Genomic DNA, 93,533 nt, shown 5'->3' with positions numbered 1-93,533 from the left:
TCATGATCGACCCGGAGGCGGCGCACATCGTCTTCAACGAGTCGTGGCCGCTCACCATGGTCGGGCTCGACGTGACGCACCGCGCGCTCGCCACTCCCGAGATCGTCGCCGAGATCGCGGCCATCGGCACGCCCGTCGCCCACTTCGTCGGCGAGCTCCTGGAGTTCTTCGCCCGCTCGTACCGGGACGCCCAGGGCTTCGACCACCCGCCGGTGCACGATCCGGTCGCGGTCGCCTACGTCATCGACCGGTCGGTGCTCACGGTGCGCACGGCCCCGCTCGACGTCGAGCTGACCGGCACGATCACGCTGGGCATGACGGTCGCCGACCTGCGCGGGCCTGCACCCGAGGGCACGACGACCCGGGTCGCCACCGACATCGACGCGCCGCGGTTCTGGTCGCTGGTGATCCAGGCCATCCGAGCGATCGGCTGACCTCACCCCGAGAGTCGGAGTCGGAGTCGGAGTCGGAGTCGGAGTCGGAGTCGGAGTCGGAGTCGGGAGTCAGGGCAAGGCGCCCGCGACGACCTCGCCGCGGCAGATCACCGCGACCATGCGCTCGGGACGGAGCGCATCGAGGTCCTCCCACGGCCGGCCGGCCACGATCAGCAGGTCCGCCTTCGCACCCGGCGCCAGGCGCCCCAGGTCGGGCCGACCGATCGCGTCCGCCGCCCGCGAGGTCGCGGCGGCGAGCGTCCGCTCCGGCGACCAGCCGAGCACCTGCGCCATCCGCCGCAGCTCAGCCGCCTGCTCGCCGAGCCTCACGTGGAAGCCGTTCGCGTCCGTGCCGAGCACGAAGTCGACGCCCAGCCCTGCCGCGGCGCGCAGCCGCTCGTCCCGCTGAGCGACGAGCTCGCGCGCCTTCCCCGTCTGCTCCGTTGAAGCGCCGCGGCCCTGCGCGATGCGGTCGTTGATCAGCAGCGTCGGCGCCACGGTGACCCCCGCGGCCGCCGCCCGGACGGCCTGGTCGGAGGTGATGAGCGTGCCGTGCTCGATGGAGTCGACACCCTCCACGATCGCGACCTCGATGCCGGCCTCGGAGTGCGCGTGCGCGGCCACCCGCATCCCGAGCGCGTGCGCCTCGTCGATGATCGCCGCGATCTCGTCCCGGGTGTAGCCGCGCCACGATGGCCGGTCCCCGACCGACAGCACGCCTCCGCTGGTCGCGATCTTGATGCCGTCGGCGCCCGCCCGCCCCCAGTGCCGCACGAGGCGCCGGCACGCGTCCGGGCCGTCGGCGACCGGCGGCCGCTCCACGATCGCGGGCGGCGTGAACAGGTCCGCGTGCCCGCCGGTCATGCCCACCATGCCGTGCGCGAGCAGCCGCGGCCCCGGCACGACTCCCGCGTCCAGCGCGCGGCGGAGGGAGAACTGCACGTCGTCCGCCGCGAGGTCGCGCAGCGTGGTGATCCCGGCGGCGAGCGCCTGCCGCGCGTTCGCGAGGCCGTGCAGCACCCGCTCCTCGGCCCGGGTGGTGAGCGGCCAGGTGAGGAAGTCGACGCGCGCACCGGTCGACTCGCCGATCAGATGCACGTGGGTGTCGATCAGGCCGGGGATGACGCTCAGCCCGGATGTACGAGTGTGAGGAGGAGGGGTCGACGGCGTCGATCACGGCGTCGGCACCGGCCGCGGCGAACCGGACGGTCGACCGCCCGCGGTGGCGGACGCCGTCCCAGAGATCGATCCCCTCCAGCACCTCGAGCACGCCACAACCCTAGAAGCGAGGACGTGCCCCTCTCCTAGGCTGAACCGGTGCCCCTCGTGGACCTGATCGTGACCGACGCCACCGTGCTCACGCATACCACGCCCGCCGACGCGGGCTACCCCGACGACGGGGGCGCCGCGCGCGCGACCGCGATCTTCCTCCGGCACCACGACATCGGGATCGCCGACGGAGTGATCGCCTGGGTGCGGCCGACCGGCACCACGCCGCAGGCGGAGCGCGAGGGCGCCGAGGTGATCGACGGCCGCGGCCGGCTCGCGATGCCCGGCCTGATCAACTGCCACACGCACTCGGCGATGACGATGTTCCGCGGCTCCGCGGAGGACGTGCCGGTGGAGTCGTGGTTCAACGACCACATCTGGCCGATGGAGGTGAACCTGACGCCGCGGGACGTCGCCCTCGGCGCCCGGCTCGCGATCGCCGAGATGCTGCTCGCCGGCGTCACCACCTTCGCCGACCACTACTTCTCGATGGACGAGATCGCCCGCGAGGTGACGGCGAGCGGCGCCCGCGCCGTGCTGGCGTCCACCTACTTCTCCTCGGAGGGACCGGCCGGGCTGGATCGCTCGGCGGCGTTCGCCGCGGGGTGGCAGGGCGCCGCGGGCGGCCGCGTCACGACGATGCTGGGGCCGCACGCCACGTACACCGTGGACGACGCGGACCTGCAGCGCACGGCCCGCACCGCGTCGCAGCTCGGGATCCGCACCCACATCCATGCCGCGGAGGGCATGTTCCAGACGGAGTCCAGCCTCGCGGCCCGCCGGGTGACGCCCATGCAGGTGCTGCACGACACGGGCGTCCTGGAGTCGGGCGTGATCATCGCCCACGGTGCGGGCATCACACCGGACGACGTGCGGTGGCTCGCGCCGGTCGCCGACCGGATCGGCGTCGCCGCCTGCGACAAGGTCTACCTCAAGCACGCGCAGCAGAGCACGACGCCCGTGCGGCTGCTGCACGATGCGGGCGTGCCGGTCGGGATCGGTACGGACGGACCCGCCTCCGGCAACACGCTGAGCGTGCTGGAGAGCATGCGGATGCTCGCCCTGGTCGAGAAGCAGAAGACCGCCGACGCCACCTGGTTGACCAGCGCCCACGCGCTCGATCTCGCGACCCGGCAGAGCGCCCTCACGGTCGGTCTCGCCGACAGCATCGGCGCCCTGCTGCCCGGCCGTCGCGCCGACGTCGTACTCGTGGCGCTCGACCGACCGCACCTGCAGCCGCTGCACGACATCGCCGCCGGGCTGGTGCTCAGCGTGCAGGAGTCCGACGTGCGCACCGTCCTGGTCGACGGCCGTGTCGTGGTGGACGAGGGGCGCCTGACGACCATCGACGTGCAGGAGGCGATCGACGGCCTGACGGTACGGATCCCGCAGCTGCGCGACCGCTCCCACGGCCGCCGCATCCAGGACTACGCCCCCTGAGCACCTCGCCGACCGACGGCGCGGCTCGGTGTGGGCTCAGGATGGGCTCGGAGCGGAGGGGGATCAGCCCTTGACGTAGGGGCGACCGGCTGCGGCCGGGCCCCGGACCCGGCCGACGAGTCCCGCGACCGCGACGATCGTCACCACGTACGGCAGCGTCAGCAGGATGTCCGACGGCACGGGGCTGCCGATGATGCCGAGGATGTTCGCGACCTGGCTGGCGAAGCCGAACAGCAGGCCGGCCATCGACGCGCGCAGCGGGTCCCACCGGCCGAAGATCACCGCGGCGAGCGCGATGTAGCCCGCGCCGGAGGTGATGTTCTGGCTGAACGCGCCCACGGAACCGAGCGTGAAATACGCACCGCCCAGTCCGACGATCGCGCCCGCGAGGGCGACGTTCCAGAACCGGGTGCGCGCGACGTTGATACCGACGGTGTCCGCGGCCTGTGGATGCTCCCCGACCGAGCGCAGCCGCAGACCCCAGCGGGTGCGGGTGAGCCCGATCCACACGACGATCACCGCCACGATCATCAGGTAGGTGACGATCGACTGGTCGAACAGCACGGCACCGATGATCGGGATCAGCGACAGCCCGGGGATCGGCAGGTTCGAGAACGTCGGGGGCGCGTTCACGACGTCCGCCGACGGGATGAGCACCGCCTGGAAGAGGAACGTCGTCAGCCCGAGCACCAGCACGTTCAGCACGACACCGACGATCACCTGGTTCACGACGTATTTGATGGACAGCGCCGCCAGCACGAACGAGACGAGCGTGCCCGCGATCACTGCGCCGATCAGGCCCACGAGCAGGTTCTGCGTGACGGAGGCGAGGACCGCCGACACGAACGAGCCCGCGAGCAGCTGCCCCTCGATGGCGATGTTGATCACACCGACCCGCTCGGAGACGACGCCGCCCAGCGCGCCGAAGATCAGCGGCGCTGCCAGTGCCAGCGACCCGGTCAGCAGGCCCACCACCGGCAGCCGCTGGCCGGCGGTCGCCCACGCGAGGAACCCGACGACGAGCAGCAGCGCGAACACGACGATGATCCAGCGCGGCGCGGAGCCGCGACGCCGCACGAGCAGCACCGCGGCGACCGCGAGCAGCGCGGCGATCACCGTGATGACGATCCCGGTCGCGCGCACCGGGAACCGCACGTTCGGCAACGCGACGGTGCCCCCCTGCGTGAAGGAGAACGTCGAGGTCCCGTTTCTGGCGAAGACGACGAACAGCAGCAGGGCCAGCACGGCGAACGCACCGAGCGCGATCGGGGTCTTGTAACTGACGTCCTTGCGCACGGTGGGAGCGACGGCGGTCGCGGTCACCTGGGTCGCGGTCACGCGGCCACTCCCTTCGGCTGCGGGAGGCGGAAGATCGTGCGCACCAGCGGCGGCGCGGCGATGAAGAGGACGATCACCGACTGCACGACCTGGACGGCGTTGATGTCGACGTTCTGCGCGGCCTGCATCGTGTAACCGCCGGCTTGGAACACCCCGAACAGGAGCCCGGCCCAGAACACCCCCCACGGGCGGGAGCGGCCGAGCAGGGCGACGGTGATCGCGTTGAAGCCGATGCCCGCATCGACGCCGCTCGTGAACCCCGAGGTCGTCGTACCGAGCACCTGGGTGACGCCGGCGAAGCCGACCAGCACACCGGAGATCACCATCGCCGCGGTGAAGACCCGGTCGACCTCAATGCCCGCGACCCGTGCGGCGCGCGGATTCTCGCCGACCGCCCGCATCTTGAATCCGATGCTCGAGCGGGACAGCAGCCACGAGCACGCGACCGTCGCGACGACCGCGAGCAGGAACCCGACGTTCACGTGGTACGCGGCAGGGAGCACGTTGAAGAGGATGGCGTTCGCGTGCTCGGGAGGACTGATCGGGTTCACCGACTTCGGATCCTGGAGCAGCGGCGTCTGCAGCGCGAAGTCGAGCAGGTAGTAGACGACGTAGTTGAGCATGATCGTGACGATCACCTCGTTGGCGCCGGTCCGCGCCTTCAGCACGCCGACGAGGCCGGCCAGCAGGCCGCCGCCCAGCAGACCGAACAGGATTGCGACGAGCAGCGTGATGATCGGCGGACCGTTCCAGGTGAAGCCGACGTAGCCGGCGAACGCGGCACCCATCAGCACCTGCCCCTGGCCGCCGATGTTGAAGACGCCGGAGCGGAAGGCGACCGCGATGCCGAGCCCCGCCGCGATCAGCGGCGTCGCGAAGCCGATGGCGTGACCGAAGGACTGCAGAGCGACGAGCGGATCGGTCTGCGAGAAGTCGTAGACACCGCCCTGGAAGAGCGCGAGGTAGGCGCCGCCCACGCTGGAGGCGATCGCGGCGAGCATGTCGGTCGGCCGCGCGAAGAAGTACCCGGCGGCCGTCTGCACGCCCGGGTTCGTCGCGGCGATGAGCACCGCCCCGACGACGAGCGCGATCACGACGGCGAGAACCGTGGTCAGCGCGCTGCCGTCGCGGATCGTGATGAGCGCGGCGACGAGCGGGCTCGCCCGCGGCTTCTCGTCCTCCGCCCGCTCCTCCGGTGGGATCTGGTCGGGATCGACGCCGGAGGAGGCGAGCCCGGTGTCGCCGACCGGCGCGATGCCGCTCATGCGGCGGTCCGGACGCCGTCGGGCAGCTCGCCCGCCATCATCAGGCCCAGCACATCCCGGGGCGTATCGCCGGGCACGATGCCGACGACGCGGCCGCGATACATCACCGCGATGCGGTCGGCGAGTGCCGCGACCTCGTCGAGTTCGGTCGAGATCACGATGACCGGCACCCCCTCGTCCCGCGTCGCCACGATGCGCTCGTGAACGAATTCGATCGAACCCACGTCCAAGCCGCGCGTCGGCTGCGCGGCGACGAACAAGCGCAGGGTCCGGGACAGCTCGCGGGCGAGCACGACCTTCTGCTGGTTGCCGCCGGAGAGGCGGCCGACGTGGGTGTCGATCCCCTGCGCGCGAACGTCGAACTCCTGCACCGTCGCGGCCGCGAAGGACTCCAGGTCGCGTCGCTGCACCGCGCCGCCTTTCACGAACGGCGCGCCGTCGGAGCGGTCGAGCATCAGGTTCTCGGCGATGGAGAACTCGGCGACGAGCGCGTCCACCTGCCGGTCCTCCGGCACGAAGCCGACACCCGCGTCGAGCACCTGCCGCACCGACCGCCCGGTGAGGACGCGGCCGTCGAGCGTCACCGTTCCGCGGACGTCCCCCTGCAGCCCGAGCAGCGCCTCCGTCAGTTCGGTCTGGCCGTTGCCCTGCACGCCGGCGATGGCCAGGATCTCGCCCCGCCGCACGACGAAGCCGACGTCGTCGACGACGACCTGCCCGGCCGGGTCGAGCACCGTGAGCCCGGCGACTTCAAGGCCGGTCTCGCGGCCCTCGGAGGGAGTGCGCTGCACCGTCAGCTCGACGCTGCGGCCGACCATCAGCGACGCGAGTTCGGCGTTCGACGCGGTGGGCTCGGCCTCGCCGACGACCTTGCCGAGGCGGACCACGGTGATCCGGTCCGCGACCTCGCGGACCTCGCGCAGCTTGTGGGTGATGAAGACGATCGCGGTGCCGGCGTCCCGCAGCTGCCGCATGATCGCCATCAGTTCGTCGGTCTCCTGCGGCGTGAGCACCGCGGTGGGCTCGTCGAACACGAGCACCTTCGCGTCGCGGGACAGTGCCTTTACGATCTCGACGCGCTGCTGCACGCCGACCGGCAGGTCCTCGACCAGCGCGTCGGGGTCGAGGTCGAATCCGAACCGAGCGGAGATGTCGCTCACCCGGGTGCGGGCGGCGGGCAGATCGAGAAACCCGCCCCTCGTCTGCTCGTGGCCGAGCATGACGTTCTCCGCGACGGTGAACACCGGTACGAGCATGAAGTGCTGGTGCACCATGCCGATGCCGGCGCGCATCGCGTCGCCGGGGCCGGTGAAGTGCTGGGCTGCTCCGTCGAGCCGGATCTCCCCGGAGTCGGCCCTGAGCAGGCCGTAGAGGATGTTCATCAGGGTCGACTTGCCCGCGCCGTTCTCGCCGAGCAGGCAGTGGATCTCACCCGGTTCGACGGTGAGATCGATGTGGTCGTTGGCGATCAGCGCACCGAACGCCTTGGTGATGCCGTGGAGTTCGAGGCGCACTTGGCTCTCCCAGGAAGAGGGTCGGAGCCGGGCAGCGTGCCCGGCTCCGACCAGGAACGGCCTACTTCAGGGTGGTCGCCGCCGGCGACTCGACCGTGATCGACCCGCCGATGATGCCCGCCTTGATGGTGTCCAGCTCGCCCGAGAGCGTCGAGGGCACCTTCGACTCGTAGTCGTGGAACGGAGCGAGGGCGACGCCGCCGTTCTTCAGGTCACCGATGTAGGTGGAGTTGTCGAACGTCCCGCCCTTCGCCGCGTCCTCGGTCGCCGTCTGCGCCGCGACGTCGACCTTCTTGACGATCGAGGTCAGGATGAGCGACTTCACGCTCGGGTCCGACTCGTACACGTCGGCGTCGACACCCTCGAGGACCGAGGAGGACTTGGCCGCCGTGATGGCCTTGCCGGCGCCCTGGTAGAGCGATCCGGCCACCGGGATGATGACGTTCGCGCCCTGGTCGAGGAACCCGGAGGCGATCTGCTTCGACTTGTTCTGGTCGGTGAATGTGCCGACGAAGGAGCCGTTCTGCGACTTCACGCTCCAGCCGAGGATCTTGACGCTCGCCTTCTTCTGCGAGTTGTAGTACGCGACGCCGTCCGCGATGCCGTCCATGAAGATCGTCACGGTCGGGAACTTCTGGCCACCGTAGGTCGCCACGGCGGGGGTCTTCGAGACGCTCGCCGCGTACGCCGCCGCGGCGTAGCCGCCGAGGAAGCCCGCCTCCGACGTCTTGAAGACGACGTCCTTGACGTTCGGCAGCACTGGCGTCGTGGTGTTGTCGATCATCACGTAGTCGATCTTCGGGTTCGCCTTGGCGGAGGCGACCAGCGGGTCACCGAACTGGAAGCCGGCGGCGACGATCGAGTTGCACTTCTGGGCGACGAGGCTCGAGAAGGCCGGCGCGTAGTCCGTCGAGGTCTGCGACTGGACCTTCTTGGCGGTCGTGCCGAGCTTCGTCGCGGCGGCCGTGACGCCCTCCAGCGACAGCTGGTTGAACGAGTGGTCGTTGAAGCCGCCGACGTCTCCGACCACGCAGGGCAGGAAGGTCGACTTGGCGGCGGTGCTGGCGGTGCTGCCCGCACTGGCCGAGGGGGCGGTCGCGCTCGGCGCCGATCCGCAGCCGGTGAGCAGGGCGATCGACCCGAGCGCCGCTGCGGCCCCGAGCCCGATCCGCTTGGTGAGCGATGTCAAAGAAGGACCTCCGTCAGATGCTGTGAGCCCTCGGGCGGGTGTTGCTCGCGGGCCGTCGGTCAGGGTAACGGCGCCGTGTTTCGGGCAATCGACAGAAGCCGCGGCCGCGCCGCATGGTTACGAAGCCGAGACTGTCGGGCCCGCCGGCGTCGTCCCGGCGTCCCGCCCGGCGGCGAACGCGTCCAGCTGTGTCGGGCCGAAGGAGTCCGGCAGCACCTGGTCGATCGTGCGCACACCCCGCACCGTGTCCAGTTGCATGCCCGGTGCGGCATGCTCCACCAGCAGCTGTCGGCAGCGGCCGCACGGCATCAGCACGGCGCCGGCGCCGTCGACGCACGCGAACGCCGTGAGCCGCCCGCCGCCCGACATCACGAGGGCGGAGACGAGCGAGCACTCCGCACACAGCGTGACGCCGTAGGAGGCGTTCTCCACGTTGCAGCCGGAGACCATCCGCCCGTCGTCCACGAGGGCGGCGGCGCCGACCGGGAACCGCGAGTACGGCACGTAGGCGAGCGCCATCGCCGCCGTGGCCGCCGCCCGCAGCGCGCCCCAGTCGACCTCGCCGGCAGCGGCTCCGGACACCGCGCCTGCGGTCACAGCACGTCGGTGCGGCCGGACAGCTTCAATGCGTCGACCACGCTCTTGACCCGCTGCGCGTGCGCGCTGGTGGTGACGAGCAGGGCATCGGCGGTGTCGACGACCACGATGTCCTCCACCCCGATCAGAGTGATCAGGCGGGCGCTGTCGGAGACGACGATGCCGCTGGAGGAGTCGGCCAGCACGCGGGCGTGCGCGCCGAGGATCGCCAGGTCGCTGCCGCGACCGCCGGACTGCAGCTTGGCGATGGACGCGAAGTCGCCCACGTCGTCCCAGGGGAAGTCGCCCTGCACGACCGCCAGGCGCCCCGCCTTGGCCGCCGGCTCCGCGACCGAGTAATCGATCGCGACCTTCTTCAGCGACGGCCAGACCCGGTCGACGACCGCACCGCGATCATCGGTGTCCCACGCCTCGGCCAGGCGCTGCAGGCCGGCGACGAGCTCGGGCTCGGTCTTGGCCATCTCGGCCAGCAGCACATCCGCGCGGGCGATGAACATGCTCGCGTTCCAGAAGTAGTCGTCGGAGTCCAGGTAGCCGCGCGCGGTCTCCAGGTCGGGTTTCTCCACGAAGCGCTCAACCAGCAGGGCCGACGGTGCACCGGGCACGGCGAGCGGCGTGCCGCGCTTGATGTAGCCGAAGCCGATCGACGGCTCCGTCGGCAGGATGCCCACTGTGGCGATGTATCCGGCGTCCGCGACGGCGATCGCCTCGACGATCGCGCGACGGAACCGGCGGATGTCGCCGATCACGTGGTCGGCGGCGAACGAACCGATGATCACGCCGGGCTCGCGCCGCTCCAGGATCGCCGCGGCGAGCCCGATCGCCGCGGAGGAGTCCTTGGGCTCGCTCTCCAGCACCACGTTGTGGTCCTGCAGCAGCGGCAGCTGCTCCTCGACCGCGGCGCGGTGCGCGCGGCCGGTGACGACCATCACCCGCTGGTCGCCGGAGATGGGTGCCAGGCGGTCCCACGTCTCCTTCAACAGTGTCTGGCCCGACCCGGTCAGGTCGTGCAGGAACTTGGGGGCGTCCGCCCTGGACAGCGGCCACAGCCGCGAGCCGATGCCGCCGGCCGGGATGACGCTGTAGAAGCGGTCGACGGCGGCCGGCTCGGTTCCGCGCCCGCCCCAGACGGGGCTGCGCTGATCGGAGGTCGGTTCGGCCATGCTCCGAACCTTATCTGCGGGTTCGCGTCCGGCGCCGGAGGTGCAGATATGCGGAGGTACCATCGGAGCGCAATTCGTCCCATTCGTTCTCGAGGAAGGCGCCGGTCATGGTGTCCCTGCGTCCGGCACCGTCCGGCAGAAACTCCTCGCCCGCGGGCTCGTCGTCGGCGACCGCTGCGCCCAAGCTCGCGCCGACCGCGACGCTCGGCAAGCTCTCGCTGCCCAAGGCTCCCGCCGGCACCGTCTACCGCGGGCACGAGGGCATGTGGTCGTGGGTGCTGCATCGCATCACCGGCGTCGGCATCTTCTTCTTCCTGCTGGTGCACATCATGGACACCGCGCTCATCCGGCTGTCGCCCCAGGCGTACAACGCCGTGATCGCCTCCTACAAGAACCCGATCATGGGGCTCGGCGAGCTGGCCCTGGTCGGCGCGATCGGCTTCCACGCCCTGAACGGGCTGCGCATCATCGCCATCGACTTCTGGCGGGTGGGCACCAAATACCACCGGGCACTGTTCTACGCGGTGATCGTGGTCTGGGTCGTGCTGATGGCGGGCTTCGCCCCACGCCAGATCATGAACATCATCCTGGAGTTCCCGCGCTGATGGCCATCACGATCGAGAGCCCGCGGGCCAAGGTGCAGCACCCCCGTCGCCGCTTCAACATCGAGAAGTGGGGCTGGATCTACATGCGTGCCTCGGGCGTGGTGCTCGTGGTGCTGATCTTCGGCCACCTGTTCGTCAACCTGTACGCCGGCGAGGGCGTGCGCCAGATCGACTTCGCCTTCATCGCCGGCAAGTACGCCTCGCCGTTCTGGCAGGTCTGGGACGTGCTGTTGCTGTGGCTGGCGCTCATCCATGGCTCCAACGGCATGCGCACCGTCACCAACGACTACGTGGTCGCTGCGGGCGCCAACCGCATTGTGAAGGTCGGGCTGGTCGCCGCGACCGTGGTGCTGCTCGTCCTCGGCACCCTGGTGATCTTCACCTTCGACCCGTGCCCGGCCAATGCAACCGCGGGCACGCTGCCCAGCTTCTGCCCCGCCGCGTGAGCACGGTCCGGCAGGCCCACATCCACGACAGCTCCTCCCTCCGCCGGGTGCTCCCGGCCGTCTCGCGCACGGCGCCGCTCGCGCCGCAGTCCACAGCTGCAGCCCTGGAGGCATGCCCGTGAGTGAATCCGATCCCAAGCCCCGCCGCACCTTCGGCGACCTCGCCCGCAACCTGGCCGGCCACGACCGCACCACCGAGCCCGGAGGTCCCGAGCGCGACCCGGCGAATCCGGCGTCCTGGGCAGAGCAGGGCGACGACCCGAACGGCGACACCGTCGTCGACGGTGTGCACTTCCACCGCCACGAGGTCGTCATCGTCGGTGCAGGCGGGGCGGGCATGCGCGCCGCGATCGAGGCGGGGCCGAAGGCGCGCACCGCCGTCATCACCAAGCTCTACCCCACCCGCTCCCACACCGGCGCGGCGCAGGGCGGCATGGCCGCGGCGCTCGCGAACGTGGAGGAGGACAGCTGGGAGTGGCACACCTTCGACACCGTGAAGGGCGGCGACTACCTGGTCGACCAGGACGCGGCCGAGATCCTGGCCAAGGAGGCCATCGACGCGGTCATCGACCTGGAGAACATGGGCCTGCCCTTCAACCGCACCCCGGAGGGCAAGATCGACCAGCGCCGCTTCGGCGGGCACACAGCCGACCACGGCAAGAGCCCCGTGCGCCGCGCCTGCTACGCCGCGGACCGCACCGGCCACATGATCCTGCAGACCCTCTATCAGAACTGCGTCAAGTTCGGCATCGAGTTCTACAACGAGTTCTACGCGCTCGACCTCGTGATGACCGAGGTCGTCGAGAACGGCCGCACCGTCAAGCGCCCCTCCGGGATCGTGGCCTACGAGCTGGCCACCGGCGAGCTGCACGTGTTCCAGGGCAAGTCGATCGTGTTCGCGACCGGCGGCTTCGGCAAGGTCTACAAGACCACCTCCAACGCCCACACCCTCACCGGTGACGGCGTGGGCATAGTGTGGCGCAAGGGCCTGCCGCTCGAGGACATGGAGTTCTTCCAGTTCCACCCGACCGGGCTCGCCAAGCTCGGCATCCTGCTGACCGAGGGCGCCCGCGGCGAGGGCGCGATCCTACGCAACAACACCGGCGAGCGCTTCATGGAGCGCTACGCCCCCACCATCAAGGACCTGGCTCCCCGCGACATCGTCTCCCGCTGCATGGTGCAGGAGGTGGCGGAGGGACGGGGCGCCGGGCCGCTGAAGGACTACGTGCTGCTCGACTGCACGCACCTGGGCGCCGAGGTGCTGGAGACCAAGCTGCCGGACATCACCGAGTTCGCCCGCACCTATCTGGGCGTCGATCCGGTGGTCGAGCCGGTGCCGGTCATGCCGACCGCGCACTACGCGATGGGCGGTATCCCGACCAACGTGAAGGCCGAGGTGCTCTCGGACAACGACACGGTCGTACCCGGGCTCTACGCGGCCGGCGAGTGCGCGTGCGTCTCGGTGCACGGCTCCAACCGGCTCGGCACCAACTCTCTGCTCGACATCAACGTGTTCGGCAAGCGGGCAGGCAACAACGCCGTCGAGTACGCCGCCACGGCCGAGTTCGTGCCGCTGCCGCCGAACCCCGCCGCGTTCGTGCGCGACCTGGTCGACACGCTGCGCAGTGCGACCGGACCGGAGCGGGTGTCGGTGCTGCGCAAGGAGCTGCAGGACAACATGGACGCCTCCGCCCAGGTGTTCCGCACCGACGCGTCGCTGGAGAAGGTGACCGGCATCATCCACGGGCTGCGCCAGCGGTTTACGAACATCGGCATCCAGGACCGCGGCCGGCGCTTCAACACCGACCTGCTGGAGGCGATCGAGCTGGGCTTCCTGCTCGACCTGGCCGAGGTGGTCGTCTACTCCGCCCGCAACCGCAAGGAGAGCCGCGGCGGGCACATGCGCGACGACTACCCCACCCGCGACGACGTGAACTACATGAAGCACACGATGGCGTACCTGACCGGCGACCCGCACTCCGCGGACGCGGCCGACCACATCAAGCTGGACTGGAAGCCCGTGGTGATCACGCGGTACCAGCCGATGGAGAGGAAGTACTAGCGATGACGCTCACCATGCCCCGGGGCGTGACCGACACCGACCTCAACCCGGCGGTCAAGCGTCGCCCGGCCAGCGGGTTCACCACGATCACGCTGATCATCCGGCGATTCGATCCCGAGACGGACTCGGAGCCGTACTGGCGCGACTACGACGTGGACACGCTGCCGACGGACCGCATCCTGGACGCGCTGCACAAGATCAAGTGGGAGCAGGACGGGTCGCTCACCTTCCGCCGCTCGTGCGCGCACGGGGTGTGCGGATCGGATGCGATGCGCATCAACGGGCGCAACCGGCTGGCGTGCAAGACGCTGGTGAAGGACCTCGATGTCTCCAAGCCCATCTACGTGGAGGCCATCAAGGGCCTGCCGCTGGAGAAGGACCTGATCGTCGACATGGAGCCGTTCTTCGAGTCGTTCCGGCAGGTGCAGCCGTTCCTGCAGGCCGGGCCGGCGCCGGAGCGCGAGCGGCTGCAGTCCGCCGAGGACCGCGCCCGCTTCGACGACACCACCAAATGCATTCTCTGCGCGGCATGCACCACGTCGTGCCCGGTGTTCTGGACCGACGGCCAGTACTTCGGCCCGGCGGCGATCGTGAACGCCCACCGCTTCATCTTCGACTCGCGCGACGAGGCCGCCGAGGTGCGCCTCGACATCCTGAACGACCGCGAGGGCGTGTGGCGCTGCCGCACCACCTTCAACTGCACGGAGGCGTGCCCGCGCGGCATCCAGATCACCAAGGCGATCAGCGAGGTGAAGGCGGCGACCTTCCGCGGCGCGGGCAAGGTCAAGATCGGCTGACCCGCCCCTCCGCGCTCAAGAATTCAGGAAATTCCAGGGGCGGAGCCGGAATCCAGCAGATACGTCCTTCGATCCGGCGGATCTCCTGAATTCTTGAGGATTCAGGAGGGTGAATCCTGTCCTCCACAGGCGGACTCCCCGAGCAGTCGTCCCTTCGGAGTGCACGCGTCCGTGGTCGGGCCGAGTTGTGCGCGATGGTCGACACATGCCCGGACCGTTCTTCACCACCCGCGACCTGCTCCGTGCCGGCGAGACGCATGCAGATCTGACGCACTCGGTGCGGAGTGGCCTGCTCCTGCGACCGCGTCAAGGCCATTACGCCATGCCCGACGCTCCGTCCGAGTTGATTCGTGCGGTCAAACTGGGCGGGCTGGCGACTGCGACGACCGCCGCTCAGCACTGCGGCGTCTTCGTTGCACCGGACAACCGGCTGCATGTCTCGGTACGTCGGAATACGGCCAGCTGCGAGATCCGGACGATCCCTCGATCGCCTTTCGCGACGGGATGACGTGTGCGTGCACTGGTCTGCTCGCGACCAGCCACGGCTGCGGCAGGGCCTGCCCGTGGTCCCTGCAATCCGCATGTTGCAGGACGCGTTGTACTGTCTGCAGCCCGAGTTCGCCATCGCCATGATCGACTCCGCGCTGCATGAGCGGGCGATCCGGTCCGCCGATCTGCCCGTGCTGCGCGCTCGGCTGCCGGCGCACCTGGCGCTACTTGTGTCCCACGCAAACGGTCGTTGCGAGTCCGGGGTGGAGTCGGTCGCCCGCTATCTGTTGCAGCGTGCCGGTCTGCGCGTGGAGACGCAGGTCGTCATCCCCGGCGTGGGGCGGGTCGACCTGCTTGTGGAGGGGCGGCTGATCGTCGAACTGGACGGCCGCGCGTGGCACGACGACGAGGCGGCCTTCAGCCGTGACCGACGTCGCAGCGCGGCCGCGACGATCGCCCGTTACCGGACCGAGCGGTTCGACTACCGGCAGGTCTTCTTCGAGTGGCCGACGGTCGAGGCCGCCGTGTTCGCGGCCCTGGCGGCCTGAAGAATTCAGGGGATCGCGAGGAATGAAGGACTGTACGGGCCGAGTGCGCGGCCGGAACTCGAAAAGTCCTGAATTCTTCGGCGGCGGTCAGGTGGTGGCCGGACCCTCCACCGGGGCCTGTGTGGGGCCGCCGCGTGTCGGCCGACGCGGGCGGAGGGGGGCCAGCACGCCGGCAGCCAGGCGGCGAGCGCGGCGAACCAGCACTTCGGATCGGGTGGGCGGCGGAGGCGGCGGCGGCGTCACGACAACCGGCTTCGGCTTGGGCGGCGCCTTGCGCGGTCGGCCCGCGCCGCCGTCGAAGGGCACCTTGTATGCGCCGGCCGCGGTGCGCTGTGCATCGCGGGTGTGGCTCTGCCGCAGCCAGATCAGCCGGGCTGCCATGTCGCGGCGGAACTGCGGCTCCGGGGCCATCAGCGTGTGCACCGCCGGCGGGAACACCCTGGTCGAAAGCTCCGCCTCCCACGCCTCCGCCGCACCCTCGTGACGGAAGATATGGTCGATGTCGTTCTTCTCCAGGAACGACAGGTAGTTGGCGAACCCGTGCGCACGCTCCGCGTTGAACGCGGTGAAGTCGGCGTCGGCGGCCAGCTCGGCCACGTCGATTTCGGTCAGTTCCTGCGTGAGCGGCCGGTGCGGCATGCGGTGGAAGTCGGCCAGCTCGGTCGTGCGCGAGTCGTGGGTGATCATCACCGCGGGCGTGCCGACCACGAGGGCCGCGATCGTGCCGTGCAACCGCGTGCCGAAGGCGAAGTCCTGGGTGCGCATGAAGTCGAACCACGTGGTCGCGTCCACGAAGTTGCGGATCCGATCCTCCTGATACAGGGGGTGGTCCCAGTGCAGCGGCAGCCGGATGTCGTCCACGCCCTTGCGGCGTGTCAAGCGCTGCGCGCGCCAGTACGGCACCGGCTCGCCGTAGAGGGCGAGCGCCAACTCGGGCGACTCCTGGGCCACATACGTCAGGCGCGGGTACTTCTCCACGTGGTGGCCGATGATCGGGGAGATCAACTCCAGGTCGGGTGTGACGCTCATCGCGATCCGGCTGCCGGGGTCGATCGCCGGAGCGGGCCGCACCGCCGGCGGCGCCTGCTCCCGGAACAGCGACGGGCAGCCGATCACGTCGACGTGCTCGTCGCCGAAGCCCAGGTACTTGAGAAAGTCCTTCGTCGCCTCGCCGCGCACGCCGATGGACGCGGAGTGGTCGAGCACGGCCGCGACGAACGCCCGGGCGATCTCGTGGAAGTCCGGCGGCATGATGTCGCGGTCCTCGCCGAACTTCCACTGCGCCCCGATGCCGACGATCGTGACGGGGATGTCGAGCTTGTTGATGACGTCCGTCATCGTCACCATCTGCTGCGAGAACTTCTCCTTGAACGCGTTCGCCATCGGCAGCACGAGCGCGTCGAACTCGTCGTTGACCTTCTCGGCGTAGAACTCGTCGGCGATCGGCCGCTCGGTGATCATCGAATTCGGCACGACCTCCACGTCGGGCGCGCTGACCGCCTTGGTCACGGAGTCCATGAAGAGCACGTTGCCGACGTTGCCGGCGAAGGTGGCGACGCGCTCGCGGGCGAGCGTCGCCTCGGGGCTGAGCACGGTGAACGGGTGCTTCCCGGAGCGGATGAGAATGCGACGTGTGGGCATGGATTCGTTCCAGAAAGACGCGCGGAGACTTCTCGTCGTCCGCCCGAGGGGTCGGCAGGGCCGCTGACAGCAGCATCGTGCCGCAGACCGCGTCGGCCGCCCGGGCGACACCCCGCCGTCGCGCAGACCGTGCAGAAACGGGTGCCGGGCCAGGTCGGCGATCAGTCGCGCGCGACCGCTCGCGCTGCTGCGGCGCTGCCGGCGGCGAGCGCCCGCCGCGCGCGCCCGCGAGCCTCGTCCAGCGTGACCGCCGCGAGCGATGCCCGCACGTCGGCGAGTGCGACCGGAGTCATCGAAAGGCTCGGGACGCCCAGCCCGACCAGCACGACCGCGAAGTCGGGGTCGGCGGCGGCTTCTCCGCACACGCCGACGGGCTTGCCGGCGGCCGCTCCCGCCCGCGCGACTCCGGCGATGAGCCTCAGCACGGCCGGGTGCCACGGGTCCTGCAGGTGGCCCACCGCACCGAGGGTGCGATCCGCCGCCAGCGTGTACTGGGTCAGGTCGTTCGTGCCGATGGAGACGAAGTCCACGGGCGCGATCACCTGCTCCGCCAGCAGCGCCGCGGAGGGCACCTCGACCATCACGCCGACGCGACGCACGCCGGCCCGGCGAGCCAGCGCCGCGAACCAGTCGGCCTCCTCGGCTTCGGTCACCATCGGCGCGATCACCCACAGGTCGGCGGAGGCGGATGCCGCGGCCGCGCGGGCGAGGGCGGTCAGCTGGTCCCGCAGCACGGGCTCGTGACGGCGCAGCAGCCGGATGCCCCGCAGTCCCAGGGCCGGATTGCGCTCGGGCCGCCGCGGCAGATACGAGACGGGCTTGTCGCCCCCCGCGTCCAGCACCCGCACCACCACACTCCGGCCGGGAAAGGTGTCGAGCAGCGCCGTGTACCGGGCGGTCTGCTCGTCGACGGAGGGAGCCTCGTCGCGATCGGGGAACAGGTACTCGCTGCGCACGAGTCCCACCCCCTCCGCGCCGAGTGCGGCGGCCCGCGCGGCGTCCTGCGGATCGCCCACGATCGCAAGCAGGGGCACGCGGACGCCGTCGGCGGTCGCTCCTGGAGCGAACGGGCCGGCAGCAGACCGGCCAGGAGCGACCGGGTGCGAAGTGTGGGAGCGGGGATCCGCGTCCACGCTGCCGTGCTCGGCGTCTGCCAGCACGATCTGGCCGTCGGTCAGCCTCATCGCCTCCGGCACTCCGAAGATCGCCGGGATGGACCGCGCGCGAGCCAGTATCGCCGCGTGCGAGGTCGGGCCGCCATCCCGCGTGATGATCGCGAGCACCGAAGCGGGATCCAGGGCCGCGGCGTCGGCCGCCGAGAGATCGTCGGCGACCAGCACGTAGGGCGCCTGCGACACCGGGAGCGCCGGGTCGGGCATTCCGGTCATGGTGCGCACGACCCGACGGGCGACATCCGCCAGGTCCACGGCGCGCTCGGCCATCCGGCCGCCCTGCGCACGCAGCGCCTGCTGGAACGCGCCGAACGCGTCCAGCACCGCCTGCTGACCGGAGCTGCCCGCCGCGATCCGCGCAGCGACATCGTCGAGCAGCGAGGGATCGGCAGCCATCCGCGATTCTGCGCGCAGCAGATCGCACGCCGCACCGGTCTGCTCGTCCGCCCGCTGCGCCAGCTGGGCTGCGGTCGCCTGCAGCGCGGCGCGCGTGCGAGCCAGCTCCGCCGTCGGATCGGACGCCGGAGTATGGGCCGCGGGAGCATCGCCGGCGATCGCCTCGCCGGCGGAGTCCGTCGGAACGGACGGAGCCAGTCGGCGCACCGGACCGAGCGCGGTGCCGCTGCCCACGCCGAAGCCGCTCAGCCGCATCCGCGCTCCTCCCGCCGGATGGCACTGTAGCCAGCCGGGTGTCGACACGATAGATCCCGGCGGACGACCATCGGCGGCCGCCGCGGCTGGGCAACCGACGGGGCCGGAGGAGACCCTCCTGACCAGGGGTTCGACCGGCTGCGGAGTGTGCCCCTCAGGTAAGCTGGCGCGATGGCGCGAGCGGACCAGGGGGTGCGCGACGAGCGGGTGACGGGCGAGGCGTCCGGGGCGCGGGCGACGCCCACGGACCCGGCGACGGGCATCGCGGGCCTGATCCAGCGGGTGCTGGCGTGGAAGCCGGTGCGCGTCTTCATGCACTACAGCAGCGACAACGGGCCGCTGCTCGCCTCCGGCATGAGCTATCAAGCGTTCTTCGCGCTGTTCGCCGCGCTGTTCGGGGCCTTCTCGGTCGCGGGGTTCGTGATCAAGGGCAACGCGCAGTTGCAGGCGGCGCTCACCACCCAGCTGAACGCGCTGATCCCCAACCTGATCGGGCCGACCGGGGTGATCAAGAACCTCGACTCGGCGCTCGACTCCACGGCGCTCGGCGTCACCGGCCTGATCTCGCTGGTCGGCGTGCTGCTGACCGCGGTCGGGTTCCTCGGCACCCTGCGGACGGCGATCCGCATCATGTTCGCGCTGCCGGGACCGACGACCAATCCGGTCGTCCTGAAGCTGAAGGACCTGGGGCTGGCGATCGCGCTCGGCGCCCTGGTGCTGCTGAGCGCGGCGGTCAGCGTGGTGACGACGACCGCGATCACCCTCGTGTTCGACGTGCTGGGCCTGACCGGCAACCGCCCACTCACCTCCTTCGCCGGCACTGCGATCGGCTTCGTCGTCACGGCGGGGATCTTCACGGTGATCCTGGTGGCGGCCTTTCGCATCCTCTCCGGCATCCCCGTCCCCCGCGGTCGGCTGTGGGCGGGAGCGGTGATCGGCGGGGTCGGGCTCGCGATCCTGCAGACCCTCAGCGGGGTACTGCTGCAGGGGGCCGGCCGCAATCCGCTCATCAGCAGCTTCGGCGTGGTGATCGGCCTGTTCCTCTACTTCAACTTCATCTGCCAGGTCGTGCTGCTGGCCTCGTCGTGGATCGCCGTCGGCATGCAGGACGCGGGGATCGACGCGCGATCGCTGACGCCGGAGCAGCGCCAGGTGGAGCAGGCGGAGCAGTTGGAGGATGCCCGGCGACTGGTCGCCGACGCCAACCGGACCGCGCTCGAGCAGCGCATCCGCGACGCCCGGGGCCTGGCGCGGTGGCGGCAGAGCCGCGAGCTGCAGCGCATGGTGCGGGACGAGGCGAGGCGCCGATCGGCCGTCCCCACCACTCAGGCGTTCAGCGCCGCCCAGTCGGCGACCGAGGATCCGGACCCCGACGCCGACCAGGTCGCGCAGGCCCGATCGGCTCCGGAAACCGCTCGGTAGGCTGGTCGACCGTGTCGGGAACCACGGTGCGGCTGGCCTCGGTGAACGTCAACGGAGTGCGGGCGGCGTTCCGCAAGGGCATGGCCGGCTGGCTCGACGGCCGCGGCGTGGACATCCTGGCGCTGCAGGAGGTGCGGGCCGAGACGAGCGACCTGACCGGCCTGCTGGGTCCGCAGTGGAACGTGCTGCACGACGCCGCGACCGCCAAGGGCCGCGCGGGCGTGGCGATCGCGTCGCGGGGAGCCGCCCAGATCCATCGCGTCGCGATCGGCGACACGGACTTCGACACCGCGGGACGGTGGCTGGAGGCCGACTACGCCGTCGGCGACGCGCTGCTCACGGTCGTCTCCGCGTACGTGCACTCGGGCGAGGCGGGCACGCCCAAGCAGGACGAGAAGTTCCGCTTCCTGGACGCGATGCAGGCGCGGCTGCCGCAGTTGACCGACCACAATCCGCTCGCGGTCGTGGTCGGCGACCTGAACGTGGCGCACCGCCGCCTGGACATCCGCAACTGGCGCGGCAACCAGAAGGCGAGCGGCTTCCTGCCGGAGGAGCGCGCGTACTGGGACCGTTTCGTGGGCGCGGAGGACGACGAGCGCTACAACGCGGGCGCCGGCCTCGGCTGGGTCGACGTGGGCCGGCGCAGCGCCGGCGAGGTGGACGGCCCCTACACCTGGTGGTCGTGGCGGGGCTCGGCGTTCGACAACGACACCGGCTGGCGCATCGACTACCAGCTGGCCTCCCCCGCGCTCGCCGAGCACGTCGCGGCGTACCGGGTGGATCGCGCCCGGTCGCGGGACGGGCGATGGTCGGACCACACCCCGGTGGTCGTCGACTACACGTTCTGACCCGGCCGCGCTCAACCTGTCGCGGCACCCTGTCCATCCCGCCCACTCTTTCTCCGCCCGCCCGCCCGCCCGCCCGCCCGCCCACTCTGTTCACCCACCCGAGATCCGGGAGCACCCCATGGCAGCCAAGCCCCGCACGTTCTCGGGCATACAGCCGAGCGCCGACTCCATGCAGATCGGCAACTACATCGGCGCGATCCTGCAGTGGAAGGCGCTGCAGGACACCTCCGACGCGATCTTCTGCGTCGTCGACCAGCACGCGATCACGGTGCCGCAGGACCCAGCGACCCTGCGCGACCAGACGCGATCCCTGGTCGCGCAGTACATCGCGGCCGGCATCGACCCGGACCGCTCCACGCTGTTCGTGCAGTCGCACGTGCCGGCGCACGCCCAGCTGGCCTGGGTGCTGAACACGATCGCCGGGTTCGGCGAGGCGAGCCGGATGACGCAGTTCAAGGACAAGGCGGCGCGGCAGGGCACCGACGCAGCATCGGTGGGCCTGTTCGCCTACCCGATGCTGATGGCCGCCGACATCCTGCTGTACGACACCGACGTGGTGCCGGTCGGCGACGACCAGCGGCAGCACGTGGAGCTGACCCGCGACCTGGCCGGCCGGTTCAACACGCGGTTCGGTGACACCTTCGTCGTGCCGACGGCGCAGATCCAGCAGCAGACCGCCCGTATCTACGACCTGCAGACCCCGACGGCCAAGATGAGCAAGTCCGCCGCCTCCGACGCCGGGGTCGTCTGGATGCTCGACGACCCCGCCGTCACCGCGAAGAAGATCCGCTCCGCCGTGACGGACACGGGGCGGGAGGTGGTCTACGACCGGGAGTCGAAGCCCGGGATCAGCAATCTGCTCGCGATCCTGTCCGCCTTCCGGGGCGTGGGAGTGCCCGAGCTCGAAGCGCAGTACGCGGGTCGCGGCTACGGCGACTTCAAGCGCGACGTGGCGGACGCGGTCGTGGAGACCTTCGCGCCGATCCGCGCCCGCACCCTGGAGCTGCTCGACGACCTGGGCGAACTGGACCGCATCCTGGCCGCCGCCGCCGACCGCGCCGCGGCGATCGCCGAGCCGAAGCTGGCGGAGGTCTACGACCGCGTCGGCTTCCTGCGGCGCCCGTGATGAGCGCGTCCAGGATCCTCGCTCCGCGCGTCGTGCTGTTCGACCTCGACGACACGCTCTTCGCTCACCGGGCGGCGGTGGACGGAGCGATCGAGCAGACCCGGGTGCGGCTGGGCCTGACCGGCGACGCGGGTGAGGCGGCGGAGGCGGCGCGCTGGACGCAGCTGGAGGAGCTCCATTACCACCGCTATCTGGCCGGGGAGCTGGACTACGTCGGGCAGCGCCGAGCACGGGTGCACGACTTCCTCGAGCCCTACGGCATCCGGCTGACCGACGCCGAGGCGGAGGCGTGGTTCGAGGACTACCTGGCCGGCTACCGCGCCCGCTTCGTGCTGCACGACGGCGCGCTGCCCTGCCTCGACGCGCTGGAGCAGCGACTGCCGGGGGTGCGGTTCGGCATCGTCACGAACGGCGACGAGGCGTTCCAGACGGCCAAGCTGGCCGCCCTCGGCATCACCGACCGCATCGAGCACCTGGTCAGCTCAGGTGCGTTCGGCGTCGTCAAGCCCGATCCGCGCATCTTCCGGTACGCGTGCGACCGGTTCGGCGTGCGAGCGCAGGACGCGGTGATGGTGGGCGACCGGTTGGGCACCGACGCCCTCGGCGCCGCGCGGGCCGGGCTCGGCGGCGTGTGGCTGAACCGCATCGGGGTCGTGCCGACAGACGCCGAGCGCACCGAGGCGGAGGAGTTCGGGGTGCGCACCGCGACGACGCTGACCGAGGTGGCGAGCCTGCTGACTCAGGATGTGCTGACCCAGCAGGCGCTCGCCGCACGACCCGAGCCCGCGAGCGGACGGTAGACCCATGGGTGCGCGCAGAACGGCCGACATCGCGATCATCGGCGGCGGTATCGCCGGCATGTCGCTGGCCGCCGCCATCGGCGATCGGGCCTGCGTCATGGTGCTGGAGGCGGAGGAGCGGCTGTTCCATCACACCTCCAGCCGGTCGGCGCAGCAGATGCAGCCGACCTACGGCCCCGAGCCGGTGCGCCGGCTGACCGCCGCCTCCATCCCGATCGTCGCCGGCATCGCCGAGCGGCTGGGCACGGCGATCTTCACGCCGCGGCCGCTGCTGTGGCTGCACTACGGCGACGACGCGGCCCCGTTCGCGCAGCTGCTCGCGACCGTGCCCGGGCTGCGGCGGATCGGCGCCGACCAGGCGATCGACCGCCTGCCCGCGCTGTGTCGCGACCTGCTGCGGGACGCCGGCATCGACGACGCCGCCGTGGAGGTGGACGTGCCGATACTGCTGGCCGCCTACCGGGACACCGCCGTGCGCGCGGGCGCCGAGGTGCTGACCGGCGGACAGGTCACGGCGATCGCTCGGCTCGACCGGACGTGGCGGCTCACGACCGGTGCCGGTGAGACGGTCGAGGCGCGGACGGTGGTGAACGCCGCCGGCGCCTGGGCCGAGCAGGTCGGCGCCCTGGCCGGGGCCGCGCCGCTCGGCCTGATCCCCCGGCGGCGGACGGTCGCGGTCGCGCGCGCCACCGGGCGGACGGTCGATCCCGGCTGGCCGATGGCCGCGGACGCCGCCGACACCTTCTACTTCCGCCCGCGGGGCGACTCGGTGCTGGCGTCGGTGCTGGAGGACGTACGGAGCGAGCCGGAGGACGCGCAGCCGCAGGAGGAGACGGTGCGCACGATCCTGCAGCGGGTGAACGCCGTCACCGACCTGGCGCTGGCGGACCCGCACACGACCTGGACCGGGCTGCGCACCGTCACCGCGGACCACCTGCCGATCGTGGGAACCGACCCGCTGCTGCCGGGCTTCTACTGGCTGGCGGGGCAGGGCGGGTACGGCATCCAGACCTCCGCCGCACTCGCCGCAGCGGTCGCCGCGGAGCTGATCGGCCGCCCGCACGACCTGCCCGACTCAGCCGCCCTGCTGCAGCCGCTGCGGCCGGAGCGCCTCTCCCTCGTCGCCAGGGAATAGATGGGCACGCGGCCGGTTCTGCTATAAGAAGTCAGTACATATTTCGTGCTCCGGGGTCGGTGTAATTCCGAACCGGCGGTCATAGTCCGCGAACCCGTGCGCTCCGTCATCCCGATGGTGCGCGAGGGCCGAACCGGTGGAACTCCGGTACCGACAGTCACAGTCTGGATGGGAGAAGCACGAGGGTTGCGGCGCGCGCGGTGCGCGTTCTCGAGCCCAGGTGACCGAATCAGGTCGACCCCGGAAGACGCGAGCAGCGAACCGAGGCGACGTGATCAGCACCGAAACGGCTCCGAGCCGGCCGGGCACCCTGCCCGAGCTCGACGAGCGCGCCATGGCCCGCGCGCTGCAGCTCGCCGCGCGCGGGCCCGCCGGCGGAGTGAATCCGCGCGTCGGATGCGTGCTGCTGGACGCCGACGGCCGGGTGCTCGCCGAGGGGTGGCACCGCGGTGCGGGCACCGACCACGCCGAGGTCGACGCCCTGGGTCACCTGGCGCCGGGCGCCGCTCGCGGAGCGACCGCGGTCGTCACCTTGGAGCCGTGCGACCACACCGGCCGCACGGGACCGTGCTCGGTCGCGCTGATCGACGCGGGCGTCGCGCGCGTCGTGATCGGTGAGGCGGATCCCAATCCGCTCGCCGCCGGTGGCGCCGCCCGGCTTCGGGCCGCCGGCATCCAGGTCGACCAGGGACCGCTGGCCGCCGAGGCCGCACGGCTGAATCGTCGATGGGCGGCGTCGCTGCGGCTCGGCCGGCCGTTCGTCACCGCCAAGTGGGCCGCCAGCCTGGACGGCCGGGTCGCGGCGGCCGACGGCACCAGCCGCTGGATCACCGGTACGGAGGCACGCCTCGACGTGCACCGCCGGCGCGCCGAGCATGGCGCGATCGTCGTCGGCACCGGTACGGCGCTGGCCGACGATCCGGCCCTCACCGCCCGCGACGCGGAGGGCGCCCTGCTGCCGCACCAACCCCGCCCCGTCGTCGTCGGCCGGCGCGAGCCACCGGCCGACGCCGCCGTCCGCCGCCATCCGCTGCCCCTGCTGCGCGAGACGGCGCACGATCCCGCCGCTCTGCTCGACCGACTGCAGCAGGCCGAGGTGCGGAGCGTCTTCCTGGAGGGAGGCCCCACCCTGCTCAGCGCGTTCGCCGCCGCCGGGCTGGTGGACGAGTACCTGATCTACCTGGCCCCCACCCTGCTCGGCGGCGACCGCCTGGCCACCGGCGACCTCGGCGTCGCCACGATCGACGAGCAGCGGCTGCTGACGATCGACGACATCACACGCCTCGGCGACGACCTGCTCGTCGTCGCAGCGCCCCGCACTCACGCACAGAAGCACCACGCAGAGAAAGACGGCTGACATGTTCACGGGAATCATCGAGGAGCGCGGCGAAGTGCTGCGCTGGGACGAGACCGGCGACGGCGGCGCGCGCCTGACCGTCCACGCTCCGCTCGCCGCATCGGACGCGGCGCACGGCGACTCCATCGCGGTGTCGGGCGTCTGCCTGACGGTCGTCGACCGCGGAGCCGACTGGTTCACCGCCGACGTGATGGGCCAGACCCTGGCCGTCAGCGCGATCGCCGACCTGCTGCCGGGCAGCGCGGTCAACCTGGAACGCGCCGCGCAGGTGGGCGACCGTCTGGGCGGGCACATCGTGCAGGGCCACGTCGACGGCACCGCCGAACTGCTGCAGGTCACCGACCTGGCCTCGTGGCGGGTGCTGCGCTTCTCGCTGCCCGACGACCTGGCGGCGCTCGTGGTCGACAAGGGCTCGATAGGAGTCGCGGGTGTCTCGCTGACGGTATCGGCGGTCGGCCGGGAGGGCGCCTCCCACTGGTTCGAGGTCAGCCTGATCCCCGAGACGCTGTCCGTGACGACGCTCGGCCGCTTGAGCATCGGCGACCGCATCAACCTGGAGACCGACATCGTCGCGCGGCACGTGCAGCGGATGCTGCAGCTGGGCGTTCCCGCTGGAGTTCCTGCATCCGTGCCCGACGCCGTGCCCGAGTCCGCCGCCGGTACCGCCGCCCGCGCCGCCACTCCGACCCCGGCGGTATCCCGATGACGCTCGCGAGCATTCCGACCGTGCTCGCGGCCCTGCGCGCCGGCCGCCCGGTGATCGTCGCCGACGACGAGGGACGTGAGAACGAGGGCGACGCCATCGTCGCGGCGCAGTTGGCGACCCCGGAGTCGATCGCGTGGGTCGTACAGCACACCTCGGGACTGATCTGCGCACCAATGACGAACGCGGTCGCGGACCGGCTGGAGCTGCAGCAGATGGTGCGCCACAACGAGGATCCTCGGGGCACCGCCTACACGGTCACCGTCGACGCCGCCGACCGCCTCTCCACCGGCATCAGCGCCGCCGACCGGGCGCACACCCTGAACGTGCTGGCCGATCCGCAGTCGACGCCCGCAAGCGTCGCCAGGCCCGGCCATGTGCTGCCGCTCCGCGCGGTGCAGGGCGGCGTGCGACAGCGCGGCGGACACACCGAGGCGGCCGTCGACCTGATGCTGCTCGCCGGTCTGACCCCGGTCGCGGGCATCGCCGAGATCACCGCGGCCGACGGCACGATGGCGCGCCTGCCCGAGTTGCAATCGCTCGGCGTCGAGTACGACATCCCCGTCACGACCGTCGCCGCGCTCGTCGCGTTCCTGGACGCGGAGCCGGCGCTCTGCGAGCGGGCGGGCATCACCGCACCCGCCGCCCCGCCCCGCATCTCCTTCCAGATCGAGACGCTGGTGCCGACGAGCCACGGTCCGTTCCGGGTGCGCGCCTACCGCGACGCGCTGACCGGGGACGAGCACGTCGCGGTCGTGGCCGGCGACGGGCCGCTGCTGCCGGGCGCGCTCGTCCGCGTGCACTCCGAGTGCCTGACCGGCGAGGCGTTCGGCTCGCTGAAGTGCGAGTGCGGCGCCCAGCTGGATGCGGCGCTCGACGCCGTGCAGGCCGAGGGCGGCGCGGTGATCTACCTGCGTGGGCACGAGGGACGCGGGATCGGGCTGATCAACAAGCTGCGTGCCTACCGCCTGCAGGAGGACGGCCTGGACACCGTGGACGCGAACCTGGCGCTCGGCCTGCCCGCGGACGCCCGCGAGTACGTGGCCGCGGCGGCCATCCTGCGCGACCTGGGCGCGGGCAGCATCCGGCTGCTGACCAACAACCCCGACAAGGTGGCCCAGCTGCGGGCGAACGGCATCGAGGTGGCGGAGCGCGTGCCGTTGATAGCCGGGGTCGGTCCGCTGAACGCGGGCTACCTGGGGGTCAAGCGCGACCGGATGGCCCACCGGTTGGACGAGGATCTGCTCGCCGCCGAAGGGACCGCACGATGAGCGTCGACGGACGCCCGGACGCCGAGGCCGTCGACGCCCGCGGACTGACGGTCGCCGTCGTGCACGGCACGTGGCACCCGACGATCGCGGCGGGCCTGCTCGCCGGGGCGCGGCGCACGCTGCGGGAAGCCGGGGCGACCGTGCGCGAGTATGCGGTCCCGGGCAGCTTCGAGTTACCCGTGGTGGCGCACGCGGCGCTCGAGGCGGGCGCGGACGCGGCGGTGGCCCTGGGGGTCATCATCCGCGGCGGTACCCCGCACTTCGACTTCGTGGCCGACGCCGCCACCCGGGGGCTGACCGAGGTCGCGCTGCGCACCGGCAAGCCGGTGGGCTTCGGCGTGCTCACCCTGGACGACGAGCAGCAGGGCCTCGACCGCGCCGGACTGCCGGGGTCCAAGGAGGACAAGGGTGCCGAGGCCGCCGCGGCGGCGATCGTCACCGCCCTGCGCCTGCGCGAGATCCGCGCGGAGCACCCCGCACCCTGACCCGCCGGCCCCTGGCCCGCGGGCCGAGGCCAGGAGCGGTCAGCGCACCGCGCGGCGCTTGGTGACCTGGGTCCAGACCAGCAGCACGATGATGGCGCCGATGATCGACCCGACGATGCCGGCCGGCTGCAGGAAGCCGTCGGGGGCGTCGGTGCGGAAGATCAGGAAGCCGAGGAAGCCGCCGACGAACGACCCGACGATGCCGAGCACGATCGTGAGGCCGATCGACATCGACTGCTTGCCCGGGATCACCAGGCGGGCGATGGCGCCCGCGATCAGGCCGACGATGATCACGGTGATGATGGTGCCGATGAAGCCCACGGTGGGTCTCCCTATCCGGGAGCCGCTGCTCCCACTCGATGACTGCGCCCGGTCGAGCGCGCGGCTACTCGACCACCCCCAGGGAGGGCGCGGCACACCCCCAGGGGTGGTAGCTTCGTCACATTAGCGCACGCACCGAGGCTGGCCCCGTCACCGTGGCGCTCGTCGACGACTACGACGTGGTGCTGGTCGGGCTGGCCCACATGTTCGACGCCTACCGCGACCGCGTCGTGGTGTCCGAGATCGACTCCAACGAAGCGCTTGCAGACCGGATCGACATCGTGCTCTACGACTCGTTCGCGCAACCGGAGTCGGACAGCCGCGAGATCGAGGCCCTGATCGGCAACCCGCGCGCCCGGCGGGTGGTGGTCTACACCTGGAACTTCCAGCCCGACCTGGTGGAGCGCGCCCGGGAGCTGGGCGTGCACGGCTACCTCTCCAAGACGCTGTCAGCCCGCGACCTGGTCGCCGCGCTGGAGGCGGTGCACGGCGGGGAGACCGTGATCAGTACGCCGCCGAGGCGCGCGAGCAGTGCGCTCGGCCTCGACTGGCCCGGCCGCAGCGAGGGGATCACGGACCGCGAGTCGGAGATCCTGGCGCTGATCACCCAGGGCAAGTCCAACGCCGAGGTCGCCGCCCTGACCTACCTGAGCCCCAACACGATCAAGTCGTACATCCGCTCGATCTATCGCAAGATCCAGGTGGACAGCCGCACGCGAGCGGTGCTGTGGGGTGTGCAGCACGGCTTCACCCCCGACCACCACCGCATCGACCACTGGCTCGGCGGCCCTTGACCGCCCTCGGCGCCGTGCTGACTCGATGACCCCTGCCGATCGCCACGGCCTGAAGGATCAGCCGCCGGTGCTCGCGGCCAGTACGGCGTCGGCGAGCGCGTCCTCCAGCACCAGCGAGTCGAACACGCCGGTGCGGACTGCGGCCAGCACCGCGGAGACGCGTTCGACGCCGTAGGCGTACCCGGTGACATGCGGCGTGCGGCGCAGCTGGCCGATCGACACGCCGATCACCCGGCCGTCGAGCGGCGTGGAGAGGACCGCGCCGTCCGCGGCGATGAAGTTGCCGGAGATCTCCGCGACCGCCCCGGCCGCGGTACAGGCCGCGCGATCGTCGTCCGACACCTCCGTCCACACCGTGGAACCGGTCTCCACCCAGCCGCCGATTGACACCACGGCCGTCTCCAGCGAGTCGGCCCGCGACAGCGTCTCGGCCACCACGGGCTGCCGGCGGATGTCGTCGGCCGTCGCGCGCCGGTCGACGATGAACGGCGCGTAGAGCGGATAGGTGGTCACGCCGCCCCGGCCGCCGAGCTGCAACAGCATGCGGGTGAACGCACCGCTGCCCTGCAGGTAGGAGGCGCCGGTCAGCTGCACCAGGTTGCACGGCGGCAGGGCGGGCAGAAAGCGGGCCGCCGTGTCCAGAGTGCGCGACCACGAGACACCGATGACGGGGTTGCTGCGGATGGTCTGCACGAGCTGCCGCAGCACCACCGCCCCCAGACGCTCCACCGCACTCAGGCCGTCCCCGTCGACCGGTTGCACGATGCGCACCGAGGAGAGTCCGAGCGTGGCGGCCAGTTCCACCTCCCGCCCGGAGCGGGGCAGGCGCGGGTCACGCACCTCGATGCGCACCACGCCGGTGCGCCGCGCCTCATCGAGCATCCGAGCGACCTGGAAGCGGCTGAGGCCGAGCTGCGCGGCGATCTCCACCTTGGAGGCGTTGTCGAGGTAGTACCGCTTGGCGACCTCCGCCAGGCGCACCTGCTGCGGCAACAGATCCTCGTCGCCGATCGAGTCGGTCATGTCGCTCCGCCCGTCATCACAGTCCCTCTGCCATCGCGGTCCGTTCGTCGCGCGGCCCGTCCGTCATCGCGGTCCGCCCCTCGGGGCCGTTCGTCCGTCGGGCCGCGCATCGGAACGACGTGCCCATTCGAGCATGCTTGCTCTTGTGTGCGGGGACGTCTACTGTCAGCCCCAGAACACGCTCACCAGAGCGAACGGCTGCAACGACGCGACCGATTCGGGACCCCTCCCGGGCTGGACCGCCCCGCTGCATGCAGGACGCTCACACGCACCCAGCAATCACGAGGCGCACACAGCGCTCTGAGGAGGATCCTTTGGTATCACGCAAGCGGATGGCGAGATTCGCCACCGCCACATCGATCGGCGTCGTCAGCGCCCTCGCTCTCAGCGCCTGTGGCGGCGCCGGCAGCCCGGCGCCCGGCGGCAGCGGCGCCACGAAGACCGTCAACGTCCTGATGGTCAACAACCCGCAGATGGTCGATCTGCAGAAGTTGGGCCCGGAGTTCACTAAGGAGACCGGCATCAAGGTCAACTTCACGGTGCAGCCCGAGAACGACGTCCGAGCCAAGATCAGCACGTCGTTCTCCGGCCAGGACGGCCAGTACGACGTGGCGACCATCTCGAACTACGAGGTACCGGCCTACGCGAAGAACGGCTGGCTCAGCGATCTCACCTCGGTGGCCGACAACGCGTCGTTCGACCAGAGCGACATCCTGAAGCCGTTCACCACGGCACTCACCTATGACGGCAAGCTGTACGCCGAGCCGTTCTACGGCGAGTCGTCGTTCCTCATGTACCGCAAGGACGTCTTCGCCAAGAAGAACCTGACCATGCCTTCCAACCCCACGTGGGCGCAGGTCGCCGACCTCGCCGCCAAGGTGGACGGCGCAGAACCCGGCATGAAGGGCATCTGTCTTCGCGGCCTGCCGGGCTGGGGTCAGGTGTTCGCGCCGCTCACCACGGTCGTGAACACCTTCGGCGGCACCTGGTTCAACAAGGACTGGAGTGCGCAGGTCGACGCGGCACCGTTCAAGGCGGCCACCAACTTCTACGTGAACCTGGTCAGGGCGCACGGCGAGGCAGGTGCTCCGCAGGCGGGCTTCACCGAATGCCTGAACAACATGACCCAGGGCAAGGTGGCGATGTGGTACGACGCCACCTCGGCCGCGGGCACGCTCGAGTCGTCGGACTCTCCGGTGGCGGGCAAGCTCGGCTACGTAGCCGCGCCGGTGAACAAGACCAAGAGCTCCGGTTGGCTGTACACCTGGGCGTTCGCGGTCGAGAAGGCCGGCAAGAACCAGGACGCGGCGAAGCAGTTCATCGCGTGGGCATCCAGCAAGAAGTACGAGGAGCTCGTCGGCAAGCAGCTCGGTTGGTCGCGGGTCCCCGCGGGCAAGCGCGCGTCCACCTACACGAACCCCGATTACGTGAAGTCCGCATCGGCCTTCGCCAAGCCGACGCTCGACGCCATCCAGACGGTCGACCCGGCCAACCCCGGCGTCCAGCCGAGGCCGGCGCCCGGCGTGCAGTTCGTGGCGGTACCCGAGTTCGCCGACATGGCGACGAAGGTCTCGCAGGACATCAGCAGCGCCATCGCCGGGAAGGAGACGGTCGATCAGGCCCTCGCCAAGGGCCAGGTGACCGCGACGAACGACATCAGCAAGAAGTACCAGAAGTAGGACATTCCCTGGTGGGCACGCTCTGGTGGGACGCCTTCTCGGCGCCCCACCAGAGTCGTGCCACCACTCCCCCGCGCTCAACGCGCAAATCCACCCGCGACGCCGCGCGTGACGGCGCCGCAGCACTGACCGAGCCCACCACCGAGTGAGAAAGGCTCCGCTGTGACCGCTGTCGCCACCGCCCGGCCCCGTACCGCGCCACCCCCGAAGCAATCCGGCACGACCGAGCGCTCGCGCCGCGAGATCTGGAGCCGCCGGCTGCCGCTCCTGCCGGCGCTCGTGTTCACGGTGATCGTGACCCAGCTGCCGTTCGTGATCACGATCATCGTGTCGTTCATCGACTGGAACTCGCTGAATCCGTCCGAGACGCATTTCGGGTTCCTGGACAACTACATCAACGTCTTCAGCGACGACGACCTGCGCTCCTCGATCTTCGTCACGATCCTGATGACCACGGTCGTCGTGGTCGTCAGCACCGTTCTCGGTCTGGTCATCGCGCTGCTGCTCGACCGCAACTTCATCGGACGCGGCATCGTGCGCACGATCATGATCGCGCCGTTCCTGATCGTGCCCGTCGCCGCAGCACTCGTCTGGAAGCACGCGCTCTTCAACCCGGAGTACGGCCTGTTCAACGGTCTGCTGACGACCGTCTTCGGGCCGAACGCTCCGCAGCCGGACTGGATCTCAAACACGCCGCTGATCGCGGTGGAGGTCTCGCTGATCTGGCAGTGGACGCCCTTCATGATGCTGATCCTGCTGGCCGGACTGCAGAGCCGGCCGCTCGACGTGATCGAGGCCGCGAAGGTCGACGGGGCCAGCGCCGTCCAGGTGTTCCGCTACATGACGCTGCCCCACATGCGTCAGTACATCGAGCTGGCCGTCACCCTGGGCGCCATCTACATCGTGCAGAACTTCGACGCGGTGTTCACCATCACCTCCGGCGGACTGGGCACGGCGAACCTGCCGTACACGATCTACCAGGAGTTCTTCGTCGCCCATGACTACGGCGGCGCGTCCGCAGCCGGCGTCGTGGTCGTGATCGGCACGATCTTCATCGCGACCTTCGCGCTCCGCACCGTGTCGGGCCTGCTCAAGGAGGAGTCGGTATGACCGCCGCCGCACCCACATCCATCACCAACGTCGCCCCGGTCGTCCGCGCCGTCTACCGGCGCCGCCCGGTCAGTCGGGCGGGCGTGCTGTTCGGGGTGATCGCCTGGATCATCGGGCTGGTCTTCGTGGCGCCGGTGCTCTGGATGGTGCTCACCTCGTTGCACACCGAGCAGGTCGCCGCCACGAACCCGCCGTCCTTCTTCGCGCCGCTCACGCTCAGCTCGTACGGCAACTTCTTCGGCGCGTCGAGCGGCGCCAGCCCGTTGCCGCCGCTGATCAACTCGGCACTCGCCAGCATCATCTCCACGCTGGTCGTGCTGCTGCTGGCGACGCCCGCGGCGTACGCGCTGTCCATCCGGCGCGTCGAGAAGTGGTCCGACGCGATGTTCTTCTTCCTGTCGACCAAGATGCTGCCGGTCGTCGCGGGCCTGCTGCCGATCTACCTGATCGCCAGGCAGATCGGCGCGCTCGACTCGGTCTCGCTGCTCGTCGTGCTCTACACCTCGGCCAACCTGCCGATCGCCATCTGGATGATGCGGTCGTTCCTGGCGGAGATCCCCGTCGAGTTGCTGGAGGCGTCCAGCCTGGACGGCGCCAGCCTGTTCCGCACCTTCCGCTCGGTGCTGATCCCCCTCTCGACGCCGGGGCTCGCGGCCACCAGCCTGATCTGCTTCATCTTCAGCTGGAACGAACTGCTGTTCGCCCGCGTGCTCACCAGTACCGCGGCGACAACCGCTCCGGTGTTCCTGACCGGATTCGTCACCAGCCAGGGCTTGTTCCTGTCGCAGGTCTGCGCCGCGTCGGTGGCGGTCTCGCTGCCGGTGCTGATCGCGGGTTTCGCGGCCCAGGACAAGCTGGTGCAGGGCCTCTCGCTCGGCGCGCTCAAGTGAGTACCCCGACGGCAGGCGCGGCCGACGGCACTCGGCTGGCACCCGCGCCACTCCGGAACGACACCCTGCCGGTCATCGCGGCCGGCGGCCACGTCGCCGTCCCCGAGTACGACCGCACGGGTCTGGTCGCCGGCATCGTGCACTTCGGTGTCGGCGGGTTCCACCGGGCCCACCAGGCGATGGTCGTCGACCGGCTGCTGGCACGCGGCGAGGCGCGGGATTTCGCGATCTGCGGAGTCGGCGTGCTGGAACAGGACCGCCGCATGAAGGACGTGATGGCGGCCCAGAACGGGCTGTACACGCTCGTGCTGAAGCATCCGGACGGCAGCCGCGAGGCGCGGGTGATCGGCAGCATCGTCGACTACCTGCTCGCCCCCGACGACCCCGACGCGGTCGTGGAGCGCATGTCGCGGCCGGAGGTGCGCATCGTCTCGCTGACGGTCACCGAGGGCGGCTACAACTTCGACCAGGTCACCGGCGAATTCATCGCAGACGACTCAGGGGTGCAGCACGACCTCGCCTCTCCCGACGCGCCCGCGACCACCTTCGGGCTCGTGGTCGCGGCACTGAAGCGCCGGCGCGAACGCGGCCTCGACCCCTTCACGGTCATGTCGTGCGACAACATCCAGGGCAACGGGCACATCGCCCGCACCATGTTCACCGCCTTCGCCCGGCTCGGCGATCCGGCGTTCGCCGACTGGATGGACGAGCACGTGCACTTCCCCAACTCCATGGTGGACCGGATCACTCCGGTCACCACCGACGACGACCGGGCCGAGGTCGTGGACCGCTTCGGTATCGACGACGCCTGGCCGGTGGTCGCGGAGCCGTTCTTCCAGTGGGTGCTGGAGGACGACTTCGGACTCGGCAGGCCCGCGTACGACGACGGCGGCGTGCAGATCGTCGATGACGTGGAGCCGTACGAGCTGATGAAGCTGCGGCTCCTGAACGTCAGTCACCAGGCGATGTGCTATTTCGGGTACCTCAAAGGACACCGCTACGCGCATGAGGCCGCGTCGGATCCGGACATCGTCGCGCTGCTACGCGGGTACATGGACGGGGAGGCGCGGCCCACGCTGCGGCCGGTGCCGGGGATCGACCTGGACGACTACACCGCGACGCTGCTGGAGCGCTTCGCGAACCCCGAGGTGCGCGACACCATGGCCCGGCTCTGCGCCGGGTCGAGCGACCGCATCCCCAAGTGGCTGCTGCCGGTGATCCGCGAGAACCTCGCCTCCGGCGGCCAGGTGCGGCTGTCGGCCGCGATCTGCGCCAGTTGGGCCAGGTACGACGAGGGGATCGACGAACAGGGCGAACCGATCCAGGTCGTGGACCGGTTGGCCGCTGAGTTGACGGCGCTCGCCCGCACGCAGCGCGAGGACCGCACGGCCTTCATCGGCAACCGCGTGCTGTTCGGCGACGTGATCGACGATGCCCGCTTCCGCGAGCCGTACGTGCAGACGCTCGACTCCCTCATCGACCGGGGCTCGGCCGCCACGCTCGCCGCGCTCTGAGCGGCCCGTGCTGGGCGGGCCGGATCAGTCGGCGAGCAGATCCGGGCGCAGCACCAGGGCGGCGGCGCCGGCCAGCGGGCCGGTGCCGCTGAGGCCGCTCGGCTCCACCCGCACGGCGGCGGCGTACTCGAGCACCGCGGCGTCCCGCACGCCGGCTCGGACGAGGTCCAGGTAGTCGGGCGTGACGTTCACGAAGCCGCCCGCGACGACGGCGACCTGCAGGTCGAGCAGCGTCGAGACGATCGCGATGGCCTCGCCGACGGCCGCTGCCGAGCGCCGGACCGCGGCCGTGGCGACGGCGTCGCCGGTGGCGACATCACGCGCCAGGTCCTCACCGGTCGCGCCGTGCCAGCCGCGAGCGACGGCCCAGGCGACCGATGCAGGGCCAGAGGCGATCGCCTCCACGGTGCCGTCGCCCATCCCATTCCCGGTGCCGTCCCCCTCCGCATCGATGCGCGGACCGCGCAGCCGAACCTGACCGAGGTGACCGGCATTGCCCGTGGCGCCGGCCAGCAGGCGGCCACCGGACACGATGCCGCCGCCGACGCCGGTGGAGACCACCATGGACAGGGAGTGCCGACTGCCCCGCGCCGCGCCGAACAGCTGCTCCGCCAGCGCGATGCAGGTGCCGTCCAGCCGTACGGTGACGGGCAGCCCGGGCACGTGACGGGACACCGCGTCGCCGATCGGATACTGCACGAGCCCACGCATGTTCACCGGCGACACCGCCTGCGTCTGCAGGTTCATCGGCCCGGCGGCGCCGACGCCGGCACCGATCAGCCGGTCGTCGCCGAGATGCCGCAGGGCACCTCCGATCGCCTCGTCGATGCCGGCGGTGACGTCGTCGGGCGTGGCTCGCCGTCCTGTCGGCCGCTGCGTGCGCGACTGCGCGACGACCGTCCCGTCCTCACCGACCAGCGCCGCCTCGACTTTCGTGCCGCCGAGGTCGACGGCCAGCGCGAGGCGCGTCACCGCGCTTCCACCGATGGATGGTCTGTCATCGAGTCGCCCGTCTCCGGCTCGGGTTGTGCACCCGGCCACTCGACCGACAGCGCGGCGACGCGCGACGCGACCGCCATCGCGGCAGCCGGTTCGTCACCGGCGGCGAGCCGCGCCGCCAGGGCACCGCAGTAGGTGTCGCCAGCGCCCGTGGTGTCGACGACCAGGGCCGCCCGCTCCGCCGCCTGATGCAGGCCGCCCCAGTCCGATCCAGCGCCGCCCCGGGTCACGAGCAGATGCTCCGGGGCAGCACCGGATGCGGCCAGCTCGCCGGCCTCGCTCTCGTTGGCGACCACGGGGTCGGCGGTCGCCAGCACCACCGGATCGACCGGAGCGTACGGCGCGACGTTCACCACCACGCGCGCACCATGCGCAGCCCCAACCCGCACGGCGTCGGCGACGGTGGTCAGCGGTACCTCCAGCTGCAGCAGCAGCACATCCCCCCGGGCCAGTCCCTCCAGCGCCGTCAATTCCTGCGCTCCGACCCGCCCGTTGGCTCCGGGCGACACCACGATCGTGTTCTCGCCGTCGGCCGCCACCGCGATCGCGGCATGCCCGGTGGGCGCGTCCGCGTCGAGCGCCACATCGGTCACGTCCACACCGAACGCCGCAAGCCGCTCGCGGTAGTCGCGCCCAGAGGAGTCGTCACCGACCCGGCCGACCATCCGCACCCGAGCCCCGGCCCGCGCTGCGGCGATCGCCTGATTGGCCCCTTTGCCACCGAACCGGGTCTGCAGCGGACCGCCGAGCACGGTCTCCCCCGGCTTCGGATGCCGCTCGACGGCGACGATGTCATCGACGTTCATCGACCCAAGAACCCAGACCGTCGCCACCACATCATCGTGGCAGGGTTGTGGTCGCCGCCGCTCAGTGCCCCGGACGACCCGGAGACGTGACCACCGGCGACGTGGTCTCCTTCGGCTTACCTGGCCCTCGAAGAAGCCGTTCGAGCGGGCGCTCGACGAAGTGGAACGTGGCAGCCGCGATCGCAATGCAGAGGGCAAGGACCGGCACGAGCAGCACGACCTTCAAGTTCTGATCCGGGACGACCGCGTCGAACGCCCGGAGCACGATCTGATGGGTCATGAACAGAGCGAAAGACCATTCGCCGAGCCGCACCCAAGCACGCCCGGCCAGCCGTGACGAGCCGCGCAGGTCGCTTCCGCACGCCGCGACGATCAGTAGGGCGAAGGGCACCACGGTCACCGCAGCGAACGCGAACGGCTCGGGAAAGCCCGGGACGAAGTCGATCCCGACAGCCAGCGCAGCAACGAGCGCAGCTGGCGCAAACCCGAGCGGCGACCGCCAACCCGCTCGAACGAGGAGCGCGAGCGCCACACCGATCACGAACTCGGGCAGACGGGACGGCGGGAAGATATAGATGAGGCCCGGCCTCGGAGCGACGACCGGGATGAGGACAGTGGTTGCAACCATGATCGCGACCAGGCTCCATAGACCTCGGTTACGAAGCCTCCTGAGCAGCGGCAGCAACAGCGGAAAGCACGCGTAGAACAGGGCCTCGACCGAGAGCGACCACGACACCCCATTCGCTGCGTAGGCCACCGAACTCGTCGGGATCCAAGCCTGCAGCAGCACCAGGCTCAGCCCGTCGCCCACGGCAGATCCGAATCCTCCGTTGATCGATGCGTAGACCGCAAGCGCGACAGCCCAGGTGATCAAGTGGGTGGGGTAGATCCGGGCAAATCGGCGGCGGTAGAAGTGCAGAGGCGTGTCATTGGTCAAAGGGGCCCAGGTCAGGATGAATCCACTCAGCAGGTAGAAGAACGAGACACCGACCTCACCGCGCTGCAGAACATCGGTGGCACCCGGCCAGATAGCCTGCAGGTGCACCACAACGACGAGCGCGGCGGCAAAGAAGCGCAGGGAGGTCAGGGACGGAAGCCGACCACGCGGAATGTCGTGGTCACGCACCAGTGTGACGTCATGGTCAGGAAGCTGATCGTTCGGCGGGCTCACGTGCCGACGCGGCCGGCGCCGGCCCCGCCCGCACTGAAGCCGACGAGGCTCATGTTGAGCTCTTTGTGCGACGCGCGCCGAGTCCGCCCTGCGGTGGAGGTGACTCGGGTGGTAACTCGGCAGGATCGACCTCTCCTGGAGTCAGCGTCTCGATTTGGTGCGTCGGCGATGACGATGGCCGCGGCGCATCGGACGACGCTCGTACTCGTGCAGGAAACAGTCGCTCTCGAACACGCAACGACGGCCACTCGATCAGCCTCGTAATGACGATCGCGAACACGGTGAGCGCGACATACCCGAGCAACATCTGCACGGCCCGGTCGGGGACGAATCGGCTCAGGGCGTTCTCAGTGGCGGTCCCAACCGCCAGGTGCCAGAGATATATCCCGTAGGAAAAGACGCCCAGCACGGCGACCGGACGCAGGATTTTGTGGGAGCGGTTAACCCACGACGCACGATGCAGCAGCAGCATGAAGGCTGCGGAGGCCAGGTAGGACACGGAGAACCCGGCCGTGACACCAAGCGGCGAGGTAACGGGCACCAGAATCAGCCACACCACTCCAGCCGCCGTGACGAGCAGCCATACCGGCTTCAGCCCGACGAGCCGGTCCCACAGCATTGGGTTGTACACCGAGAGGACCGCCAGAAGGACGCCACAGCACAGTGCATCGATCCGGTACTGCGTCTGCAACCACAGCGCGATCGGATCCACTCCACTCAGGTAACCGATGACTCGAAGGACCGGCGAGGCGGCCATGACGCAGAGCAACAAGACGGTGAACCGGCGGGCGGTCCACCCGCGCACCATCAGAAGCGGAAGCACGAGCGCCGCTGCGAGGTAAAAGTGCTCCTCGACCGCGAGTGACCAGAGGTGAGGGTGAGCGTGACTGAGGTAGTTCTGTAGATGAAACAGATTCTGAAACAGAAACTGCTGCCACGGATCGTCGCCGAACATTGCTTCCACGAAAAGGAAGAGATAAAACATCGGCCACAGCTTGAAGATGCGTCGGGTCAAGAACCGCCGCGCCTCGAACCGCCCGGTCCGCGCGTACTCCCGGAAGATGATGCGCCCGACAAGGAAGCCGCTGAGAACGAAGAAGAGGTCCACACCGACCCAACCGAATTGCCGAGCAGGGAAGAAGAGCTGGTCGAGGAGCGGGACCCCCTTCGTAGGCCCACCGAGATGCCACCCGATCGCGAGCAGGATCGCAATGCCGCGAACGACGTCGAGGTCGAATTCCCTGCCACCCAAAGGAGAGCGCGCGAGATCCAGGAGCTTTCTCGTACGTGGCACCGGCAGCAGGTTTCTCTTCGAGCCGGGTCGCTACGCGACGTTTCCGACGGGCACAGTGCGGGCGTGGTCCGTGCCGATGCGCATCTCGGACTTCGACAGCGGCTCTATCGCTTCCATCGCCAAGCGGAATCGGCGGTTGGCCCGGATCACGGAGATGAAGCCGACGACGGCGGAGACGGCGCCGACCGCAAGCCAAATCACGACCGGCAGAATCGTCGCGAGCATGTGTACCTCTTCCAGAGGGGGGCCAGGGGAAAGCACACCGTCGAGCTGTCCCCCATTGTAGGGACGTGCCGCCGTCGCCGCATGAACGGAGCGTTACGGCTCCCACTGCAGAGCACCGCGCGGGGCCAGCGGGATTCGTTCGTATCCGAGCGCACAACCGACTAGACGGCGCCCTCGCTCGCGAGGACCGCCCGGACCGTCCGCCATAGGATTCCGAGATCGGCGCTGAAAGACCAATTCTCGACGTAGTACAGGTCGAGGCGCACGCTCTCCTCCCAGCTCAGGTTGGAGCGTCCACTGACCTGCCAGAGGCCGGTCATACCCGGCCGCACGTACAGCCGCCGTGCCGCGGCGCGGTCGTAGAGCCGTACTTCGCGCGCAACCTGCGGCCGTGGTCCGACGAGGCTCATGTCACCGCGAAGCACGTTCAGCAGCTGCGGGATCTCGTCGATCGAGTAGCGCCGGATGAACCGGCCGATCGGGGTGATCCGCGGATCGTTCTCGATCTTGAACAGGGGCCGGTCCTCGCTACCCTGCGCCTGAAGCAGCAACTGCAGCATCGCGTCCGCATTCGGCACCATTGAGCGAAACTTGAGCATCCGGAACGTCTGGCCTTGCCGACCAATGCGCTCGTGGGAGAAGAGGATGCCGCCCTTCGAGGTGGTGGCGATGGTCACGGCGACGGGAATCAGGAGAGGCGAGAGGCACAGCAGCAGAAGTAGCGAACCGACGATGTCAAACACGCGCTTGGCGTACCGGTCCACGCTCTCATACCGGGGCATCTCCACGTGAACCAGCGGGAACCCCGCGACCGGCCGGGTATGGATGCGTGGACCGGCGACATCGGTGAGTGACGGGGCCATGATCAGGTGCTGGCGCCCGGGCTCGAGGCTCCAGCTGAGCGCGCGCATCTCGGCGGGGGCGAGACCGTGCCCCTCTGCAATGAGGACGGTATCGGCGCCGGAGCGCTCGACGGCGTCACGAACGTCGTCGACCCGCCCGACGATCGGGACGGGCGTGCCGGTGAGCGTGTCCCACGACGAGACATCGCTGACGCAGGCGCCGACGATCCAGTATCCGGCGGACGGCTGCGCGAGCAGATCACGCGCAAGGGGCGCCGTAGTCGCTGTGGAGCCGACAATCAAGACCCGCTGCGAGTAGGCCCCGAATTGCCGACGCACTGTGAGCCAGGTGCGCCAGAGCCAGCGGGAGACCAGCAGCGCCGACAGCCCCGAGATCGTGGCCAGGAGCAGATACCACCGGGACAGATCGGTACGCAGGCAGTACGCGACGAACACCATGACCAGGAAGACCATCGCCGCCGAGCGGACCACCGCCTTGAACTCGCCGGTTCCGGTCCCGAGAATGCGGTACCGCCTGGAGCCGGTGACAGCGAGCAGGGCAAGCCACATCACTATCATCAGCGCTGCGATCACGAGATATGGAATCGCGAAGTGAGTCTGCTGGATCGAGAAATTGACCGCGGCGCCGCTCAGGCGGAAGAGAATGAAGGTCGAGCCCAGCACCGCCCAGATCAGCGCGACGACGTCCGTCGAGATGAGCCGAATCGCATAGGAGTGCTGCCAGGGCGGGGCTCCGGCAGGAGCGCGTCGTGCCGTGTGCAGGACAGCTCCCCGTGCCGTAGTCACGTCGTGTCTCCTCAAGTTCATGGGGGCGAACGAAGGTACGACGACGAAGGTGCCGCCGATCACCCTCCGCATCGGACGCGGGCGCTTGGGCGACGCGATGTCCGAAGGAGCGTTGGGGCCGGCCCACGTGGTGTGTTTCGGTCCTGCTCGACCTCGAGCACGTGGTCGAGTCTGTCATCCGCGGGTGCATCGCGGTAGCGGCCGCCGCTGATTCGCGGGCGAGCCCGCGACCGGAGGCTCGCCGAGCTCACTCCTACACTGGAGGCCGCTCGTCCGCCTGCTCACTCCCCCGCGCCAGCGATCGACGACCAGCACCTGAAGCGAGGCTCCCGTGCGGATCATGCACCTGCTGAAGCACTCCCGCCGCGGCAACGGCAGCGTGCACGTCGCGGTCGATCTGGCCTGTGCCCAAGCCGACGCCGGCCACGAGGTGTTCCTGGCGAGCGGGGGCGGGTCCTACGACGACCTGCTCGCAGCGCACGGCGTCCGGGTCGTGCGGCTGCCCGAGGCGACCGGCGTCCGACAGGCGCTGGGGAGCGCCCGCGCGCTGCTGAGCGCTTCCCGCCGAATCCGACCGGACATCATGCATGCGCACATGATGTCGTCGGCGGTGATCGCGTATCCGGTGTCGAAGGCCGTCCGGGCCGCGCTCGTGACCACGATGCACAACTCGTTCGATCGCCACTCGGTGTTCATGCGCCTCGGCAAGGTGGTGATTGCCGTCAGCGACGCCGAGCGACGGCTCCTGCTCTCGCGCGGCTACCCCGCGACGCAGGTCGTGACGGTGCTCAACGGCACCGCCGGCTCCGCCCGCGAGCAGCTTCCGTTGGACGACATCGGCGAGCTCAGGCGACCGGGCATCATCACCCTGTCGGGCCTGCACAAGCGCAAGGCGGTCGGCGACGTGATCACCGCGTTCGCCGACTTGCACCCGACGCTCCCCGAGTGGCATCTGAACATCGTCGGCGGCGGCCCGGACCGGGCGGAGCTGGAGTCCCGGGTCGACGGTCTCGGCCTCCGCGACTCGGTCCACTTCATGGGCTCCACGCTGACCCCGCGCCCCCTGCTCGACGCGGCCGAGATCTTCGCCACCGCTTCCTTGGCCGATCCCTGCCCGCTCGGAGTGATGGAGGCGCGGGTGGCGGGATGCGCCGTCGTCGGCACCGCCGTGGGCGGTATCCCCGAGATCCTGGAGCACGGTGCGGCGGGCCAGCTCGTGCCGTCGAGCGATCCCGTTGCGATGGCGGCCGCGCTGCGGACCCTGATGTCGGATCCGGAGACGCTCGCCGCCTGGCGCGCGAAGGCGCTGGCAGGATCGGACTACTTCAGCATCCGTCGCGTAGCAGGGGACCACGAGCGCGTCTACCGGTCGGTGCTCCGTACTTCCCGGCGCCGCGCGTCGGGAGGAACAACTTCGTCCGCCGCGTGAAGCCCGAGAAGGTTCACGCTCCACCTCACCAACGCCGGAGGTCGATCGGCCCGTGGGGACTTCGCTCTTCCCCGAGTCCCTATGACATGGGACCATAAGAACTGAATCTAACCACCATCGCCGTTGTCGGGCTTGTTGCGTTTTTGAGGACGTAACCCAGATCTGAAGCCGCTGGTTTCAAGTAGGGTCGGGCAATTTGATTCGGTGAGGTTGCGGTAGTGCCACGACGGTGCTCCACACGCGGTCTAATCGCTTCGGTCGGAACGTTGGAGGTGGTCGGACGGTCGAAGTAGGCCCGGGCGTCCATGTTCGTCGAGGTGAGTTTCAGCCGAGGTGTCATAGCTCCGTCAGCGCGAACACACTCTCAGCGTTTCGGGTGTCGCCAGACGTCCTCATCGATCCGGAGAATCTTCAGCCCATCAAAGCGGCGGGGTCCTCGATCAGCCTGCGACGGCTTCTCACCACGACAGTAGTGTTCAAAGTCGCTCACGACACCGCGAGGGCTTCAGCAACACGGATTCCGTGAGGTGGGCGACAACGACCGAGTTGCGCCGCATGAGACCCCGCGCCAACTGCTCGCCACCGGCGCGGCGCCGCCTGCGACCCCGCCCAGCGACTCCAGCAGCGAGCAGTAACGGACAACCAGGTGGTCAACACACCGCAAAGGAGTGAATATTCACACGACGCTAGGGAATCGACATTCGGCCGACGTTGACACCAGCCACACGATCTGACCGGCCGAGTAGGCCACTGCGCGCCAGCCTCACCAGCGACCCGCAAGACCGCCCCGCGACGAGACACCTCAACACGGCAGCCATATGAATTGCCCCAGGACTGATCTAGCCAGCCGTGTCCAAGTCAGTGCGCGAGCCTCCATCTAAGCGGGTCAGCGCGAGGTGCCCAGTCCTCCTACGCCAAGCCCTACGAATCGGTTCCTCGACAAAAAGAGTAGAAATCACCGCCATGACAATACTAAACGCCACCGCAGGCAGAGCACGCAGCCCTGAACGCATCGTTCCCAGCAGCCAAAGGCTTGGCCAGTGCCACAAATAAAGCGCATAAGAAATTCGACCCACAAAACGCAACGGCGGCAGCTCGAACACAAGAGATCCGGGAAGTATGGCGATGAGGAGAGAACCCGTAGCGAAAGCCGCAGCTATCGGTAGGACCGTGTTCCAGTGAGGTGTAACAGGGCCAAGGAGGATTGCTATAGTTACCACGACGCAGGCCACAAGTAGTGTTACGAGGCGAAGAGCCATAGATCGGATAGAAATCTGAAACATAGCAATCGCGCAACCGATTAGCAGTGCGTAGGCATTGGAAAGCACGAACGCATATGAGAAGTCCTCATTAACCTTGAGAAGCATAATCCTCAAGAGCAGCGACGCCCCGATCAAGGTTATCAGGATCACGGCTACAGTTCGGCGGCGAGGGACAAGCAGCCCCGCCAGCATAAAGGGCCATACGAGGTAAAACTGCTCCTCCACTGAGAGCGACCAGGTGTGGCTAAACAACAGGTAGTTATGTGCCACGTGGAAGAAGTCCTCTAAATAAAACGTCGCAGAGGCGACCCACTCAAAAAGGGGACCTGCAGCACCCCGACCATCTCGAATCAAGTACCATGAGCTAAATACCAGCTCAGCCATAACGAGGGCCGGCGCAAGCCTTGCAAGCCGATCTGTAAAAAACGCATGAAGGCCCACGTACCATTCCGACGGGCTCGCGCAATCAAGTTAGTAATCAAGAAGCCAGAGAGAACGAAAAACATCGTTACACCAACACCGCCGGCAGGAAGCTTCGCTGGAATGATACCGGCGTGGTTCGCGACCACAAGGATCACCGCAACCCCGCGGAGCCCATCGAGCGCGCGCCAATGTGGTCGCTCTGCTCCGAGCTGGGAGTCGGTCAACAACTGGTCAGGACCTGCCATGAATCGAGTCTATTCCTCGCGATGTTTCGTGCGCGTCAAATCACAGGGAGGTTACCTCCTCTCGTCAACTCACTATCCGTGTAGGCCCGTGTGACCGAAGCGGTCACTACGGGAACTACAAGATCTGGACTCAAAACATCATAGGTGAGTTGCGGCAATCACCGTGTCCCTCAAACGGGTAGAAATCGCATCCGTTTGTAAGCCGTATTCGCAAGAAGGAGGGCAACCACCTGGGCAATGGTGACCGCAACTTCGCTTGCCGCAAATCCGGCCGACAGACCGTCAGCACCATAAGAAAGACCCAAGACGATCATCAGAACAACACCCACTGCCGCACCGATTATGGTGCTTAAGAAAACGCTCTTCGTCATACCTAACGGAACAAGCACATGCCTGCCCGTCGACGTGTTGACGGATACCGCGAGAAAAGCGACACCATAAAAGATGCACGTCAGCGAGGGGGCCATGAGGTCAGGACCAAATAGTAGTTCGGTAAAGAAGGGTCCACCAAAAGCTAACACGGCGCCGCCAACGATTCCTAACACAGAATGAACGAGAAGCGCAGAGTTCATTCTCCAAGACAGAAGGCGTGTCTTACTAAGGCTATTGCTCTCTGCCACCCATCCTTGGAAGGCATTACCAAAAGCCTGTACACCAAAGAGGCTCACTCGGTAAATCTTGTCGGCGGCGCTGAATAAGGCGACGGACTTGGTCGAAACGACAACCGATGCAATTGTCACCGGACTGATACTATAAGATCCGGCAATGATTACGGTCAGTGTGTCCCGACCATTCTGCCGAATAGACTTCAGTATGGCCCACATATTGGGTACTCGGCTAGAAGCAAGATTACCTACTTTGACCGAATACAGAGCTATACCGAGCAGGGATCCGGCGCATACAATAATCGGGTAGAGATATATCTTACCGGTAAGAACAACTGTGGGAATGCAGGCAGCAGTAGCGACGATTCGCGGAAACACCTCATATTTCGCGATAAGCCCCGGGCGACCAAGACCGATCGAATACCAAGTTGGGGACATTGAGCCAAGTGCGACCGTGAGCGCCATGGAAGCCCCTGCAAGCAACTGACTGGGGGGGCACAGAGCTACTGCTGCGACGACTGCGGCAGGAACGGTAATAACGCCGACAATACTACGGCTGTAAAAACTCTGAGCGTATACTTCGGGGCGGAATTGAGGTTGCTGGGATGCGACCTTAGCTGGCCCGGTCAGTGTCCACCCCAGCGTGCCAACGATTGAAGCGAGGCCACCAATAGACTGACCGATGGCAATAGCTGCCCACCCACTAACTCCACCGACCCGGGCAATGATGGGTAGCAGAACTAGCGGCGCAAGGAGCGAAATTACTGGAAGAACTACAAATCCGGCAAGCCTTCGAAGAAACATTTCGGCTCCCTGCTGTCATGATCTCGATGATAAATGACCGTCAATGAAGCATCTTTTCACGTCTTTCCGGAATGTATCTCGCTCGGCCTCAACAATTACCTTGTAGCTGGCCTGGCCAAGTACGGCAGAGTCCAAGTTATTAAGAGTTGCGCGAACAACCTTCACGGCATTCTCGACATATGATCCGGATGTGGCGACCTTTTGCTCCCACGGTAGAGGCGTATCGCCATCAAAGGCCCCGGTGCCGCGACGCCCCACAATCGTGACTGCGCCGCACAGGACCGCCTCCCGGGGCATGCGATCCTTACCGGGGTGGTATCCCAGGTCCAAATATATTGCTGAGGTAAGAAGGGTTTCGACAACCTCATCCCGCGTCATCTTCTCTAAAGGTCGAAAGACGACGTCAGGCATGTACTTCATTACGACCGCAGTGACCCTTGCGGCCTTCTTGGGATTGTACGCCACAATGTCACCTCGAGCTGAGGCCGGAGCTACTATTCGGTCGGCGAAATTTGGTAAAGTCGTGTAATCAGTTAGTAATGTGGCGGTGATATCGAATTTGCTATATAGGTACGAAAGCGCATACTCGGACTGTGCAAGATGTTCGACGTCTCTAAGCAAACGATAGTCGCCTCGCAGGCGTCGCTTAACCTGTCGGACTAGCGCGCGCACCTGTCCCACTAAGGGACGTTGAGCACGAGTACCGTCTGCGGCCCAGACGTTGTACCTAGACCGCTCATCTTTAACTAGAGGTGAATTGTCAATGCTGAGCCACCAGCAGAAGCGATCTGCAGAAACGAACCTTCGAAGCAGGTGGATCGACATCTCCGAAGCAATTATCGCATTACCGGTATCGTCTGACGGCCAGGCAACTTCTGGCGCATTGTATTTTTCATAGGCCGCGGCGCGGGCGTTCTGGGCTGTACCCGGCCTAGGAAAGAGGTATGCCTGTTGCCCCATCTCCCTGAGCGTGTGAACAAGCTGGTGCAATGCCTCCGGGCCGCCGGTTTGGTCCCCCCTTGGATACATCACATATATTTTTTTGTAATTGCCGTGTTGGCGAGAGGCGGTCGTCGGAAGTTCATCGGGACTTACTTCAGGTGGCACGGACAAATCCTTACACTATCCGCGGGGCGGAGCAGGCCGACCCCGCGGACACACGTGACTCGCTGAACGTGCGCCCATCCGGCCGAGCTTGTTGAGGCAGCAGCCGTACTCTCTCACACGCGTGTTGCGCTCATGGGCGTGACCTCAACGCCGCCAGCTCGCTTGAACTGGTTGCGGTTGATACGGGTAGCGCTGGTTGCGATGAACCGGTCACGCCTGTGGCTAGCTGTGCTCCCTCGTCGGCTACGGCGTGGTAGCTCGTGTGCGGATCCAAGATGATCGGCGCTGAACCCAACGTGCGTGGGCCACGCTAGAGCACGACGACGGTGTGCCTGCATGTGCAGCATCGCCTGCTCGAACGGCAGCAGGTCGGTGAGCGGCTTCTCGGAGTGCACGGCGTACCGATTGTTCTGAGACGATTCAGGAGCACAAAATCGGGTTCGAGTGTTCTATGGACAGAGCGCTCCCCCGTGATCCTCTCAGTGGGTTCGCGAAGTGAAACGACTAGCCCCGCGGCGGCGTGCGCGCCGTGGCGGACTATCTGCGGGGGCGTCCCAGCAGACGCAACATTTGAAGGCGAAGTCCGCAACGCCCCGCCACTCTGTCGGTCCTCGGACGAGTCGCCCATAGGCTCAGTGCGCCGACACCTCGGCCGATGAGGATGGATCCCGTGCCAGTCCTGATGATTACGCCGACGCTGTCCGGAAACTCGCTCGGTCGTACCTACTGCCTGTATCTGCTCTGCCAAGCGCTGGGTTGGGCGAGTGAAACGTGGTCTTCCTCGGGTGACTCGATCTGGGGACCGCTCGCGTCGGAGCCGTTCGCGGCCACCTGCCACCGGGCCGCCGGACCACGGACCGCGGTGGTCCAGACGCTCGTCGACCGGGCCCGAGACGTCGACCTGATCATCGCCGTCAAGCCGCTACCGGAGTCGCTGGGGCTGGCCGCCGAGGTCAGCCGGGCGACCGGCATGCCGCTGCTCGCCGACATCGACGACCCCGACCTCGAGGCGCTTCGCGCCGATGGCAGGCCGATCCTTCAGTTGGCCAAGCGGGTGCTGCGGCCTCGGGTCATGGCACGAGCAGCCTCGATGCGAGACCTCGCCCTCAGCTCAGCACGGATCGTCAGCAACCCGGAACTCCAGCGCCGCTACGGCGGCACCGTCATACCGCACGTCCGACCGATCGCCGCCGCGTCCGCTACTCGCGGATCCCGCGCGGGCGTCGAGGTCGTCTTCGTTGGCAGTATCCAGCCGCACAAAGGTATCGGCGTGCTGCGCGGAGCACTCGGGCGGCTCGCGGACGAAGGGTTCCGTCTCACCATCACCGCTGATCCGCCCGAGGATGCGCACCCGTGGGAGGACTGGATCGGACGCACTTCGATGGAGGAGGGGATCCGGCTCGCAGCGAACGCAGACATCGTGGTGATCCCCAGCCTGAACACGACGTGGGCGCGGGGCCAGCTGCCCGTCAAGCTGGTCGACGCGATGCTCAGCGGCACCGCCTCGATCGTCTCGGATGTGCCGCCGCTCCCCTGGGCAATTGGCCCGGACGGAATCGTCGTTCCGGCCGGTCGGGTCGACGCGCTCGCCGACGCACTTCGCTCGCTCGGCGACGAGAAAGTCAGGGTGTCCTACGGCCGGTTACTCCGCGACTACGGGGAGCGGCTTTACACGATCGACGCGAATACCGCTGCGTTCGCGGCGGCGTGCGAATTGGCACGGCCGGCTGCCGCCAGGTGATTCGGGCCGGCTGCGGCCGCTCCTCGCAGGTACCCGGCATCCATGCCAGGGAACGAGACGTCCTCCGCCGATAGCGTGAAGCATGCTCTGCATCGATAGATCCGACCTGAGCAAGCCACTTCAAGCGGTCCGTTGGGGCCCGACGGCGGGAGTGACATGCCGGTAATGAATCTGCGCGACGCAGCCGATCTCGATGCAGCAAGTTCACCCGTCAGCGAGTGCGACGTGTGCATCGTCGGCACCGGACCGGCCGGCGCGACGCTGGCCGCCGAGCTGTCGGGCAGCGGCCTGCGCGTCACCCTGCTCGAGAGTGGCGACGTCGACCGACGCCACGAGAACGACGGCCTGAACGAGGTGGAGAATGTCGGGCGCCCGCGTCAGCCCGACCAGTGGGAGGTGCGCAACCGGATCCTGGGGGGCAGTTCCCACACCTGGGGCGGCCGATGTGCGCCGTTCGACGACATCGACTTCGACCGCCGCCCGTGGGTGCCGCTCTCCGGCTGGCCGGTCGGGCCGGACGACCTCGCTCCATATCTCGATCGGGCGGCGCCGCATCTGGGGCTGGCCATGGGGACCGGATTCACCGACGACCGCTTCTGGCGGATCGCGGGCCGGACACCGCCCCCGAGTCAGCCCGACCCGACACAGGTGCTGCCGTTCTTCTGGCAGTACAGCCGTGACGACGCGGAGTCCTATCCGTACGAGTACATACGGTTCGGTCGCAACCTTGTCGCACGACTCGGCCCGAACGTCACCCTCGTCACGGGCGCGACCGTCGTCGAAATCGAGACCAACGGCGACGCCCGGGTCGTCCGAGGCGTCATTGTCGCCGCACCGAACGGACGCCGCACGACAGTGGCTGCCCGGACGGTCGTGCTGTGTGCCGGTGGGATCGAGAACGCCAGGATACTGCTGCTGTCCGACTCCGTCGCGCCGAACGGACTCGGCAACGACCGCGGGCTGGTCGGTCGACACCTGATGGATCATCCCCGTGGTTCGATCGGATCCTTCGATATCAACGGCTCGGCGGCCGTGCAGCAGCGTCTGGGGCGCTTCACCGCCCGCGGCCACCTGTTCCGCGCTGGCTACCGCCTGAGTCCCGAGCTGCAGCGGTCCGAGGAACTGTTGAACTGCAGCGCCTGGTTGGGTGAGGTCATAGCGCCCGACGATCCCTGGAGCGCGCTGCGGAGCGTCGTGCGCGGAGGTCCCGACCGTGTCCGCGGCGTCGGTGCCCTGATGCGAAACGCACCGCTGCTGGCCCGTGGTGTCAAGCAGCATTTCGTGGAGCGGAACGGCGTGCCGCGCAAGCTGCAGGCGCTGACCCTGGACTGCATGGTCGAGCAGCGGCCCGACCCCGACAGCCGAGTGACGCTGTCGAAGCGCCGTGACCAGTTCGGCGTGCGGATCCCGCGCATCGACTGGCGGAAGCACCCGGAGGAGTCGCGCACCATGCGGCGCATGGCAACGGCGCTCGAGGCCGGCTTGACCGGTCTGGGCCTGCCCGCACCGACGCTTCCCGACTGGATCCGCGACGGGGCCGAGATGCCCACATCGTTCACGGACGTCGCACACCCCACCGGCACGACTCGGATGTCCGACGATCCCGCCACCGGTGTGGTCGACCGGCACGGCGCCGTGCATGGTGTCGCGGGTCTCTACGTTGCCGGCAGCTCGGTCTTCCCGACGAGCGGCCACAGCAACCCCACGCAGATGATCGTCGCGATGGCGGTCCGGCTGGCGGATCGGCTGCGGGAGCAGGCGGCCGATCGCCGGCCGCTCACCGTCCAGCAGGAGCAGGAGCAGGAGCATCGGACCGTCCTGCTGACGGGCGCGACCGGACGTATCGGTGGGGTCGTGCTGACCGAGTTGCTCGATCGGGGCTATCGGGTGCGGGCCACCACGTCCCGCGAGCTGCCGCAGGGCCGGGCCGGCGTCGAGTGGCGCGCGTTCGACCTGCTCACGGCAACCGAGCATGAGTTCGACGAGTTGGTGGCGGGCTGTGACGCCGTCCTGCACCTCGCCGCCGAGATCGGCCGGATGGAGGTCATGCCACGGGTGAACACCGACGCCACCCGACTGCTGGCCGAGGCCGCGGAACGGGCCGGGGTGGCGGCGTTCTGCTACACGAGCAGCGTGTCGGTGTACGGCAGTGGCCGCACCCGGACGATGGCGGAAGACGCGCCGGTGCTCACCGCAGACCATGACGAACGGTCCGAGTACTGGGCGCTCGATTACGTGCGGGCCTACGGGAGGACGAAACTCGCCGGCGAACTGGCCATCCACGCCCAGGCGCGATCGACCAGGTACGTGATCCTGCGGCCGGCTGTCGTGGTCGACGTAGCCCAGATCGTCGCGATCCGCGACTGGAACCCGATCAAGCGGGTGCTCGCCGCGCACCGGCATGCCCATCACGTCTACGTCCGTGACGTGGCCGACGTGCTGATCTGGGGCATGGAGCGCGGGCTGGCGGGCATCGGTGATCCCGGCGCCGTCGAGACCTTCAACGTCGCCGAGGACGAGTTCCCCGAGCCCACCCACGCAGAGTTCCTGCGCCGCGCGTTCGCTGCGAGCGGGGACCCCCGGTTCCGGGTGCCCCGCGTCCCCGGGATCGCGGATTGGGCCCACGACTTCATCCGCTTCCGTTCCCTACCACTGCGCAACCCGCTCTGGCGGATGCGGTTTCCGAGCGACCGGCTGCATGCGGCGGGCTACCGGCTGCGCTTCGGCATGGCGCACGCCAACGGGCTCGCCCTCCGCGACATCAGCGCATCGACGCAGGGCAGCGACTCCGGCAGACACTGACCGTACTTAACGGGCCGGCGCGCCCCGAGACCGAGATCACGACTCGGCCGATGTGGGGAATGCCTCGGTCAGTGGGTGGAGCGGTCGACCAGTGCCTGGGTCCACTTGCGTCGACGGTTGAAGGTGGTCTGGTCGTACCGACGGTGGATGACGCGCCGGGCGAGCGGCACGGGGACGATCAGGACCACGACGCACCAGGCCATGATCAGGATCCGCTGGCGCATCGGCTCGTGGCCCACGCCGAACGGCACGAGCAGGGCGTTGCGCAGCATACGGAAGCGGCTGTCCCCGGGCAGCCGTGAGTCACCCGGACGCAGGCGGGCGGACGCGATCCGCAGCTGCAGCAGACTGCGGCTGCGGAACAGCGCGGACCGCTCCGGATCCTCGACCCGACCGAGCAACCGGAGCCCGTAGGCGTGCCGCAGCCTGGCGCGCTCGACGCGTCCGGTGAAGAGGGCGTCGTTCCGCAGCAGATTGCTGACGTTGTCTCCGTGCACGCGGTAGAGCACGAGTGGTCGGGGAAGTGTGATCACGTCACCGAGCAGCGGCGCCGCTTCGAGGCAGTACGAGTCTGCCGCCGGGCCCGTGGAGCCATCGAGTGGAAAGATCCGGTCCAGAAAGGATCGGGCATACGCGTTTCCCGACCCCGGCGGAGTGGGATAGGACGCCGAGACGGTCGCCCACCGACGGATGAGCTCCGGGCTGGGTGGCACCGCGTAGTCGGGGAACACCGACCCGATGATGCGGCCTTCCGCGTCGATCCGGGCCATCTGCACCTGGTACTTGCTGGCCCCGGGCCGCCAGGCAGCCGCAATCTCACGGGCGATGGCGGGTGTGAGCATATCGTCAGAGTCGAGAAAGATCACCACATCTCCCGTGGACGCCGCAAACCCGCGATTCGCGGCTACCCGCTGGGTCGAGTTCTCCTGATGGAGCACCGTCACCCGGTCGCGGTACCGCTCGATCACCGCCCTCGAGCCGTCGGTCGACCCGTCGTCCACCACAATCACCTCGACGTCGTCCCAGTCGACGGCGAGGGCGCTCTCGATCGCCTGCGCCACGTACTGCTCGTAGTTGTAATTCGAGACGATCACGCTCAATCGCCGGAAGATGTCTGTGGCGGCGTCGTCGCCCTTCGTGACCGTGCTCCGCTCGATCATCGGAGCACCCTCCGTACCGTGGCGAACGCGGGCCTGACTGCTCCCCCGAGGACGCTTTTGACCCCCGACTGAACCCGGGGAGGTTCGGTGAGTCGGACGCGAGCGAATGAGCTCGCCGCCTCGGCATCCCGCTGTGTGACCGCGTGGCTCAGCACCCCCAGACACAGCCAGGTCAGCCCCGTCGGATCGCCGAGATCTGGCGCCGAGATGATCTTGCTGATGAGCAGCGAGATGAACGCCCACATGACGGGGCTCACCGAGCGGATCGGAGCGGCCTGGACCAACACGACCGCCAAGGCGACGATGAACAGGGCGGTGCCGACGATGCCAGTCGTGCTGAGCAGGGCGGCGAGAAAGGAGGAGGGTCGATTGCTGCCGAGGCCGACGCCGAGACCGAAGGTCTGCAGTACGAGGCCGTAGGAGAAGTTGTCGGCGAACGACCGCTGGTCGTAGGACGTCGAATCCACCTTCTCGCCGAGGGTCGTCGCCAGCGCGTTCGCGAGCGTCGGCAGCGCCAGCACGAGCATCGATCCGGCGACACACATCACGACGATCAAGCCAGGACCGACGCGCAGGCCGCTGAGGAAGAACCGGACGCCGAAGAAGCCGAGCGCGAGCAGGGCCAGCAGCAGACCGGAGATGATCAACGTGGTCGCGGTCGATACCGCCGCGTTCCAGATGGCGCATCCGAGTACTACGACTGCACCCGTCCGGAGCCGGCCGCGGCTGCGGGGCAAATACGCGACCAGGAAGGCGATCGTGGCCAGCGAGACGGTCGCGAGCGCGGCGGGCTCGGGAAAGATACCCCGGAAGCGTTCGGCGCCCCCGGGGGCACTGTCGATGTAGCGGAACGCGGGCGAATTGTCGAAGACCCCCACTGGAAAGGGGACGCCGAAGTCGCGACCGAGCAGCGCCCAGAAGCTGAGCAGCGTCGAAGCGATGAAGACCAGACCGACCGCGTCTATCGCGGTCGCCCGGTCGCGAGCGACCAGGGCGACCGCGGCGACGGCGATCGAGAGGTACGCCAATTGGGCGATGTTCGAGGTCGCCGGCTGTATGGCGCTATTCAAGAAGTGGATCGCCCCGATGTCCGGACCGGTCACAGCCATCCCCTCGAACAGCACCGGAGCGATCAAGGTGATCATCACACTCCAGAGTCCGAACAGCACGAGTGGCTGCAGACCGGCAACAGGCGGGAGCATGTCAGCCAACCGATCGCGGGGCCGCAGCGCGCGGAGCGCGAATGCGACTATCGCGAACAGTGCGACGAAGTCGAATGTCGGCACGGCGATATCGCCCAGCACCAGTGCCGCGCCCGCAGGGGTCGCTCCGGACAGGGCCAGGGCACGGGGCCAGCCGAGTCGGGTTCCGCCACCGAGCACGACGAGTACCAGGGATGTGATGGTCAGCACTGTCATGCGGCGCCCTGGTGCGTCGGGCGTCCGCGGGGCGACGGCAACCAGGTTCTCCGCATGGCGCCGCCCTTCCCGCCGACCAGTGCAGAGAACCCCTCCGCAAGCCTCGCGTGAGCGGTCGCCTGCGACGATCCATGTATAGCGGACGCAGCGGCCGAATGAGCTACGAGACGGACCGCCCGCCTTGACGACGGCGCGACGAGGGACGTCACGAATACACCCGCACCCAATCGACGTACATGTCCGAGACACCACCGGTCGGGCGGAGGTCCACCGGCCAGCCCCCACCGCTCGCCAGGTTCAGCAGAAAGAAATAGGCGTCGTCGGCGTTCGTCGGTCCCGACTCGTGCGTCGCGAGATGGCCGTCGATGAAGAAGTCGGTGCCATCGGGTGTGATGCCGACGCCATAGGTATGCCATTGCAACGACCAGTCGCCGAGCTGCGCGGGCTTGATGCAGCGGACCGTCGACTGCTTACTGGTGTAGCTGTGTACTGAGTGACAGCTGCTCTTGGTGTCCGTGCCATATAGCTCGACCGCGTCCACTTCGCCACTCGGCGCCTTGGAGTCGACCAGCGTGCTGTTCGAGAGCATCCAGAACGCCGGCCAGGTGCCGAGACCCGGAGCGCCCAGCATGCGCGCCTCGAAGTAGCCGTACTGCGCGGACGTCCCGCCGCCGCCGACCGCGGCCGACGAAAGCATGGCGCCGATCTGGGTGCGGTCGTACCCGAACGGGTCCGCGCGACCGTCGGCGGGTGAGAGGCGCATGCGCAGGTAGCCGCCGGGAATGGTGCCGATGTTGCCCGTCTTCCACTCCGGGTTCTCGAACATCGCGCCGCCGAACTCGGCCGGCCCCTTGATGGTGGGCTTGGTAGCGGCATAGGCGCTGGTCGCTCCGCTGCGCGTGATCGAGAGCGGACCCGAGAAGTCGTCACTGTAGAGCAGGGTCCGTCCCGGAACGGGATGCGCCGCCTCAGACGCCGACACGCCACCCAGGTTGACGAACTGCACGGCGAGGGGCCGCTCGATGCTGTCCGCGCGGACGTCCAATGTAATCGGACCCTGGGGTAGCCGGGCGGTGTCGAGAGTGAACCGCGCCAGACCGGTCTTGCTGGCCGTGCCCTGTGCGACCGTCTGTACCGCGCCCTGGTCCGTCGCTCCGGGAAGAGGCACCCACGTCGATACCGCGTAGCCACGGCTCGGCGGGGCGGACACAACCACCTCCGCCCTGCCTCGGACGGCATCGCCGACCGACGGGCACAGCAGCCGTAGCGCGGACGATGCGGTGTTCGGCGCCGTCACCCCGTTGCACGTCGCCGCATCGATCAGTTCGAGATCCGCACCTGCCCTCTTCACCTGCTCCGGCGGGGTGGATCCCGTATCGAACGCCGCGAACTCCTTCAGGCCGACATCCGCCTGCTCCATTTGAAACCGCACCGATTTCACGACCCGCGGCGCGAATCCGATCGTCGTCGGCATGCCGGTATCGCCGCGCACTGCGCCGACCGTCAGTTGCGAACCGTCGGAGAACCGCAGATCGCCCCTCGTCGGCCCGTTGGCGCTCCGGGACGGGCCGTAGAGCTGGACGCTCGTCAGCGTCTGCGGGGTTGGCCAGCGGAGCTCGACCCAGGGTCGGTCGTCTCCCGGGGCGGAGGACCAGCCAGCCCCTAGCGCTCCGGTTGACAGCCGAGCGGCACCGTCTACGAGACCCTTCGCCGACCCGCCGCTCATCGAGGAGGATGCTCGTGGCTGTGCCGATGCTGCGGCATCGCCGCCCGTGGTCACCGGAGCGGAGCCCTGCCGGTCGATCGCCAGTGACGCGAGTCCCACCGTCGCGGCGGAGCCGCGCACCGCGGTGACCGTGATGACGGCCTCTCGGACGGTACGAGCAGGAAAGTGGACGCCCACGTCGCCGGTCGAGTCGGTCGTGAGCATCAGCGTCGATCCGTCGCTGAAGCTCGCCATTGCGCTTTGGATCGTCGATCGCGCAGGTGCACGCCATGCGATCCGATTCACCGTCGTCGGCCTGGACCACGTCATGGTCAATGTCGTGCCGGCCGCCTGTCCGATACTGCTCCAGGCCACGGAGCGATCGCCGCTCGATGTGCCGTTCAACAGCGAGCTCGCACCGGTTCCCCGAGCAGTGGACGACGCGGACAACTGCACCTTGGGCGTCACGAGCAGTGCTGCGAGGCCGACCGCCACGAGCACGACGACAACGAGTACGGCTACCAGCGCCTCCGGCCAGCGCCTACGGCGAGTGGCCTGCGTATCGTCGTCCGAGTCGAGAGCCGCGATCCGCTCGAGAACGGTCAACGGAGCACGCTGCTCATCGCCCTTGCGCGGCACTGAGATCTCCTCACCCGCCCTGCTGCGGGAATCGAATCCTGGACTTCGCCCGTTGCGGGGTAGGACTGCTCGCATTGGACGAGCCCGCCCCGAAGGGCGATGCCGTCATGCGGTCGCGATCACGCCGCTCGGCATCACCATGTCGCCGCGTCGCACGTTGTGCAGAATCACGGCTGGATTCTCCACGCCGACACCCTGCAGCATCTCGAGACCGAACACGAGGTCGCTGCGCGAGGTATGACGGGCGTCGACCACGGTCACGGTGGCATCGGCGATGCTCGCGATGATGGCGGAGTCGGATCGCGCGAGCAACGGTGGACACGCGAGTAGCACCGCGTCGAAGCTTTCGGCGAGCAGCGCCACGGTGTCGCGCATCGCCCGGGTGCTGAGCAGTTGCGCGGATCGGCTGGATGGCGCGCCGGGCGGCAGCGTGGCCATGTTCGCCAGCGGTCCCTTCACCAACACGTCCCCCAACGCGGCCCGTCGCTCCAAGACGTCGGCGAGCCCCGGCCGGGTCCCGCCGGCATCCCGCCCCGCCCGGCCCCGGACAGGCTCGGGCCGCAGGTTCGCGTCCACGATCACGACCCGCAGTCCGCTCTCCGAGATGGCGCGGGCCAATTCGACCGCGACCTCGGTGGAGTCGCGGCCGGCCGTCACCGAGGCGATCGCGACCGAGTGCAAGGTCGACGTGCCTGGACGCAGGCTCGCCCGCAACGTGCGGAAGACCTCTCGACGGCTGTCGGTCATCGATGGTCGACGGCCCAGCCGCCGGCGCATGGGGACGATGGCGGACGGCAGCCTGCCGATCGTGGAGGCGAGGTCACGTGGACTGCGTACGCGGGTATCGAGCACCTCTGCCAGCACGATGAGGATGATCCCGAGCGCCAAGCCCGCGCCCGCACCCAGCACGGCGTTCCGAACTGGACTGGCGCTGATCGACGATGCGTTCTGTTGGGCGGCCTGTACCACCTGGACCGCGACCGGAGAGCGCGTGGAGGCGGGTGCCACATCGAAGGTGCGGACGGCAGCATTCAGTGATGTGGCCACCGCGTTCGCCCGCTGGGCCGCGAGCTTCGGATCGTCCGCCGTAGCGGTGATCGCGATGATGGCCGTCCCGGCCTGCGCTGACGCGGTGACCGATCTGGCCAGTTCCTCGGCCGACGAGGACGTGCCTAGGGTCGCGGCGGCACGGTCGAGGACGCTCGCAGTCGTCGCCAGCTGCGCATAGGTACCCGCCCTGGCGATCGCGAACTGGTTGCCGAGCTGCAACTCGGCGATCGAGGACGACGGCGTCACCACAAGCGCGCTGGCGGTGGATTGGAAGACGGGTGGCGTGCGCAACGTCAACAGCCCGGCCGCGACGGCACCGATGACCATGACGAGCGGCAGCACCCACCAATTGCGGCGAAGTACGCGCAGGTAGTCGTGCAGGTTCACGTTGCCGGTCTCCCAGTCGTCACAGGGACGGAGCAGGTCCTCGCTCGGCGCCCGTTGGAAGGACGACCCTTCCGGAAATCGCAGGCTAACAGAAGGGCACCCTTACGAACGGAACTGATCGGCCCGAGTCGGGTCCGCACCGTCCGAGACCGTGAGGCCGATGGGCGGCGACTGCCATGCTGACCTTCATGTCGGGGCTCAGGATCGCGCACGTGACGAACTCGTTCCGCGCCGACGGGACGGGCATCACGAATCTGCTCACGGACCTCGCGGTCACCCAGGCGCAGCGCGGGTATCGAGTCATCGTGCTCTGCGACGGCGCCGACGATGTCATGCGGGCACTCGCCGCCACCCACGCGATCGAGGTCGTCGAGGACGTGTGGTCGAGTTCGCCCGCTCGACTGTGGTCATCGGCGAACCGAGTTGCGCCACTATTGGGCGCAGCCGACATTGTGCACGTCCACACCGTGCGTGGGGCCCTCGTATCAATGGTCGCGTCGCCAATCGGTCATGCGACCAAGTCGGTAGCGACCATCCACAACCCGTACCAGCGCTCGGCGGCCGGCATGTACACCGCCGCGCGCATCGTGGCGATCAGCGCAGCCGATGACCGGTCGATCCGTCGCCAGCTGGCTGGCACCCGACGACCGGTCATCGTGCGAAACGCGATCCTCGGCAGCCCGCGGATGCCCCGGTCAACACCCGAGCCGGTCACGCTACCGCCGGACTCCATCGTCTTCGTGGGAGCGCTGACCGAGCGCAAAGGGGTCGACGTACTCCTTCGTGCAATGGTGCAGGTGCGGGTTGCCGTACGAAGCGCGCAGCTGGTCGTCGTGGGGAACCGCGACAATCCTGGGATGGAGGCGCTCGTCGATGAGCTGGGCCTCGATCCGGCCGTGCGGTTCACCGGCTTCGAGTCGGATCCCCGCCGGTACATCGCCTCGGCGGCGGTGTTCGTTCTGCCATCCCGGGCCGACGGCTTCCCCCTGGCGCTGCTCGAGGCGCGGTCCTGCGGCGTGCCGATCGTCGCGACCGACGTGGGCGGTATCCCCGAGGCTCTCTCGGACGGGACGGCCGGACTGATGATCCCACCCGGGAACGAGGACGCCCTGGCCGATGCCCTCACTCGCGTGCTGACCGACGCGGCCCTCGCCAAAGAACTGCGTGCTGCGAGTAAGCGGGGACTGCAGACGATGACCGTGGACCGTATGGCGGACGACTACGACGCCGTCTACTCGGGACTCCGCAATCGGCGGCGCGGCCGGTGACGGAGCGGGTTCCCGCGACAGCACCGGCGAGCAGCTTCCGCCGGTCGATGTTCTTCATGACCGGTTCGAGTGTGCTGCTGCCGGTCGTCGGACTCGCGAGCGCTCCGATCCTCGCCTATGGTCTCGGCGTCACGGGGCGCGGCACGGTCTCGGCCGCGGGCGCGCCCAACACACTGCTGGTCGGAGTCGCGACCCTCGGGCTGCCGGAAGCGTTGACGTTCTTCCTCGCAAAGCAGCCCGAGTTCACGCGCCGCGCTCTCGCCTGGTCGTCGCTGTTCGCCATTCTCTTCGGACTGATCTGCTTCGCAGTGACCTGGGTTGCACTGCCGTTCCTGTCCGCGGGCAGCCCCGAACTCGCCGGATTGATCCTGATCAGCACGGCTCTGGCGCTACCGCAATTGGTCGTGAACCTCTTGCGAGGCGCCGCTTCGGGGCGACAGATGTGGGGGACGGTTGCGGCCGAGAAGCTGACGAGCCCTCTCGTCCGGCTCGGAGCGCTGCTCGTCCTGCTGGTCACCGGACATCTGACGGTACTGAACGCCGTGCTCGTGATCAGCATCGGGTCCGCGATCAGCGGGATCGTCTACCTGCGGCTGTTCACCCGCCCGGCGGAAACCGTCGGCACGGCCCCGATAACCGGCTCCCTCGCCAGGTCCCTACTCGGCTTCGGCGGGCGAGTGTGGCTGGGCGCGGTCGCGAGTGTGCTGCTGGCTCGAATCAGCCAGCTGCTCTTCGCGCCGCTCTCGAACGTTCACGAGCTCGGCCTCTTCGTTGTCGGTATCACCATCTCGGACGTTCCACTTATCGTCGCCCTCGCGATCAAGGACGCGCTCTACGGCGTCAACAGCCGCTCGGCCGATGCGACGCAGTTGATGGCGACGACCAGGATCACGCTTCTGGTCGCCGTCACCGGCTGTCTGGCATTGGGGGCGACGCTGCCGCTGTGGATCGGGGTCCTGTTCGGACCAAGCTTCAGCGCCGCCGTTGTTCCGACCTGGATCCTCATGCTCGCCGCCGTCGTCAGCATCCCCGGGCTTCTCGCGGCATCGGGTCTGGCGGCGTGGGGACGGCCCGGGCTGCGCAGCGTCGGGCTCGCCGTGACCCTGGTCGTCAATATCGGAGCGTTCGTCGTACTCGTGCCGCCATACGGCGCTGTGGGCGCTGGCCTGGCGGGGCTGACCAGCGGTCTGTTCTCGAGCGCCTTCATGGTGATCGCCGCCGCCCGCCTGATGCATGGTTCGGTCGGCGACTTCGTGGTGCCGCGACACGAGGACGTCTCGAGAATCCTCCACGAGGGGCGACGGATGGTAGCCAGGTTGCGGCGCTGACCGGAAGCGGTTGGGCGCTGCCGCCGTACGCAGGGTCGATCTCAGCCCCAGGGTGACGGACTGATCAGGTGGTCCTCGACCAGTCCGGCAGGATCGCGGTACTCCTTCGTGGTCGGGCCCGGGAAGCCACCGCGTGCCGAGAGGCCGATATACGCGAGGTATTCCTGAGTGTGCTCGCCTCGCTGGGCCGTGTCGTCGGCCTTCGTCGCGAAGCTCGAGAGGAACTTCTGGTGCAGGAGCGCACCGGAGACCATGGGCTTGGCTGCCAGCTCGTTGAGCCGGAGCGGCCACAGTTGGTGCGACGACTTGAGGTAGGCGTATCGCCGCCGCCATCTGACGAGCGGGATCTTGTTCAGCGCGGGTCCCTCCTGCCGATCGGCGAAGAACGCCCGTCCGCGCACTCCGCCCTTGACCCAGGTCGTCCTCGACATCTGCTCGTATTGCCGCTCATACCCGCTCGCGTCGTACAGTCGGCACACGCTCAAGGGGTCGACGCCCCGGCGGTATTCGTTGTCGCCCACCGCCTGATCGCTGTAGAGGTCGACCATGAGGCAGGGCAGCCCGGCCTGACCGTGGGCTTCGAGCACGGTGATGAGCTCGGGCAGCGCGCGGGTCGTGCTGCCTGCGTAGACCAGGAACTCGTCCGCGTCCACATAGAGGGTCCACTTGCCCGCACAATATTTGGTCAGGACCCGGTTGACCCAGTCATTGCCATATCGGGCCGAGCCATAGGAGCCGTCGGCGCGGAGCAGAGACACCTGGGCCCGCTCTCGAATCACCGCATCCAGGTCGTCCGTCGATCCGTTGTCGATCAGGATCACGTGCTGTACGCCGAGCCGGGCGTAGTAGTCCAAGAAGTAGGGCATCCGATCCGCTTCGTTCCGCACCATCACCACCGCGACGATGTCTGCCGTGCGCAGCCCATCGCGCAGCACGACGGCTCGCACCTGATGTGCCTTGAGGACGCGGCGAAGGTGTGCTTTGGCGACCTCGGCCAGCGAAAACACCATGCGTCGAGCACGGGTCGCGCTGATCGGCGGCAAATTGGTCGTCACGGTCTCCGACGTCTGGGGAGAGACTCCGGCGCGGCGCGTGGGGATGAAACGTGACCGGCTCATGGTCGCTCTCCACGGCGCGTTCAGGGTCGCCGGTCAGACGGTATCAGGCGGGTGGCGCCCAGACCGACCCTGCAGGAGCGTCAAAGTTGCAGGAACCGCTCGGGTTCAATGGCCCGCGAACGGTATCGGCCAGCGCGAGCAGGTCGTCGAAACCGCTTGCGATGACGGACGCGACCGTCAGACGTAGACCTTGACTGAGTCGACGTAGAGGTCGGCTACGCCGTTCGTGCCCGAGAGGTGGATCGGCCAGCCGCCACCCAGCGCGAGGTTGATCATGAAGAAGTAGGGATCGGACCGCTTCACGAGGCCCTTGATCGTCGTGGTGGGCGTGCCGTCGATGTAGTAGACCGTGGCGGACGGCGTGATGCGGACGCCGTAGGTGTGCCAGGCGAGCGCCCAGTCGGCGAAGCCGTTCTGGCCCGAGCACCGCACCGCCGACCCGTCCGTGTGCTTTCCGTAGTTGTGCTGTGACTGGCAGCTGCCCGCGGGGTTCGTGCCGTAGAGCTCGACCGCGTCGACCTCGCCGACGGCGGACACCTTCTCCACCAGGTTGCTCTCCGAGAGCATCCAGAACGCCGGCCACGTGCCCTCGCCGGCCGGGGCGAGCATCCGGGCCTCGAAGTACCCGTACTGCGCCGAGAATCCGGATCCGCCCGTGTGCGCAGAGGAGATCATGCCGCCTGTGGAGGTACGACCCCAGCGGTTCGGGTCGGACTTACCGGGTGCCAGCGGCGCGGTGCGGATGCGCAGCCAGTCGTCATTCAGGGTGGTGAGGTTGCCGGTGTCCTTCGTCGGCTGGGCGAATATCGCCTCGCCGAACTCGTCGCTGCCGCCCAGGACCGGCTTCGCGGACGCGTACCGGGCGCCGGCGCCGGACCGTGTCGCGGTCACCGGCGACGCGAAGTCGTCGGAGTAGGCGAGGGTCATGTTCTTGGTGAACGCCGGCGAGGAGCCGCGAGCGGCGACACCTGATCGGTTGACCACCTGGACGTAGAGCGGGCGGGCCGCGCCGACTGCCGTCACCCGCACGGCGGTCGGGCCATGTGCCAGCTTCGTCATCGGCACGCGCAGTGTGGCGCGTCCGGTTCCGGAGATCGTTCCCGAAGCGATCTGCCGCACGGTGCCGCCCCGTCCGTCGTCGCCTGGCAGGAAGGCGCTCACCGAGAGCGCGGCGCCGCTCGGCCCGGCGACGACGACGGTCGCGGCGGCACCCACGGAGAACCCCGGCGAGGGGCACAGCAGCTTCAGTGCCGGCGTGCCGGCGGTGGCCGCCGAGCGGGCCGGAACGGCGCAGGCCGAGGCCGGCTTCGCGGTCGTGGCGAAGGACGGCGTGCCCGACGGCGACCACTGGGGCGGGGTGGTCCCTGCCGCGTAGGCGGTGAAGCGAGCCACGGAGGCGCTCGAGCCGGCCGCGATCGCGGTCACGGTGAACCGGACCGATCTGGTGCTGCGCGGCGTGAAGGCGACGGTCGTCGGTGCGCCGCCACTCGGCTCCAGCCCGCCCACCAGCACGGTGCTGCCGTCGTCGAATCGAAGCAGCCCGGAGCGCACGGAAGTCTCGGCGTTGGCGGCCCCACCGAAGAGCTGCACGCTGGCGACCCGCACCCGCTCCGGCCACTCGATCCGCAGCCACTGGCCCGCGCCGGGACGGCCCGCCACCCACGACGACACCCCCGCGGAGCGACTCCGAGCGCCGTGGACGACGAGCGCTGCGCGACCCGAATGGCCGGTGGCGCTGCTCGAGGCGGCAAGCCGGACGGCTGGGGCGGCCTCGGCGACGGACGCCTGTGTGGTTAGCGTCGATCCGACGAGTGTCAGTGCCACGAGCGCGCCGACGGCGGTCGCACGGAATCGATTCACCCGTATCCCCCCAGGCGTGATGTGACCGTCCCCCCGAACAGTCCGCGGGGTACAGACTACGAAGTCCGGGACTCTGGTGCGCCCCGCCCGCCGTACCCAGTAGGGGGCGGTGCAGGTCGAGCGCGCGGGAAGATGACTCCCACGGGTGCTGCGCATCCGCGACCCTCCCCCTGCAACCGAAGGACGTCGCCATGACGGACACCACCATTCCCGACCGTCTGCGGGAGCCCGATCGCAACCTGGCGTTGGAGCTGGTGCGCGCGACCGAGGCCGCCGCCATCCGGGCCGTGCCCTTCATCGGCAAGGGCGACAAGCTCGCGGCCGACGGTGCGGCGGTCGACGCGATGCGGGCGTTTCTCAGCACGGTCAACTTCGACGGGGTCGTCGTGATCGGCGAGGGCGAGAAGGATCGCGCGCCGATGCTCTTCAACGGGGAGCAGGTGGGCAACGGGCAGGGGCCCGCCTGCGACATCGCGGTCGATCCGATCGACGGCACCTCGATGACCGCGCAGGGGCGCCAGAACGCGCTGTCCATGATCGCCGTCGCCGACCGAGGCAGCATGCTCGATGCCTCCAGCGTCTTCTACATGGAGAAGATCGTCACCGGGGCAGAGGGGCGCGGCGTGATCGACCTGGACCGGCCCATCGGCGACAACATCCGCGCGCTCGCGAAGGCGAAGGGCAAGGAGGTGAGCGAGATGGTCGTCGCGGTGCTCGACCGGCCCCGGCACGCGGCGCTGATCGAGGACATCCGGGCGGCCGGCGCCGGGACGCGCATGCTGCTCGACGGCGATGTGGCCGGTGGCATCAACGCGGCCAGATATGAGACCCGCATCGACATGTGCGTGGGAATCGGCGGCAGCCCGGAGGGGGTCGTGACCGCCTGCGCGATCAAGGCGCTGAACGGGGTGATCCAGGCCCGCCTCGCGCCGAAGGACGACGAGGAACGGCAGCGCGGCATCGATGCCGGATTGGACATGGACCGCGTCTACGACGCCGACGGGCTGGTGACGAGCGACAACACGATCTTCGTGGCGACCGGAGTGACCGACGGCGGGCTGGTCGACGGCGTGCGGCGCAAGGGCCCGATCATCCGCACGGAGTCGATCGTGCTGCGCGCCCGGTCCGGCACCATCCGGCGCATCAGCGCCGACCACCTAGCGGCGAAGTGGCTCTGACTCCGGCACGACACTCCAGCACTGCAGCAGCACAGTGTACCGACAGCAGGACACCCGCAGAGCACTTCAGCAGGACAGGGTCCCGACAGCAGGTCCATGGTCGACCAGCAGCCTGCTGCAGAGACCTGGACCTGCTGTCGAGACCGGAACTGGACCTAGCGGGCGGCGTGGGCCGCCAGGAACCGATAGACCTCCGCGTCGTCGACGCCTGGGAAGGTGCCGGCCGGCAGCGGTGAGAGCACGTGGGCGTGCAGCTTGGCGCTCGGCCACGCCTTGCCCTTCCAGGCGCGATCCAACTCCGCCTCCGCCGCGTCGGCGGATCGGTCGACGCTGGTGGCGTCCAGCCGGTGCGTCGTATCCCGCCCCCGGAACCACTTGGAGTCCGCGAAGCGGACACCGACGGTGATCGAGAATTCCAGTCCCGGGCTGGTGCCCGTCTGCGTGGAGCACCAGAAGGTGCCACCCGGAGTGTCGGTGAGCTGCGAGAACTCCGTGGTGCGGTTGGTGCGCTCGAACGCCGCGCGGGCGGACCAGGCCTTGTGCACCAGCTGCCCCTCCACCGATCCGGACACGTCCGCCGGCAGGGTCAGGCCGTCGTTCTCGTAGGCCTTTGTGATGGCACCGTCGTCGGAGACCCGCAGGAAGTGCATCTGCAGCCCCAGGTGGTGGGTCGCGATGTTGGTCATGCGCATGGCGGCGGCCTCGTGGGTGACGCCGAAGGCGTCACGGAAGTCCTCCACGGCCAGATCGCGGCGCTCCTTGGCGGCGCTCAGGAACTTCAACGAGGCGGCCTCGGGCATCAGGCAGGCGGAGGAGAAGTAGTTGATCTCCATCCGCTGCTGCAGGAACTCCGCGTAGCTGGCGGGTTCGCGGTGCTGCAGCACCCGGTGGGCCATCGCCTGCAGCGCGAGGGCTCGCAGCCCGTGGCCGCCGGGGATGGAGGCGGGCGGCAGGTAGATGCGGCCGTTCTGCAGATCCGTGACCGAGCGGGTGGAGCGCGGCAGGTCCGCCGCGTGGATGATCGAGAACCCCAGGTGCTCGGCCAGCAGCGCGACGCTGTGGTGGGTCAGCGCGCCGCCCCGGTGGTCGATGGCGGTCATCAGGGAGTCGGCCGCCCGCTCGATCTCGGGCACGTGGTTGTCGCGGGCGCGCATGCGGGCGCGCAGCTCGGTGTTCGCGCGGCGGGCCTCCTCCGGCGTCGCGATCGCCAGCGCCGCCCGGCGTCGCAGCTCGCGGTGCAGCCCGACGAGGGCTTCGAGGGCTTCGATGGGCAGCCGTCGGGTAGCGGGAACGGCGGGTATGCCGAGCTCGGCATACATCGGGCTCGACTGCGCCCGCTCCAGCTCGATCTCGAGCGCGGTGCGCGGGTCGGGTGCCGTGCCGCTCAAGAGTTCGGTCAATTCGGTGCCGAGCGCGCCGGCGATGGTCTCCAACTGGGAGAGCCGTGGCTCGCGACGGCCGTTCTCGAACTGCGACAGCCGGCTGGGCGCGATGCCGGTCGCCGCGGTGACCTGATCGAGCGTCATCCCCGCCGCCCGACGATGATGGCGGATCGTCCGTCCGACCAGTATCCCGTCCATTTCTTTCCCCTCTGGAAAGATTCGCCGATCTTTCCGTCTCGCTCTTCGTGAAGAAGCTAGCGCAGGGGACTGAACTGGGGCCATGACCATTCTCGACGAAGCGCCCGCGGCTACCGCCGCCACCGGCGCGACCATCACCGCCCGGACCACCCTGACCGCTGGGGGTACCGGCAGCATCGCACCGTCCCTCCACACACCGGGCACAGCCCTGCAGGCTGAGCGCCCGTCGTTCACGGGCCGCACGCAGCTGGAGGCGTGGGTCGCAGAGACCGCGCGGATCACACAGCCGGACGAGGTCGTCTGGTACCACGGCACGCACGACGAGTGGAACGCGCTCACCCGGCGGATGGTCGCCGAGGGCTCGCTGATCCGGCTGAACCCGGAGTGGCGGCCGAACAGCTTCCTGGCGCGGAGCGACCCGAACGACGTCGCCCGCACCGAGGACCGCACCTTCATCTGCTCGGCCGACGCCGACGATGCCGGCCCGACGAATAACTGGCGCGAGCCGACCGAGATGCGCCAGGAGCTGCTGCAGCGCTTCCGCGGCAGCATGCGCGGCCGGACGATGTACGTGGTGCCGTTCTCACTCGGTCCGGCCGGCGGCGAACTGTCGATGCTGGGGGTGCAGCTGACCGACTCCCGGTACGCGGTCGCCTCGGCGGCCATCATGACCCGCACCGGCGATGAGGCGCTGGCGGCGATCGGCCCCGACACTCCGTGGGTCCCGGCCCTGCACTCCGTCGGCATGCCGCTGATCGACGAAGACGGCATCGCCCGCCCGGATGTGCCCTGGCCGTCGAACCAGACCAAGGTGATCGCGCACTTTCCCGAGACGCGCGAGATCTGGTCGTACGGCAGCGGCTATGGCGGCAACGCGCTGCTCGCGAAGAAGTGCATGGCGCTGCGGATCGCGTCGGTGGTCGCCCGGCAGGAGGGCTGGCTGGCGGAGCACATGCTGCTGATCCGCGTGACCGACCCCCGTGGTCGCGAGCGCCACATCGCGGCGGCGTTCCCCTCCGCGTGCGGCAAGACCAACTTCGCGATGCTCACTCCGACGCTGCCCGGCTGGCAGGTGGAGACGCTCGGCGACGACATCGCCTGGCTGCGTCCGGACGGGAACGGCCGGCTGCGGGCGATCAACCCCGAGACGGGCTTCTTCGGCGTCGCGCCCGGCACCGGCGAGGTGACCAATCCGGCGGCGATGCACGCCGTGTGGGGCAACACGATCTTCACCAACGTCGCGCTGCGCGAAGACGGCGACGTGTGGTGGGAGGGGATGACGAAGGCGGTCCCGGCGAAGCTGACCGACTGGCAGGGGAAGGCGTGGACGCCGGACTGCGGACGGCCCGCTGCTCACCCGAACGCCCGCTTCACCGCGCCGATCGAGCAGTGCCCGGTGCTGGCCGAGGACTGGGACGACCCCGACGGCGTGACGGTGGACGCGATCGTCTTCGGCGGGCGACGGGCCAAGACGGTGCCGCTGGTCGCCGAGGCGGAGGACTGGGCGGGCGGCGTGTTCATGGGCGCCACGATCTCCAGCGAGCAGACCGCGGCAGCCGAAGGACCCGTGGGGCGGCTGCGCCACGACCCGTTCGCGATGCTGCCGTTCTGCGGCTACAACATGGCGGACCACTGGGCGCACTGGCTGCAGGTCGGCGAACGCCTGGGTGCCGGGGCGCCGAAGATGTTCCGCGTCAACTGGTTCCGCAAGGACGAGGACGGATCGTTCCTGTGGCCCGGATTCGGCGAGAACATCCGCGTCCTGGAATGGATCTGCGGCCGGCTCGACGACGAGGTGAACGCCGTCCCCTCCCCCGTGGGCCGGCTGCCGTACCGCCACGAGCTGAACCTGGACGGCCTGAACCTGGCCGATGGCGTCGTGCGCGAGCTGCTGACGGTCAAGCCGGCGGCCTGGCAGCGCGAGTGCGACGAGATCGAGCGCCTCTTCGCCCGGTTCGGCGACCGCCTGCCTCCGGTGTTGGGACAGCATCTGCGTCGCCTGCGGGCGCGGCTGGCCGACTACGTGTGAGTCGCGCCTGCGCTGGCGCCGCTCCTCCCCCGCATCCCCGCTTCACGTGGTAGCTGCGGGCTCGCGCGGTGTCCACCCACCGCGCGAGCCCACGGGTCTCCCGGCCCGGTAGGAGCTGTGGACGCAGCGCGATGGGTGTGGGCCTGTGGAGAAGTCGCCGCGACGGCGTCTTGTGGAGGAGTCGACGCGCCGCTCTGTGAAATGGGGTTTCGCTGGTCCGGAGTGCTTCTTCGTCCTGGAGGGAGTGTCGGTGGTGGGTGGTTGAGTGCAGGTATGCAGTCAGCAGCTACCACCCGCGAAGCGCTCGACGGCGCGTTCGCCGCGGTGCTCGCTGCACCCGTGCTGTCTCGGACTGCGACGGATGCGGAGGTGCTTGCTGCGGTGGAGGGGTGGGAGGCGATCGGTCGGGTCGTCGACGCCCGCCGTATCCGTGCCGCCGCGGAAGTCGAATGGCGGTCCCGAGTCCAGCTCAGCCCGAACGGGCTCGCCGAGCAGTACGACGCCCGTGATGGCGCGGGCCTGGTCTCTACGGTCGCGCGGATCGGGACGAAGGAAGCCAAACGCCGGGTCGGAGTCGGCACCGCGCTGCTGCCCCGCCTCGGGTTGACGGGGGATGAGCTGCCCAGCCGGTACCCGGTGATGACCGCGGCGGTGAACGCCGGTGAGGTGGGTGTCGAGGCTGCAAGGCTGGTGGTGGAGACCCTCAACTCGGTGCGGAAGCGGACCTCGATCGAGAACCTCGAGATCGCCGAAGCACAACTGACCGAAGCCGCCACGATCCTGACCCCGGACCTGCTGCATGTGCAGACCGCGACGTGGGCGGAGTTCCTCGATCCCGACGGCACCGAACCCGCCGACGAAGCCCGACGACAGAAGCGTGCCTTCCGGCTCGGACGCCTCGGCGTCGACGGGTTGACCTCCTTCACCGGCCGGGCGACCCCGGAAGTCGCTGCACTCCTCCGTGAAGCATTACAGGCTCACCGGCGTGGGGTGCAGATGACCTACCAGCCAGCAGGCGGCGAGGATGCCGAGGATCTGGAGTCCACGTGGCGGGAGACCGACGGAGACCAGCGCACCACGACGCAGTACGACTTCGACACCTTCGCGGCGATCGTGACGGCGGGCGTGCAGGCCGAACACGACGGGACTGTCGGGACGAAGGCGATCCACGAGGTCGTCGTTCACGTCACCGCGGACGACCTGGAAGAGCGCACCGGTGGTGGCTGGCCGGAGGGGATCCTCGCCCGACTTCCCGTCCCGACGGTGGAGCGGATCGCGTGCGACGGACGGACACGACTCCTGGTCACCGGGGAGCAGGGCGAGCCCCTCTACCTGGGGCTCTCGAACAGACTCTTCACTCCTGCACAGAAGAAAGCACTCGCCGCACGCGACGGCGGCTGCGCCTGGCCGGGCTGCACTGCACCGGTCGCGTGGACCGACGCGCACCACATCGCCTGGTGGCACCGCGATCAGGGACCCACCGACATCGACAACGGGGTACTGCTCTGCAGCCACCACCATCACCTGATCCACAACACCGGTCGGCACGAGATCCGCCTCCACGCGAAGCAGCCACACCTGGTACCGAAAGGCTGGCGCGGGCCACCACTACCCCGACACCGCCTGCAACGACACCCCATCAACCAGGGCATCCGCGGAACGCCCAAGCGGATGTGAGGGTCGGCGCCGGCGCGTGAAGAAGGAGGGGCGACGATAGAGAGCCATGTCCACGTCGTCCGCAGCTTCCGCCGCTCCCGCTCCATCCGCCGCTTCGGCCGCATCCACTCCATCCGCCTCTCCGGCGCCCGCTCCCGCTCCCACCCCTCGTCGCCGCCTGTTCGGCCGCAATGAGGAGGGGCCCCGGGCCGGGATTCGGGACCTGCTCCCCTACCTCGCCGAGCACCGCGGGGTGCTGGCGGTGGTCGTCGTCCTCAGCCTGCTGACCGCGGTCACGTCGCTGCTGCAACCGCTGCTGGTGCAGCAGGTGGTGCAGCGGGTGCAGAAGGGGCGGTCGCTCACCGACCTGGTGACCGCGATCGCCGCGCTGCTGGTCGTCGGAGCCCTGCTGTCGGGCGCGCAGCACTACCTGCTGCAACGGACCGGCACGTCGGTGGTGCTGACCGCTCGCACCCGCCTGATCCGCCACCTGCTGCGCCTGCCGATTTCGGAGTTCGATCGGCGCCGCACCGGCGACCTGGTCTCGCGCGTCGGCACCGACACGACGCTGCTCTACGCGGTGCTGACGCAGGGGCTGGTCGATGCCGTCGGCGGCGTGCTCACGTTCGTCGGTGCGCTGATCGGCATGCTGCTGCTCGACCCGGTACTGCTCGGACTCACCGTGCTCATCATCGCGCTGGCCATCGGCGTGGTCGGCGGGCTCTCCCGCCGTATCCGCACGGCCAGTCGCCGTCAGCAAGACGCGGTCGGCGAACTGACCGCCGACATCGAGCGGTCCATCGGCGCGGTCCGCACCATCCGCGCCTCCGGCGCCACCGAGCGGGAAACGGAGTCGGTCATCGGCACCGCGCGGCGCGCCTGGGTCGCCGGGCTGGGCGTCGCGCGGGCGTCCGCGCCGGTCGTGCCGATCGCGGGGATCACGCTGAACCTGGCGTTCCTGGTCGTGATCGGCGTCGGCGGCTTCCGGGTCGCCTCCGGCGCCCTGACCATCGCCAATCTGGTGGCGTTCCTGCTGTTCCTGTTCCTGATGGTGATGCCGCTCGGCCAGGCGTTCGGTGCCGCCAGCTCGGTCGCCTCCGCGCTGGGCGCGCTCGGCCGCATCACCGAGGTGCTGCAGCAGCCGACCGAGACCGACGACGACCTCGCCGACGGCAGCATCGCGACGGCGCTGCGCCGTGCCGACGCCTCCCCCGCCATCGAGTTCGACTCGGTCTCCTTCGGCTACACCGGCGAGGACGGGCAGCAGGTGCCCGTGCTGCACGACGTCGCCTTCGCTGTGCCGCGCGGTACCCGCACGGCGCTGGTCGGCCCGTCCGGCGCCGGCAAGAGCACCATGCTGTCGCTGCTGGAGCGGTTCTACGACGTCGACTCCGGAGTCATCCGCCTGGGCGGCACCGACATCCGCAGGCTGCCCCGCACCGTGTTGCGCGCCCAGTTCGGGTATGTGGAGCAGGATGCGCCCGCCCTCGCGGGCACGATCCGCGAGAACCTGACGCTCGCGGCGCCGCTGGCGACCGAGGAGGACTGCCTGCGGGCGCTCGACGCGGTGAACCTGCGCGAGACGGTGCTGCGGCACGCCCGCGGGCTCGACGCGGCGGTCGGCGAGGAGGGGGTGCTGCTCTCCGGCGGCGAGCGGCAGCGCCTGGCGATCGCTCGAGCGCTGCTGGTCGACGCGCCGATCCTGCTGCTGGATGAGTCCACCTCCAACCTGGACGGGCGCAACGAGCAGCTGCTGCGCGACTCCCTGGCCACCGCGTCGATCGGGCGATCGGTCGTCGTGATCGCCCACCGACTCTCCACGGTCGTCGACGCCGACCAGATCGTGGTGATCGACGCGGGGCGGGTCGTCGCGAGCGGCACCCACGAGCAGCTGGTCGACTCCTCCCCCCTGTACCGCGAGCTGGCCGCGTCGCAGCTGCTCGTCTGACTGCGCCGCTCGGAGGAGCGGAGGGACCGGCGGACGGACCGGCGGATCAACGGGCGGACGGACCGACCGACCGTCCGGCGGAGAATGGCGGGATGAGTACCAGCACCTCCCCCAGCACGGCCGCGAGCCGCGTCGTCGTCACGAATGCGCACCTGGTCGGCAGCATCAACCTGCCGGATGCGGCGACGGTGATCGGGACCGTCGCCGATCACCTCGCGCCGTATGTGCGGCGCATCCCCGATGGCGAGGTGGGCGAGCGGTACTACTGGCTGCAGTTCCAGAGCTTCCGGTTGGACCACACGCGCGGTCTGACGCGAGTCGGCGACACCCCCGTGTTCGTCCGGGGGCGGTTCGACCAGCGCCCGTTCGCGCTCGATGGAACCGTGCCCGCGGACGAGTTGCAGTTTCCGGACCTGGGCTACGCGACCGCCGCCATCGACTCCTACGCCCACTTTTCGGCGCTCAGGGACGCGGGGCGCGTGCCGGTCGGCGTTCGGTTCCAGGTGTCGCTGCCCACGCCGGCCGCCGTCGTCGGCGTCTTCATCGCCTCCGGTGATCGCGCCGCGGTGGAGCCGGCCTACGAGCGCGCCCTGTTCGGCGAACTCGATCGCATCGTCGCAGCCGTCCCGCACGACGACCTGGCCGTGCAGTGGGACACCGCCCTGGAGTTCGCGTTCCTGGAGCAGGTGCGCCTGCGCGGAAACCCGATGCAGGCCTGGTGGGACGACGTGCTGGGCGGCGTCGTCGAGCGCGCCGGCCGGCAGGCGGGGCACGTGCCCGCCGACGTACAGGTCGGCTTCCACCTCTGCTACGGCGACGTGGAGGAGGCGCACTTCGTGCAACCCACCGATACCGGCACGATCGCCCAGGTGTTGGGCGGACTGTTCGCGACCGCGCCCCGTCACATCGACTGGGTGCATCTGCCCGTGCCGATCGAGCGAGACGACGCCGCCTACTTCGCGCCGCTCGCCTCCGTCACCGTGCCCGTGGGAACGGAGATCGATCTGGGGCTCGTGCACCACGAGGACGGCGTGGAGGGGGCGGAGCGGCGTATCGCGGCGGCCGCGACCGTGCTCGACCGCTTCGGTGTCGGCACCGAGTGCGGGTTCGGGCGCGGTCCCGCGACACGGACCGCGCCGCTGCTGGACCTGCACCGAGCGATCGTCGAGGCGCACGCCGCCTGACCGCCCTTCACGAGCATCAGCCGGCCGCGCACCGCGACGGCCGCCACTCTTTCAGGCGAGCAGATACGGCTCAGGCGAACGGATTCGGCGTCATCGTGTACTTGACGTCGAGGTACTCGTGGATGCCCTCGAACCCGCCCTCGCGGCCCAGGCCCGACTGCTTGACGCCGCCGAACGGCGCGGCGGCGTTGGAGATGACGCCGACGTTCAGGCCCATCATCCCCGTCCGTAGGCCCTCGATCATCCGCTGGCCGCGCGCCAGGTCGCGGGTGAAGACGTACGAGACCAGGCCGAACTCGGTGTCGTTCGCCAGGCGCACCGCCTCCGCCTCGTCGGCGAACCGGGTGATCGCGACGACCGGTCCGAAGATCTCGGTTTGCAGGATGTCGCTGCCGGCGTCGACGCGGTCGAGCACGGTGGGCGCATAGAAGGTGCCGGAGCCCGTCACCGGACCGCCGCCCAGGCGGACCGTCGCGCCGCGCTGCACCGCATCCCGCACCAGGGTGTCCGCCTTGCCGACCGCCTGCTCGTTGATCAACGGACCGATCCGCACCTCCGGATCCGTTCCCCGACCCACCCGCATGGCCGCGACCTGCTCGGTGAGGCGGTTCGCGAACTCGTCGGCGACCGCCTCATGCACCAGGAACCGGTTCGCGGCCGTGCATGCCTCGCCGATGTTGCGGAACTTGGCCAGCAGCGCGCCCGCCACGGCCGCGTCCAGGTCGGCGTCGTCGAAGACGACGAAGGGCGCGTTGCCGCCCAGCTCCATGGAGGTGCGCAGCACCCGCTTCGCGGCCTGCTGCATCAGCCTGACGCCGACCGGCGTGGAGCCGGTGAAGCTGATCTTGCGCAGCCGCGGGTCGTCCATGATCCGCTCGCTGAGCGGGCCGGCCGCCGTGCTCGGGACGATGTTCAGCACCCCCGCCGGTAGTCCGGCCTGCCGGAACAGCTCCCCTACGTACATAGTCGTCAACGGAGTGAGCTCCGCCGGCTTGATGACGACGGTGCAGCCGGCGGCGAGCGCCGGAGCGATCTTGCGCGTCGCCATCGCGAGCGGGAAGTTCCAGGGGGTGATGAAGTAGCAGGGCCCGACCGGGTGCTGCGAGACGATCGTGCGGCCCGTGTTCTCGGGGTTCGTCCCGTACCGGCCGGTGATACGCACGGCCTCCTCTGCGAACCAGCGCAGGAACTCGCCGCCGTAGGTGACCTCGCCCGCGGACTCCGCCAGCGGCTTGCCCATCTCCAACGTCATCAGCAGCGCCAGGTCGTCCTTGCGCTGCTGCACCAACTCCCAGGTCGCGCGCAGCAGCTCGGACCGCACGCGGGGCGGGGTCGCGGCCCAGTCGTCTTGCGCGGCGGCGGCCGCGTCGAGCGCCTCGATCCCGTCGTCGGGCGTCCCGTCGGCGACGGAGGCGAGGCGCGTCCCGGTCGCCGGATCGAACACGTCGAAGCGGGCACCGCCGCCCGCCGGACGCCACTCCCCGCCGATCAGCAGGCCGTCCGGGACCGCTGCCAGCACTCGAGCCTCGTCCGCAGCCGACATGAGCCGTTCCTCTCCGTCGTGGACACCCGGATACAGCCGTCGACGGCGTGCGCCGTCACCCCACTCGCCGATCCCTGCCCGCCGATCCTAGGTCGCCGCCCCCGACCGGCGACTCAAAGCACGACAGCAGGACAGGGTCTCGACAGCAGGTCCGTGGCCGACCAGCGACCTGCCGACGGGACCTGAACCTGCTGTCGAGACGGGAGGTGCGGCGGCTACACGGCGCACCGATCGGGTGCGCACCGGGGTGTGCGTCGGGGTCTGCGTCGGATCCGTACAGATCGGGGACACCGGTGCAGGCGCGCGCCTGGACATCGGTCCCATGGCTGGAGGGTAGGCGCGCTCGCCGCGCTGGCGCTACGCCACGAGCTCGGCGCCCGCGACGCGCAGCTCGGCGAGGGCGGCGTCGCTGCTGGCCGCAGCCACGCCCGCCACCAGGTCGGTGAGTACGCGCACGGCGACTCCGGCTCCCAGCGCGTCGAGCGCGGAGGCACGCACGCAGTAGTCGGTGGCGATGCCGACGACATCCAGGGTGGTGACGCCGCGATCGCGCAGCAGGTCGGCCAGCACCTCGCCGTCGTCGGTGGTGCCGTCGAACGCGGAGTAGGCGGGCCGGCCCTGCCCCTTGCGGATGTGCACGTGGATGGGAGCCGTGTCGAGCGCCGGGTGGTAGGCGGCTCCGTCGCTCCCCGCGACGCAGTGCATCGGCCAGGTGGTGACGAAGTCCGGGGGCTCGGTGGTGGCGAAGTGGCCGCCGTTGTCGTCGTCCGCGTCGTGCCAGTCGCGGGAGGCGACGACCAGGTCGTAGTCGGCCGCGCGGGCGTGCAGCAGTTCGGTGATCCCCGCCGCGACGGCCGCCCCGCCGTCCACCCCGAGCGCGCCGCCCTCGGTGAAGTCGTTCTGCACATCGACGATCAGCAGGGCCGAACTCACCGGATCAGGGTACGCGGGTCGCGTCGCCGGGTGAGGCGTCGTGGCGCGGGCGGCACGGCGCATGCGGCAGCAGTGCGGCCGTCACCGGTTGGAGAGGTTCGCGCCGCAGTCCCAGGCGTCGGCGGTCAGCGCGTCGAGGGCGGTCTTGGTCGACGGATGCACGGGTCCGACCGCCATGAAGGCGAAGGTCAGCCAGGTGCCGTCGCGGGAATGGATCAGCCCGGACAGCATGTACCCGGTGTCGATCCAGCCGGTCTTCGCCCGCACCTGGCCGCGGGCGCGGGCCGCGGCGCCGGTGAACCGGTCGGGGTAGGCGAGCGTGCCGGTGCGCCCGGCGACGGGCAGGCCGTCGTAGATCGCGCCCAAGCCGTGGGCCCGGTGCAGCACCTGGATGAACAGCGCCGACAGGGAGGCCGGCTTCACGCGGTTGTCGGGGCTGAGGCCCGACCCGTCCTTGATCTTCATCCCGGTCGTGTCGATGCCGTAGGCCGCGAGGGCGCCGACGGTGCCGGCCTGCTCCGCGGCGAACGTGTTGCCGTCGCCGGATCTGATCGCCGTGACGCGGGCCAGCGCCTCTGCGATCGTGTTGTCCGAGACGAGCAGCGCCTGCTTGACCAGCGTGGACACCGGCTGCGAGTGCACCGAGCCGAGCACCTGTGCGCCCGCCGGCGCGGTGCCGCGCGTGGTGGCCACTCCGGAGCCCACCAGGTTCGCGAACGCGGTACCGGCTCGGCCGATGGGGTCGAGGCCGCGTGGTGACGTCTCGGCGGCGGGGTTCGCCCGGTCGCCGTCCACCATGAGGGCGGTGATGCGCGGAGTGGTGCCCATCCGCCGCTCGACGTCGTCCCAAGAGGGCTGCCAGACGGGGCCCCCGAAGTAAGAGGAGTCGAGCACGACCTGGGTGATGCGCGTGCCGCGGGTCGTCGGGTCGCTCGCCCAGGCGGCCTTGACGCGCGCGGCGAGGGTCGCCAGGTGCGGGGCGCCGGCGTAGGCCGTCTTCGTGCCGGCCGGCGTGCGCGACAGCGTGACGTCGCCGCCGCCGATCAGCACGACCTGGCCGGGCTTGCTGCCCCGAACGACCCTGGTGGTGAGTCGGTAGTCGGGGCCGAGCACGTGCAGGGCGGCGGCGCTCGTCAGCACTTTCAGCACGCTCGCGGTCCGCGATCCGGTCGAACCGTGGCGGTCGAAGAGCGTCTCCCCCGTCTTGGCGTTCACGACCGAGCCCTCGAAGTGGAACAGCCGGGGGTCCTTCGCGGCCGAGGCGATCGAGCAGGTGCGGAGGAGCGAGGCGGCCACGGTCTGCTTCGGCACCGGCCGCGACGGAGTCACGCGGGGCGCCGCCACGAGCGGTCGGGTGCTGCGGGACGCGCCCGGCGACGACGGTGACGATGCCGAGGACGGCGACGACAGTGACGCCGAGACCCGTGCCGGGGTCGCCGAGAGCGGAGCGCCGAGGGCGTACCCGGCGCCGAGCCCGACGCCCGCCAGCACGACGAGGGCACCCGCCGCGGCGAGCACGGTGTTCCTGGCGCGCACGCGCACAGTATAGGCAGGCGCGCGGCGACGACCGCGGCTCACCGTCCGGTGGGTCCGCCTTCGCCGGGGTAGCGCAGGCCGATCGTGTCGCGGATCGCGTCGAGCACCGCCATGATCTGCACCGACTGCGCAGGGGGCATGCGGTCGCCGGCGATCCGGCCCTCCCGCACCAGCCGCTCCAGCTCGAAGGCCTGGAATTGCATGCCGCGCCCGGAGACGGCCGGCTGCGACCGCCGCACCACCTGTTGATCGCGGTCGCGCACGGTGTAGCCCGTGGCGGTGTACCAGGTGGGGTCGATCACGATGGAGCCCCCGGTGCCGAGGATCGTCGCGCCGTTCACGCCGGGGATGTTCAGCGCCGCCGTGAAGAGCGAGTGGCGGCCTCCGGCGTGCACGAGCGTGCCGGACACCCGCCCGTCGACGCCGGTCTCGGTGAAGACGGCCCGCGCATCGATCTGCTCCGGAGGCCCGAACAGGTCGACGGCGAATGAGATCGGGTAGACGCCGAGGTCGAGCAGGGCGCCGCCGCCCAGCTCGGGGGCGTTCAACCGGTGCGCGGGATCGGTGGGCAGGGCCTGGCAGTGCTCCGCGATGAGCACCTGCGGGTCGCCGATCTCACCGGCTTCGATCGCCGCGTGGATCTCGAGCATGTGCGGCAGAAAGCGGGTCCACATCGCCTCGAGTGCGACCAGGCCGCGCTCCTCGGCCAGCCGCACGATCGCCTCGGCCTCGACGGCCGTCATCGTGAACGCCTTCTCGACGAGCACGTGCTTGCCGGCCTCGAGCGCCATCAGCGCCGCCGCGACGTGGGCGGGATGCGGCGTTGCGACATAGACGACGTCGACCGACGGGTCGTCCACCAGTTCCTGCCACGATCCGTGCGCAGCCGGGATTTCGTGCTCGGCCGCGAACGCCTGAGCTCGATCGACCGTGCGGCTGCCGACCGCGGCGACTCGGAGGCCCACGGCCTGCAGATCGGCGGTGAACAGGGTGGCGATCAGGCCGGTCCCGAGGATTCCCCAACCGAGGGATGAGGTGGTCATAGCGGAAGGCTACCGACGGTGGTTCACTCGTCGGGCCGACGCTGACGAACCCCACGGAGAGGGTTGCAGCGGCCTCGGGCACCCCCATGCCCTTGCCACACGGCGACGAGTGAGATCGTCGGCCGGCAACGCGGAGATCGCGCTGCAACCCTCTCGATGTGGAGCAGTCCCCGGAAGACACTGAGGTCTGAGCCGGGCATCCGTCCCCCAACGGAAGTATCTGCAGCCTATGCGGACGTCGCCACGCGGATCGACCCCCAAGGCGAGGGGTACACGCGATACCGCGTATCGCTTCGGCCGTCGAAGTGCCACGCCGCGACCGCGATACCGGATCGCCTGAGCCGCCCAAGGGAATCGAACCCTTGACCTATTCATTACGAGTGAATCGCTCTGCCAACTGAGCTAGGGCGGCGTGTGCCGGCGATGAGTCTAAACGGTGGCATCGTCCGACGGGATGCCGGCCGGACCACCCCGGCATGTTCACCCGTGCGGCGCTCAGCGGGGTACGCCCACCAGCGCCGGACCGGGTGTGCGTGCCTGCATGCTGCTGCCACCGCAGACGTCCCGGAATGCGGTCTGCGCCTCCCCCAGGCTCTCAGCCATGGTCTTCGCGCCGTCGGCGGCCACCCACCGCCCCCACCCGAACCGCACGACCGCGAACGCGACCAGCGTCAACAGCCGGGCGTGATCATCGATCTGAGAGTCGTCGGACTCCCCGCGGCGCGCCTGCAGTCGCTCGGCGATCAACGACGAGATCTGCTGCTCGAACACCTCGGCCCCGGCGACGTGCCGGCCCACGAGGCCCGGCTCGCGCTCCAGCACGCGGCGGCGCAGGCGGTGCACCGCCAGATCGTCCACACCCTTGACCGTCAGAGAGAGCAGGGCGATCAGATCGTCGATCAGGTCCCCGTCGCCGTGGATGAACCGGTCGCGCTGCTCGTCCGTCGGCGCGAACGCATCGACGCCGCCGAGCACCGCGGCCTCCTTCGAGGCGAAGTAGTTGAAGAACGTGCGAGGAGAGACCTGCGCATGTCGCCCGATCTCCTCGACCGTCACCCGCTCGAACCCGTGCTGCAGTGACAGTTCGAGCACCGCGACCTGGATCGATCGCCGGGTCGCCAGGCGCTTGCGCTCCCGCAATCCCTGCTCGTGCATACCGCTGATTATTGCACTCTGTGCAAGTTTGCGCGCGTGATCGCCGCAGAGTCCCTCGCCGACTCGGCCCTCGCCGACTCAGCCCTCAGCACCGCAGCCCTCAGCACCGCAGCCCGGCCGCCGGCACCCGCCCGGCGGTGAAGAAGGCGTCGACCGGAGTCGTGATGCACGGATCGTGGTTGCGATAGGCCGTATGACCCTCGCCCGTATAGGTGAGGAGCACGCCGCGCTGCAGCTGCTTCGCCACACTGACCGCCCACGGGTACGGCGTCGCGGGGTCGCCGGTCGTCCCGATCACGAGGATCGGCGGCGCTCCCGCCGCGCGGACGCGATGAGGCCGGCCGGTGGGCGGCACGGGCCAGTTCGCGCACACCAGGTCGCCGAGGGCGGAGGAGTTGTCGGTCCTGCGCAACGGGTCCGCCGCCTGCAGCTGCGCCGCCTCCTTCTTCAGCACGGCGGGATCCTTCTCCGTGGGCGAATCCAGGCACTTCACCGCGTAGATCGCCTCGAAGAGATTGTCGGTGTACCTGCCGTTCGACCGGGAGACATAGGAGTCGGCCAGCGCCAGGGTGGTCGCGGTCTCGCCCCGCTGGATCTCGATGAGCGCCCGCGTCAGCACCGGCCACGCGGACTCGTCGTAGAGGGCCGCGTCGATCGCGGTCTGCAGGTATGCCCCGTTCAACTGCCGCCCGTCGCTCGTGCGCAGCGGCGAGCGACGCAGGTGCAGGACCAGATCGGCGATGGTCGCGATCGCCTGCGGCACGCTGAGACCCGGGAACGGCGGGGTACTGCCGCCCTGCGCCGAGGCGAGGTAGGTCGTCAAGGCCGCGCCGAACGCCTTCACGTTCGCCAGATCCGTCTGGAACTCGGTCAGCGACGGGTCGACGACGCCGTCCAGTGCCATCCGGCCCACCCTCATCGGGAAACGGTCCGCGTACTCCGCGCCGATCTGCGTGCCGTAGGAGAAGCCGAAGTAGTTCAGCTTCGTATCGCCGACATCGGCCCGCAGCATGTCCAGGTCCGCCACGGTGCTCTCGGTGTCCACATGTGCCAGCAGCGCTCCGGTGCGCTGCGCGCACGCCCGACCGAAGTCGACCGCGTCGTCGGTCAGGTCCCGCTTCAAGGTGCGACTGCCGGCGGGTTCGTCCGGGTCGCTGAACAGGAACTCGTCGAGCCCTGCCGTGTCCTCGCAGTCCACCGCGGACGAGGCGCCCACGCCCCGCGGATCCCACGACACCAGGTCGTAGTGCTGATGCAATGCCGGATCGAAGAAGCTCGTGGCGCCCTGGCGCAGGAAGTCGACGCCCGAGGCGCCCGGGCCGCCCGGGTTGACGAAGAGCGAGCCCAGCCGACTGCCGGAGGCGGGCAGCCGCGTCAGCGCCAGGTGGATCGGCTTCCCCGTGGACGGGTGCGCCCAATCGAGCGGCGCCTTCGCGGTGGCGCACTGGAACCCGTTGCCGCAGGAGTGCCAGACCAGCCGCTGCGCGTAGTACGGGCGGAGCGCCGCCGGCACGGTACCGGTGACCGGCGTGGAGGTGATGGAGGGGGCGGGCAGCAGCGTGCAGCCGGACAGGACCAGGGTGCAGAGGACCGCGACGACGACCGCGACCCGGCCACGCTGCCGAGGACGCGCCCGGCGACGTACCGGCCTCATGCCGCGGCCCGGTGCAGAACGGTGGAGACGAGCATCGCCTCCAGCGCCAGCAGCGGTGCGACATTCGCCGGCAGCCGCCGGCGCGCATCCGCGATCGCATCGAGCACGGCCAAGGTCGCGGCGGGGTCGCCGGCGCCGGCGAGCGCGTGCAGGGCCTGCGACCTGGTGCGGTTGACGAGCGGCACCCCCGCACCGAGCTGGATCATCAGCACGTCGCGGTGCACCGATAGCAGATCGAGCAGGATGCGGTCGACGCTGTCGCGCATCCCCCTGGTCGCTCGCCGCTTGAAGTCGTCCTCGAGCGCCCGCAGCGCCCCGCGCACCTGGTTCGGCACCGCACCGCCCGGCTCCACGCCCAGCGAGCGCATCGCTGCGGCCCGATCCGCCTCGTCCCGCTCCTCGCTCTGCGCCGCAGCGTCCTCCTTTGCGGTGTCGAGCAGCCGTTCCGCGGCGCGCACCGCCTGCGGTATCGAGCGCAGCCCGAGGACCAGATCGATCGTCTCGTCCCGGCGCCGCTGCGCATCGGCGTTGGTCGCCAGCCGGTGCGCCATCCCGATGTGGCTCTGCGCCTCCTCGGCGGCACGCAGGGCGACGGCCGGATCCACACCGTCGCGGGACACGAGCAGGTCCGCCACCTGGTGCGCCTCCGGCACCCGCAGACGCACCGACCGTGTGCGCGACCGGATCGTCGGCAGCAGGTCGGCCTCGCTCGGTGCGCACAGGATCCAGACGGTGCGCGGCGGCGGCTCCTCCAGCGCCTTCAGCAGCACGTTGGAGGTGCGCTCGGACATCCGATCGGCGTCCTCGATGACCATCACCCGATACCGCGCCACCGAGGGTGAGTACTGCGCCGTCGTGACCAGTGAGCGCACCTCGTCGATGGTGATGACCACCCGCTCGGTGGCGAGCACCGACAGGTCGGGGTGCGTGCCCGCGGCCACCTGCGCCGTCGTGCGGGCGTCGTCCGGATCGCCGGCGGGACTGAGCAGCGCGGCCGCGAACGCGAACGCCAGGTTGGACCGGCCGGAGCCGGGGGGCCCGGTGATCAGCCAGGCGTGCGTCATCGCGCCGTTGCCGCCCGGTTCCCCCCGCGCGTCGCGCGCCGCGGTCGTCAGCAGGCGGACCGCCTCGTCCTGGCCGGTCAGCTCCTCCCAGGTGGCGGTCACGAGAGCAGGGGTGCGACGAGGGGTGCGACGGCGTCGCGGACGAGGCCGCTCAGCACGTCCGTCGGCTGCGCCCCGTCGAGCACCAGGAACCGGTCGGGCTCGGCGTCGGCCAGGCGCAGGAACGACAGGCGAACCCGCTCGTGGAAGGCGTCCTCCTCGGCTTCCAGCCGGTCGTAGCCACGGCCGGTCCGGCGTGCGCGGGCGGCCTCGGCGGGCAGGTCGAGCAGCACGGTCAGGTCGGGCAGCAGGTCCTCGGTCGCCCAGAGCGACAGCCGACGGACCTCGGACGGGTCGAGCACCCGCCCGCTGCCCTGGTACGCCACGGACGAATCCAGGTACCGGTCCTGGATCACGACCGCACCGCGAGCAAGCGCCGGGCGGACGACGGTCGCGACGTGCTGTGCGCGGTCCGCCGCGTACAGCAGCGCCTCGGCGCGCGGCGCGACCGCCCACTCCCGATGCAGCACCAGCTCGCGCACCGCTTCGCCGAGCGGCGTGCCGCCGGGCTCACGAGTGCGCACCACGTCGTGCCCCTGCTGCTGCAGCCACGCCTGCAGGGCGGCCGCCTGGGTGGACTTGCCCACCGCGTCGCCGCCCTCGAACGTCACGAACGCCCCCGTCACGAACGCTCCGGTCACGCCTTCTTGGTCGCCCGCTTCGCCGGCTTCGCGGCCGTGGCGCGGGACTTCGCAGGTGCCCGGCCCCCGGTGCGCTTGGGCGCCGGCCCCTTCGCCCGCTTGTCGGCGAGCAGTTGCGTGGCGCGCTGGAAGTCGATCTCGAGCGGTTCTTCCCCGCGCGGCACCGTGGCGTTCGTCTCACCGTCGGTCACGTAGGCGCCGAACCGGCCGTCGCGGATGCGGATCGGCTTGCCGCTGACCGGGTCGGCGTCGAACTCCTTCAGGGCGCTGGAGGCGCGCTGGGCCCCGTACTTGGGCTGCGCGAACAACTCGAGCGCACCGGGCAGGTCGATCCCGAAGATCGAGTCCTCGTCGGTGAGCGTGCGCGTATCCGTTCCCCGCTTCAGGTAGGGGCCGTATCGCCCGTTCTGGGCGGTGATCGGGCCGGCACCGTCGGGGTCGTCGCCGACGACGCGGGGCAGGCCGAGCAGCTTCAGGGCGGTCGCCAGGTCGACCGAGTCGGGCGACATCGACTTGAAGAGCGACGCGGTGCGGGGCTTGACCGCGGCCTTGCCCTTCTTGTCCGCGATCTCGGCGGGCAGGACCTCGGTCACGTAGGGCCCGTACCGGCCGTCCTTGGCGATGATCGGCCGGCCCGATTCTGGGTCCAAGCCGAGCACCCGGTCCTCGACCGGCGGAGCGTCCACCAGCTCGCGTGCCTTCGCCTCGGTCAGCTCGTCGGGCGCGAGGTCCGGCGGCAGGTTGACGCGGCGGGCGACCGGCTCGCCGTCGCGCAGCTCGCCGCTCGCGGCGTCCACCGTCGGCTCGGCCGGCTCGAGCACCTCCAGGTAGGGGCCGTACTTGCCGATCCGCAGCGTGATGTCGTCGGAGAGCCGGACGGAGTTGACCGTGCGCGCGTCGATCTCGCCCAGGTTGTCGACCACGCCCCGCAGCCCACGGTGACCGGTGTGGCCGAAGTAGAAGTCGTGCAGCCAATCCACCCGGTCCTGCTCGCCGTCGGCGATGCGGTCCAGGTCGTTCTCCATGTCGGCGGTGAAGTCGTAGGCGACCAGATCCCCGAAGAAGTCCTCCAGCAGCCGCACGACCGAGAACGCGATCCAGTTGGGGACGAGCGCGGTGCCGCGGGGCGAGACGTAGCCGCGGTCGACGATGGTCGAGAGGATCGAGGCATAGGTGGACGGCCGGCCGATGCCCAGTTCCTCCAGCGTCTTCACGAGGCTGGCCTCGGTGTAGCGCGGGGGCGGCGAGGTTTCGTGGCCCGCCGCCTCGGCGGAGCGGGCCTCGAGCTGCTGCCCCTCGGTCAGCGGCGGCAGCTTGGCGTCCGCGGCCTGCGCGGCGTTGCGCTCCTCGTCACGGCCCTCCTCGTAGGCGAGCAGAAAGCCCCGGGTGGTGATGACGGTGCCGCTGGCGGCGAACTCGGCGCGACGGTCCGCCGCACTGACGGCGACGGTCACCGAGGCCGTGGACCCGCGGGCGTCGATCATCTGCGAGGCGACGGTCCGCCGCCAGATGAGTTCGTAGAGCCGCAGGTCGTTGCCCGAGATCGTGCCGCGCAGCTCGTCGGGGGTCTGGAACCGCTCACCGGAGGGGCGGACCGCCTCGTGCGCCTCCTGCGCATTCTTGGACTTGCCCGCGTACAGCCGCGGAGCATCGGGCACGTTCTCGGCTCCGAAGAGCGCCGTCGCCTGGCTGCGCGCTGCCGTCAGCGCCTGCGACGACAGCGCGGGCGAGTCGGTGCGCATATAGGTGATGTAGCCGTTCTCGTACAACCCCTGAGCGACCGACATCGTCTGCCGTGCACTGAAGCGCAGCTTGCGGGCCGCCTCCTGCTGCAGTGTGGAGGTGGTGAAGGGGGCCGCCGGGCGGCGGGTGTAGGGCTTGGACTCGACCGAGGTGACCGTGGCCGGCGAACCGGGCACGGCAGCGGCGAGCGTCTGCGCGGCCTGCTGGTCGAGCGCGACCACGCCCGCCTTCAGCACACCCCGATCGTCGAAGTCGCGACCGGTGGCGATCCGCGCCCCGTCCAGGCGGACCAGGCGCGCTGCGAACTCGGTGTCCTCAGCGGGTACCAGCACGGCGTGCACGTCCCAGTACTCGGCGGCCACGAAGGCGAGCCGCTCGCGCTCGCGGTCCACGACCAGCCGGGTCGCGGCGGACTGCACGCGACCCGCGGAGAGACCGGGACCGACCTTGCGCCACAGCACCGGCGAGACCTCGTAGCCGTACAGCCGGTCCAGGATGCGCCGCGTCTCCTGCGCATCGACGAGCGCGGTGTCGAGTTCGCGGGTGTTCTCTCGGGCGTGGGCGATCGCGTCTTTGGTGATCTCGTGGAAGACCATGCGCTTGACCGGCACCGTTGGCTTCAGCACCTGCAGCAGGTGCCACGCAATCGCCTCGCCCTCGCGGTCCTCATCCGTCGCCAGGAAGAGTTCGTCCGCGTCTTTCAGCGCCCGCTTCAGGTCGGAGACGGTCTTCTTCTTCTGGTCCGAGACGACGTAGTACGGCGCGAAGCCGTTCTCGACATCGACCGAGAATTTGCCGACCGAGCCCTTCTTCAACTCGGGCGGCAGGTTCTTCGGTTCGATCAGGTCGCGGATGTGGCCGACCGACGCCTGCACGTCGTATCCCTCACCCAGATACTTGGCGATCGTCTTCGCCTTGGCGGGCGATTCCACGATCACGAGCTTCTTGGTGCCGGACACGGAACTCCTCGCGCTGCTGCTCTCCCCCGGACGATCAACACCGGAAGATCCCCGGGTACGCCATTCACCGCACACCATACACAGTGCTCTCCGGGCCGCTGCGCGGCTCATCGGGGCCGTCACCTGCCAGTCGAGCCGTCGGCGGTCTGGCCGCCGCCCGGCCGGCGACGGGCAGCCCCAACGCATCGACCGACACCGACACCCGCACGACGCCGCCGTGCTGCACGCAGTCGTCCAGGTGCGCGCCGTCGGCGACAGCGACGGCGGCGGCCCGCCCGCACGGCACCCCAGGGGCGGCACCGAGCGCCGTATCGGCACCGGCCAAGGCCGCCGCGTCGGCCGCCGCCTGCGCCGACCTGTGTGCGATGAGCACGCCGGCAAGCGTCCCGATCGCGACGAAGACGGTCGCCAACGCGACCACCACCGCCACCGCCAGCACGCCTGCCGCGCCCCGGTCGACAGCATGGTCGGCCAAGACGCCTCCGCCTCTCGCACCTCCGCCGTTCGGTACGTCGGCACCGCGAGTGCCGGTCACGGAAGTGCTGCTGCGAGGGCGCAGCTTCGGGCGCTGATCGGCAGCACCGTGGATCCGAACACGCGGGCATCGGTCTGCACGGTGGCGCACAGCAGGCCGTCGGTGTCGCTGACTGCCGCCAGCCGGCCGCCGCTCTGCACGGTGAGCCGTTCGGCGACAGCCCGCCCGTCGCCCCGGGCCAGGCTGCGGGCAGCGGTGGCTGCAGCATCGATCACGCTGATCTGCCGGCCCGCGGCGGTCAGGCCGCCGAGCAGTGCCGCCGCGATCAGTACGACCGCGGGCAGGACCACGGCGAACTCGGCGGTCACCGTGCCCTGCTCACGCCGGCAGGGCGAGCGCATGGCGGATGAGGGTCGTCAGCAGGCCGCGCACCTCGTCGGAGCGCAGCACGACGACGAGCAGCGCCGCGAAACCGACCGCGGCGATGGTCGCGATGGCGTACTCCGCGGTGACGGCACCGTGCTCGTTCATGCCGTGGTCACGCAGGCCACGCTCACTCAGGCGGTGCTCATGCACGCGGTGTTGATACAGCCCGTGCCGGCGCAGTATGCGGCGGTCGGAAAGGAGGGCGGTTCGGCCCGGATGCAGGGTGTGGGGGTTCATGCCGTCAGTGTCGCAATGCGGTGCGGTGGCCGGTGGGGCCCGGCCACGAGGCGATGGAGTTCAGGCGAGTTGCAGGGATGTGGAGGAGAGGACAGCCAGTCCGATCGGAACGACGCCGAGCAGGATGAACGCGGGCAGGACCAGCGACCCCAGTGGCAGCAGCAGCTGGACGGCGAGCGCGGCCGACCGCCGGCCGGCCTCGGCGAGCAGCGTCGTGCGGATGCGGCGGGACTCGGCATCGAGCAGACCGGCCAGCGGCACGCCCGCCTCCGTCGCGAACCGGACGATGCCGGCGATGTCGTCGCGATCGCCGGTGAGGGCGGCCTCGGCGCCGGCATGCCGCGAGGCGCGCTGGATCGCGGCGTCGGTGGGCAGCCCCGCACGGACACCGACGGCGACGAGCTCGATTCCCAGTCCGCGCTGCCAGGGCACGGCCGAGGCGGCGGCGGTCAACCGGCGCTGCCAGCGGCGCGCGACGAGCAGCAGCAGAACGGCGACCGCCGCGCTCGATCCGGCGAGCGGGGAGGAGGTGAAGGCACCCGGCACATCGAAGCCGAATCCCCAGGCCATCAGCAGGGCCGCCACAGGGGTGAAGAGCATCACCCGTGCGCTCGCGGCCGGCCCGGCGACCCCCTGGCGGATGCTGCGGTGCAGGTCCGCCGCCGCCCGCAGCCCCTCGGCGGTGCGGTGCAGGGTCGCGGCCAGCGGCGCCCCGACGTCGACGGCGAGCGCGACGACCACGCCGACGCGCTGCCACGCGGCACCCGCGTCATCGGCAGGCGCATCGCCGGCGGGCGCATCATGGCCATGCGCGTCACCGGCAGTCGAAGACGCCACAGCGGCGTCGCTCGGCCGGGCGCGCCCAGCGAGGGCGGCCAGGGCGAGCGACCGCTCGCGCTCAGTGCCGAGGTGCGCGGCCAGGTATCGCCCCGCGGCCGCGGGAGTCGCTCCGGCACCGATCAGCGCGGCGGCCCGCGCGACGCAGTCCGCGACCTCGTCCAGCGCCGCGGCCGGTTCCGGCCGGCGAGGTCGACGCAGAATGCGGATCACCAGGACATCGGTACGGCGTGCAGCCGGCCGTCCTCCTCGACCAGGCGGCCGAGGCCAGCGATGCGGCGCGTGCCCCGCCGCTCCAACTGGATCACCACGTCGATGGCCGCGACCGCCTGCGCACGGACCGCCTCGGGTGTCATCCCGGCCAGCGCGCCGAGTGCCTGCAGCCGAGCGGGCACCCGGGACAGCGAGGTGCAGTGCAGGGTGCCACCGCCGCTGTGTCCGGTGTTCAGCGCGGTGAGCAGGTCGGCGATCTCGGCGCCGCGGCACTCCCCCAGCACCAGCCGGTCGGGCCGCATGCGCAGGGCCTCCCGGATCAGGCGGCCGAGATCCACCCCGCCGGCGCCGTCGGCATTCGCCTGCCGTGCCTCCATCCCGACGACGTGCGGGTGCTCGACCGCCAGCTCGGCGACGTCCTCGACGGTGATGACGCGCTCGTCCGCGCGGGTCTCGGCGAGCAGGGCGGCCAGCAGCGAGGTCTTGCCGCTGCCGGCCGGACCGCACACGAGCACGTTCTGCCGATCGTCCACGACCCGGCGCAGCGCCGCCGCCTGATCGGTGCCGAGCATGCCGCTGCGCACCAGGTCGTCGAGGCGCCAGGGCGAGGAGCGAGCCACGCGGATGGAGACGACCGCACCGCCGGTGGAGACCGGAGGCAGCACCGCGTGGACTCGCAGCCCGCCGGGCAGGCGCACGTCGGCGAAGGGCGTGGCGTCGTCGAGGTGCCGCCCACCGGAGGCGATCAGTTCGACGGCGAGCGCTCGGGCTGCGGTGACGTCGAAGCGCGGGCCGCCGTCCACCGGATGCATCCCGGTGCCGTCGTCCCGCCAGAGCATCCCGCGGCCGTCGAGCAGCAGATCGGTGGTGCCGGCGGCGCCGAGGAACGGCCCCAGCCTGCCGAGCACGCCGAGTACCCCGGGCACCCCGGGCACCCCGGGCCCGCCGAACTCGTCGGCCACCGAATGGGACCGGTCGTCGGGCGGTCCCAACGATGACTCGTGCTCGCCGAGTTCCGGTCGCTCGGGTACGAACCGCTGCACCGCCACCGTCATGTCGTCACCGCCATGCCCGCACGCTACGAGCGGTAGACGGACGGCTGAGCGGCGCGCCGACGGTCCGTGGAGGACGAGCGTGACTCCGCGGCTGGGGAGGAGACCCTACCTGGCAGGAGACCGTGCGGACGCGGTATCAACCCGCTGGTATCAGCTCCGGTGACGAGCCCGGCTTAAAAAGAAGGGCGGCACCTATTGGGGGGAACAGGTGCCGCCTCAGCAGCGCTCGATTGGGGGGAATCGATGAGGCGCCGCAAGCCAAGCTCTTCACTCGACTGGATCACTGTACCCATTTCGGGGCGCAGTGCAAGCATCGTTTGTGACCTGGTCACGGCGTGTCGCGGTGAACTTTCGGGGGTGGTATCACCGGAACTGGACGATGATCTCCACCTCGACCGGGGCACCGAGGGGCAGCGCCGCGACCCCGACCGCCGAGCGGGCGTGCCGGCCCGCGTCGCCGAAGATCGCGAGCAGCGCGTCCGAGGCCCCGTTGATGACCGCGGGCTGGCCCGCGAAGCCGGGCTCGGAGGCGACGAAGCCCACCACCTTGACGATCTGGACGATGCGGTCCAGGCCTTCGGGGCCGCCCAGGGCGGTCGCCGCGGCGGCGAGCGCGTTCAACGCGCAGGTGCCCGCGTACTCGGCCGCGGCTGCAGGGGCCACCGATCCCTCCGCGTCTCCGACGACGCCGGTCTGCGGCAGCACCCCGTCCCGGAAGGGCAGCTGGCCGGAGGTGAACACCAGGTCGCCGGCGACCATGGCCGGCACGTAGGAGGCGACGGGCGCGGCGGCGTGCGGCAGGGTGAGGCCCAGCTCGCGGAGTCGATCGGCGACGGTCATCGGGCGGCGACGCGCATCAGGCGGCGGTGTCCGTGCATCAGGCGGCATCGGCACATCAGGCGTCCGAGGGCCGCTTGAGGTACGCCACCAGGCCGCCCTCCGGTCCCTGCACGATCTGCACCAGCTCCCACCCCTGGGCGCCCCAGGTGTTCAGGATGGCGGTCGTGTTGTGGATGAGCAGCGGGGTGGTCACGTACTCCCAGTTGGCCATGGCGTGCCGGCACCCTTTCCGTGTACGGTCGGCGCGCGCTTGCGGACGCTCGCGAACCCCTGACTTAGCATCGAGCCTATGTCCGCCCCCGACGGGCGCCGTCACGGCGCCGGCTCCGCCCTGCTCGGACTGCTGGCGATCGCCGTCACGGCAGGGGTGATGGTGACGGTCGGTGTGGCGCCCGCCATCGCCCTGACCGGGGTGAGCGCGAAGAACGGCATCGGCCTGTTCGAGGATCTGCCGGGCGAGTTGAAGCTGTCGGCGCCGTCGCAGAAGAGCGAGCTCTACGGCACCTCCAAGGGCAAGCCGAAGCTCATCACCAGCTTCTACACGCAGGACCGCGACGTCGTCGGATGGGACGACGTCGGCCCCGTCGTCCGCAACGCGGCCCTGGGCGCGGAGGACCCGCGCTTCTACCAGCACGGCGGCGTGGATCCGCAGAGCATCGTGCGCGCGGCCCTCGGCAACGTGCTCGGCAAGAACCTCTCCGGCGCCTCCACCATCACGCAGCAGTACGTGAAGAACGTCTGCCTGCAGGAGGCGGAGCGCATCACGAACGCGAAGAAGGCCGCGGAGTCGGCGACCGAGTGCGACGGCGTGACCCTGAGCCGCAAGGTGCGCGAGATGCGGTACGCGATCGGCCTGGAGAAGAAGTACTCGAAGGATCAAATCCTGCTCGGGTACCTGAACATCGCCCTGTTCGGCGGCCAGGTGTACGGAGTCGAGGCGGCGGCGGAGCATTACTTCGGCAAGCACGCGAACGAGCTGACCGTCGCGCAGGCCGCCAGCCTGATGGCGATGGTGCAGTCGCCGAACGACCTGCGGATCGACATCAAGGCCAACATCCCGGCCAACACCGCCCGCCGCGACTACGTGCTGGGCCGCGAACTGGCGAACAACCTGATCACACAGGAGCAGTACGCCGAGGCGATGAAGACCAAGGTCGAGCCCGATATCACCTATCCGAAGAGCGGCTGCCAGGCCGCCGGTTCCGCGGCGTACTTCTGCGGCTACGTCGCCGCGCTCGTGCAGGAGAACACCGCACTCGGCAAGTCGTTCGGCGCGACCTCCGACGACCGCGCCGCGGCCCTGTACGGCGGCGGGCTGAAGATCTACACGTCCCTCGATCTGGACCTGCAGAAGAAGGCCGCGGCGACGATGAAGCAGTACGTGCCGTTCAAACCGGCCGCCGGCAACATCGCGAGCGCCGCCACCACCGTCGAGGTCGGCACCGGGCGTGTGCTCACGATGACCGAGAGCAAGAAGTTCTCGGGAGCGAAGAGCCAGGGCGTCAGCGAGGTCAACTACAACACGGACACCCGCTACGGCGGATCGAGCGGATTCCAGGTCGGCTCCACGTGGAAGCTCTTCGACCTGCTGGAGTGGATGAAGCAGGGTCATGGCATCAACGAGGTCGTGAACGGCAACCCTCGCTACATCGGCCCCTTCAACACCTGCAACGGAGGGGTCGTCGAGGGCAGCACCTGGCGCAACGACTCGGCCGGTGAGGGCGGCTTCCGCACCGTCTACAGCGCGACGCAGAACTCGGTGAACGCCGCGTTCATGACGATGGTGCAGAAGCTGAACCTGTGCGACATCGTCGGCCAGGCCACAGCGCTCGGGGTGCACAACGCCAGCGGCAAGCCGCTGAGCGACCTGGCGACGGACATGATCGGGTCCGGCGGCAATGCGATCGCTCCCCTGACGATGGCGACCGCATACGCCGGTATCGCCGATCAGGGCACGTTCTGCACGGCGATGGCGATCGACAAGGTGGTGAAGCCGGACGGCGGAACCCTGCCGATCCCCGGCTCCGACTGCAAGCAGACGATCGACAAGAGCCTCGCGATCGCCGCCGGATACACGCTGCACGGCGTGCTGAACGGCACGGCGACCACCGATGCGAACGGCACGGGCCCGGCATTCCAGTTCGCGAAGACCGGTACGACCGACTCCGCGCGACAGACCTGGCTCGTGGGCGGATCCTCCAAGACCGTCACGGCGGTGTGGGTCGGGAACGTCAACGGCGGCCCGGCCGGCATCGGCCTGCGCAAGGTGTACGGCTGGCCGACGTGCTCGTACCAGAACTACAGCGGGCAGGCCGCCCTTGCCAGGCACTGCCTGTGGCATGACATGCGGCAGGCGGCCGAGGACAAGTATCCGGGCGCCACGTCGTGGCCCGACCCCGCCTCCCAGTACCTGACAGGGCAGCTCGCATCCGTGCCGAACGTGGCGGGCATGACCGTGGACGCGGCGACCAGCGTGCTGACTGCCGCCGGGTTCCAGGTGAAGGTGGGCGCTCAGGTCGACTCCGATGTGCCCCAGGGCAGCGTCGCATCGACCGACCCGCAGGCGGGCTCGCAGACGCCGGCCGGCACGAAGATCACGCTGTCCCCGAGCAGCGGCACGCCCGCCCAGGGCACCCCGCTGCCGGATGTGTTCGGGCAGCCGCTGCAGAATGCGCGTGACGCCCTGCAGCAGGCCGGCTTCACCAACCTGCAGGTGAATTTCGTGCAGGGCAACGGCAGCTGTCAGGTGCAGGGGACGAATCCGGCCGCGGGTACGCCCATGCCACCGGAGATGCCGATCACTGTGCAGGTGGCGGGTTCCGCCGCACCGGTGAACGGCTCCTTCGCGTGCCAGTGATCCGCAGGGCGGGCGGCGCGGCTGTCGTCGGCGCGGCGGGGGCCGGCGTCTGGGGGACGCTCATCGAGCGCACCGCCTTCACATTGCGCCGGCACACGGTGCGGGCGCTGCCGGCGGGCGCTCCGGAGCTGAACGTGCTGCACATCTCCGACCTGCACATGGCGCCGTGGCAGCGCAAGAAGCAGCGATTCGTCCGCGAGCTGGGCGAGCTGGCCCCCGACCTGGTGATCGACACAGGCGACAACCTGGGCCACGACCTGGGACTGCTGGGGCTGAAGGCGGCTCTGGAACCGTTCCGCGGCGTACCGGGGCTGACGGTGTGGGGGTCGAACGACTACTGGGCGCCGGAGCCGAAGAACCCGCTCCGGTACTTCGCGGGCGTCTCGATGCAGTCCGAGGAGCCGCGCCGGCTGGACACGGATGCCGCGGGCGAGTTCCTGGCCGAGCTGGGCTGGAGCGACCTGAACAACGCCGCCACCCGCCTGACGGTGCGCGGCGTGACGATCGACGCCGTCGGGGTCGACGACCCGCACCGCGGCTACGACGAACTCGACGAAGCGGCCGACCAGCTGACCGCGCTCCGGAGCAATGGACCGGCGGACCTGACGATCGGCGTCGCGCACGCCCCCTACCGCCGGGTGCTGGACGCCTTCACCGCCGACGGAGCCGACCTGCTCTTTGCCGGCCACACCCACGGCGGCCAGGTGTGCGTGCCGGGCTACGGCGCGCTCGTCACGAACTGCGACATCCCGCGCGAGCAGGTGAAGGGGCTCTCGACCTGGACCGCCGTGGGCCGCACCGCGCGCCTGCACGTCTCCGCCGGACTCGGCACCTCCATCTGGGCCCCGGTGCGCTTCGCCTGCCGCCCCGAGGCGACACTGCTGACCCTCACGTCCTGAGCGCCTGGCGTCCGGAGGCTCGCATCGCGGCACGCTATCCTTGGCGACGCGGTTCGCCGCCGGCCGCACAGGGTCGGGCGCGCGATACCGGGGTATAGCGCAGCTTGGTAGCGCGCCTCGTTCGGGACGAGGAGGTCGTGGGTTCGAATCCCGCTA

General features: G+C 69.6%; 78 protein-coding genes, 1 tRNA gene, 1 pseudogene and 1 riboswitch. Of the genes and pseudogenes, 34 read left to right on the top strand and 46 right to left on the bottom strand.

The window, feature by feature from the left end:
* Positions 1–434: nucleoside hydrolase (locus ACFE7H_RS12110; protein WP_375401489.1), on the top strand; the 434-nt coding region annotated here is incomplete at its 5' end.
* 69 nt (positions 435–503) lie between these two features.
* Here ACFE7H_RS12110 and ACFE7H_RS12105 read toward each other — a convergent pair.
* Positions 504–1,547, bottom strand: a complete 1,044-nt coding sequence (locus tag ACFE7H_RS12105; protein ID WP_375401495.1) for an amidohydrolase family protein — start codon at positions 1,545–1,547, stop codon at positions 504–506.
* A gap of 204 nt (positions 1,548–1,751) precedes the next feature.
* Between ACFE7H_RS12105 and ACFE7H_RS12100 the strand changes: the two genes are divergently transcribed.
* The gene (locus ACFE7H_RS12100) at positions 1,752–3,143 is read left to right on the top strand and encodes an amidohydrolase (RefSeq protein ID WP_375401488.1); all 1,392 of its coding nucleotides are present in this window, start codon (positions 1,752–1,754) and stop codon (positions 3,141–3,143) included.
* Between the two features lie 63 nt (positions 3,144–3,206).
* Here ACFE7H_RS12100 and ACFE7H_RS12095 read toward each other — a convergent pair whose 3' ends face one another.
* The 6 genes from ACFE7H_RS12095 to ACFE7H_RS12070 form a co-directional block, all read right to left on the bottom strand.
* Positions 3,207–4,481 carry an ABC transporter permease gene (locus ACFE7H_RS12095; RefSeq protein ID WP_375401487.1) on the bottom strand — a complete coding sequence of 425 codons (1,275 nt, stop codon included), beginning with the start codon at positions 4,479–4,481 and terminating at the stop codon, positions 3,207–3,209.
* On the bottom strand, positions 4,478–5,746 hold the full coding sequence (locus ACFE7H_RS12090; RefSeq protein WP_375401486.1) for an ABC transporter permease: 1,269 nt from the start codon (positions 5,744–5,746) through the stop codon (positions 4,478–4,480). Before ACFE7H_RS12090 ends, ACFE7H_RS12095 begins: the two co-directional genes overlap by 4 nt.
* Positions 5,743–7,260 (bottom strand): ABC transporter ATP-binding protein, encoded by a 1,518-nt coding sequence (locus ACFE7H_RS12085; protein WP_375401485.1) that lies wholly within the window; start codon positions 7,258–7,260, stop codon positions 5,743–5,745. Before ACFE7H_RS12085 ends, ACFE7H_RS12090 begins: the two co-directional genes overlap by 4 nt.
* Before the next feature lie 61 nt (positions 7,261–7,321).
* Positions 7,322–8,449 (bottom strand): BMP family protein, encoded by a 1,128-nt coding sequence (locus tag ACFE7H_RS12080; protein WP_375401484.1) that lies wholly within the window; start codon positions 8,447–8,449, stop codon positions 7,322–7,324.
* Between the two features lie 117 nt (positions 8,450–8,566).
* The gene (locus tag ACFE7H_RS12075) at positions 8,567–9,046 is read right to left on the bottom strand and encodes a cytidine deaminase (protein WP_375401483.1); all 480 of its coding nucleotides are present in this window, start codon (positions 9,044–9,046) and stop codon (positions 8,567–8,569) included.
* Positions 9,043–10,209, bottom strand: coding sequence for a mannose-1-phosphate guanylyltransferase (locus ACFE7H_RS12070; RefSeq protein WP_375401482.1), 1,167 nt, complete (start codon positions 10,207–10,209; stop codon positions 9,043–9,045). The genes ACFE7H_RS12075 and ACFE7H_RS12070 overlap by 4 nt, the downstream gene beginning before the upstream one ends.
* Before the next feature lie 107 nt (positions 10,210–10,316).
* Here ACFE7H_RS12070 and sdhC point away from each other — a divergent pair, with 107 nt between their 5' ends.
* The 6 genes from sdhC (at position 10,317) to ACFE7H_RS12040 (ending at position 15,156) form a co-directional block, all read left to right on the top strand.
* On the top strand, positions 10,317–10,814 hold the full coding sequence (gene sdhC, locus ACFE7H_RS12065) for a succinate dehydrogenase, cytochrome b556 subunit (RefSeq protein WP_375401481.1): 498 nt from the start codon (positions 10,317–10,319) through the stop codon (positions 10,812–10,814).
* Positions 10,814–11,260: a succinate dehydrogenase hydrophobic membrane anchor subunit gene (locus ACFE7H_RS12060; protein WP_375401480.1), complete on the top strand. Its 447-nt coding sequence runs from the start codon at positions 10,814–10,816 to the stop codon at positions 11,258–11,260. The genes sdhC and ACFE7H_RS12060 overlap by 1 nt, the downstream gene beginning before the upstream one ends.
* A gap of 286 nt (positions 11,261–11,546) precedes the next feature.
* Positions 11,547–13,322 carry a succinate dehydrogenase flavoprotein subunit gene (sdhA, locus tag ACFE7H_RS12055; RefSeq protein WP_375401494.1) on the top strand — a complete coding sequence of 592 codons (1,776 nt, stop codon included), beginning with the start codon at positions 11,547–11,549 and terminating at the stop codon, positions 13,320–13,322.
* Between the two features lie 2 nt (positions 13,323–13,324).
* The gene (locus tag ACFE7H_RS12050; RefSeq protein WP_375401479.1) at positions 13,325–14,119 is read left to right on the top strand and encodes a succinate dehydrogenase iron-sulfur subunit; all 795 of its coding nucleotides are present in this window, start codon (positions 13,325–13,327) and stop codon (positions 14,117–14,119) included.
* A 205-nt stretch (positions 14,120–14,324) separates the two neighbouring features.
* The gene (locus tag ACFE7H_RS12045) at positions 14,325–14,627 is read left to right on the top strand and encodes a type IV toxin-antitoxin system AbiEi family antitoxin domain-containing protein (protein ID WP_375401478.1); all 303 of its coding nucleotides are present in this window, start codon (positions 14,325–14,327) and stop codon (positions 14,625–14,627) included.
* 7 nt (positions 14,628–14,634) lie between these two features.
* Positions 14,635–15,156 carry an endonuclease domain-containing protein gene (locus tag ACFE7H_RS12040; RefSeq protein WP_375401477.1) on the top strand — a complete coding sequence of 174 codons (522 nt, stop codon included), beginning with the start codon at positions 14,635–14,637 and terminating at the stop codon, positions 15,154–15,156.
* An 87-nt stretch (positions 15,157–15,243) separates the two neighbouring features.
* Here the strand turns inward: ACFE7H_RS12040 and ACFE7H_RS12035 are convergent, their stop codons facing one another.
* Positions 15,244–16,797, bottom strand: coding sequence for a polysaccharide pyruvyl transferase family protein (locus ACFE7H_RS12035; RefSeq protein WP_375401476.1), 1,554 nt, complete (start codon positions 16,795–16,797; stop codon positions 15,244–15,246).
* A 161-nt stretch (positions 16,798–16,958) separates the two neighbouring features.
* Complete coding sequence (ptsP, locus tag ACFE7H_RS12030) at positions 16,959–18,620, bottom strand: phosphoenolpyruvate--protein phosphotransferase (RefSeq protein WP_375401475.1); 1,662 nt, start codon at positions 18,618–18,620, stop codon at positions 16,959–16,961.
* Positions 18,621–18,791: 171 nt separating this feature from the next.
* Here ptsP and ACFE7H_RS12025 point away from each other — a divergent pair, with 171 nt between their 5' ends.
* The 9 genes from ACFE7H_RS12025 to ribH all read left to right on the top strand — a co-directional run bounded on the left by ACFE7H_RS12025 (position 18,792) and on the right by ribH (position 27,767).
* Entirely contained in the window at positions 18,792–20,042 is a 1,251-nt protein-coding gene (locus tag ACFE7H_RS12025) for a YihY/virulence factor BrkB family protein (protein WP_375401474.1), read from the top strand.
* 11 nt (positions 20,043–20,053) lie between these two features.
* Positions 20,054–20,890 (top strand): exodeoxyribonuclease III, encoded by an 837-nt coding sequence (locus tag ACFE7H_RS12020; RefSeq protein ID WP_375401473.1) that lies wholly within the window; start codon positions 20,054–20,056, stop codon positions 20,888–20,890.
* 118 nt (positions 20,891–21,008) lie between these two features.
* A complete protein-coding gene (trpS, locus tag ACFE7H_RS12015) occupies positions 21,009–22,016 on the top strand; it encodes a tryptophan--tRNA ligase (protein ID WP_375401472.1) in 1,008 nt (335 codons plus the stop codon).
* A complete protein-coding gene (locus ACFE7H_RS12010) occupies positions 22,016–22,816 on the top strand; it encodes an HAD family hydrolase (protein WP_375401471.1) in 801 nt (266 codons plus the stop codon). Before trpS ends, ACFE7H_RS12010 begins: the two co-directional genes overlap by 1 nt.
* A gap of 4 nt (positions 22,817–22,820) precedes the next feature.
* Entirely contained in the window at positions 22,821–23,951 is a 1,131-nt protein-coding gene (locus ACFE7H_RS12005; RefSeq protein ID WP_375401470.1) for an NAD(P)/FAD-dependent oxidoreductase, read from the top strand.
* Positions 23,952–23,992: 41 nt separating this feature from the next.
* A riboswitch (FMN riboswitch) is annotated at positions 23,993–24,136 on the top strand.
* A gap of 89 nt (positions 24,137–24,225) precedes the next feature.
* On the top strand, positions 24,226–25,308 hold the full coding sequence (gene ribD / locus ACFE7H_RS12000; protein WP_375401493.1) for a bifunctional diaminohydroxyphosphoribosylaminopyrimidine deaminase/5-amino-6-(5-phosphoribosylamino)uracil reductase RibD: 1,083 nt from the start codon (positions 24,226–24,228) through the stop codon (positions 25,306–25,308).
* Position 25,309: 1 nt separating this feature from the next.
* Entirely contained in the window at positions 25,310–26,014 is a 705-nt protein-coding gene (locus ACFE7H_RS11995) for a riboflavin synthase (protein ID WP_375401469.1), read from the top strand.
* Positions 26,011–27,282: a GTP cyclohydrolase II gene (ribA, locus tag ACFE7H_RS11990; RefSeq protein ID WP_375401468.1), complete on the top strand. Its 1,272-nt coding sequence runs from the start codon at positions 26,011–26,013 to the stop codon at positions 27,280–27,282. The genes ACFE7H_RS11995 and ribA overlap by 4 nt, the downstream gene beginning before the upstream one ends.
* A complete protein-coding gene (ribH, locus tag ACFE7H_RS11985) occupies positions 27,279–27,767 on the top strand; it encodes a 6,7-dimethyl-8-ribityllumazine synthase (RefSeq protein WP_375401467.1) in 489 nt (162 codons plus the stop codon). Before ribA ends, ribH begins: the two co-directional genes overlap by 4 nt.
* A 39-nt stretch (positions 27,768–27,806) precedes the next feature.
* On the opposite strand, the gene ACFE7H_RS11980 is transcribed toward ribH, so the two are convergent.
* A complete protein-coding gene (locus ACFE7H_RS11980) occupies positions 27,807–28,088 on the bottom strand; it encodes a GlsB/YeaQ/YmgE family stress response membrane protein (RefSeq protein ID WP_375401466.1) in 282 nt (93 codons plus the stop codon).
* Between the two features lie 155 nt (positions 28,089–28,243).
* Here ACFE7H_RS11980 and ACFE7H_RS11975 point away from each other — a divergent pair, with 155 nt between their 5' ends.
* Positions 28,244–28,882 carry a DNA-binding response regulator gene (locus tag ACFE7H_RS11975; protein WP_375401465.1) on the top strand — a complete coding sequence of 213 codons (639 nt, stop codon included), beginning with the start codon at positions 28,244–28,246 and terminating at the stop codon, positions 28,880–28,882.
* Positions 28,883–28,939: 57 nt separating this feature from the next.
* Here ACFE7H_RS11975 and ACFE7H_RS11970 read toward each other — a convergent pair whose 3' ends face one another.
* Positions 28,940–29,905 (bottom strand): sugar-binding transcriptional regulator, encoded by a 966-nt coding sequence (locus ACFE7H_RS11970; RefSeq protein WP_375401464.1) that lies wholly within the window; start codon positions 29,903–29,905, stop codon positions 28,940–28,942.
* A 332-nt stretch (positions 29,906–30,237) separates the two neighbouring features.
* Here ACFE7H_RS11970 and ACFE7H_RS11965 point away from each other — a divergent pair, with 332 nt between their 5' ends.
* The 4 genes from ACFE7H_RS11965 to ACFE7H_RS11950 all read left to right on the top strand — a co-directional run bounded on the left by ACFE7H_RS11965 (position 30,238) and on the right by ACFE7H_RS11950 (position 35,098).
* Positions 30,238–31,584, top strand: coding sequence for an ABC transporter substrate-binding protein (locus ACFE7H_RS11965; RefSeq protein WP_375401463.1), 1,347 nt, complete (start codon positions 30,238–30,240; stop codon positions 31,582–31,584).
* A gap of 162 nt (positions 31,585–31,746) precedes the next feature.
* Positions 31,747–32,694 (top strand): carbohydrate ABC transporter permease, encoded by a 948-nt coding sequence (locus ACFE7H_RS11960; protein ID WP_375401462.1) that lies wholly within the window; start codon positions 31,747–31,749, stop codon positions 32,692–32,694.
* The gene (locus tag ACFE7H_RS11955) at positions 32,691–33,584 is read left to right on the top strand and encodes a carbohydrate ABC transporter permease (RefSeq protein WP_375401461.1); all 894 of its coding nucleotides are present in this window, start codon (positions 32,691–32,693) and stop codon (positions 33,582–33,584) included. The genes ACFE7H_RS11960 and ACFE7H_RS11955 overlap by 4 nt, the downstream gene beginning before the upstream one ends.
* Before the next feature lie 35 nt (positions 33,585–33,619).
* Positions 33,620–35,098, top strand: coding sequence for a mannitol dehydrogenase family protein (locus tag ACFE7H_RS11950; protein ID WP_375401492.1), 1,479 nt, complete (start codon positions 33,620–33,622; stop codon positions 35,096–35,098).
* A gap of 24 nt (positions 35,099–35,122) precedes the next feature.
* Here ACFE7H_RS11950 and ACFE7H_RS11945 read toward each other — a convergent pair whose 3' ends face one another.
* From ACFE7H_RS11945 to ACFE7H_RS11920, 6 genes are all read right to left on the bottom strand, one after another.
* On the bottom strand, positions 35,123–36,070 hold the full coding sequence (locus ACFE7H_RS11945; protein WP_375401460.1) for an ROK family protein: 948 nt from the start codon (positions 36,068–36,070) through the stop codon (positions 35,123–35,125).
* Positions 36,067–36,930, bottom strand: a complete 864-nt coding sequence (locus tag ACFE7H_RS11940) for a ribokinase (RefSeq protein WP_375401459.1) — start codon at positions 36,928–36,930, stop codon at positions 36,067–36,069. Before ACFE7H_RS11940 ends, ACFE7H_RS11945 begins: the two co-directional genes overlap by 4 nt.
* Before the next feature lie 34 nt (positions 36,931–36,964).
* Positions 36,965–38,074, bottom strand: coding sequence for an acyltransferase family protein (locus ACFE7H_RS11935; protein ID WP_375401458.1), 1,110 nt, complete (start codon positions 38,072–38,074; stop codon positions 36,965–36,967).
* Between the two features lie 49 nt (positions 38,075–38,123).
* On the bottom strand, positions 38,124–39,368 hold the full coding sequence (locus ACFE7H_RS11930; protein ID WP_375401457.1) for an acyltransferase family protein: 1,245 nt from the start codon (positions 39,366–39,368) through the stop codon (positions 38,124–38,126).
* Between the two features lie 30 nt (positions 39,369–39,398).
* Complete coding sequence (locus tag ACFE7H_RS11925) at positions 39,399–39,593, bottom strand: hypothetical protein (protein ID WP_375401456.1); 195 nt, start codon at positions 39,591–39,593, stop codon at positions 39,399–39,401.
* A gap of 161 nt (positions 39,594–39,754) precedes the next feature.
* Positions 39,755–41,314, bottom strand: coding sequence for a sugar transferase (locus ACFE7H_RS11920; RefSeq protein WP_375401455.1), 1,560 nt, complete (start codon positions 41,312–41,314; stop codon positions 39,755–39,757).
* Positions 41,315–41,582: 268 nt separating this feature from the next.
* Between ACFE7H_RS11920 and ACFE7H_RS11915 the strand changes: the two genes are divergently transcribed.
* Positions 41,583–42,671 (top strand): glycosyltransferase family 4 protein, encoded by a 1,089-nt coding sequence (locus tag ACFE7H_RS11915; protein ID WP_375401491.1) that lies wholly within the window; start codon positions 41,583–41,585, stop codon positions 42,669–42,671.
* A gap of 107 nt (positions 42,672–42,778) precedes the next feature.
* Here the strand turns inward: ACFE7H_RS11915 and ACFE7H_RS11910 are convergent.
* The 5 genes and pseudogenes from ACFE7H_RS11910 to ACFE7H_RS11890 form a co-directional block, all read right to left on the bottom strand.
* Positions 42,779–42,975: pseudogene (locus ACFE7H_RS11910) on the bottom strand (hypothetical protein); the annotation flags it as partial.
* A gap of 535 nt (positions 42,976–43,510) precedes the next feature.
* Entirely contained in the window at positions 43,511–44,317 is an 807-nt protein-coding gene (locus ACFE7H_RS11905; RefSeq protein WP_375401454.1) for an acyltransferase family protein, read from the bottom strand.
* Positions 44,284–44,601, bottom strand: a complete 318-nt coding sequence (locus ACFE7H_RS11900; protein ID WP_375401453.1) for an acyltransferase family protein — start codon at positions 44,599–44,601, stop codon at positions 44,284–44,286. Before ACFE7H_RS11900 ends, ACFE7H_RS11905 begins: the two co-directional genes overlap by 34 nt.
* A gap of 170 nt (positions 44,602–44,771) precedes the next feature.
* Positions 44,772–45,671 carry a lipopolysaccharide biosynthesis protein gene (locus ACFE7H_RS11895; RefSeq protein WP_375401452.1) on the bottom strand — a complete coding sequence of 300 codons (900 nt, stop codon included), beginning with the start codon at positions 45,669–45,671 and terminating at the stop codon, positions 44,772–44,774.
* A 354-nt stretch (positions 45,672–46,025) separates the two neighbouring features.
* Positions 46,026–47,117, bottom strand: a complete 1,092-nt coding sequence (locus ACFE7H_RS11890; RefSeq protein ID WP_375401451.1) for a hypothetical protein — start codon at positions 47,115–47,117, stop codon at positions 46,026–46,028.
* 970 nt (positions 47,118–48,087) lie between these two features.
* On the opposite strand from ACFE7H_RS11890, the gene ACFE7H_RS11885 reads away from it, so the two are divergent.
* Entirely contained in the window at positions 48,088–48,858 is a 771-nt protein-coding gene (locus tag ACFE7H_RS11885; RefSeq protein ID WP_375401450.1) for a glycosyltransferase, read from the top strand.
* Positions 48,859–49,083: 225 nt separating this feature from the next.
* Entirely contained in the window at positions 49,084–51,660 is a 2,577-nt protein-coding gene (locus ACFE7H_RS11880) for an FAD-dependent oxidoreductase (RefSeq protein WP_375401449.1), read from the top strand.
* A gap of 68 nt (positions 51,661–51,728) precedes the next feature.
* Here ACFE7H_RS11880 and ACFE7H_RS11875 read toward each other — a convergent pair whose 3' ends face one another.
* The 4 genes from ACFE7H_RS11875 to ACFE7H_RS11860 form a co-directional block, all read right to left on the bottom strand.
* Entirely contained in the window at positions 51,729–52,820 is a 1,092-nt protein-coding gene (locus ACFE7H_RS11875; RefSeq protein WP_375401448.1) for a glycosyltransferase, read from the bottom strand.
* A complete protein-coding gene (locus ACFE7H_RS11870) occupies positions 52,817–54,238 on the bottom strand; it encodes a hypothetical protein (RefSeq protein WP_375401447.1) in 1,422 nt (473 codons plus the stop codon). Before ACFE7H_RS11870 ends, ACFE7H_RS11875 begins: the two co-directional genes overlap by 4 nt.
* 205 nt (positions 54,239–54,443) lie before the next feature.
* A complete protein-coding gene (locus ACFE7H_RS11865) occupies positions 54,444–56,582 on the bottom strand; it encodes a family 16 glycosylhydrolase (RefSeq protein ID WP_375401446.1) in 2,139 nt (712 codons plus the stop codon).
* Positions 56,583–56,687: 105 nt separating this feature from the next.
* A complete protein-coding gene (locus tag ACFE7H_RS11860) occupies positions 56,688–58,019 on the bottom strand; it encodes a Wzz/FepE/Etk N-terminal domain-containing protein (RefSeq protein ID WP_375401445.1) in 1,332 nt (443 codons plus the stop codon).
* A 212-nt stretch (positions 58,020–58,231) separates the two neighbouring features.
* On the opposite strand from ACFE7H_RS11860, the gene ACFE7H_RS11855 reads away from it, so the two are divergent.
* Both ACFE7H_RS11855 and ACFE7H_RS11850 read left to right on the top strand, forming a co-directional pair.
* On the top strand, positions 58,232–59,287 hold the full coding sequence (locus ACFE7H_RS11855; protein WP_375401444.1) for a glycosyltransferase family 4 protein: 1,056 nt from the start codon (positions 58,232–58,234) through the stop codon (positions 59,285–59,287).
* Positions 59,288–59,343: 56 nt separating this feature from the next.
* Positions 59,344–60,615: an oligosaccharide flippase family protein gene (locus ACFE7H_RS11850; RefSeq protein ID WP_375401443.1), complete on the top strand. Its 1,272-nt coding sequence runs from the start codon at positions 59,344–59,346 to the stop codon at positions 60,613–60,615.
* Positions 60,616–60,656: 41 nt separating this feature from the next.
* Here the strand turns inward: ACFE7H_RS11850 and ACFE7H_RS11845 are convergent, their stop codons facing one another.
* Together ACFE7H_RS11845 and ACFE7H_RS11840 are read right to left on the bottom strand one after the other, a co-directional pair.
* Entirely contained in the window at positions 60,657–61,733 is a 1,077-nt protein-coding gene (locus ACFE7H_RS11845) for a glycosyltransferase family 2 protein (RefSeq protein ID WP_375401442.1), read from the bottom strand.
* A 177-nt stretch (positions 61,734–61,910) separates the two neighbouring features.
* Positions 61,911–63,392: a family 16 glycosylhydrolase gene (locus tag ACFE7H_RS11840; RefSeq protein ID WP_375401441.1), complete on the bottom strand. Its 1,482-nt coding sequence runs from the start codon at positions 63,390–63,392 to the stop codon at positions 61,911–61,913.
* Between the two features lie 392 nt (positions 63,393–63,784).
* Here ACFE7H_RS11840 and glpX point away from each other — a divergent pair, with 392 nt between their 5' ends.
* The gene (glpX, locus tag ACFE7H_RS11835) at positions 63,785–64,771 is read left to right on the top strand and encodes a class II fructose-bisphosphatase (RefSeq protein ID WP_375401440.1); all 987 of its coding nucleotides are present in this window, start codon (positions 63,785–63,787) and stop codon (positions 64,769–64,771) included.
* A gap of 155 nt (positions 64,772–64,926) precedes the next feature.
* On the opposite strand, the gene ACFE7H_RS11830 is transcribed toward glpX, so the two are convergent.
* On the bottom strand, positions 64,927–66,351 hold the full coding sequence (locus ACFE7H_RS11830) for a helix-turn-helix domain-containing protein (RefSeq protein ID WP_375401439.1): 1,425 nt from the start codon (positions 66,349–66,351) through the stop codon (positions 64,927–64,929).
* Between the two features lie 82 nt (positions 66,352–66,433).
* Here ACFE7H_RS11830 and ACFE7H_RS11825 point away from each other — a divergent pair, with 82 nt between their 5' ends.
* From ACFE7H_RS11825 to ACFE7H_RS11810, 4 genes are all read left to right on the top strand, one after another.
* The gene (locus ACFE7H_RS11825; protein ID WP_375401438.1) at positions 66,434–68,380 is read left to right on the top strand and encodes a phosphoenolpyruvate carboxykinase (GTP); all 1,947 of its coding nucleotides are present in this window, start codon (positions 66,434–66,436) and stop codon (positions 68,378–68,380) included.
* A 273-nt stretch (positions 68,381–68,653) separates the two neighbouring features.
* Positions 68,654–70,057, top strand: a complete 1,404-nt coding sequence (locus tag ACFE7H_RS11820) for a DUF222 domain-containing protein (protein WP_375401437.1) — start codon at positions 68,654–68,656, stop codon at positions 70,055–70,057.
* Positions 70,058–70,103: 46 nt separating this feature from the next.
* Complete coding sequence (locus ACFE7H_RS11815; RefSeq protein WP_375401436.1) at positions 70,104–71,984, top strand: ABC transporter ATP-binding protein; 1,881 nt, start codon at positions 70,104–70,106, stop codon at positions 71,982–71,984.
* A gap of 92 nt (positions 71,985–72,076) precedes the next feature.
* Positions 72,077–73,168, top strand: a complete 1,092-nt coding sequence (locus tag ACFE7H_RS11810) for a hypothetical protein (protein WP_375401435.1) — start codon at positions 72,077–72,079, stop codon at positions 73,166–73,168.
* 70 nt (positions 73,169–73,238) lie between these two features.
* Here ACFE7H_RS11810 and ACFE7H_RS11805 read toward each other — a convergent pair whose 3' ends face one another.
* The 17 genes from ACFE7H_RS11805 to ACFE7H_RS11725 form a co-directional block, all read right to left on the bottom strand.
* Complete coding sequence (locus ACFE7H_RS11805) at positions 73,239–74,711, bottom strand: NAD-dependent succinate-semialdehyde dehydrogenase (protein ID WP_375401434.1); 1,473 nt, start codon at positions 74,709–74,711, stop codon at positions 73,239–73,241.
* 357 nt (positions 74,712–75,068) lie between these two features.
* Positions 75,069–75,644 carry an isochorismatase family protein gene (locus ACFE7H_RS11800; protein ID WP_375401433.1) on the bottom strand — a complete coding sequence of 192 codons (576 nt, stop codon included), beginning with the start codon at positions 75,642–75,644 and terminating at the stop codon, positions 75,069–75,071.
* Positions 75,645–75,725: 81 nt separating this feature from the next.
* A complete protein-coding gene (locus tag ACFE7H_RS11795; RefSeq protein ID WP_375401432.1) occupies positions 75,726–77,180 on the bottom strand; it encodes a D-alanyl-D-alanine carboxypeptidase/D-alanyl-D-alanine-endopeptidase in 1,455 nt (484 codons plus the stop codon).
* Between the two features lie 38 nt (positions 77,181–77,218).
* Positions 77,219–78,223: a Gfo/Idh/MocA family protein gene (locus tag ACFE7H_RS11790; RefSeq protein WP_375401431.1), complete on the bottom strand. Its 1,005-nt coding sequence runs from the start codon at positions 78,221–78,223 to the stop codon at positions 77,219–77,221.
* Between the two features lie 339 nt (positions 78,224–78,562).
* Positions 78,563–78,635, bottom strand: a tRNA-Thr gene (locus ACFE7H_RS11785).
* An 83-nt stretch (positions 78,636–78,718) separates the two neighbouring features.
* Positions 78,719–79,378: a TetR/AcrR family transcriptional regulator gene (locus tag ACFE7H_RS11780; RefSeq protein ID WP_375401430.1), complete on the bottom strand. Its 660-nt coding sequence runs from the start codon at positions 79,376–79,378 to the stop codon at positions 78,719–78,721.
* Positions 79,379–79,478: 100 nt separating this feature from the next.
* A complete protein-coding gene (locus ACFE7H_RS11775; protein ID WP_375401429.1) occupies positions 79,479–81,032 on the bottom strand; it encodes an alpha/beta hydrolase in 1,554 nt (517 codons plus the stop codon).
* Complete coding sequence (locus tag ACFE7H_RS11770) at positions 81,029–82,198, bottom strand: DNA polymerase III subunit delta' (RefSeq protein ID WP_375401428.1); 1,170 nt, start codon at positions 82,196–82,198, stop codon at positions 81,029–81,031. Before ACFE7H_RS11770 ends, ACFE7H_RS11775 begins: the two co-directional genes overlap by 4 nt.
* Complete coding sequence (gene tmk, locus ACFE7H_RS11765; RefSeq protein WP_375401490.1) at positions 82,195–82,821, bottom strand: dTMP kinase; 627 nt, start codon at positions 82,819–82,821, stop codon at positions 82,195–82,197. Before tmk ends, ACFE7H_RS11770 begins: the two co-directional genes overlap by 4 nt.
* 11 nt (positions 82,822–82,832) lie before the next feature.
* The gene (gene topA, locus ACFE7H_RS11760) at positions 82,833–85,538 is read right to left on the bottom strand and encodes a type I DNA topoisomerase (RefSeq protein WP_375401427.1); all 2,706 of its coding nucleotides are present in this window, start codon (positions 85,536–85,538) and stop codon (positions 82,833–82,835) included.
* 64 nt (positions 85,539–85,602) lie between these two features.
* Positions 85,603–86,013, bottom strand: coding sequence for an Rv3654c family TadE-like protein (locus ACFE7H_RS11755; protein ID WP_375401426.1), 411 nt, complete (start codon positions 86,011–86,013; stop codon positions 85,603–85,605).
* A gap of 56 nt (positions 86,014–86,069) precedes the next feature.
* Complete coding sequence (locus ACFE7H_RS11750) at positions 86,070–86,381, bottom strand: TadE family type IV pilus minor pilin (protein WP_375401425.1); 312 nt, start codon at positions 86,379–86,381, stop codon at positions 86,070–86,072.
* A gap of 10 nt (positions 86,382–86,391) precedes the next feature.
* Positions 86,392–86,676, bottom strand: a complete 285-nt coding sequence (locus ACFE7H_RS11745; RefSeq protein ID WP_375401424.1) for a DUF4244 domain-containing protein — start codon at positions 86,674–86,676, stop codon at positions 86,392–86,394.
* 60 nt (positions 86,677–86,736) lie between these two features.
* On the bottom strand, positions 86,737–87,726 hold the full coding sequence (locus ACFE7H_RS11740; RefSeq protein WP_375401423.1) for a hypothetical protein: 990 nt from the start codon (positions 87,724–87,726) through the stop codon (positions 86,737–86,739).
* Positions 87,723–88,781, bottom strand: a complete 1,059-nt coding sequence (locus ACFE7H_RS11735; RefSeq protein WP_375401422.1) for a CpaF family protein — start codon at positions 88,779–88,781, stop codon at positions 87,723–87,725. Before ACFE7H_RS11735 ends, ACFE7H_RS11740 begins: the two co-directional genes overlap by 4 nt.
* A gap of 363 nt (positions 88,782–89,144) precedes the next feature.
* On the bottom strand, positions 89,145–89,621 hold the full coding sequence (locus ACFE7H_RS11730; RefSeq protein WP_375401421.1) for a RidA family protein: 477 nt from the start codon (positions 89,619–89,621) through the stop codon (positions 89,145–89,147).
* 55 nt (positions 89,622–89,676) lie between these two features.
* Complete coding sequence (locus ACFE7H_RS11725) at positions 89,677–89,832, bottom strand: hypothetical protein (RefSeq protein ID WP_375401420.1); 156 nt, start codon at positions 89,830–89,832, stop codon at positions 89,677–89,679.
* A 78-nt stretch (positions 89,833–89,910) separates the two neighbouring features.
* Here ACFE7H_RS11725 and ACFE7H_RS11720 point away from each other — a divergent pair, with 78 nt between their 5' ends.
* Positions 89,911–92,478, top strand: coding sequence for a transglycosylase domain-containing protein (locus ACFE7H_RS11720; RefSeq protein WP_375401419.1), 2,568 nt, complete (start codon positions 89,911–89,913; stop codon positions 92,476–92,478).
* Positions 92,469–93,377 carry a metallophosphoesterase gene (locus tag ACFE7H_RS11715; protein WP_375401418.1) on the top strand — a complete coding sequence of 303 codons (909 nt, stop codon included), beginning with the start codon at positions 92,469–92,471 and terminating at the stop codon, positions 93,375–93,377. The genes ACFE7H_RS11720 and ACFE7H_RS11715 overlap by 10 nt, the downstream gene beginning before the upstream one ends.
* Positions 93,378–93,533: the final 156 nt, after the last annotated feature.

This window comes from uncultured Amnibacterium sp. (assembly GCF_964250715.1).
In the GTDB taxonomy this organism is placed as follows: domain Bacteria; phylum Actinomycetota; class Actinomycetes; order Actinomycetales; family Microbacteriaceae; genus Amnibacterium.
Note: the sequence above shows the minus strand (reverse complement) of the source record. Positions and strands in the feature narration are given on the sequence as shown.

Bases quoted from the DNA above. Each gene is read 5' to 3' on its own strand.
- ACFE7H_RS12090 (WP_375401486.1), bottom strand. From the start codon at position 5,746: ATGAGCGGCATCGCGCCGGTCGGCGACACCGGGCTCGCCTCCTCCGGC.
- ACFE7H_RS12070 (WP_375401482.1), bottom strand. From the start codon at position 10,209: ATGGCCGAACCGACCTCCGATCAGCGCAGCCCCGTCTGGGGCGGGCGC.
- sdhC (WP_375401481.1), top strand. From the start codon at position 10,317: ATGGTGTCCCTGCGTCCGGCACCGTCCGGCAGAAACTCCTCGCCCGCG.
- ACFE7H_RS12060 (WP_375401480.1), top strand. From the start codon at position 10,814: ATGGCCATCACGATCGAGAGCCCGCGGGCCAAGGTGCAGCACCCCCGT.
- ACFE7H_RS12050 (WP_375401479.1), top strand. From the start codon at position 13,325: ATGACGCTCACCATGCCCCGGGGCGTGACCGACACCGACCTCAACCCG.
- ACFE7H_RS12045 (WP_375401478.1), top strand. From the start codon at position 14,325: ATGCCCGGACCGTTCTTCACCACCCGCGACCTGCTCCGTGCCGGCGAG.
- ACFE7H_RS12035 (WP_375401476.1), bottom strand. From the start codon at position 16,797: ATGCCCACACGTCGCATTCTCATCCGCTCCGGGAAGCACCCGTTCACC.
- ptsP (WP_375401475.1), bottom strand. From the start codon at position 18,620: ATGCGGCTGAGCGGCTTCGGCGTGGGCAGCGGCACCGCGCTCGGTCCG.
- ACFE7H_RS12025 (WP_375401474.1), top strand. From the start codon at position 18,792: ATGGCGCGAGCGGACCAGGGGGTGCGCGACGAGCGGGTGACGGGCGAG.
- trpS (WP_375401472.1), top strand. From the start codon at position 21,009: ATGGCAGCCAAGCCCCGCACGTTCTCGGGCATACAGCCGAGCGCCGAC.
- ACFE7H_RS12010 (WP_375401471.1), top strand. From the start codon at position 22,016: ATGAGCGCGTCCAGGATCCTCGCTCCGCGCGTCGTGCTGTTCGACCTC.
- ACFE7H_RS12005 (WP_375401470.1), top strand. From the start codon at position 22,821: ATGGGTGCGCGCAGAACGGCCGACATCGCGATCATCGGCGGCGGTATC.
- ACFE7H_RS11995 (WP_375401469.1), top strand. From the start codon at position 25,310: ATGTTCACGGGAATCATCGAGGAGCGCGGCGAAGTGCTGCGCTGGGAC.
- ribA (WP_375401468.1), top strand. From the start codon at position 26,011: ATGACGCTCGCGAGCATTCCGACCGTGCTCGCGGCCCTGCGCGCCGGC.
- ribH (WP_375401467.1), top strand. From the start codon at position 27,279: ATGAGCGTCGACGGACGCCCGGACGCCGAGGCCGTCGACGCCCGCGGA.
- ACFE7H_RS11970 (WP_375401464.1), bottom strand. From the start codon at position 29,905: ATGACCGACTCGATCGGCGACGAGGATCTGTTGCCGCAGCAGGTGCGC.
- ACFE7H_RS11965 (WP_375401463.1), top strand. From the start codon at position 30,238: ATGGCGAGATTCGCCACCGCCACATCGATCGGCGTCGTCAGCGCCCTC.
- ACFE7H_RS11955 (WP_375401461.1), top strand. From the start codon at position 32,691: ATGACCGCCGCCGCACCCACATCCATCACCAACGTCGCCCCGGTCGTC.
- ACFE7H_RS11925 (WP_375401456.1), bottom strand. From the start codon at position 39,593: ATGCTCGCGACGATTCTGCCGGTCGTGATTTGGCTTGCGGTCGGCGCC.
- ACFE7H_RS11920 (WP_375401455.1), bottom strand. From the start codon at position 41,314: ATGCGGAGGGTGATCGGCGGCACCTTCGTCGTCGTACCTTCGTTCGCC.
- ACFE7H_RS11915 (WP_375401491.1), top strand. From the start codon at position 41,583: ATGCACCTGCTGAAGCACTCCCGCCGCGGCAACGGCAGCGTGCACGTC.
- ACFE7H_RS11905 (WP_375401454.1), bottom strand. From the start codon at position 44,317: ATGGCTGAGCTGGTATTTAGCTCATGGTACTTGATTCGAGATGGTCGG.
- ACFE7H_RS11900 (WP_375401453.1), bottom strand. From the start codon at position 44,601: ATGGCAGGTCCTGACCAGTTGTTGACCGACTCCCAGCTCGGAGCAGAG.
- ACFE7H_RS11895 (WP_375401452.1), bottom strand. From the start codon at position 45,671: ATGGCGCTCACGGTCGCACTTGGCTCAATGTCCCCAACTTGGTATTCG.
- ACFE7H_RS11885 (WP_375401450.1), top strand. From the start codon at position 48,088: ATGCCGCTGCTCGCCGACATCGACGACCCCGACCTCGAGGCGCTTCGC.
- ACFE7H_RS11875 (WP_375401448.1), bottom strand. From the start codon at position 52,820: ATGATCGAGCGGAGCACGGTCACGAAGGGCGACGACGCCGCCACAGAC.
- ACFE7H_RS11870 (WP_375401447.1), bottom strand. From the start codon at position 54,238: ATGACAGTGCTGACCATCACATCCCTGGTACTCGTCGTGCTCGGTGGC.
- ACFE7H_RS11850 (WP_375401443.1), top strand. From the start codon at position 59,344: ATGACCGGTTCGAGTGTGCTGCTGCCGGTCGTCGGACTCGCGAGCGCT.
- ACFE7H_RS11845 (WP_375401442.1), bottom strand. From the start codon at position 61,733: ATGAGCCGGTCACGTTTCATCCCCACGCGCCGCGCCGGAGTCTCTCCC.
- glpX (WP_375401440.1), top strand. From the start codon at position 63,785: ATGACGGACACCACCATTCCCGACCGTCTGCGGGAGCCCGATCGCAAC.
- ACFE7H_RS11830 (WP_375401439.1), bottom strand. From the start codon at position 66,351: ATGGACGGGATACTGGTCGGACGGACGATCCGCCATCATCGTCGGGCG.
- ACFE7H_RS11825 (WP_375401438.1), top strand. From the start codon at position 66,434: ATGACCATTCTCGACGAAGCGCCCGCGGCTACCGCCGCCACCGGCGCG.
- ACFE7H_RS11820 (WP_375401437.1), top strand. From the start codon at position 68,654: ATGCAGTCAGCAGCTACCACCCGCGAAGCGCTCGACGGCGCGTTCGCC.
- ACFE7H_RS11815 (WP_375401436.1), top strand. From the start codon at position 70,104: ATGTCCACGTCGTCCGCAGCTTCCGCCGCTCCCGCTCCATCCGCCGCT.
- ACFE7H_RS11810 (WP_375401435.1), top strand. From the start codon at position 72,077: ATGAGTACCAGCACCTCCCCCAGCACGGCCGCGAGCCGCGTCGTCGTC.
- ACFE7H_RS11805 (WP_375401434.1), bottom strand. From the start codon at position 74,711: ATGTCGGCTGCGGACGAGGCTCGAGTGCTGGCAGCGGTCCCGGACGGC.
- ACFE7H_RS11790 (WP_375401431.1), bottom strand. From the start codon at position 78,223: ATGACCACCTCATCCCTCGGTTGGGGAATCCTCGGGACCGGCCTGATC.
- ACFE7H_RS11780 (WP_375401430.1), bottom strand. From the start codon at position 79,378: ATGCACGAGCAGGGATTGCGGGAGCGCAAGCGCCTGGCGACCCGGCGA.
- ACFE7H_RS11775 (WP_375401429.1), bottom strand. From the start codon at position 81,032: ATGAGGCCGGTACGTCGCCGGGCGCGTCCTCGGCAGCGTGGCCGGGTC.
- ACFE7H_RS11745 (WP_375401424.1), bottom strand. From the start codon at position 86,676: ATGAACCCCCACACCCTGCATCCGGGCCGAACCGCCCTCCTTTCCGAC.
- ACFE7H_RS11735 (WP_375401422.1), bottom strand. From the start codon at position 88,781: ATGACGGTGGCGGTGCAGCGGTTCGTACCCGAGCGACCGGAACTCGGC.
- ACFE7H_RS11730 (WP_375401421.1), bottom strand. From the start codon at position 89,621: ATGACCGTCGCCGATCGACTCCGCGAGCTGGGCCTCACCCTGCCGCAC.
- ACFE7H_RS11725 (WP_375401420.1), bottom strand. From the start codon at position 89,832: ATGGCCAACTGGGAGTACGTGACCACCCCGCTGCTCATCCACAACACG.
- ACFE7H_RS11720 (WP_375401419.1), top strand. From the start codon at position 89,911: ATGTCCGCCCCCGACGGGCGCCGTCACGGCGCCGGCTCCGCCCTGCTC.